Origin of the sequence: Paraburkholderia flava (assembly GCF_004359985.1) — a bacterium.
Classification (GTDB): Bacteria; Pseudomonadota; Gammaproteobacteria; order Burkholderiales; family Burkholderiaceae; genus Paraburkholderia; species Paraburkholderia flava.
This window is the reverse complement of record NZ_SMRO01000004.1, coordinates 1-115,343: the sequence shown is the minus strand read 5'-3', so window position 1 is coordinate 115,343 and position 115,343 is coordinate 1. Positions and strand designations below refer to the sequence as shown.

Below are 115,343 nucleotides of genomic sequence, written 5' to 3'. Positions count from 1 at the left end.
CGAACGCTTCGACGATTTCGCCGATGCGCTCGCGACCGTCAACGACAGCGACTTCGGCCTGCAGGCCGGCGTATTCACCGATTCGCTCGCGCACGCGCACGCCGCGTGGGACACGCTGGACGTGGGCGGCGTCGTGATCAACGACGTGCCGTCGTTCCGCGTCGACAACATGCCGTATGGTGGTGTGAAGGACTCGGGGCTGGGCCGCGAAGGGGTGCGCTACGCGATTGAGGACATGACCGAGCTGCGCCTGATGGTGATGCGCGAGACCTGGTAGCTCCGGGGCGGCAGCAGTATCGCAGGGAGGCTCCGGCCGCCTTGCCGGGCCCGTGCGGCGGGGTGCTTGCCCGTCGCACGGGCGTTTGCATTGGGGTGCTACAATACCGGCCTTTCCGGCGGGTATTGGTTTGTATCGCCGCCGGCCGGAGCCGGCCGTCACCGTAGCCTGCAGTTTCCACGGTCCCCGCGCGCGTATTGAGACATGCAGAGAACATGCAAGGCATGTCTGTCGCAGCGCACGACCCCATGCAGGGCCGCGTACGGTAATCGTGGCTCCGCCTTCATCACAATGCCTCTGCGGCTTTCCGGCCGCTGCCGCGCGCATCGCGCGAGCGCATTTTTAGCGAAAGCCACCATGTCCGACACAGACGTCACGCCCAGCAACGCGACTTTCGACCAGTTTGGTCTATCCGCCGACATCCTGAAGGCGATCGCCGAGCAAGGCTACACGACGCCCACGCCTATCCAGGCCCAGGCGATTCCCGTCGTGCTGTCCGGGCGCGACGTGATGGGCGCCGCCCAGACCGGCACCGGCAAGACGGCGAGCTTCTCGCTGCCGATCATCCAGCGGCTGCTGCCGCTCGCGAGCACGAGCGCATCGCCGGCACGCCATCCGGTGCGCGCGCTGATCCTCACGCCGACCCGCGAACTCGCCGACCAGGTCGCCGCCAACGTCGAGGCTTACGCGAAGCACACGCCGCTGCGCAGCGCGGTCGTGTTCGGCGGGGTCGACATGAATCCGCAATCCGAGGCGCTGCGGCGCGGTGTCGAAGTACTGATCGCGACGCCGGGCCGGCTGCTCGATCACGTGCAGCAGAAAACCGCGAACCTGGGCCAGGTGCAGATGCTGGTGCTCGACGAGGCCGACCGGATGCTCGACATGGGCTTCCTCCCCGATCTGCAGCGCATCCTGAACCTGCTGCCGAAAGAGCGTCAGACGCTGCTGTTCTCGGCGACGTTCTCCGGCGAAATCAAGAAGCTGGCCGCGACCTACCTGCGCAATCCGCAAACCATCGAAGTCGCGCGCAGCAACTCCACCGCGACCAACGTCACGCAGACCGTCTACGAAGTGGCGGAAGGCGACAAGACCGGCGCGGTCGTGCAACTGATCCGCGAGCGCAGCCTGAAACAGGTTCTGGTGTTCTGCAACAGCAAGATCGGCGCGAGCCGCCTCGCGCGCTCGCTCGAAAAGAGCGGCGTGGTGGCGACCGCGATTCACGGCGACCGTACCCAGAACGAGCGGATGCAGGCGCTCGACGCATTCAAGCGCGGCGAGATCGAAGCACTGGTTGCAACCGACGTCGCCGCGCGCGGGCTCGACATCGTCGAACTGCCGACTGTGATCAACTTCGATCTGCCGTTCAGCGCGGAAGACTACGTGCACCGGATCGGTCGTACCGGGCGCGCGGGCGCATTGGGTGACGCACTGTCGCTGTGCAGCCCGAACGAACGCAAGCAGCTCGCGGACATCGAGAAGCTGATCAAGCGGCCGCTCGACGTGGGACATCTGACGGTCGAAGCGCCGGTGCGGCATCACGAGGAGCGCGGCTCGTCGAATGGTCGCCGCGACGGGCGCGAGGGTCGTGAAGGCCGCGACGACCGGTCGGTGCGCCGGCGTTCGGGCGGTCCGTCGTTCGATCGTCCGCATACGCATCGCCAGCAACCGGTCGACGAGTTTTTCCTGAAGCCGTATGAGCCGTCGCCGACGGCTCGCAAGGCCGATGACGATGCGGCCGATTCGTCCGCGCAGTCGCAGTCGCAGAAGACCACGAAGCAGCCGCTTGCCGCGCTGCTTGGTGGGTTTGGGATGCCGCGGAAGTCTTCTTCTTCGTCGTAACCCGTTCTGCAAAGAGCCTGAAACAACCTACGCCGTTTCGGGCTCCACGAAGCGCCGTCCCCATGCAGCCGTTGCTGCGCGATAGAACGCGGTCAACGGTGCATCTCCTGTTGTTTTCGTTTCAGTTTCCGTCCCCAGATCCAGATCCAGTCCGAGAAAGCGCGCCGCTTCATGCAGCGCGTCGAGCGGATGCGTCGCGTCTAGCGGTTTCGCGCCGGTCTGTTTGCTGAGTTTCTCGCCGTCGTCGTTGGTGACGACCGGCACATGCAGATACGCAGGCGTCAGTACGCCGAGGCAGTGCTGCAGATAGATCTGCCGTGCGGTCGAATCGAGCAGGTCGGCGCCGCGCACGATGTGCGTGATGTGCGCTTCTGCGTCATCGACAACCACCGCCAGTTGATACGCCCACTGATGATCCGCGCGCAGCAGCACGAAGTCGCCGACCTCGGTGGCGAGATTCTGCGATTGCGGTCCCTGCCAGCGATCGACGAACGACACGGTCGCTTCATTTCCGTTGGAAGCTTCGTCCGGCACCCGCAGACGCCATGCACGAGCAGGCTTGCCGTGCAGACCGTCGCGACAGGTGCCCGGATACGCGAGCGTTGTGTGACGCGCGTGCGCATGCAGCAGCGAATCGGCGATTTCTTTGCGCGTGCAGCCGCACGGATAGACGAAGCCCGCGTCCTTCAACTGGTCGAATGCCTGTGCGTATTGCGCGCTGCGTGCGCTTTGCCAGACGGGCGGCTCGTCGGCTTCCATACCGAAGCGGGCGAGCGTCGCGAGGATGTCTTCCGCTGCGCCCGGCACCGTGCGCGGTGCATCGACATCCTCGATCCGCACGAGCCACGTTCCGCCATGCGCGCGTGCATCGAGCCAGCTCGCGAGCGCGCTGACGAGCGAGCCGAAATGCAGCGGTCCGGTGGGGGATGGCGCGAAGCGTCCGCGATACGGGGATGTCATGGGTTCAACTGACGCGACGCATGGCCGCCGCACGCGGAAACGCGATAACGGCGACGACAGCTAAGACCATCATGCGGCGCGCGCGGTGTCCCGGTCCGGATGGCACGCGGGACACGTCTTGCCTGGCACATACAGCGGCGACTGCTGCCCGGCCGGGCTGACCACCGCGCGGCAACCGAAGCATTGAACGGTTGCGGTCGGTTCGAGTTGAGGGTTCAGCGCGGTGCGATAGTCGAACACGAAACACTCGCCGTGGTAGTGCGCGCCGCCCACTTCCTCGAAGTATTTCAGAATGCCGCCTTCGAGCTGGTAGACATTCTCGATACCGACTTCCTTCATGTGGATGGCCGCTTTTTCGCAGCGAATCCCGCCGGTGCAGAACGACACGACCGTCTTGCCTTCGAGATCCTCGCGATGCGCATCGATCACCGCCGGAAACTCGCTGAATTTTGTGATGCGGTAATCGAGCGCGTTGTCGAACGTGCCGACGTCGACTTCGAATGCATTGCGCGTATCGAGCATCACGACCGGCCGGCCCGCGTCGTCATGGCCGCGATCGAGCCATGCCTTGAGCGTCGGCGCATCGACGGCCGGGGCGCGGCCCAGCTCGGGCCGGATCGCCGGCTTTTTCATCGTGATGATTTCGCGTTTGAGCTTGACGAGCATCCGGCGAAACGGCTGCTTGTCCGACAGGCTTTCCTTGAACTGCAGCGTCGCGAATTTGCCTTCGAACAGCGGATCGTGGCGCAGGTAGTCGATGAACGCGTGCGCGTTGTCGGGCTCGCCGGCGACGAACAGGTTGATACCTTCGGGCGCGAGCAGGATCGTGCCGCGCAGGCCGAGCGACGCGCAGCGTTCGGCGACGAGCGGACGCCATTCGGCGGTCGCATCTAGGGTGACGAAGTAATACGCGGCGAGATTGACGATACTCATGATGGTCCGGCGATAGAACGGCCGGCGGCCCGGGCGGGGGCGGTGCCGGCGAAAAGATTCGAAACCGTATTATCGCTCAAGCGGCGGGTGGTCCGGACCTGGCCGAACGGCCGATGGTGGCGCACAACCGTGCAGCACAGGCGCATGGCGGCGTTGCGCAAACACGGCCACTTCGAAGCACCCTGGCCGGACGGCCAAAGCCGTGTTTGCGGAGCGAATCTTCGGCGGGGCGGTTGTACAATGACGCCCATGTCAGAACCTCGCTTCGTCCATCTCCGCGTTCACTCCGAATTCTCGATTGCCGACGGCATCGTGCGCCTCGACGACATCGTCGCGGCCGCGGCCAAAGACGGTCAGGGCGCGCTCGCGCTCACCGATCTCGGCAACGCATTCGGCCTCGTCCGTTTCTACACCGAAGCTCGCAGCAAAGGGGTCAAACCCATCGCGGGCTGCGATGTGTGGATCACCAATCCTGCCGACCGCGACAAGCCGTCGCGTCTGCTGCTGCTCGTCAAGGACAAGCGCGGCTATCTGAACCTGTGCGAACTGCTGTCGAAAGCGTGGCTCACGAACCAGTATCGCGGCCGCGCCGAAGTCGAAGCGGAATGGCTCGAGGGTGGGCTGGCCGAAGGGCTGCTCGCACTGTCGGGTGCGCAGCATGGCGACATCGGTCTTGCGTTCACTGCCGGCAACGATGAAGCGGCGAAGCGCAATGCGCTACGCTGGGCGAAAGTGTTCCCGAACGGCTTCTACATCGAGCTGCAGCGCAGCGGTCAGCCGGGTGGCGAAGCGTACGTGCAACAAGCGGTTGCGCTTGCCGCGTCGCTGAAGCTGCCGGTCGTCGCGACGCATCCGCTGCAATACATGACGCCGGACGATTTCACCGCGCACGAAGCGCGCGTGTGCATTTCCGAAGGAGACATGCTCGCGAATCCGCGACGCCAGAGACGCTTTACGACCGAGCAGTATTTCCGCAGCCAGGACGAGATGACGGCGCTGTTCGCCGATCTGCCGTCGGCGGTTGCAAACACGGTCGAAATCGCGAAACGCTGCAATCTCACGCTCGAACTCGGCAAGCCGAAGCTGCCGCTGTTCCCGACGCCGGACGGCATGTCGCTCGACGACTACCTCGTGCAACTGTCGAAAGACGGCCTCGAGACGCGTCTCGCACAACTGTTCCCCGACGAAGCCGAGCGCGCGCGGCAACGCGACACGTACTACCAGCGGCTCGAGTTCGAGTGCGGCACGATCATCAAGATGGGCTTCCCCGGCTACTTCCTGATCGTCGCGGACTTCATCAACTGGGCGAAGAACAACGGCGTGCCGGTCGGACCGGGCCGGGGGTCGGGCGCGGGTTCGCTGGTCGCGTATGCGCTCGGCGTCACCGACCTCGATCCGCTGCGCTACAACCTGCTGTTCGAACGGTTCCTGAATCCGGAGCGGGTGTCGATGCCCGACTTCGATATCGACTTCTGCCAGGCCGGCCGCGATCGCGTGATCCACTACGTGAAGGGCAAGTATGGCGCGGACGCGGTATCGCAGATCGCGACGTTCGGCACGATGGCCGCGAAGGCCGCGGTGCGCGACATCGGCCGCGTGCTCGATCTCGGCTACAACTTCACCGACGGCATCGCGAAGCTGATCCCGTTCAAGCCCGGCAAGCACGTGACCATCGCCGACGCGATGAAGGAAGAACCGCTGTTGCAGGAGCGCTTCGACAACGAAGACGAAGTGCATCAGCTGCTCGAACTCGCGCAGCGCGTCGAAGGCCTCACGCGTAACGTCGGCATGCACGCGGGCGGTGTGCTGATCGCGCCCGGCAAGCTGACCGATTTCTGTCCGCTGTACACGCAGGGCGACGAAGGCGGCGTCGTGAGTCAGTACGACAAGGACGACGTCGAAGCGGTCGGGCTCGTGAAGTTCGACTTCTTGGGCCTCACCACGCTGACCATTCTCGACTGGGCCGAGCGCTATATCCGCAGGCTCGATCCGTCGAAGGCCGACTGGTCGCTTGCGCAGGTGCCGCTCGACGATCCCGCGTCGTTCTCGATCCTCAAGAAGGCCAACACGGTCGCCGTGTTCCAGCTGGAAAGCCGCGGCATGCAAGGCATGCTGAAGGACGCGCAGCCGGACCGCTTCGAGGACATCATCGCGCTCGTCGCGTTGTATCGTCCGGGCCCGATGGATCTGATCCCGAGCTTCTGCGCGCGGAAGCACGGCCGCGAAGTGGTCGAGTATCCGGATCCGCGCGTCGAACCTGTTCTGAAAGAGACCTACGGCATCATGGTCTACCAGGAGCAGGTGATGCAGATGGCGCAGATTCTCGGCGGCTACTCGCTCGGCGGCGCCGATCTGTTGCGTCGCGCGATGGGCAAGAAGAAGCCCGAGGAAATGGCCAAGCACCGCGAAATTTTCGCGGAAGGCGCGGCGAAGAACGGTCTTACGCGCCAGAAAGCGGACGAAACCTTCGACTTGATGGAGAAGTTCGCGGGCTACGGCTTCAACAAGTCGCACGCTGCCGCGTACGCGCTGCTCGCGTATCACACCGCGTGGCTGAAGGCGCACCATCCGGCGGAATTCATGGCGGCCAATATGTCGCTCGCCATGGACGATACCGACAAGGTCAAGATCCTGTTCGAGGACTGCCGTGTCAACGGAATGGCGGTGTTGCCGCCGGACATCAATCAGTCGGCGTACCGCTTCGAGCCGGTCGCGGAAGCGGACGGTAAGCGGTCTAAGACGATCCGCTACGGCCTCGGTGCAGTGAAGGGCAGCGGCCAGAGCGCGATCGAGGAAATCCTGCGCGCGCGTGAAGACGGCCCTTTCATCGACCTGTTCGATTTCTGCAACCGGATCGACCGGCGCATCGTGAATCGCCGCACGGTCGAGGCGCTGATCCGCGCCGGCGCGTTCGACACGCTGCACGAGAACCGCGCGCAACTCATCGCGTCGGTGTCGCTCGCGATGGAAGCTGCCGATCAGGCAAGCGCGAACGCGCTGCAGGCAGGGCTGTTCGACATGGGCGACGCGCCGTCGCAAGGTCACGAACTGGTCGACGAACCCGCGTGGGCCGAGAAGCGCAAGCTGCAGGAAGAGAAGGCCGCGCTCGGCTTCTATCTGTCGGGTCACCTGTTCGACGCGTACAAGGACGAGGTGCGCCGCTTCGTGCGTCAGAAGGTCGGCGATCTGAAGGAAGGGCGCGACAAGCTGGTGGCCGGCGTGATCGCGTCGCTGCGCACGCAGATGACCCAGCGCGGCAAGATGCTGATCGCGCTGCTCGACGACGGCACTGGTCAATGCGAAGTCACCGTGTTCAACGAACAGTTCGAAGCGAACCGCGCGCTGTTCAAGGAAGACGAACTGCTGGTCGTGCAGGGGCAGGCACGCAACGATGCGTTCACCGGCGGCATTCGCTTCACGGTCGACACCGTGATGGACCTCGAACGCGCGCGCAGCCGTTACGCGCAGGCGGTGAAGGTGCAGATGAACGGCAATGCGGATGCGGGCGCGTTGCGTCGCGTGCTGGAAGCGCATTGCGCGGGGCCCGACGTGGCACCGGTTGCGGTTGCTGCGCCCAGTGCGTCGCGTGGGGGTAACGGTGGCGGAAACGGCGGCAACGGACGCGGCGGTTACGGCGGTGGCGACCGGCAGCGTGCGCCGGTGCATATTCCATCCGGCCTCACGGTGCAGGTCGTCTATCGCAGCGAGCACGCGGAGGGCGAAGTGCGCCTCGGCGACGCATGGCGCGTCAAGCCCACCGACGAACTACTGGCCGCGCTGCGCGGCGAGTTCGCGGGTAGCTCGATCGAGATCGTGTATTGAGTTGTGGGAGCGGCCGGGGTCAGCCGCGCCGTGTATCGTGCAGATGCCCGAGCTTCACGAAACGGTAGTAGACGGTCTGCGCGTTGAACAGCGCGATCATGAAGCCGGTGCGGCCGTCGAGAAATCCACCGCGCAGCAGGTAGGTGCGCACGAACGCCCACGCTGCGCGCGGTAACGCCTTCGCGAGACCGCCGCGCTTGCCGGCCGCGTAGCGTTGCTGCGCGCCGGCAGTCGAATATGCGTCGAGCTTGCGCAGCACGGTCTCGAAGTCTTCGTACGAGTGATGTAGCAGCTTGCCCGCGAGACGCGCCGACGGGCCGTCGTACACGAGCCGTTCGTGGACGAGGTCGTCGGAAAAGCGTGCGGACCCGCGGCGGAACAGCCGTGCAATCCAGTCCGGATACCAGCCGCTGTGACGCACCCATTGGCCGCAAAAGCTCGATAGACGATCGACCGTATAGATGTCCGCGGCGGGCGCGACAATAGCTGCGCGGATCGATGCGGCGAGTTCAGGCGAAACGATTTCGTCGGCGTCGATCGACAGTACCCAGTCGGTGTCGAGCGCGTCGAGTGCGCGGTTTTTTTGCGGGCCGAAGCCCGGCCAGTCCGTGTGTTCGATCACGACGGCGTGATGGCGCCGCGCGATGTCGACGGTGGCGTCGGTGCTGCCGCTGTCCACGACGACGATCCGGTCCGCGAACGCGACGGCCGCGAGACATTCGGCGAGGCGCTTTGCCGCGTTTTTCGTGATAATCGCGACGCCGAGGGTGGGCTCTTTCATGCGGTTGGCGGAGAAGGGGCAAAAAGCCGGGTGGTACAAGCGAGTTGCCGAAGTATACACAGCACGCGCGCCGCACCGCGCCACGCGAAGCCCCGCGAGCGGGTTCTGCAGACCGCCCGTGCGACCGTTTACAATGCTGTTTCGATTTTTGCCGTGCCTCCGTCCGTCGGGCGGACCTTCACCTGCATTTCCAGAGGATTCCTTGAGCGCGAAGCCCACGTTAAGCAAGACCATCGGCGGAACCGGAGACGCATCGTCGCCCGCCGTCGTGCTTCGGCGTCTGTGGCCGTACATGAAGCCGCTGCTGTGGATCATCATTGCCGGCGTGCTGTCGATGGGTGTCGTCGCCGCGACCGAGGCCGGCATTCCGGCGCTCCTCAAGCCGCTGCTCGACCATGGCTTCGGCACGAAGGGCAGCCCGGCCGCGAGATGGATCGTGCCCGCCGCCGTGATCGGCCTCGCGTTCGTGCGCGCGGGATCGCAATACGCGTCCGGCTATCTGCTGCAGTACGTATCGAACCGTATCCTGCTCGACCTGCGCATCAAGATGTTCGAGCGGATGATTCACACCGGCGTCGGCTTTTTCCAGCGTGAGACCGCGAGCACGGTCATCAACGCGATCGTGTTCGAGGTCAACAACATCCTCAACGTGCTGATCAGTGTGATGGTGACGCTGGTGCGCGATTCGCTGACCGTGCTGTTCCTGCTCGGCTATCTGTTCTATCTGAACTGGCGGCTCACGCTGATCGTCGCGGTGCTGCTGCCGAGCATCGGCTGGATGGTCGGCAAGATCAACCGGAAGCTGCGCCGGCTGAACCGCGAATATCAACTGCTGACCAACCAGCTGTCGTACATCGTCGAAGAGACGGTCGCCGGCTACAAGGTCGTCAAGGTGCACAACGGCGAGCCGTACGAAATCGGCCGCTTCAACGAGATGAGCCGGCGGCTGCGCGGCTACTCGATGCGGATGACGGTGTCGGGTGGGCTCGCGCAGCCGCTCACGCAGTTTCTTGCGTCGATCGCGCTGGCCGTCGTGATCGGCATCGCGGTCGTGCAGTCGTCGCACGATCAGACCACCGTCGGCGGTTTCGTCGCGTTCATCACCGCGATGCTGCTGATCGTCTCGCCGCTCAAGCATCTGATGGACGTGAACCAGCCGCTGCAACGCGGGATGACCGCGGCCGAGTTGATCTTCGGGCTGATCGACGAGCCGCTCGAACCGGAGGGCGGTGGCGTTGCGCTCGAGCGTGCGTCGGGCCACATCGAATTCCGCGACGTGTCGTTCATGTACGGCGAGAGCAGCCGGCAGACGCTCGACAGCGTGTCGTTCAAGATTGCGCCGGGCGAGATGGTCGCGCTCGCGGGGCCCTCGGGCGGCGGCAAGACCACGCTCGTCAATCTGCTGCCGCGCTTCTTCGATCCGAGCGGCGGCGAGATTCTCGTCGACGATGTCGCGCTGCCCGAGTACAAGCTGCACGACCTGCGCGACCAGATCGCAATGGTCAGCCAGGACGTCGTGCTGTTCAACGACACGATCTCGAACAACGTCGCCTACGGCCAGGCCGCGGACCGCGAGCGCGTCGAAGCGGCACTGCGCGCAGCGAACCTGTGGGACACGGTGCAGGCGATGCCCGAAGGCATGGATACACTCGTCGGCGACAACGGGATGCGGCTGTCGGGCGGTCAACGGCAGCGCCTCGCGATCGCGCGAGCGGTCTACAAGGACGCGCCGATCCTGATCCTCGACGAAGCCACATCCGCGCTCGATTCCGAATCGGAGCGCCACGTGCAGGCCGCGCTCGAAACGCTGATGAAGGGCCGCACGACGCTCGTCATCGCGCACCGGCTGTCGACGATCGAACGGGCCGACCGCATCCTCGTCCTCGACGCGGGGCGGATCGTCGAGCGCGGCAGCCATCGCGAACTGCTCGCGCAGGACGGGCTGTACGCGCATCTTCATCGCATCCAGTTCCAGCAGAATGCAGCGTAACGTCCGCCGCGCGACGGCCCGGCCCATCCGGCACGCCTGCTCATGAAAATCGGCATCTCCAGCAACGCGCTGAAGCATAGCGGCGGACTCGAACGCTACGCGATGGACCTCGTGCGCGGCTTCGTCGCGGCGGGTCTGCGGCCGGCGTTCTTCGCCCGGCAATTCGATCAGGACGTGCCCGAGACCGGCATGGTCGACGCGCACCGGATCAACGTGCTGTTCGTGCCCGGCAAGCTGCGCGACGGCTGGTTCGCGCGCCGTCTGCGTGCCGCGCGCCGGGCTGCGCGAGTCGACGTGCTGATCGGCTGCAATCGAGTCGACATGTCGGAGATCGCAATCTGCGGCGGTACGCATCGCGGTTTTCTGCGCGCGACCGGCCGGCCGCCGACCTGGTCGGACCGTCACCAGATCGAGCTCGAAAGTCGGCAGTATCAAAACGCGCAGGTCGTCGTCGCGCATTCGGATCTGATGCACGACGAACTGCGCACGCTGTACGGCGTCGACGAAGCGAAGATCCGCGTGCTGTACCCGCCGGTCGACGGCGCGCGCTTCAAGCCCGTCGCGGCGCAGAAGCGGGCCGCGCTACGGCATCGCTACGGTTTCGCCGACGACGAGATCGTGCTGCTGTTTCCGTCGAGCAGTCACGAGCGCAAAGGGCTGCCGCTGATCGAAGCCGCGTTGCGCGACCTCGGGCTGCCGGTCGTGCTCGCGGTCGCGGGGCGCGCGCCGCCGCACACGTCGAAGCAGATCCGCTACATCGGCTACGCGAAGGACATCGAAGACTGCTACCGTGCCGCCGATTTCACGATCCTCGCATCGAGCTACGAGCCGTTCGGCCTCGTCGGCATCGAATCGGTGATGTGCGGGACGCCGGTGATCTTCCCGTCGAGCATCGGCTGCGGCAACGCAATTGCCCCGCACGCGAAGTTCATGTTCACCCCCGACGACGTCGCCAGCCTGCGCGACACGATCGTCCGCGCGGTCGAATGGCGGCGCGGTCAGAGCCAGGGGCAGGGCAACGACGTGCCGCAGACCGTCGCGCTCGGCGCGGTCTGTTACGACGCGACGGTACGCGCGCACGTCGACGAACTGCTCGCGCTCGCCAACCGGATCGTTGCGGAACGCTAAATGTTCCAGCGCGTCCAGGCGCATCCCATCGCGCACCGCAACTGACGCACACCCCCCGCTCGTACCTTACAGACGCTTGCCCGGCAAACGTTTCACAAAGTGTCACATGTTATGATTCGCGCCTGTTAGTTCGGTCTACGACGCTGCGAATATCAACGATTTTCGTTCGCTTTCGCCATTGCCCGATGAGCCGAACGATCGCGCAGCCAGGCGCTGCGCTGCTCCACAGGCGGACATCAGACGAACCCCAGGCCGCCGGCATGTACCGGCGCCGTATTGCATAGGGGAGAACCTGTCTTGACCGGATTCCCGGATACAGGAAGATCGCAGGCAGGATCTCCACGCCGATGAGCCTATGAGTCGACTATCAGGGCGTATCCGCATTTTCGCGCGCGCGTTGCCGCGCCTTGCGCTCAAGCCGCTGCGCCGCAAGCCGTCGCTGCCGCAACGCATCTTCATCGCACATCATCTGTTGCTCGGCGACACGCTGCTGCTCACGCCGCTACTTGCGAAGTTGCGCGCGCTGTATCCGCAAGCGCGGATCGTGCTCGCGTGTCCGCGCGCGATCGTGCCGCTGTACGCCGGCCGACCGTTCGACGTCGACGTGCTGCCGTTCGATCCGCACGGCCTCGACACTGTGCGCGCGATCCTGCAGTCCGGACCGTACGACCTTGGCATCGTCGCCGGCGACAACCGTCATGCGTGGCTCGCGCTCGGCGCGGGTTGTCGCTGGATCGTCGGGCATGCGGGCGATCATCCGGCGTGGAAGAACTGGCCCATCGACGAAATCGTGCCGTACCCGTCGTCGCCTGCCGCGTGGGCGGATCTCGCGACCGAACTCGTCGCCGGGCCGCCTCCGCAACACTACCGGGTCACCGACTGGCCCGCGCCGCCTTACGTCGAGCAACCCGATACGCCGATCCCTTTGCAGCGCTACGTGGTGCTGCATCCGGGCGCGAGCACGGCGGTCAAGCGCTGGCCCGACGCGCGCTGGCGCGCGCTCGCCGAACGCGTGATCGCGCTTGGCTTTCTGCCTGTATGGAGCGGCGGTCCCGGTGAAGTCGAGCTGATCCGCACGCTCGATCCGGCGGGCCAGTATCCGAATTTTGCGGGTCGGCTCGGACTCGGCGAGCTGTGGCATCTGTTCGTCGGCGCGAAGGCGGTTGTCTGTCCGGATACGGGCGTCGCGCATCTCGGGCGCCTCGTCGGTGTGCCGACGATTGCGCTCTTCGGCCCCGGCAACGCGATGATCCACGGCGCCGGCGAGTACTGGCGCGACATGCCGTTCGAACCGGTGACGGTCACCGACATGCCGTGCCGCGACCAGCCGTTCATCTTCCGACGACAGGTCGACTGGGTCCGGCGCTGCGATCGCAATGAGAGCACCTGTGTCGCGTGGCATGGCGATCACGCCGACTGCATGGGCCGGCTGTCCGTCGAACGGGTCTTCGACGCGCTGCATAACGTTCTGGTAGAAGTGCAATGAGGGGTAACGGAACCGCGCACATCGAGCGCGTACTCTGGGTAGCGTGTCCGGTCATCCTGTTCGTCGTGATGTTCGGACACATGACCGCGCTCGAGTACAACGGGCTCGTGCTGCTCGGCATCGGCACGCTTGCCGCCGCCTGGTCGACCGACCGTCCATCCGTCGTGCAATGGCCGCTGGTCGCGCCGATCGTCGCGTGGGCCGCGTGGAGCAGCGCGTCGATCGGGTGGTCCGCGTATCCCGCCGTCAGCGTGCATGCGTGGCTCGACGAAGTGCTGTACCCGCTGGTGTCGTTCTGGGGCTTCTGGCTGCTCGGCACGCGCACGCAGCACCCCGCGCGCTTCGCGCTGATCAGCGTCGTCGCGTGCGCGCTGGTCGCGCTCATCAGCGCGCTGTTCTGGGGACAACTGCAGCCGCCTACCGCCGACGTTTTCCCGCTGCACTTCTATAACCGTGTCGGCCACACGAGCACGCTCGCCGTGCTCGCGATGCCGCTGTTCACCGGGCTGCTGCTGCGTTCGCGCTGGCGCGCGGCGGGTTTCGCGGGGATCGCGCTGTGTCTGTTCATCGGCCTCGGCACACTCAACCGTTTCTTCTGGCCCGCGGCCGCGGTCACGCTGCTGGTCGCGCTGTTTCCGTTCTACCGGCAGCGTCTGCTGCTGGCGGGTCTCGTCATCGTCGTGATCGGGGCGGCAACGCTCGGCACACTCGAATACAGTTCGCGGATGCGGATCGGCTCGGGCGCGCCGTTGCCCGCGCATCCTGACATCACGATCGCCGGGCATCAGCTGTATCTGCCGAAGTCGCTGACCGGTATCGGCGACACCGTCTCCGGCGATACGCGGCCGAAGGTCTGGGCGTTCTACGGTCATGCCGGCGCACCGCATACGTGGACCGGCATCGGCTTCGGCAAACCGCTGCCGGGTCTCGCGTACCAGGCCGACATGCCGAAGACGCTGCTGCAGATCGAGCCGCAGGCGCTTACGCACGCGCACAACCTGTTTCTCAATACGTGGCTGCAGACCGGCGTGATCGGCGTCGTGCTCGAAAGCGTGCTACTGCTTGCTGTCGTGCTGCGCTTCTGGCGGCTGCGCCGCACGGTTCCGTGGATCAGCGCGGCGGGTATCGCGCTCGTCGTCGGGATGATCGCGAAGAACACCACCGACGACTTCATGTGGCAGGCCACGATGCTCGCGTTCTGGTCGTTTTCCGGTCTGCTGCTTGGCGCGGGCGAACGGCGTGCCGGCGTCGTGCCGGCGGCGCGTCGCCGCGGCGGCACGCCGTATTGAGCGCGCCGGATCACGTGACACCGACGATGTCATCACCCGCCGATACCGCGCCGCTACGCATCCTCTTTCACATCAACGATTTCGGCCGGGGCGGCACCGAAACGGCGCTGCTCGCGTGGCTTAATACGCTCGACCGGACGCAGTTCGCGCCGGGCGTATCGGTCGCATATCCGACCGACGATCTCGAATTCTGGCGCGCCCATTCGATTCCTTCCGACGTCGACGTGCATGTGCTCGCATCCGAACGCTGGATGCACGCGCTGCATCAGATCAAGCGTGTGCGCAAGCTGCGCGGTGCAGTGGGCGTGTTGCATCGGGTGCTGACGTACGCGGCGATCCGTCCGTTGATGGCGTTGCGTCTGAAGCGGCTCGCGCGGCAGTACGACGTCATTTGCGATTTCGATTTTTCGTTGCGACACGTCGCGGGCAGCGGCGACGCCGCGTGGTTCGGCGTCAGCCACTTCAGTCTCGCGACGCGGCTGCGCGGCAAGAGCGCGCGACACGTCGCGCGGCGCGTGCGTCAGTACACGCATTACGCGGCGGTCGCCGTGCTCACCGCCGATATGCTGCGCGAGGCGACGCAGCAGTTTGCTGGACAGCCCACGCGCATCGTCGAACTGCCGAATGTGATCGACGTCGACGTGATTCGTCGCCGTGCGCAGGAACCCATCGAGCGTCCGGCCGCATCGTTCATTGTGTCGGTTGCGCGGCTTGACGAAGGGCAGAAGGATCACGCGACGTTGCTGCGCGCGTACGCGAAAGCGCGCGCGAGCGGCAACGTGCCGCCGATGCTCGTACTGATTGGCGAGGGCAGGGATCGCGACGCGCTCGAACAGCTTGCGCAGACACTTGGCATCGCGCCGTTCACGCGCTTCCTCGGTTTCTGCGCGAATCCTTTTCCGTATATCGCGCAAGCCGACATGCTGGTGTTGAGCAGTCGCTACGAAGGTTTCGGGATGGTGCTCGCGGAAGCGATGGCACTCGGCACGCCGGTGATTTCGGCGGACTGCCCGACCGGGCCACGCGATCTGCTCGAGCATGGCGAGGCGGGACTGCTGGTTGCGCCGGGCGATGTGGACGCGATGGCTGAAGCGATTGAACGGCTCGCGACCGATGCAGCGTTGCGCGCCGCGCTCACGCAGCGTGCGTTGACGAAGGTCGAGACATTCGGGCCGACGGCCGCGAACCGCAGACTGTTCGATCTCGCACACGCGATTGTCACGCGGCCAGAGCGCGGCTAGTCGTTCTTCGCTTTATCTGCGCACCACGTCTGCGTAACCATCGCAGCCTGCATCGATCGCGGACCGATGCAGGCCCAGGCCGTGTCATCAGAACCGATGCCGGATCCCCACCGTCGCGACGGTCTGCACACGGCCCGTCGACGGCGTCGAGCCGATGATCGCCGCCACCGCTTCATGCCCCGTCGAATCAACCCCCGCCGCGTGCTGGAACACCCCGACCGCGTACAGATCGGTGCGCTTCGACAGCGCGTACGTCGCGCCGAGATCGACGGTGTGATAGACCGCGCTGCCGTTACCGACGCCCGTGCCGTTGGTGTAGTCGTACGAAACGGCGAGCATCAGCGCGGGCGTGAGCTGATAGCGTACGTTGAGTTCCGCGCTGTTGAACGTGGCGTGTCCGCTGTAGCTGGTTTCGGCCGGCGTCAATCCGCTCACGCCGACCGCACCGAGATTCCTGAACTGCGTATTGGTGTAGATCGCGGCGACCGTGGCGCGGCCGAATACGTATTGCGCGCCCGCGGCGATGATGTGCTCGGAGCCGGCGGACGCATAGCCGCTGATGATGGGATTGGCGATGTTGCTGGCGGTCGTGCTGTCGTTTGCCTTGTCGCCCCAGAACGAGAAGTTCGGCCGGTTCACATACAGATAGCCGGCGGCGAGCGTGAGCGGGCCGCTCGTATAGCCGGCGCCGAGCGACCAGATCTGGTTGCGCGCGACGCTGCCCGCCTGGCCGCCGAAGCTGTAGAACGCGGCGAAGCTCAGGCCGTTCCAGACCGTGCTCTGATACTTGATCGCGTTGTTGACGCGGTTCGAGTTGTTCAGGTTGTCGAGATCGGCAGGGTGCGTGCCGTAGCCCGCGCCCGATGCGGCCCAGGTCGCGCCCGCTGCGAGCGGGTTCACGTAATCGGCTTCCGACGAATATTGCCGGCCGAGCGTGACCGTGCCGTAAGACTGGCTCGCCACGCCGACAAATGCTTGCCGCCCGAACTCCGTGCCGTTCTGTCCCATGGTGCCGTTGGCGGGATTGAAGCCGGCTTCGAGCGTGAAGATCGCGCTCAGACCGCCGCCGAGGTCTTCCGTGCCACGTACGCCCCAGCGCGACGCGGACTCGTTGCCGCCGGTCAGTGCGATCTGGCTGCTGCCTTTCGAATTCGACGTATACGTGAAGCCGGCATCGACCACACCGTAGAGCGTGACGCTGCTTTGCGCATGCGCGAGGCCGCAGGCCGCGAGCGATGCCGACAGGACGATCAGTTTTTTCATGGATTCCCCTTTGTATTTAGTAAAACTAAATAAATGTAAGAAAAAAAGCTTCGCGAGAAGCTTGTCGATACTCAGGAATAAACGTTGCCGCGAACGTCGGTGTTCGGGCGCGGATCGCGGATGAAGATGCCGGAGAGAATCGCACCCGCCAGTGCGACGCCGCCGGCGAGCATGAAGGCCGTCGAGAATGCGCCGCTGCGCTGCACGAGAAAGCCGGTGACGGCCGGTCCGATCACGCCCGACAGGCTGCCCACGCAATGCATGCAACCGCTGACGCTGCCGACCTTGTCCGGATGCACGACGTCCTGGACGATGGCCCAATAGAGCGCGCCCGTGACGTAGAGCAGAAAGAGCGCGACGGACATCAGCGCCACGGCATCGGCGGCGGTGCGCACCGAGCCGGCGATGCCGACGCATATGCCCGTCGCCATCAGGCAGGTGACGAGCACGATCTTGCGCGAGAGCATCAGCTTGCCGGTCCAGCGGAAGATCATGTCGGAGATCACGCCGCCGACGGCAAGACCCACCGTGCCGACGAGCCACGGCACGACGGTCGCGAGGCTCATCTGTTTGATGTTCAGATGATGGGCCTGCACGAGATAGCTCGGAAACCAGCTAAGAAAGAAGAACAGCACGTAGTTGTAGCTGAAGAACGCGACGGCGGCGGCGATGATCAGCGGCTGGCGCAGCCATGCGAGCAGCGGCAGGCTCGCGGCATCGCGTGCGCCTCTCGTCACTGCGGTCGCGGCGGTGGTGCCGTGCGCGCGAGCGGTCGGTTCGGTAACGGCGTCGAGCGACGTGACAAGGCGGCTGCGTGCCGGCCTGTCGGCGACGACGAACATCCACACGAACGCCCAGACCAGGCCGATCGCGCAGATGATCCAGAACGCCGGACGCCAGCCGAAGCTGATCGCGAGCAGCCCGATGACCGGCCCCGCGATCGCCCCGCCGAGCGGTGAACCCGCACTGAGCAGACCCATCGCGGAAGCAGCGATGTCGTGCGGCATCCAGTTGTTGACCATCTTGTTCGCGCCCGCGCACAGCGGTCCTTCCGCCATCCCGAACAGCACGCGGAGTACGAGCAGGCTCGCGAAGCCGACCGCGACCGCGGTCAGTCCGCAGAAAATCGACCACAGGCCCACCGCGAGGATATAGACGAGTTTCGGTCCGAGCCTGTCGCTTGCAAGCCCGCCGATGAAATTGAACAGCGCGTAGCCGACGAAGAAGCTGCTGAACACGATGCCCATTTGCGCCGCGTCGATACCGAGATCCTTCTGGATCAGCGGCGCGGTCAGCGACAGCGCGACGCGGTCGAGATAGTTGATCCCGTAGACGAGAAATAACAGGAACACGGTGACCCATCCCATCGTGCGTTGTTTCATGCGCTGTCTCCTGAAGTTGTCATGGTGGTGCCGTCGGTTTGCGTCGACCGCGCGCCGTTTATGTTGTGTGGACCGCTGCGGCGAGCAGCGCGTCGGTGCCACGCGCACGCACTGCACTGAGATAACCTGCCAGCCGCTCGACGAACGCGTGTGGCCAGGCCTCCTTGCCGAATACGCTGGTATGGGCGAGCGCTGCGTGGACTGCGTCGAGCGGTGTGGCCGCGCCGCGCAGACGCATCGCCAGCGCTTCTGCGCCAGGGTCACTGATCTGTAGCGGCTCGCCGCGATCGCTGCGGCCGGTCGCCAGGTAGTGAAGCCATGCGGCGAGCGCGCGTTCGAGCGACGGACGCTCGATGTCGCGGGCGAGGCTTTCGCGCAGCGCGGGAAGCCATCGCACCGGCACCTTCTGTGTACCGTCCATCGCGATCTGGCGCGTGCGGTGCGCGAGCGTCGGGTTACGGAAGCGATCGAGCAGATCGCGGCAGTACGCATCGACGTCGAAGCCGCGCGGCACCTCGACGGTCGCCAGCAGATCGTCGGTCATTACGCGTTGCACGAAGGCGGCCATTGCGGGGTCCGCCATCGCGTCGGAAACGGTCTCTCGCCCGCGCAATTGTCCGAGATACGCAATCGCCGAATGCGTGCCGTTGAGAAGACGCAGTTTCATCGCCTCGTACGGATGCACGTCCGACGTGATCAGTGCGCCCGCGTCTTCCCACGCGGGTCGCGGTCCGCTGAAACGATCCTCGATCACCCACTGGCTGAACGACTCGCAGACGATCGCCGCTTCGTCGCGCACGCCCAGGCTCGCCGCCGCTTCAGCGAGAGAAGCGGGCGTCGCGGCAGGGACGATGCGGTCGACCATGGTGTTCGGAAACGCGATCGTGTCGCCGATGCGCCGTGCGAGCGCCGCGTCGAACAACCCGGCATACTCGATCAGCAATCGGCGCAACGTGTCGCCGTTGGCCGCCATGTTGTCGCAGCAGACCACGGTCAGCGGCGCGTCGGCGCGGCGCCGGCGAATGCCGGCCGCGAGCACGCCAAGCGTGGTCTGCGGTGTATCGGGCGCCTGCATGTCGTGGCGGATGCCTGCGTCGGCGAGATCGAGGCTCGCACCCGCCGGCGCGATGCAGTAGCCCTTTTCGGTCACGGTCAGGCTGACGATCGAGACGTTCGGGTCGGCGATCGCGTCGAGCACTTCGGACAGCGCAGTGGGTGCGTAGAGCGCGCGGCACAATGCGCCGACGACGCGACTGCGCGAGATGTCGCCGCTGCGCTCGGTGACGGAGTAAAGGCAGTCCTGCGCGGCAAGGACGTCGGCCATGCGCCGCTCGCGCAGATGCACGCCGACGATGCCCCAGCGCATGTCGCCGCGGGCGAGCAGCGCTTCCGTATAAAGCGCCTGGTGCGCGCGATGAAACGCGCCGAGTCCCAGGTGGACAATGCCTGGTCGTACCTGTCGACGGTCGTAAGTCGGGAGTGCGGTCGGCGCGGACAGCGCCTGCAGCGCCCCGGTATTAAGGGAAATTGCCATTTTGTGCCTGACGTACCATGGTACAAATCGAATGCTCGACAGATTATCCGCTGGGAATTGATTGTTTTATCGGTGTAAACGCTAGATCCCCTCTCCAAACACAAAAATGCTACCATGGTACAAACAGCAGCCAAGCCATCGAAGCCGCAGGACATGACCCAGACCCAGACTGATACCGAGCCGCAGGAAGACGTTCTTCTTGCCGCGTTGCGTGGATTCAAGGCGCACGCGGAGGATTCCTATCGCCCGCAGGTGCATCGTTTCCTGCGCGACGCGATCGTCCGGGGCGTGTTGCCGCCGCATGCGAGCCTGTCCGAAGCGGCGATTTCCGACGCGATGGAAGTGAGCCGCACGCCGGTGCGCGAGGCGCTCGCGCAGCTTGCCGACGAGCGTCTTGTGAAGATCTATCGCAAGGTCGGCACGATCGTCGCGCCGATCTCGGTATCGCAGCTGGAGGAGGGGCGTTTCGCGCGCAGCACGCTCGAATGCGCGAATCACGTCCAGCTCGCGCAGGCCATCACGCCGGCGCAGCTCGACGAATTCGCGGGCATCGTCGAGAACCAGCGCAAGTCGGTGGCGGCGGGCGACGTCGACCGTTTTTTCGAACTCGACGAGCTGATGCACCGGCGGCTGTTCGAGTTCGCGGGCCGCGCGCACGTGTGGGACATGCTGCAGCCGATGAAGCGCCAGTTCGACCGCGTGCGCTGGCTGCTGCTCGACCGCGTCGCGGATCACGCGAAGCGCGCGCTCGGCGAGCACGAGCTGATCCTCGCGCAGATGACCGCGCGCAACCTCGGGCAGCTCGCGGTGATCGTGACGAGCCACATCGATCGGGTCGGTTCGCATCTGCCCGAAGTACGCGGACGCGTGCCCGACTATTTCGTCGACTGAAGCGTCGACTGGACGAGACTGGAGAAGGCAATTGAAGATTGAACGGTTGCAGACCATCGTGACCTGCCCCGGAAGAAACTTCGTGACGGTCAAGATCGTGACCGACGAAGGCGTGTACGGCCTCGGCGACGCGACGCTCAACGGGCGCGAGCTCGCGGTGCGTGCGTATCTGGAGGATCACGTGTTTCCGTGTCTCCTCGGGCGCGATCCGCGCAACATCGAGGACGTCTGGCAATACCTGTATCGCGGTGCGTACTGGCGGCGCGGCCCGGTCACGATGACCGCGATCGCCGCGATCGATATGGCGCTATGGGACATCAAGGGCAAGCTGGCGGGGATGCCGGTGTATCAGTTGCTCGGCGGTCGCAGCCGCGACGGCCTGATGGTCTACGGCCACGCGAACGGACGCGATCACGAAGAGGCCATCGATGCCGTGCACAGGCATATCGACGAAGGCTATCGGGCGATCCGCGTGCAGTCGGGCGTGCCGGGCCTCGACAAGGTCTACGGTGTAGGGAAGGTCGCGGGCGAATACGAGCCGGCACAAAAGGGGCTGCCGCCCGAGGAGCCGTGGGACACGGCGCTCTACCTGCGGCATACGCCGGAACTGTTCCGCAAGGTGCGCGATGCCGTCGGTTTCGAGCCGCATCTGCTGCACGATGCGCATCACCGCCTGACGCCGATCGAAGCCGCGCGCCTGGGTCGCGATCTCGAGCCTCATCGTCTCTTCTGGCTCGAAGATGCCACGCCCGCCGAAAACCAGGAAAGCTTCCGCCTGATTCGCAGCCACACCACGACGCCGCTCGCGGTCGGCGAGATTTTCAATTCGATCTGGGACTGCAAGGACCTGATCCGCGAGCAGCTGATCGACTACATCCGCGCGACGATCGTCCACGCCGGCGGCATCACGCATCTGCGTCGCATTGCCGACTACGCATCGATGTATCAGGTGCGCACCGGCTTTCACGGCGCGACCGATCTGTCGCCGGTGTGCATGGCGGCAGCCGTGAACTTCGGGCTGTGGGCGCCGAACTTCGGCATCCAGGAACTGATGCCGCACAACGCGCTGACCGACGAAGTGTTCCCGCACAGTTATCGCTTCGAAAAGGGCTTTCTCGTGATGGACGACGTGCCGGGTCTCGGCGTGGACATCGACGAGACGCTCGCCGCGAAATATCCGTACGAACGGGCCTATCTGCCGGTCGCGCGTCTGCGCGACGGGTCGATGTGGAACTGGTAGCCGTTCATCACTCCATTGAAGGAAGCCTGACCATGTTGAGCGTCGTCGTCGATCGTCCGAACAGCCTGAGCGTGCGCGACATGCCGCTGCCCGAGCCCATCGCGGGAGAAGTGCGGGTGCGGGTGCGCTATGCGGGTATCTGCGGTTCGGACCTGCATATTTTTCGCGGCCACAATCCGTTCGTGTCCTATCCGCGCATCATTGGCCACGAGTTCGTCGGCCGGATCGAATCGGTCGGTGCAGGTGTCGACGCGGCGCGCGTCGGCGAAGTGGTGAGCGTGGACCCGGTAATCAGCTGCGGACAGTGTCACGCCTGCCGGATCGGCCGGCAGAACGTGTGCAGCAACCTGGTGGTGCTGGGTGTGCATCGCGACGGCGGTTTCAGCGAGTACGTCTGCGTGCCGGCGCAGAACGCGTTCCGCATTCCCGACGGCATCGCAGATACGTGCGCGGCGATCGTCGAGCCGTTCGCGGTCGCGGCGAACGTGACCGCGCGCACCGGCGTGCTGCCGGAAGACGTCGCGCTGATCTACGGCGCGGGTACGGTCGGCCTCACGATCCTGCAGGTGCTCAAGCGCGTGTACGGCGTGCGCGCCTTCATCACCGACCAGCTCGACGAACGCCTCGAACTCGCGCGCCGCTGCGGCGCCGCCGCGGACGAGACGATCAACACGCGCAACGAGTCGCTGCCCGACGCGTTGCGTGCGCGCGGCGTCGAAGGCGGCCCGACGCTGATTTACGACGCGGTCGGCCATCCGTCGATTCTCGAGGAAGCGGTGCGGCTCGCCGCGCCGGCGGGGCGCATCGGCCTGCTCGGTTTTGCGTCGACGCCGTCGGCGATTCCGCAGCAGGAACTGACGAAGAAGGAGTTGTCGCTGCACGCATCGCGCTTGAACCGGGCGATGTTCCCGACCGTCATCGACTGGCTCGAACGCGGCCTCGTGTCGCCGGACGCGATCGTCACGCACAAGGTGGATTTCCGCGACGTGGCCAATGCATTCGATCTGGCCGAACACAGCCCGAAGGACACCTGCAAGGTGTTGCTCGACTTCGGGGCGTGAGGCGAGGAATGGTGTGCCGCTCGCAGCGCTTGTGGCTGCGAGCCGGCGACCGCTGAAAAGCTACATCAGCACGATGTCGTACTGCTCCTGACTCAGATTCGACTCCACCTGCAACGAAACCGGCTTGCCGATGAAATCCATCAGCATCGCCAGATGCTGCGATTCCTCTTCGAGGAACAGATCGATCACCTGCTGCGACGCCACCACGCGAAACTCACGCGGATTGAACTGCCGCGATTCGCGCAGGATCTCGCGCAGCACGTCGTAGCAGACGGTGCGCGACGTCTTCACCTGACCTTTCCCCTGACACACCGGACACGGCTCGCACAGCACATGCGCGAGCGATTCGCGCGTGCGTTTGCGGGTCATCTCGACGAGCCCCAGCTGCGAGAAGCCATTGACGGTCACGCGCGTACGATCGCGCGACAGCGCCTTCTTCAGTTCGCCGAGCACCTGGTCGCGATGCTCGACGTTTTCCATATCGATGAAGTCGATGATGATCACGCCGCCCAGATTGCGTAGCCGCAACTGACGCGCGATCGTGTGCGCCGCTTCGAGATTGGTCTTGAAGATCGTGTCGTCGAAATTGCGCGCACCGACGTAGCCGCCGGTGTTCACGTCGATCGTCGTCATCGCCTCGGTCTGGTCGATCACGAGATAGCCGCCTGACTTCAGATCGACGCGTCGCGACAGCGCGCGCTGGATCTCGGTCTCGATGTTGTACAGATCGAACAGCGGCCGCTCGCCGGTGTAGTGATGCAGCTTCGACGACACCGCCGGCGTGAACTCGGCGGCGAAATCCGTCAGCATCTGGAAGGTCTCGCGCGAATCGATCTGGATGCGCGTGGTTTCGTCGTTGACGAAGTCGCGCAGCACACGTTGCGCGAGATTCAGATCCTGGTATAGCAGCGTGGTCGCCGGCATGCGTTGCGACTGCGACTGGATCGTCGCCCACGTCTTGCGCAGGTACGACACGTCGCCGGCGAGCTCTTCGCTCGTCGCATCTTCCGCGATCGTGCGGACGATGTAGCCGCCTTTTTCGTCGACCGGCAGTATCGCAGTGAGCCGCGCGCGGATCGCTTCGCGCTCGGCCTCGCTCTCGATCTTCTGCGAGATGCCGATGTGCGGTTCCTGCGGCAGATAGACCAGGGTGCGTCCGGCGATGCTGACCTGCGTGGACAGCCGCGCGCCCTTCGTGCCGATCGGATCTTTCACGACCTGCACCATCAGCGTCTGGCCTTCGAAGACGATCTTCTCGATCGGCTGATGCGACGCGGGGTGCTGCGCATCGCCGTCGGTGCGCGGATGCCAGATATCGGCGACGTGCAGGAACGCGGCGCGCTCGAGTCCGATGTCGATGAACGCGGACTGCATGCCCGGCAGCACGCGCACGACCTTGCCGAGATAGACATTGCCGACACGTCCGCGCGACAGCGTGCGCTCGACGTGAAGCTCCTGGACCGAGCCCTGCTGGACGATCGCGACGCGCGTTTCCTGAGGGGTGACGTTGATCAGGATCTCTTCGGTCATGGTGTTGTTCTTGGACTTAGAAATCGATGCGCACAGTGCGCAGCAACGATGCTGTCTCGAAAAGCGGCAAACCCATGATACCTGAATAGGACCCGTCGATATGTTCGACGAATTCCGCCGCGCGTCCCTGAATGCCGTAGGCGCCGGCCTTGCCGGTGGGCTCGCCGGTTGCGACGTAGCGGCGCAGCATGTCGGCCGGCGCGGCCGCGAAGCGCACGCGCGAACGCGACAGCACGGCGGGCAGCGCGGTGCCTTGCGCATCGACTGCGGCGATTGCGGTCAGCACGTCATGCTCGCGGCCCGCGAGGCGTGTGAGCATCGCGAACGCGTCGTCGGCGTCGGTAGGTTTGCCGAGGATTGCGCCGTCGATCGTGACGGTGGTGTCGGCGGTGAGGATCGGTGCAGCGGGCCGGCCGCTCGCGACGAGCCGTGCGTGTGCCGCTTCGGCTTTTGCCGCGCACACGCGCAGCACATAGTCGTGCGGCGTTTCGCCGGGCCGTTCCGCTTCGAGCGCTTCGGCATCTTCGTCGGGGCGCGGCAGCAGCAACTCGAAGCGCACGCCGAGCTGTTGCAGCAACTCCTGGCGGCGCGGACTTTGCGACGCGAGATAGACGAACGGATGCAGGTCGGTGGTGGACATAAGGAAGACTTCCGGGGGAGGTGCGGCGCGAACCCGACGCGCCACAACGTACACAGGCGAATGAAACGAGGACCGCTGATGCGCTACGCGCGATGATACGGATGATTCTGCGTGATGGTCCACGCGCGGTACAGCTGTTCGGCGAGCAGCACGCGCACCATTGCGTGCGGCAGTGTGAGGCTGGAGAGCCGCAGCAGAGTGTCCGCGCGCGACTTCAGTTCTGGATCGAGCCCATCCGCGCCACCGATCAGAAACACGACGTCGCGTCCGTCCTGCTGCCAGTCGGGCAACGCGGCGGCAAGCTGCATCGTGGTCCAGTCCTTGCCGCGTTCATCGAGCGCGACGATGCGCGCCTGCTTCGGCAGCGCGGCTTCGATGCGCTGTTTTTCGGCGGCCATCACGCTCTCGGCGGAACGGCCCGACGAGCGTTGCTCGGGCTTCAGTTCGCGCAGTTCGATGCGCAGTTCGGGCGGCATCCGTTTCGCGTACTCGTCGAAACCCGAGGCGATCCAGTCCGGCATCTTGTGCCCGACGGCGACGATATGCAGTTTCATGACGAGCGGCGACCGATGCGACGAAGACGACCGGTGTGCAACGCGTTAGCTGCGCCGTGCCGGTGTCTTGCGAGCGGGGCGCTTGACAGCGGGGGCGGGTGCTTCGTCTTCCTCGTCGTCGTCGAGTGGTTCGCTGGCGCGTGCGCCGCCGAACGGGTTCGGGCTCGCGAGCTTGATCCGCACCGGCTTGTCACCCCAGATCTCTTCGAGGTTGTAGTACTGGCGCAGCGCCGGTTGCATGATGTGCACGACCGCGTCGCCGCAGTCGACCAGCACCCATTCGCCGATGTCCTCGCCCTCGGTGCTGATGACGTCGCCGCCGGCTTCCTTGACCTTCTCGCGCACGCTCGAGGCGAGTGCCTTGGTCTGCCGGTTCGACGTGCCGCTCGCGACGATCACGCGATCGAACAGCGAGGTCAGGTGGCTCGTGTTGAAGACCCGGATGTCCTGGGCTTTGACGTCCTCGAGCGCGTCGACGATCGTGCGTTGCAGTTTGCGAATGTCCATGTTTTTACTGGTGATACAGATGATGTTGAAGGATGTAGTCCCACACGGCGGCGGGAACGTGGCTCGCGGGCGGACTGGTTTCGTCGGCGGCACGACGCGCGTGATGCGCGACGCGTTCCCGCAGATGCGTGCGTATTTCGGTCGCCGACACGTCGAACGCAAGCGTCGTGTCGATCAGCAGATGACCGCTCTGCGTGGCCTGCAGTACTTCGGGTGCCGCGGCGCGCGCGGCGACTTCGGCCGCGACCGCAGGCGGTAGCGTCGTCAGATCGAAACCCGGACGCGTCGACGCGCACACGTGCGCGAAGTCGAACAGGCAGCGCCAGTCGCGCCACGTGTCGAGCTTGACCAGCTGGTCCGCGCCGATCAGCAGTGCAAGCGACGTGTCCGGCCCCTCGCGTTCGCGCCAGCGCGCGAGTGTTTCGACAGTATACGTGGGACCGTCGTGTTCGATTTCATCGGTCGCGACGCGCACGGTCACGCCGGGGATCGCGAGCGTATCGGCGGCGGCGCGCGTCATCGCGAGCCGATGCCGTGCCTCCGTGACGTCGCTCTTTTGCCACGGCTGGCCGGCGGGTAGCAGCACCAGTTCGGTCAGCCGCAGCACGTCGGCGAAACGCCGCGCGAGCGCGAGATGGCCGTCGTGGACCGGATCGAACGTGCCGCCGAGCAGACCGACGCGGCGGGGCAGGACGGCAAGCCCAGTGGACAACTGAGCCGCGGAATGAGCGGGCGGATTCAGAGCGTGATCCCTTGTCGTGACAATGCGTGTACCCGAAGCCCTGACGTGAGGCCGGTCGCGGCGGCCGCCATCACACCCACTCGCGCGGCACGAGGAAGTCGCTTGCGAGGCGCGCTTCGGGTGTTCCGGGCTCAGGATGCCAGTTGTAGCGCCAGTTGGCGACGGGCGGCATCGACATCAGGATCGATTCGGTACGCCCACCGCTTTGCAGCCCGAACAGTGTGCCACGGTCGAAGACCAGATTGAACTCGACGTAACGGCCGCGCCGGTACGCCTGGAAATCGCGCTCAGCCTGGCTGTACGGCATATCGCGACGGCGCTCGACGATCGGCATGTACGCATTTAAAAACGCGTCGCCGACGCTGCGCACCATCTCGAACGAACGCTCGAAGCCCGGCGCAGAAAAATCGTCGAAGAAAATCCCGCCGACACCGCGTGTCTCATTGCGATGCTTGAGGAAGAAGTATTCGTCGCACCAGCGCTTGAAGCTCGGGTACAGGTCCGCGCCGAACGGCTGCAGCGCGTCGCGGCACGTGCGATGAAAATGCTGCGCGTCTTCCTCGTAGCCGTAGTACGGCGTCAGGTCCATGCCGCCGCCGAACCAGAAGATCGGCGCTTCGCCAGGCTTGGTTGCCATCAGCAGACGCACGTTCATGTGCACGGTCGGGCAGTGCGGATTGTGCGGATGCAGCACGAGCGACACACCCATCGCTTCGAACGCGCGGCCTGCGAGCTGCGGACGCGCCGCGCTCGCCGATGCGGGCAGCGCATCGCCGGCAACGTCCGACAGGCCGATGCCCGCGCGTTCGAAGAACGAACCGCCTTCGAGGATGCGCGTGCAGCCGCCGCCGCGCAGCTTCTCGCCGGGCGCGCGCTGCCATGCGTCGGTGGCGAAGGCCTGGCCGTCGAACGCGCCGAGCGTGTCGGCGATGTGGGTCTGCAACTGCTGGAGCCAGCTGCGGACGGCCTGAACGTTGTAGGTCGGATCGGTCATGAATGCGAGACGGCTGAGGCTGGGCGGCGTGCCTGTGGGGGCCGCGGGTTCACGAAAGCGTGCGCGGGGTGGCCTCCCGCGCGCGCGTCACGTACATCACAACCCGCAGTGTAGCGCCCGCGATATCGCAGGGCGCCGTGACGCGCTGTCGCTGTCCGCATCAGCCGTGCTTGCGGTTGACCGCGCGATGGCCGATGTCGCGGCGATACTGCATGCCGTCGAACGAGATCTGGTTGATCGTTTCGTACGCGACCGACTGCGCGCTGCGCACCGAATCGGCCAGACCGACCACGCACAGCACCCGGCCACCCGACGTAACGAGCTTGCCGTCCGCGAGCGTCGTGCCCGCATGGAAGGTCACGGATTCGTCGGTGGCGGCGGGGATGTCGCTGATGCGGTCGCCCTTGCGCGGCGTCTCCGGATAGTTGTGTGCGGCGAGCACGACGCCGAGCGCGGTGCGGCGATCCCAGTCGAGTTCGACGGTATCGAGCGTGCCGGCGATCGCCTGCTCGACGACCTTCGAGAAGTCGCCCTTCAGACGCGCCATGATCGGTTGCGTTTCGGGGTCGCCCATCCGGCAGTTGAATTCGAGCGTCTTCGGGTTGCCTTGCGCGTCGATCATCAGGCCGGCGTACAGGAAGCCGGTGAAGCGCACGCCTTCGTTTTCCATTCCACGCACGGTCGGCAGGATGATTTCGCGCATCACGCGCGCGTGCAGTTGCGGCGTGACGATCGGCGCGGGCGAGTACGCGCCCATGCCGCCGGTATTCGGCCCCCGGTCGCCATCGAGCAGACGCTTGTGGTCCTGGCTCGACGCGAGCGCCAGCACGTGCATGCCGTCGACCATCACGATGAAGCTCGCTTCCTCGCCCGCGAGAAACTCTTCGATCACGACGCGCGCGCCCGCATCGCCGAGCTTGTTGCCGGACAGCATCGAGTCGACGGCTTCATGCGCTTCGTCGATCGTCAGCGCAACCACCACGCCCTTGCCCGCAGCGAGGCCGTCGGCCTTCACGACGATCGGCGCGCCCTTCGTATCGAGATACGCGTGCGCAGCGGCGGGGTCGGTGAAGGTTTCGTATTCGGCGGTCGGGATCGCGTGGCGCTTCATGAAGGCCTTCGCGAAATCCTTCGAGCTTTCGAGCTGCGCGGCTTCCTTCGTCGGCCCGAAAATTTTCAGACCGCGCGAACGGAACAGGTTGACGATGCCGTCCGCGAGCGGGCCTTCGGGCCCGACCAGCGTGAACGCGATCTGTTCCTTCTCGACGAAATCCGCGAGCGCGGCCGGCTCGGTGATGTCGACGTTGCGCAGCCGGTCGTCGTGCGCCGTGCCGCCGTTGCCGGGCGCGACGTAGACGAGCTGCACGCGCGGCGATTGAGCGAGCTTCCATGCGAGCGCATGTTCGCGACCGCCGGACCCGACGACGAGTAACTTCATGTGATTCCCCGAAGGCTAAAAACAGTGAACGGCCGGCGCAAGGGCGCCGGCCGCGAATATCCGCAAGGTTCGCGTAGTGCGAACGGTGAGCCTTTTGACGGGCTCCTCATCGAGTCCTGAGTCCATCGACCCGGCCCGCGCGAAAAGGCACAGCGCGGCACGATGGCCGCGCCGCGCTCATTCGTCCGCGATCGCCGCGTTTGTATAGACTTCCTGAACGTCGTCGAGATTTTCGAGTGCGTCGAGCAGCTTCTGCATCTTCACTGCATCGTCGCCGGTGAACTCGACTTCCGTCTGCGGCTTCATCGTCACTTCGGCCATTTCGGCCTTGAAGCCGGCGGCTTCGAGCGCGCTCTTCACCTTCGGGAAATCGTTGGCGGGGCAGGTGACCTCGATGCTGCCGTCGTCGTTCGTCACGACGTCTTCGGCACCGGCTTCGAGCGCCGCGTCCATCAGCTTGTCTTCCGGCGTGCCCGGCGCGAACAGGAACTGGCCGACGTGATCGAACATGAACGACACCGAACCGTCCGTGCCCATGTTGCCGCCGTTCTTCGAGAACGCGTGACGCACTTCCGCGACGGTGCGGATGCGGTTGTCGGTCATCGTGTCGACGATGATCGCTGCACCGCCGATGCCGTAGCCTTCGTAGCGGATTTCCTCGTAGTTCGCGCCGTCGACGCCGCCCGTGCCGCGCTGGATCGCGCGGTTGATGTTGTCCTTCGGCATGTTGGCGTCGTACGCCTTTTCGATAGCGAGCCGCAGACGCGGGTTCGTATCGACTTCGCCTCCGCCCATGCGGGCCGCAACCTGAATTTCCTTGATGAGCCGTGTCCAGATCTTGCCGCGCTTCGCGTCGGTCGCGGCCTTCTTATGCTTGATGTTGGCCCACTTCGAATGACCTGCCATACCTTTCTCCAGCGCATGCGCCTCGGGGCGCACACATAGTGCAATTGTCGTTGCGATGTCGGGCGCTTGCGGTGACGCGCCTCGATGGCCGTCCGTTGCGAGCGTGTGGCGCATGCCTGGGCAGCGCGGACGCGGACCTTGCAAGACAGAGCCTGGCATGTGCGAGGTGCGCGCGGCGCTGGTGCGGTGCCTATGCCCACAGCCTGCGCCGTCATTGCCGCGCTGTTGCCGGGCACCGACCACGCCTCTGCTACGGACTTGCCACCCGCTTGCTACCCGCTTGCCACCCACCTGCCGCGCATCTACCGCTTCTTCACTGCGCAATTGCCGTGCTTGCCACGCCGTTCCGGTACGTACCGCTGCCCGGCCAGCCGCTCGACGAACGGGATGCGAATTTTATCATGCTGCCGCTTTCCGCCTGGCTCGACGTGGCTTTGTCGTGCGCCGGAATGCACCGCGCAGCGGGCGATTGAGCGCAGCGAGCAGATCCGCGCGAGGCCCGCGCGCCCGCGTTCAGTTCTTCGTACCGAACAACCGGTCGCCGGCATCGCCGAGACCCGGCACGATGTACGCGTGCCCGTCCAGGTGCGAATCGAGCGACGCGACGTACAGCTTCACATCCGGATGCGCGTCCTGGAACACCTGGACGCCTTCGGGCGCGGCGACGAGCGCGAGGAACATGATGCTCGAACCGGGCACACCGCGCCGCTTCAGCACATCGACTGCGTGGGCGGCCGAATAGCCGGTCGCGACCATCGGATCGCACAGGATGAAGATGCGGTCTTCCAGATCCGGCAGCCGCACGAGATATTCGACCGGCCGGTGATCCGCCGCGCGATACACGCCGATGTGGCCGACGCGCGCCGACGGAATCAGTTCGAGCAGCCCGTCCGACATCCCGACGCCCGCGCGCAGCACCGGCACGATCGCGAGCTTCTTGCCGGCGATCACCGGCGCGTCCATCTCGACGAGCGGGGTGGACACGCGACGCGTCGTCATCGGCAGATTGCGGGTGATCTCGTAGCCCATCAGCAGCGTGATCTCGCGCAGCAGTTCGCGGAACGTGCGCGTCGACGTGTCCCGGTCGCGCATGTGCGACAGCTTGTGCTGGATCAGCGGGTGATCGAGGATGAAAAGATTGGGGAAACGGCTGTCCTGTGTCATGGCGTGAGCGCAAGCGGTACGAAGGGTGGCGGGCTTAAGAACGCGGGTACGGCGGGCGGGGCGGCACCCGGCAGACAGGGCGCCGTGGCACCGCGAGGCGAACCACGACTGCAAGTTTACCGAAAGTCCCGGCGGAAGCTACCAGAGATTGCCTCGGCTGTTCGGCCATCCGTTCGGCCGGGTGGTCGTGACGATCGGTCCAGTCCATCATGGGTGCGATGCCGTTCGATCCGCGATGCCGCGCGCGCCGTGGCGGCGATTCTTCTAGAATCGAGGGAAATTTCACCTGGGGACTGAGGACACACACATGGACATGGGAATCGCAGGACGGACCGCGCTCGTCTGCGCGGCGAGCAAGGGTCTCGGGCGCGGCTGCGCGGAGGCGCTCGCCGCCGAGGGCGTGAATCTCGCGATCGTCGCGCGCACCGCGGAAACGCTCGAGGCCACCGCCGCCGGCATCCGCGCGCAAACGGGCGTCGACGTGAAGACGGTCGCGTGCGACATCACCACGCCGGAAGGTCGCGCGGCCGCGCTGGCCGCGTGTCCGCAGCCGGACATCCTCGTCAACAATGCGGGCGGTCCGCCGCCCGGCGACTTCCGCACGTTCACGCACGACGACTGGCTGCGCGCGCTCGAAGCGAACATGCTGACGCCGATCGCGCTGATCCAGGCGACGATCGACGGGATGATCGCGCGCGGTTTCGGGCGCATCGTCAACATCACGAGTTCGTCGGTGAAGGCGCCGATCGATGTGCTGGGTTTGTCGAACGGCGCGCGCTCCGGGTTGACCGGCTTCGTCGCGGGCGTCGCGCGCAAGGTCGCGGGGCAGGGCGTGACGATCAACAACCTGTTGCCCGGCGTGTTCGATACCGATCGCATCGTCGGCACGATCGCCGCGCAGGCGAAGGCGCAGAACGTATCGATCGACGAAGCGCGCAAGCAGCGGATGGCATCGATTCCCGCAGGCCGCTTCGGCAACCGCGACGAGTTCGGCCGCGCGTGCGCGTTTCTGTGCAGCGTGCATGGTGGATATATCACCGGGCAGAACTGGTTGATCGATGGTGGGGCTTTTCCGGGGACGTTTTGAGCCGGGCGTATTGCAACCGACCAACCATATAAATCAGAGACAACCATGACCACACGCGTCGCACTGATCGCGCACGACCACAAGAAAGACGACATCGTGAAGCTCGCCGGCGAATACGCCGACACGCTCAAACACTGCGAACTCGTCGCGACCGGCACCACCGGTTCGCGGATCGCTGCCGCACACGGCCTCGAAGTGCAGCGGATGCTGTCGGGTCCGCACGGCGGCGATTTGCAGATCGGCGCGCAGCTCGCCGAGGGCAACGTCGACATGGTGATCTTCCTGCGCGACCCGATGACGCCGCAGCCGCACGAACCGGACATCAACGCGCTGGTGCGCGCATGCGACGTCCACAACGTGCCGTGCGCGACCAACATTTCCACCGCACGGATGCTGCTCGATGCATTGACGCTGCGCGTCAGACAGCAACAAGCCTGAGCGCCGCACGGAATTCAGCAAAAGCACAGAACGCACAGCAAGGAGTCAAGATGGCAAAGGCAATCCGATTCGACCGGACTGGCGGTCCGGAGGTGATGAAGTGGATCGATGTCGAAGTCGGCGATCCGGCCGACGGCGAGATCCGCGTGAAGCAGCATGCAGTCGGCCTGAATTTCATCGACGTGTATTTCCGCACGGGGCTGTACCCGTTGCCGCTGCCCGGCGGTCTCGGGATGGAAGCGGCGGGCGAAGTGACGGCAGTCGGTGGAGGCGTGAGCGGCCTGAAGGTCGGCGACCGCATCGCGTACGTTGCGCGGCCGCCTGGCGCGTATGCGCAGGAGCGCGTGCTGCCCGCGAAGGACGTCGTGAAACTGCCCGATGGCGTGAGCTACGAGCAGGCCGCCTCGGCGATGCTGCAGGGGCTGACCGTGCAATACCTGCTGCGTCGTACGTATCAGGTCAAAGCCGGCGACACGATCCTGATCCAGGCTGCCGCCGGCGGCGTCGGGTTGCTCGCATGCCAGTGGGCGAAGGCGCTCGGTGCGACGGTGATCGGCACGGTGGGCTCCGACGAAAAGGCGGAGATCGCGAAGGCGCACGGCTGCGATTACCCGATCGTCTATACGCGCGACAACTTCACGAAGCGCGTGCGCGAGATCACCAACGGCGCGGGCGTGCCGGTGGTGTACGACTCGATCGGCAAGGACACGTTTACCGCATCGCTCGACTGTCTCGCGCCGCTTGGGCTGTTCGTCAGCTTCGGCAATGCGTCGGGACCGCTGCCGCTGATCGATTCATCCGAGTTCGCGGGTCGCGGCTCGCTGTTCTTCACGCGACCGACGCTGTTCTCGTACATCGCTAAACGCAGCGACTACGACGCGATGTCGGCGGAGCTGTTCGAGATGATCTCGTCGGGCAAGGTGAAGACGAGCATCAACCAGCGTTACGCGCTCGCCGACGTCGGGCAGGCGCATATCGATCTGGAAGCGCGGCGCACGACCGGGTCGACGGTTCTGCTGCCGTAGTTTTATAGCGAGCGGCGCGCGTGCATCGTGAAGCGTGCGCCGCTAAACGACCGGCGAATCGAACTTCAAATCTCGCCGGATTGAACGAGCGACCGCATGCCGCTGTCTTCGGCAACATGTGATCGCCCGCACTGGAGGTTTTGATGATCACGCTCGACCAGGCTCGCGAGATCGCCACGCGCTTGCGTGCGAGGCTCGCTCAACACGGCACCGATTTATCCGATGCCGCAGTACTGGAACTGGTGAGCGCCGGCTTCGGCTCCGACGATGAAGGCACCGCCGTCGCGAACGAACCGATCCGCTTCCTGGAAGCCGTCCCGATCCTGCGCATTTTCGACGAGACCAAAGCCCGCGAGTTCTACTGCGACTTTCTCGGCTTCGAAGTCGTGTTCGAGCATCGGTTTGAACCTGGCCTGCCGCTTTACATGGGCGTGAAGCGCGCAGGATTGCAGTTGCATCTGTCCGAGCATCACGGCGATGCATGCCCCGGCTCGACGGTGTACGTGCCGATGACCGGCATCCACGCGTTCAATCGCGAACTGCGGGACAAGCAGTACAACTATGGCCGTCCCGGCGTAGAAACGGAACCGTGGGGCGACGTGATGGAAGTTCACGATCCGTTCGGCAACCGCATCCGTTTTTGCGAAGAGAAGGCTTGAGCCAGTCGTTACCGCAGTAGCGCCGCGCTACTGCGGATTCGCTGCAAAGAACGCTCCACCGCGCCCAAACACCACCCCAGCAAACCGCTCACCTATCCGTCGATGCGTCGCGCCGTCCGGATGCAGCCGATCAGGCAGCGGCAGCTCGGCGAAATCGCGTTCGCCATACAGCGTGAGTCCATCGAGATAGCGCAACTGCGGATCGTCTAAAGCACGCTGTTGCACGATGCGTTGCAACTGCTCGCGGATCACTGTCAACGTCAGCTTGCCGGCACTGCGCTCGGCCGGATTGCCGGTCGCGAGAAAAGCCACTTTCCCTTTAGCGAGTGCCTCCATATCGAATGCGCCGGGGCCCGGCGTATCTTCATGAATCGGACAATAGATCGGCGATACGACGAGCAGCGGCGTGTGCGGATGACCGTCGCGAATCGTATCGAGAAAGCCGTGCACCGCTGGCCCAAATGCACGTAGTCGCATCAGATCCGCGTTGACCAGATTGATGCCGATCTTGACGCTGATGAAATCGGCCGGCGTGTCGCGCATCGCGCGCGCGATGAACGGATCCAGTAACGCGCTGCCGCTGAAGCCGAGATTGATCAACTCCACATCGCCGAACGATGCGGCCAGCGCGGGCCAGATCGCGGTCGGGCTGGCCGCATTCGATCCATTACTGATCGAGCTGCCGTGATGCAGCCACACCTTGCGACCGTCGTTCGCGATGGGCTCAAGAGGCTCAAGAGCGGCGTCGGAACGCAGCGCGACAAGCTCCGTCGCTTCGTTATGCGGTAGCCAGATTTCGATCTTCTTGTCGTGACCGGGCAGCCCCGCATAGCGCAGCGTGCCGACGTCGCCGCGCTGAGTCGATACGGCCCCCGTGGCGACGTCGATCGTCACGAGATCGCCACCGTCCGCGCTGCCCTGATGCAGCAACCGGCCGTCGACCAGCAGGTCGTACACACCCACCGGTCGCGGCGGCAGACCGGCGTAGACATAGCGGGTCGGCCAGACGTCCAGTTCGATTTCCGTCGCGCGGGTGCGAAACACGAGCCGCACGCCCGACGGTTGCGACTCAGCCATCGCGAGCTGCGGGTCCGCGCACTGCGCACGAGCCCACGCGGGCAGACGATGCGGCTTCACGCCGCGTTCCGTTCGTTCGAGTTCGAGCGCACCGCGCAGCAGCGGCGCTGAAATGGGCGTGGCGATCCAGTCGTGCCGGTCGTTTGTCATGAAGGCGTAGCGGATTCGAAACGTAGGATGTTAGCAAGCCGCACGCGTATTGCGGTAGACCCGCCGCGATCGCATTTGCGCGCGAGCCGTTGTCGCGCCTTGCGCTGCACCAATCGCGAACGCGCCGCGCGACGGCCCTCTGCGCGTACCGGAATTGCGACCGCACATTCGCACGTTTACGCGATTTTTACGCATCCCAATCCAACCTTATCCTGCCCTTTACGTCAACAGGCATAACGTTGCACGCATCCAAAGTCCGTCATGGAGAACATCAAAATGGATGCGCTGTACATCGGGGGCCTCGTGCTGTTTATCGCACTGACCTTTGCAATGATTGCCGGCTGCGAGAAGCTCGAGCAGTACCGGCGTGGTCAGGGAGCACGCTCATGAGCTGGATGCTGTGGCTATCGGGCGCGGCAACTGCGTTGCTGTTCGCTTATCTGGTTTATGCGCTGCTGCGCGCGGAGGACATTGAATGAACCTCAACAATGTCCTGCAAACGGTCATTTTTCTCGTCGTCCTGCTGGCACTCGCCGTGCCGGTCTCGCGCTATCTGACGCGCGTGATGGACGGCACGTCGCGCGTCGTGCGCTTCGGCGGTCCGTTCGAACGGCTGCTGTATCGCGCGGCGGGCGTCGATTCGTCGAGCGAAATGACCTGGAAGCACTACGCCATCGCCGTGATCGCGTTCAACGCGCTCGGTGCGATTTTCCTTTACGTGCTGCTGCGCGTGCAGGGCTGGCTGCCCGGCAATCCGCAGGCGCTCGGCGCGATGACGGTCGACGGTGCGTTCAACACCGCGATCAGCTTCGCGTCGAACACCAACTGGCAAGACTATTCCGGTGAGCAGACCGTCAGCTATCTGACGCAGATGCTCGGCTTCACGGTGCAGAACTTCCTGTCGGCGGCAACCGGTATCGTCGTCGTGATCGCGCTCGTGCGCGGCTTCGCACGTCACACCGCGAAGACCATCGGCAACTTCTGGGTCGACATCACACGCGTCACGCTGTACGTGCTGCTGCCGATGGCCGCGATCATCGCCGCGCTGCTGATGAGCCAGGGCGTGATCCAGAACTTCAAGGCCTATCAGGACGTACCGACGCTGCAAACCACCACGTACTCCGCGCCGAAGGTCGACGCGCAAGGCAACGCGGTGAAGGACGCGAAGGGTAACCCGGTGATGGTCGATACGCCGGTCGCGAAGCAGACCATCGCGATGGGTCCGGTTGCGTCGCAGGAAGCGATCAAGATGCTCGGCACCAACGGTGGCGGCTTCTTCAACGCGAACTCGGCGCATCCGTATGAAAACCCGACGCCGTTCGCGAACTTCGTGCAGATCCTGTCGATCCTGATTATCCCGGCCGCACTGTGTCTCGTGTTCGGACGGATGATCGCCGACCGCCGTCAGGGTATCGCGGTGCTCGCAGTGATGACGATCGCGTTTGCCGCGTGCGTGGTGGGCGAAATCAGCGCCGAGCAATCGGGCAACCCGACGCTCACGTCGCTGCACGTCGACCAGTCGTCGAATGCGCTGCAGTCCGGCGGCAACATGGAAGGCAAGGAAACGCGCTTCGGTATCGCGCAGTCGGGCATCTTCACGGTCGCGACGACCGCCGCATCGTGCGGTGCAGTCGACAACGCACACGACTCGCTGACGCCGCTCGGCGGCCTCGTGCCGATGCTGTTGATCCAGCTCGGCGAAGTGATCTTCGGCGGTGTCGGTTCCGGTCTCTACGGGATGCTGGTGTTCGCGTTGCTGGCGGTGTTCGTCGCGGGCCTGATGATCGGCCGCACGCCGGAATACGTCGGCAAGAAGATCGAAGCGTACGAAATGAAGATGGTGTCGATCGTCGTGCTGCTGACGCCGCTGCTGGTGCTGGTCGGTGCATCGATCGGCGTGCTGGCCGACGCAGGCAAGGCGGGCATCTTTAACCCGGGCGCGCACGGCTTCTCTGAAGTGCTCTACGCGTTCAGCTCGGCTGCGAACAACAACGGCAGCGCGTTCGGCGGGATCTCGGTGAACACGCCGTTCTACAACATCATGCTGGGTATCGCGATGTGGTTCGGCCGCTTCGCCACGATCGTGCCGGTGCTGGCGATCGCAGGTTCGCTCGCCGCGAAGAAACGTCTCGCGGTCACGGGCGGCACGCTGCCGACGCATGGCCCGCTGTTCGTCGTGCTGCTGCTCGGCACGGTGCTGCTGGTCGGTGCGCTGACTTATGTGCCCGCGCTCGCGCTCGGTCCTGGCGTCGAACATCTGATGATGATCGGCACCCACTGATCGCCACGCATACAGGCATACGAAGAATTAGAGGAACACATGACTGAACATTCAGCAACCCGGTCCATGTTCGATCCGGCGCTACTGCGTCCGGCGATCGTGGACTCATTCAGGAAACTCAAACCGCGTACGCAGTTCCGCAACCCGGTGATGTTCTGTGTGTACGTTGGCAGCGTGCTCACGACCATCCTGTGGATCGCGGCGCTCGTCGGTCAGGCGGAAGCGCCGTCGGGTTTCATTCTCGCGGTCGCACTGTGGCTGTGGTTCACGGTGCTCTTCGCCAACTTCGCTGAAGCGCTCGCCGAAGGCCGTTCGAAGGCCCAGGCCGCATCGCTGCGCAGCGCGAAGAAAGACGTGATGGCGAAGAAGCTCAACGAGCCGCATCCGAAGGCGCCGATCCGCATCATGACGGCGTCCGATCTGCGTCGCGGCGACGTCGTGCTGGTCGAGACCGGCGACGTGATCCCGGCCGACGGCGAAGTGATCGACGGTGTCGCATCGGTCGACGAATCGGCGATTACCGGCGAATCCGCGCCGGTGATCCGCGAGTCGGGCGGCGACTTCTCGTCGGTGACCGGCGGTACGCGCGTGCTGTCCGACTGGATCGTCGTGCGTGTCACGGCGAACCCGGGCGAAGCGTTCCTCGACCGGATGATCGCGATGGTCGAAGGCGCGAAGCGTCAGAAGACGCCGAACGAAATCGCGCTGACCATCCTGCTCGTCGCACTGACCATCGTGCTGCTGCTCGCTACCGTGACGCTGCTGCCGTTCTCGATGTTTGCCGTCGAAGCGGCGAAGTCTGGTCACGTCGTGACCATCACCGCGCTCGTCGCCCTGCTGGTCTGTCTGATTCCGACCACCATCGGCGGTCTGCTGTCCGCGATCGGTGTGGCCGGCATGAGCCGGATGATGCAGGCGAACGTGATCGCGACGTCGGGCCGCGCAGTCGAAGCGGCCGGCGACGTGGACGTGCTGCTGCTCGACAAGACCGGCACGATCACGCTCGGTAACCGTCAGGCGTCGCAGTTCGTGCCGACGCCGGGCGTAACGGAAGAAGTGCTCGCCGATGCCGCGCAACTGTCGTCGTTGTCGGACGAAACGCCGGAAGGCCGCAGCATCGTCGTGCTCGCGAAGCAGCGCTTCAACATCCGTGCACGCGACATGGCGTCGCTGCACGCGGTGTTCCTCGCGTTCACCGCGCAGACGCGGATGAGCGGTGTCGATCTGCCGGGCCGTGAAATCCGCAAGGGTGCGGCCGATGCAGTGAAGAACTACGTCGAAGCGAACGGCGGCCGTTTCCCGGCTGAAGTGAACAACGCCGTGTCCGAAGTGGCCCGTCGCGGCAGCACGCCGCTCGTCGTCGCCGAGAAGGGCGAGGGCGGGGCGCGCGTACTCGGCGTGATCGAGCTGAAGGACGTCGTGAAGGGCGGCATCAAGGAACGTTTCGCCGAACTGCGCAAGATGGGGATCAAGACCGTGATGGTGACCGGCGACAACCGGCTCACCGCGGCTGCGATCGCCGCCGAAGCCGGGGTCGACGACTTCCTCGCGGAAGCCACGCCGGAAGCGAAGCTCGCCACGATCCGTGCGCACCAGGCCGAAGGCCGCCTCGTCGCGATGACGGGCGACGGCACCAACGACGCACCGGCGCTCGCGCAGGCCGACGTCGCGGTCGCGATGAACACCGGTACGCAGGCAGCGAAAGAAGCCGGCAACATGGTCGACCTCGATTCGAACCCGACGAAACTGATCGAGATCGTCGAGATCGGCAAGCAGATGCTGATGACGCGCGGTTCGCTGACGACGTTCTCGATTGCGAACGACGTCGCCAAGTACTTCGCGATCATCCCGGCCGCCTTCGCGACGACGTACCCGCAACTGCGCGTGCTCGACGTGATGCATCTGGCGACGCCGGCATCGGCGATTCTCTCCGCGGTGATTTTCAACGCGCTGATTATCGTGATGCTGATTCCGCTGGCGCTGAAGGGCGTGAAGTACCGGCCGCTGGGTGCCGCCACGCTGCTGCGTCGTAACCTGCTGGTCTACGGCCTCGGCGGCATCATCCTGCCGTTCCCGTGTATCAAGCTGATCGACATGGTGCTGGTTGCGTTCGGCTGGGCCTGATGCGACTCGCGTGTTGAATCGAGGAAACCATTATGAAAAACTTATTTCGTCCGATGATCGTGCTGTTCGCCGTGCTCACGGCGATCACCGGTCTCGCTTATCCCGCCGTGATGACTGCGGTGGGCCAGGTGGCGTTCAACAGTCAGGCTAACGGCAGCATCATCGAGCGCGACGGCAAGGTGGTCGGCTCGGCGCTGATCGGCCAGCAGTTCGATGCGCCGCAGTACTTCTGGGGCCGTCTGTCGGCGACCGCGCCGATGCCGTACAACGCGGCAGGTTCGAGCGCATCGAACCTCGGCCCGACCAACCCGGCGCTGTCCGATGAGGTGAAAGGCCGCATCGACGCACTGAAGGCCGCGGGCACCGACATGTCGCAGCCTGTGCCGGTCGATCTCGTGACGTCGTCGGGTAGCGGTCTCGATCCGGAGATCAGCCCGGCTGCCGCGGAGTATCAGATCGATCGCGTCGCGAAGGCGCGCAAGATGAACCCGAACGACGTCACCGCGCTGGTCGATCGGTACACGCGCGGCCGGCAGTTCGGCATCCTCGGCGAAGCACGCGTCAACGTGCTGCAGCTGAATCTCGCGCTCGACGCCGCGGCGCACGGCTGATCCCGGCACCTCGGTTCGCGACGGCTGGCGGCGCTTATACGGCGCCGCCGCCGCTGTTTTTGCCGGGTCGTTTGTATCGCTCATGCTGTGTTTTTTGCCAATGCCGTTCGCATGGTTCGCAGGTTTTATTCGCCGTGTGCCGAACCGTTTTCGTGTGCCTGCGCGTCGGCCTTGTGCCCACCGTCAGCGACCGCCTCGCATCGTCCCCGACCTCATGAATTTGCAGCGGCCGCGAGGCCGTGCGACCATCGCGACATCGTGAGCCGGCTATCCGGCCGGTGCCGCCGGCTCCTTATTGCCCTCCGTCCAGTCCCATGACCCGACCCGATCCCGACGCACTGCTCGACAAACTGCAGCGCGAAGAAGAAAAAAGCCAGCGCGGCAAGCTGAAGATTTTCTTCGGCGCGTCGGCCGGCGCGGGCAAGACCTACGCGATGCTGCAGGCCGCGCGACGCCATCAGGAAGAAGGCATCGACGTGGTGGTCGGCATCGTCGAGACGCATGGCCGCGGCGAGACCGCCGCGCTGCTCGACGGCCTCGAAGTGCTGCCGCTCGCGCATATCGAATACCGTAACCGCAAGCTCGGCGAGTTCGATCTCGATGGTGCACTTGCGCGCAAGCCGCAACTCATACTCGTCGACGAACTCGCGCATTCGAACGTGCAGGGCGCACGTCACCTGAAGCGCTGGCAGGACGTCTACGAACTGCTCGACGCGGGCATCGACGTCTACACGACGGTCAACGTCCAGCATCTGGAAAGCCTGAACGACGTGGTCGGACAGATCACCGGCATCCGCGTGTGGGAGACGGTGCCCGACCGCGTGTTCGACAGCGCCGACGAGATCACGCTGGTCGACCTGCCGGCCGAGGAACTGCTGTCGCGGATGCGCGAGGGCAAGGTCTATCTGCCCGCGCAGGCCGAGCGCGCGGTGCGCAATTTCTTTCGCAAGGGCAACCTGATCGCGCTGCGCGAGCTGGCGCTGCGGCGCACCGCCGACCGCGTCGACGCGCAGATGCGCGAGTACCGCGCGGACCGTTCGATCCAGCGTATCTGGCAGGCGCGTGAGCGGCTGCTGGTGTGCGTCGGTCCCGGTCCCGAAGCGCCGACGCTGGTGCGCGGTGCTGCGCGGCTCGCGGCGAGCCTCAAAGCTGACTGGATCGCGGTCTATGTTGAAACGCCGGCGCTGCAGCGGTTGCCCGCCGCGCGTCGCGAACGCACGCTCGACGCGCTGCGCCTCGCATCCGAACTCGGCGCCGAGACCGCGACGCTCGCGAACAACGACGCGGTCGCCGCGCTGATCGGCTATGCGCAGGTGCGCAACGTGTCGAAGCTGGTCGCGGGCGGTTCGCTGCGCACCGGCGTGATGCGCTGGCTGCGTCGGCCGTTCGGCGAACGTCTTGCGGAACGCGCGGGCGATCTCGAACTGACCTTGATCCGCGCCACCGATGCGCGCGAAGCAGGCCGCGACGCATCGCGCACGCCGCTCGACGCAGGCGTGCGCGCGTGGCGCGATGCACTCGGCGCGGCCCGCGAACGCCGTTCGCCGCCGCGCGCGTATGTGGGGGCGCTCGTGCTGTGCGCGGCCATCACGCTGATCGCGAGTCAACTGATCGACCATATCGATCTCGCGAACCTCGTGATGCTGTATCTGCTCGGCGTGATTTTCGCTGCGGTGAAGCTGGGGCGCGGGCCGGGTGTCGTGCTGTCGTTCGCGAGCGTCGCGGCGTTCGATTTCTTCTTCGTGCCGCCGCGCATGTCGTTCTCCGTGTCGGACACGCAGTACCTGCTGACCTTCATCGGCATGCTGCTGACGTCGCTCGTGATCAGCCATCTGACGTCGAGCCTGCGCCGCGAAGCGAGCGTCGCGCAGCGCCGCGAGGCGCGCACCGACGCGATGTACGCGATGGCGCGCGAACTGGCGGCTGCGCTGACGACCGAACAGATCGTCGGGATCGGCAGCCGGCATGTGCACGAAGTGTTTCGCGCGCGTGTCGCGATGCTGTTGCCGGACAGCGTCGACCACGTGCGGCAGAAGATCGAGGACCCCGATGCGGCGGTGACGCTCGACGGTTCGGATCTCGATAGCGACGTCGGCCAGTGGGTCTACGATCAGCAGAAAAAGGCGGGACGCGGCACCGATACGCTGCCCGCGACGACCGCGCTGTATCTGCCGCTGAAGGCACCGATGCGCACGCGCGGCGTGCTCGCGGTGTCGACCACCGATCCGCACGAACTCGACGTGCCCGAACAGCAGCGGATGCTCGACGCGTTCGCCGCGCAGATCGCGCTCGCGCTCGAACGCGTGCATTACGTCGACATCGCGCGCGACGCGCTCGTCAATATGGAATCGGAGCGGCTGCGCAACTCGCTGCTGTCGGCGATCTCGCACGATCTGCGCACGCCGCTGACGACGATCGTCGGCTTCGCGTCGATGCTCGCGCAGACGCGTCAGCAGGCGCATGAGCAATCGCCCGACGCTGCGCCTCAACCCGGCGACGATCTGATCGAAGCGATTCACGAAGAGTCGCTGCGGATGGCCGGCATCGTCACCAATCTGCTCGACATGGCGCGTCTGCAGGCGGGCGGCTTGCAGCTGAACCGTCAATGGACGCTGCTCGAAGAGACTGTCGGCGCCGCGCTGCGCGCGTGCCGTCGCGTGCTCGCGCGGCATCCGGCGCAGGTGCGTCTTCCGTCTGACCTCCCGCTGTTGCAGCTCGATGCCGTGTTGATGGAACGCCTGTTCGCGAACCTGTTCGAGAACGCGGCGAAGTACACGCCGGCCGATACGCCGCTCGCGATCGGCGCGCAGCGCATCGACGACAGCGACGGCAAGCCGTTCGTCCGCGTAACCGTCGACGATAACGGCCCCGGCCTGCCGCTCGGCATGGAAACGCGCATCTTCGACAAGTTCACGCGCGGCGAGAAGGAATCGGCGAAACCGGGCATCGGGCTCGGGCTTGCGATCTGCCGCGCGATCGTCGAGGCGCATGGCGGGACGATCGGCGCGATGAACCGGGTCGCGCAGGACGGACACGTCGAAGGCGCGCGCTTCTGGTTCATGCTGCCGGTCGAGACGCCGCCGCCGGCGCCCGATGCAGCCGAATTGCCGGACGGGGATGTGGATGACGACGAGCCCGTGCATAACGATCATCCAGAAGACGAACCGACCCAAAGCAGCGATCATGCGAAAGCTGCTCACCTTCGCGCGACACCCGGCGACCCGCCCGCGCGCGACGGCACCCAACCCGTAGCGGGACCGAATCATGAATGAGCCGAGCATTACCGTCGTCCTGATCGAAGACGAAAAACAGATCCGCCGTTTTGTCCGCAGCTCGCTGGAAGGCGAGGGCATCGTCGTGCACGACGCGGAGACCGGCAAGCAGGGTTTGATCGAGGCGGCGACGCGCAAGCCTGATCTCGTGATCGTCGATCTCGGGCTGCCCGATACCGACGGTCTCGACGTGATCCGCGAACTGCGCGGCTGGAGCGAGCTGCCGGTGATCGTGCTGTCGGCGCGCACGCAGGAAAGCGAGAAGGTCGCCGCGCTCGATGCCGGTGCCGACGACTACCTGACCAAACCATTCGGCGTGTCCGAACTGCTCGCACGGATCCGCGCGCATATGCGCCGGCGCAACCAGGGCGGCGCGAACGAAACGCCGCAGGTGCACTTCGGCACCGTTACCGTCGATCTCGCGATGCGTCGCGTGTCGCGCGACGACGTACCGATTCATCTGACGCCGATCGAATACCGGCTGCTCGCAACGCTCGTGCGCCACGCGGGCCGCGTGCTGACGCACCGGCAACTGCTGCGCGATGTGTGGGGGCCGTCGCATGTCGAGAGCCATCACTATCTGCGCATCTATATGGCGCATCTGCGGCAGAAGCTGGAGCGCGATCCCGCGCAGCCGGAGCATATCGTTACCGAGACGGGGGTGGGGTATCGGCTGGTTGGGGCGGTTTGACGGTGCTCGTGCTGCTGTAATGCGTTTTCCGCGCAGCAAAGGCCGCTAAAACAGGCGTTTGCTACAATGCAACCTCGCAGGGACGACCCTGCGCATCTGCATTCGAACGGGGACGGCCCCATCTATTCATGGAGTCGTCTCATGTCCTGGATTCTTCTTCTCATCGCCGGCCTGCTCGAAGTTGCCTGGGCCGCCGGCCTCAAGACCTCCGAAGGTTTTACCCGGCTGTGGCCGTCGGTGTTCACGATCGTGACCGCGCTCGGCAGCTTCATCCTGCTCGCGATGGCGATGCGTCAACTGCCGCTCGGCACCGCGTACGCGGTGTGGACGGGGATCGGCGCGGTCGGTGCGTTCGTGTTCGGCATCGTGGTGATGGGTGAGGTGCTGAGCGTTGCTCGGGTCGCTAGTGCGGTGTTGATTGTGATCGGGTTGATTGGGTTGAAGCTGTCTTCGGGGCATTGAGCTTTTCCGAACGAACTCACGCACTTCGTGCGGTGACAATTCTTCGCGATGTTCCGATGTTTTTGCGATGACCTTTGCGGTAGGGTTTCTTCTGGACATGTCACCAGTCAAGAGTAAACGTGCCGCAAAATTCAGGGTGCCTGATGAAGTGGCGTGGGTAGGCGAGGCGATTACTCCAACCATCGGTTCGTTCCGATCTATCCGCCGATCAAGGTCCGCTTATGAGCAAAGTTAAGAAGGCGGTGATCTGGCTCGCGCTAACGGCCGCAGTCGGGATCGCGATCAACTACGCGCTGGATGTCGAGGGTCGGTCGAAGGCGGACGAATGCGAACGCAGCAGGTCGCCGGACGGGCAATATCTCGCAGAGCGATGCCTTGTCCAGTGGCGAGGGGGTAACAATCCTGACTATGTCGGCAGAGTCTACGATGCCAGGTCGGGCACGCTCCTCGTGGAACGATCGTTCAGCACACCTGTGCCCGAATTGTTCTGGTGGAAAAGAGAGGCGGTGTCATTTTCACGAGGGGGTGACGAGTCGTCGACGGTGTATCTGCCACCTACCGCGTACGACCGATTCAAGGCACTGCTGCCGTAATTGTTGAATTCCAGGGGCGGAATGTCTCAATTTGAGTCCAGTGCCTGTTGCTGACCGCAAAAGGCCCCTTCCGCAGCGCCCCACGAATCAACCTGTCTATAATGAAGCGGGTACTATCAAATAACCTGCACTTGCCCGCGTTCCCGGCTGGTCGAACTGGCCGGCGGCTTACGCGGGATCGGCGGCTTCGGTACGGTGGATCGTTTCGCACGGCAAACCGGCCGAAGCACCCGGCAGCGGCACGCGTCAGGAGGCGGCCATGCTTGAACCTCTCTCTCTTGCGGCAGGCCTGTCCTGGGGCAGCGGCCTGCGCCTCTACCTGACGGTTCTGCTGGCCGGCGTGTTCGAACGCCTCGGCTTCATCCATCTTCCCGATACGCTGTCCGTGCTCGCCTCTCCCTGGGTGATCGGCGCGGCTGCGATTCTCACGATCACCGAATTCCTCGCCGACAAGATTCCCGCGTTCGATTCGCTGTGGGACGCGATACACACCTTTATCCGTATTCCCGCTGGCGCAGTGCTCGCGGTCGGCGCATTCGGTCACGCGGACCCCGCGATCCTCACGATCGCCGCGCTCGCAGGCGGCACGCTCGCCGGCACCGCGCATCTCGCGAAGGCGGGCACCCGCGCGCTGATCAACCTGTCGCCGGAACCGGTGTCGAATATCGTCACGTCGACCGCCGAGGACGGCCTCGTGTTCGGCGGCGTGCTGCTCGCGCTGTTCGTGCCGGTGCTGTTCCTCGTGCTGCTGATCGGCTTCCTGATGCTCGCCGGCTGGGCGCTGCCGCGTTTGTGGCGCGGCGTGCAGGGCGGTTTTCGCGGGATGGCGACGCATATGGTGACGCGTTTCGGTTCGCTCAGAGGCAGGCACGATTGAACGATCCTCAGCGGACTAACCCGCGGACTGACCTGCCGCCCGTCGCGGTGCACCGGCTTGGTTTGTCGGATCTGTTGCGTCAGGCACTCCGGATGACCGCGCGCGACTGGCGCGCCGGCGAACTCACGATGCTGCTCCTCGCGCTCGTGCTCGCAGTGGCCGCGCTCGCGAGCGTCGGCTTTCTCGCCGATCGTTTGCAGAAAGGACTCGAGCGCGACGCGCGCCGGATGCTCGCCGCCGACTTCATCGTGCGCGCCGATCATCCGGTCGATCCGCAGTTCTTCGCACAGGCGAAGTCGCTCGGTCTCCAGACGGCGACGACGGCGATTTTCCCCAGCATGGTTGGTACGTCAGCGACGGCGGGCACGCAGCCCGCGTCGCGGCTCGCCGCGATCAAGGCGGTATCGTCAGGCTATCCGTTGCGCGGCGAGCTGCGGATCGCGCCAGCTGAGAACGCCCCCGATCACGAAGAGCGCGGCATTCCGCCGTCGGGTGTCGTGTGGGCGGATCCGGCGCTGCTCGATGCGCTGAAGCTGCGGGTCGGCGACGCGGTGCGGGTCGGCAGTCGCACGTTCACGATCGGCGCGGTGATCACGCGCGAACTCGATCGCGGTTTTGCGTTCGTCAATTTCTCGCCACGCTTGATGCTGCGCGCCGACGATCTGCCGTCGACCGGTCTCATCGCGTACGGCAGTCGCGTCACGTATCGTCTGCTGGTTGCTGGCACCGATCCGGCCGTCAAGACGTTTGCGCAGTGGGCGCATCAACGCGTCGACGGCGGCAAGATGCGCGGCGTCGGCCTCGAATCGCTGCAGGACGGTCAGCCGCAAGTTCGGCAGACGCTTGAACGCGCGAGTCATTTTTTGACGTTGGTGTCACTGCTGACCGCGCTGCTCGCGGCAGTCGCGATCGCGATGGCCGCGCATCGCTACATGCGTCGGCATCTCGACGGCTGCGCGGCGATGCGTTGCCTCGGCGTGAGCCAGCGGACGCTGCGCACGCTGTTCACGCTCGAATTCGTCGGGCTCGGTTTGGCGGGCGGTGCACTCGGCGTTGCGCTTGGTTACGCGGGGCATCTCGCGCTGCTGTGGTGGCTCGGCAGTCTGATCGACGTCGTGTTGCCGCAGCCGGGCGTGCTGCCCGCGCTCGAAGGCATCGCTGCGGGGCTCGTGCTGCTGCTCGGTTTTGCACTGCCGCCGCTGCTGCCGTTGACGCGCGTGCCGCCGGTGCGGGTGCTGCGACGCGAATGGGGCGACGCGGGACGTACCGCTTGGGCCGCGTATGCGCTCGGCGTCGTGCTGTTCGCCGGGCTGCTGATCGTCGCGGCGGGCGAGTGGAAACTCGGCGGGATCGTCGCGGGCGGTTTTGCGGGCGGCCTGCTCGTGTTCATGATCGTCGCGCGTGTCGCGTTGTGGGGCGCCGCGCGTTTTGCGCGCAGCGAGCGGTTGAACGTCGGTATCGGCTGGCGTTATGCGCTGGCGTCGCTCGAACGGCGCAGCGGCGCGAGCGCGCTGCAGATCACCGCGCTCGGCATCGGCCTGATGTGTCTGCTGCTGATCGCGATGACGCGCAACGATCTGATCGCCGGCTGGCGCCATTCCACACCGCCCGATGCGCCGAACGAATTCATCATCGACATCCAGCCCGACCAGCGCGCGGCGATCACGCAATATCTGACGACGCATGGCTGGCCCGACGCGGAGCTGTCGCCGATGGTGCGCGGCCGGTTGATCGCGATCAACGGCAAGCCGATCAATCCCGATACATACAAGAGCGAGGACGCGCGTCGACTGGTGGATCGCGAATTCAACCTGTCGTACACGACCGAGCTGCCGTCCGATAACCTGATCTCCGACGGTCACTGGTACGGCACGACCGACAAGCCGCAGATCTCGATCGAGCAGGGCCTCGCGAAGCTGATCGGCGTGAAGACCGGCGACGTGCTGCGCTTCGACGTGACCGGGCTGACCGTCGACGCGCCGGTGACGAGCGTCCGCAAGCTCGACTGGGGATCGTTCAAGGTCAACTTCTTCGTGCTGATGCCACCGGCTGCGCTAAAGGATTTTCCGGCGACGTTTATCACGAGTTTTCATCTGACGTCGAAAGAGCAGTCGAAGGTCGATCGCCTCGTCGCGACCTGGCCGAACGTCACCGCGATCGACATGGCGCCGATCCTCGCGCAGGTGCAGCGCGTGCTCGAGCAGGTGATCGGCGCGGTGCAGTTCCTGTTCGCGTTCACGCTCGCGGCGGGCATCCTCGTGCTGTACGCAGCGCTCGCGGGCACGCGCGACGAACGCATGCGCGAGTCCGCGCTGCTGCGCGCGCTCGGCGCGTCGCACCGGCAGGTGCGCGCGGTGCAGGTCGCGGAGTTCATCGCGGTCGGTGCGCTGTCGGGGCTGATGGCCGCGATCGGCGCGCAGATCATCGGCTGGGTGCTTGCGACGCGCGTGTTCGAATTCCACCTGAGCTTCAACCCATGGCTGCTGCCTGCCGGCATTGCGGCGGGTGTCGCGTGCGCGACGCTCGGCGGCTGGCTGAGTTTGCGTCATGTGCTTGCGCGGCCGGCGTTGCAGTCGTTGCGCGATGCCTGACGTTTGATTGATGCTTGATACGCGCTGATTCCGATTCACTCACGTAACTGAATAACCGACTGACCGTATGACCGAACCCACCGACACCGCGCCCGAGCAAACGACGGCATTCGAACTCGTAGGCGGCGAAGCGCGCGTGCGCGAACTCGTCGATCGTTTTTACGACCTGATGGATCTCGAACCCGATTTCGCCGGGCTGAGGGCGCTGCATCCGCCGACGCTCGAAGGCTCGCGCGACAAGTTCTTCTGGTTCCTGTGCGGCTGGCTCGGCGGCCCGGATCACTACGTTAGTCGCTTCGGGCATCCGCGTCTGCGCGCGCGGCATTTGCCGTTTCCGATTTCGTCGAATGAACGGGATCAGTGGCTGCAGTGCATGGCGTGGGCGATGGAGGAGGTGGGTCTGTCCGACACGCTGCGGGAGCGGTTGCTGCATTCGTTTTTCGATACGGCGGACTGGATGCGGAACCGGCCGGGTTGAGCGGCCGGGAGGTTTCATTGACGTGCCAGAAATGCCAGAAATTTCCTGGGCTCAGTTCCAGTTACGACGAAGTGGCCATCAACGTAACGACGCAGTCGGAACTGTACCGGTGCCGATCCTGTGGGCAGTTGCTTAAAATCTACGCACTGGGGCGAAGCGTTTATTACCTTTCTCCGGAAGAGGCGAAAGCCGAGTTTCCTGGATTCGATCCGTCGAGATAGACGGGTATTCATCGACCGACCCGAACCTCAAACTGGCCCGGTCCTGCACCCGGTACAGTCCGCACACACAGCACGCGATCCTCACGCCCGTCCGTTTCACCCTCCCGGCATAATGACCGCTTGCAGAATTCGACCAAGCCCCACGGAGACCCCCTATGACCACCCGCGCACTCTTTCGCGAGGACGCCTACCTCACGCATTGCGAAGCCGCGATCACCGCGATTGACGAGCACGGCATCCATCTCGACCAGACGGTGTTCTATCCGCTCGGCGGCGGCCAGGCCGGCGACGCCGGCGCGCTGATTCTCGCCGACGGCACTCGCATCGAGATCGCCGATACCCGCAAGGCGAAGTTCGAAGGCGCGACACCCGACGATGCCATTCATGTTCCCGCACCCGGCCAGGAAGCGCTGCTCGCACGCATCGCGGCTGGCGAATCGGTGCGCGCGGAAATCGATTGGGCGCGTCGCTACCGGCACATGCGGCTGCACACGGCGAGCCATCTGATGTGCGCGGTGCTGCCGTATTCGGTCGACGGATGCAGCATCACGATCGACTACGCACGGCTCGACTTCGCGACCGTCGAGCCGATCGAACGCGAGATGGTTGAAGCGCGTCTGGCCGAGCTGGTCGGCGGTGCGCACGACGTCGCGACCGAATGGATCACCGACGACGAAATGCAGCAACGCCCCGAACTCGTCCGCACGATGAGCGTGAAGCCGCCGATGGGTCTCGGTCGCGTGCGGCTGCTGCGTATCGAAGGCGTCGATCTGCAGCCGTGCGGCGGCACGCATGTGCGCAACACGCGCGAGATCGGTGCGCTGCGCGTCGCGAAGCTGGAAAAGAAGAGTGCGCGCACGCGTCGTCTCGTGCTGGAACTCGCATGAGCGCTGACATGGACGCGAACGTGTCGCTCGATCCGCGTGCGGTCGATGTACTCGAATGCTGGTTCGGCGCACCCGGCTCCGAAGGTTACGGCGAGCGGCGCAAGCAGTGGTTCTCGCGCGACGCGGCCTTCGATGCAATGCTGCGCGAGCGCTTCGGCGCGTTGATCGGCGCTGCGCGCGCAGGCGAACTCGACGACTGGACGCGTACACCCGAAGGCTCGCTTGCGCTTGTCATCGTGCTCGACCAGTTCTCGCGCAACTGTCATCGCGACACTGCGCTCGCGTTCGCCGCCGACGCAAAAGCGCTGCAGGTCGCGACGCAGATGATCGAGCGGGGCGACGACGTGCGTCTGCCGACTGTTCATCACCGCGCGTTCGCGTATCTGCCGTTCGAACACGACGAATCGACTGCCAGCCAGCACACGTCGTTACGGCTCTTCCTGCAACTCGACGCAGACCCGGCCGCCGTGCGCGCCGGCTACTATCGCTACGCGCAGCGGCATGCGGAAATCGTCGAGCGCTTCGGGCGCTTTCCGCATCGGAATGCGTTGCTCGGGCGTGCTTCGACTGAAGCGGAGCTCGCGTTCCTGCGCGAGCCGGGCTCATCGTTCTGAGCTACGGCGTAGCGGCCGCATCGTCCGGCGTGCGGACGAAGACGCGCAACCGTTCATCGGTGTCTCCCGGACGTGCGCCGGACCAGAACGGCTGCCACTGATCGTCCGGCTGCACGCGCTGCGGTCCGTGGCTCTCGACGATCAGCCATGTGCATCCAGTCGCGACCGCATCGGCGAGATTGGCGGCGGGCACGTGTTCGATGCCGGTGAAGTACGCGAGCATCGGTGCTTCCGATTCACCGAGCCCGCTGCTTGCCATGCAATCGCCGATATTCCATTCGGCGGCGAGCTTCGTGCTCAGGTCCTCGAACACCGATCGATAACTCTTCGCGACGTCGAGCCACGGCAGCAGCAGCGTGCTCACCAGTCCCCACGCGACGATCGCGCCCGCGCACCAGCTGAACACGCCGCGCCACTTGCCCGTGTATTTCAGGAACGGCAGCAGCCACAGCCAGCCGAGCGTCAGTTCGAGCGCGGCGACGATCAGCACGGGACGGATCGGCAGCACCCAGTCGAGCGGCAGCCAGCGGCCGAGCCAGTGCAGCGACGCGTGCGTATCGGCGGGCTCGGTCATCGTCGACCACACGATCCACACGAGCAGCGCGAAGCCGCCGAACAGCACGCGACTCACGATGTCCCACGTCACATGGACGCGCTGCGGCACACGCACGATGCCCTGCGCGCCGAGCAGCGCGAACGGTGCGATGAAGGGCAGGATGTACAACTCGCGCACGGTCGCGGACACCTGCAACACCGTGAGACCGATGCCGCCGAACAGCAACGGCAACGCGATCTGCGGCGCGCGGATGCGTCGCCATCCACCGCCGATCAACGCGACAAGCGCGAACGGAATCGCCGGAAAGCCGACGGTCAACGCAGTGCGCAGCACGAACCACGGGCTTTCGCTTTCCGAACCCAGTTGCGGCACGGAAAAGCCGACGAAGCGGCCGATGTTGTTGTCCCACAACCAGACCTTGAAGAGCGCCGGCGATTGCAGATAGAACGCGATCGGCCAGATCAGCGCGAACGGCGCGAAGACGAGCGCCGCGATGCCAAGCGAACGCGCAAAGCGGCGGTTGCGGCAAGCCGGGTACAGCAGCAGGACCGCGCCGAGCGTCGCGCCGAACACGAGCGGCACGAACAGGCCCTTCGTCATCAGCGCGATGCCGACGCCTGCGCCGAACATTGTCGCGGCACCGCGCGGTGCCTCCTCAGCGGGTTCGCGTAACGACGCAACGACCAGTTCGAACAATCCGCAGAACCCGAGCGCGGCGCCGGCCATCAACCCGACGTCGGTCATCAGATCGTGCGAATGCTTGACGACGACGAGCGTGCCCGCGAACAGCGCGACCGTGCCGACGATCCGCGCATCGAGCCAGTGCGTCGCACGGGTCGCGGCGCGCGCGAGCCGCGCGGTGCACGCGAGCGTCAATGCGGCGAACAGCGCGCTCGCGAGACGCGCGGCGTCATGCAGTGGCAGATAGCGATCGAGCAGCCACGCGAAGCCGGCCGCGACCCAGTCGTACAGCGGCGGTTTCTCGACGAACGGTTGCCCCGCATTGGTCGGCACGACGAGGTCGCCGGTATCGAGCATGTGCTGGACGATGCCGAACGTGTAGGTCTCGTCCTGTTTCCACGGATCGTGACCGAGTGTGCCCGGCAGCAGCCACGCGCACAGCATCGCCAGCGCGATGATCCAGCGCACGGCGGGCAGCGTCGCGACGCGGTGCCAGCGGTGCGGCGCTTCGGCGGACGCGGGCGCCACTTTCGATGAAGGCGCGCCGGCGTGTTCCGTGCGGGGGCGGTGATCGGACATCGGGTGGTCTCTGGTCGCGCGGTGTGACGGGCGGCTTTTTTTGTGGCCGTCACGGTTGCGTGGCTCGCAGGCGTGACGGAAGGAGCGGCCATTCTATCGAGCGCTTATTACGGTCGATTACCGATTTCGTAAAAATCGATGCCGAATCGGCGACGAGCGATGGGGATTGTCTTTAGCTGGCGCGGATATCGACGGATATCGCAGGAGGAGGCAGCCGGTGCGTGTGATGCACCGGCTGCGGCAAAACCATCAACGGAGCAATTCAGCGCCCGCCGGTCACATCGAGCAACGTGCCGTTCACATACGACGACGCATCGGTCAGCAGCCACACGATCGCCTCGGCGACTTCGTCGGCACTGCCTGCCCGGCCGAGCGGCGTCTGCGCACCGAGTACCGCTGCGCGATCGGGACGGCCGCCGCTCGCGTGGATCTCGGTGTCGATCAGTCCGGGGCGCACCGCGTTGACGCGGATGCCGCGCGGGCCGAGTTCTTTCGCGAGGCCGATCGTCATCGTATCGATTGCACCTTTCGAGCCCGCGTAATCGACGTATTCGTTCGGCGAGCCGAGACGCGCCGCAGCCGACGACACGTTGACGATCGCGCCGCCCGCGCCACCCCGGTCGGTTGCCATCCGGCGCGCTGCTTCGCGCGCGCACAGGTACGCGCCGTACACGTTCACGTCGAAGATGCGCTTCAGGCGCGCGGCGTCCATGTCGGCGAGCGGCATCGACGGTGCGACGATGCCCGCGTTGTTGACGAACGCGGTGAGCGGGCCGAACGCCTGCTCGGTCGCATCGAACATCGCGACGACGGCGGCTTCGTCGGCGATGTCGCCGGGGATCGCGATTGCGCGGCCACCGGCGTGCGTCACTTCATCGACGGTGGTCTGCGCGGCGGCTGCATCGCGCGCGTAGTTCACGCCGACCGACCAGCCACGTGCGCCGAGCATGCGCGCGGTCGCACGGCCGATGCCGCGGCTCGCGCCGGTGATCAGAACGACAGGGGACATCGCGGCCTCATTAAATCGTTGAAATCGGGAGCAGGGGAGCCAGGCGTTCAGACGGCCGGCCCGTTGACGGCCCACTTGTCGTGCGCCACCGGTTGGTAGCTCTTCAACTGCTCGATCAACGCAACGGGACTCTCGTTCACGAACAGCACGTCGAGGAGGCTCTGCTTCATGAAGCCCTCTTCGACGGTGTGCTTCAGCATCGTCATCAACGGATCGTAGAAGCCCTCGATGTTCAGCACCGCGACCGGCTTCTGGTGATAGCCGAGCTGCGCCCACGTGTACGCCTCGAACAGTTCTTCGAGCGTGCCCGCACCGCCCGGCATCGCGACGAACGCGTCGGCGAGGTCGGCCATCATCTTCTTGCGATGATGCATGTCGGGCACGACGTGCAATTCGGTCAAGCCGCTGTGACCGACTTCCTTGTTGACCAGCAGTTCGGGAATGATGCCGATCGCGCGGCCGCCGTTTTTCATCACTTCATCGGCGATCACACCCATCAGACCGACCTTGCCACCGCCGTAGACGAGCGCGAGATCGTGCTCGACGAGCGCGCGGCCGAACGCGCGCGCTGCTTCTGCATACACAGGACGGGCTCCGTACGCGGAGCCGCAATACACACACACCGACTTCATTTCTCAGCCATCCTTCGGTTCGTTGCGCGGCGCCGCGCCGTCTTTTGGCGCCGCGCCTTCTTTTGGTGGCAGGTAATCGTAGAACTCGCGCTTGGGCAGCTTGCCCGACACGAGATCGTCGAAGATCTGCCGCGACCGTCCGCGCAGATACGGCGCCATCAATGACACGACCTGCACGCTGACCTGATGCAGCTCGTCGCGGATCGTTTCCTGCTCGTTGTATTTTCGCGGATTCATCACGAACTGGTACGACAGCCAGTATGTCGTAATGACGCCGATGTTGGTCGCCATCACGGCAATCTCTTCGGGCGTCGCGATCATTTCGCCGTCGGCGACGAGTTGCTCGCAGAACTGGCTCGCGAAGCGCACCTTATGCGTGATGATCTGCTTGAAGTGCGTTTCGAGCGTGCGATTGCGCGCGAGCAGGTCGTTCAGATCGCGATACAGGAAGCGATAGCGCCATGTGAAATCGCCCATGTACTGCAGATACGACCACATTTCGTCGATCGTCGCGCGATGATCGTCCGGAAAACGCAGACGCTTTTCGATCTCCTGCTCGAACTGGCTGAAGATGCTGTTGATGATGTCGTCTTTGTTGCGGAAGTGGTAGTACAGGTTGCCCGGGCTGATCTCCATTTCCTCGGCGATCGTCGTCGTCGTGACGTTTGGTTCGCCGATATCGTTGAAGAGCTTCAGCGACAGTTCGAGAATCCGTTCTCGGGTACGACGGGGAGGTTTGGCTTCCATGACGTCCGGCCCTGGTTTCGCCGGGGAGGCGCGGCGCAAGCCGCTGCTGCATGAGCCACCCGGACGCGGTTTGTATTGGAGATAGCCGTTCGATTATAAACCGACCGTTCGCTTTCCAAGCCAGCACTCAGGGTTTTCATTTTCGCGACGACACGATGAGCATAGTTCTAGTTGTCTCGTGTTCGTTTCGCGTCGCGCGCAAACGTTAAAGCAGCATCGAGATCCAGCGCCACACCAGCGGCCCGACGATCAGCGCCCACGTCATCACGCACATGAACAGCGCGACCATCACGGCAGCACTGCCGAGATCCTTCGCGCGTCGCGAGAGTTCGTGACGCTCGAGCGAGATGCGATCGATCGCGGCCTCGACGCTCGAGTTCAGCAACTCGACGATCAGCACCAGCAGCACCGAGCCAAGCAGCAGCACGCGCGACACCGGATCGACGGGCACGATGACGCCGCACGGCAACAGGATCGCGGCAAGCGTCAGCTCCTGGCGAAACGCGCTCTCTTCGCGGATCGCGACGCGAAAACCCGCGAGCGAATTTTTCATCGCGTGCCAGGCGCGCGTGACGCCGCGATTGCCCTTGTACGGATTGAACGGCAGCGGTGCGAGTGGATCGTCGGGGCCGAGCGGTTCGTGCGCGTGCGGGTGATCGTGTGCGTGATCGTCGGTCGTCGCGGAGTCGCTCGGCTTCGATGCGCTGCGAGGCATCGAAGCGACGCGTGGCTTCGCGTCGGACGTTGCATCGTTCGCTACGACGTTCGCGCCGTTGCTCAGCTCACTGTGCAGCTCCGGCTCGACGCGCATATCGTCGAACGGATCGGCGCCGGCCGCGTGAGAGGGCAGCGCGCCATTCGCGTCGCGCCGCACCGATGAAGTTCTTGCTCGCATGGACGAAGCCTTGCTCACGCGGCGGCGCTGTTCTCGGCGAACGATTCGCGCTGCAGCGGTTTCAGATGCGCGGCGAACTGCGCGGACGCCGCAGCCCACGAGAAGCGTTCGGCCCATGCGCGTGCATGCTGGCGATCGATCTTCAACGCTTCGAGACACGCTTCGCGCAGGTCCTCGTGCATTGCGCCGGCGCCACCGTCGCCGAGCACGTCGATCGGACCGGTCACCGGATACGCCGCGACCGGCGTACCGCACGCGAGCGCTTCGAGCAGCACGAGACCGAACGTATCGGTGCGGCTCGGGAACACGAACACGTCGGCGGCCGCGTAGACCTTCGCGAGTTCAGCCTGCGTCAGCACGCCGAGATAGTTCGCCTGCGGATAGCGCGACTTCAGTTCGGCAAGAGCAGGCCCTTCGCCGGCGACCCACTTCGAGCCCGGCAAGTCGAGCTTCAGGAATGCCTCGACGTTCTTCTCGACGGCTACGCGTCCGACGTACAGGAAGATCGGCCGCGCGCTGTTGAGCACCTTCGAATCCATCTGGTGGAAGATGTCGAGGTCGACGCCGCGCGTCCACAGCACGACGTTCGTGAAGCCGAATTTCTCGAGATCGCTCTTGACGATCGGCGTCGGCGCCATCACTGCAAGCGACGGCTTGTGGAACCAGTGCAGGAACTTATACGTCGCCGACAACGGAATGCCGAAGCGCGCCTGCACGTACTCGGGAAAGCGTGTGTGATACGCGGTCGTGAACGGCAACTTGTGCGAGATCGCATACGCGCGCGCGGCGAGGCCGAGCGGACCTTCGGTCGCGATGTGCAGCGCGTCGGGCGCGAACTCGTCGATGCGTCGACGCAGCTTGCCTTTCGGCAGCAGCGACAGACGGATCTCGGGGTAGGTCGGGCACGGAATCGTCTTGAATTCGAGCGGCGTCAGCATGTCGATGCGATGGCCGAGCGCGGCGAGTTCGCGTGTGGTGTTCTTCAGCGTGCGAACGACGCCGTTGACCTGCGGCTCCCATGCATCGGTGACGATCATGATCTTCATCGGTTCAGGCCCTGTCGAAGTGAATCGGAGTAAAACGCAAATCGGTGTGTGCGGTTCGCGTGCATCAGGCGGTGGTGGCCGGCGCTTTCTGTGTGCTGCCTTCCGGCGAGCGCATCACGGTCCAGTAGATCACCTTGAGTTCGCCTTCGAACGTCTCGACGAGCGCCGACAGGCTTTCGACCCAGTCGCCGTCGTTGCAATAAAGCACGCCGTCGATGTCGCGAATCTCGGCCTTGTGGATGTGGCCGCACACGACGCCGTCGCAGCCGCGACGACGCGCTTCGTCGGTCATCACGCGCTCGAACGACGAGATGAAATTCACCGCGTTTTTCACCTGATGCTTCAGGTACTGCGACAGCGACCAGTACTGGAAGCCGAAGCGGCTGCGGATGCGGTTGAACCAGCGGTTCAGCACGAGGATCAGCGTGTACAGCGTGTCGCCGAGATACGCGAGCCACTTCGCGTGCTGGATCACGCCGTCGAACAGATCGCCGTGCACGATCCACAGACGCTTGCCTGCGAGCGTCGTGTGGAACGCTTCGCCGCGCACGTGGATGTCGCCGAACGCGAGGTCGCAGAACTGTCGCGCGGCTTCGTCGTGATTGCCCGGGATGAACACGACCTGCGTGCCCTTGCGCGCCTTGCGCAAAATTTTCTGCACGACGTCGTTGTGCGCCTGCGGCCAGTACCAGCCTTTTTTCAGCTGCCAGCCGTCGATGATGTCGCCGACGAGGTACAGGTACTCGGATTCGTTATGCCGCAGGAAGTCGAGCAGATACGTCGCCTGACAGCCGCTCGAACCGAGGTGAATGTCCGACAGCCAGATCGTGCGATAGCGGTGCGATGCTTCGCCATCCTCATCACGTTGCGTATCGTTCGCGGCGGGTGGCGAGGGAGCGAGAGGCAATGGCAGCGCACTGCCGGGGGAGGAGTGAGGCCGGAACGCGACGGGGTCGACGCTCGGGCCAATCTGGCGGAACAGGGAAGTCGCGGACGTTTTGGGGTCCATGGCTCACGCGTCGAGTTGCGGTACACGCATTCGGCCATTGGCGCGTGACTGCGCCGTGACAGTCACGAGAAGTTCTTATTACGCCGATTGCGTTGTGGCTACGGCGCGTCGTTGCTGGGCGGGGTTCTGCGCGTGAACTTGCGTGAGTTCGAGGTGCTTGCCGTGTGCGTCGATCGACGCGCGTACGTGTGTCGGGTGTGTCTAACGCGCCACAGCGACGATGCGCGTCCCCGCGAGCCGGTCGTGCAGGAATTGTCGCTGCGTGCCGAAGAGGGCCGTTGCGGCCCACAGCGCGAACCAGATCGCGGCGATCACGAGCGTCTGCGGTACCGCGAGTCCGAGCAGCGGATGCAGTGCGAGCGGCGGTAGAAACCACAGCCACGCGAGCACATAACGCAGTATTGCGCGCGGCGTGGTGACCGGCGCGTGGTTGGCATCGACGACGCGCACGCGCCAGGTTTTCATCGGCAGCGTCTGGCCGCTGTGCGTCCAGAACCACACGAAATACACGCCGACGACGAGCCCGATCCACGAGGCGAGCAGATTGTGATGCGTGAGGCCGTTGCGCTGCTGCGTGAGCGTGCTGAACAGGTAAGCGGCGAGGAACACGACGCCGAACAGGATCACGCCTTCGTAGACCATCGTCGCGAGACGGCGACGGATGGTGGGCACGGTCGAACCGGGAACAGGACTAGGGGGCAACGCGAGATCGGGCACGGCGGCGGAATCGGTCACGGGATCGGGTGCGAGAGGACTTGAGGGGGCTCAGGAACCGTTGAAGATCGACGGCGCTTCGGAAGGCGATACCGGAATCGGCGTGGCCGGCACGAAGCTGCCGGCGGCCGGAATAGCCGGTGTGGGCAATGCACCGGCAGCCCCGGCGGACGCTGCTGCTGCGCCGCTCGCGCCATGCCCCTTCGCATTGAGCTTGTCGAGATCCTTGACCTCGGTCTTGCCGGACGGCGGCGCGCTGACCACAGTCGGGCGCCGTTTGCGCTCGCTCGCGGCAAGCCGCTCCTTCAGTTCTTCGGGCAACTGCTGGTAGGCCTTCCACGCGTTCTGGCGGGTTTCGCGCGGCAGTTCCTTCGAGACCTGGTAGTTCTCACGCGCGACACGGCGCTGTTCCGGCGTCATGCGGGTCCACTCGGTCATCCGGTCGTGCAGCCGCTTTTGCGCATCCGGCGACAGCTTCGAATAGCGCGAAGCGATCTTCAGCCACTTGCGGCGGCGTTCGTCGCTGAAGGTGTCCCACTGGCTGGCGAACGGCGCGAGCGCGACGCGCTCGGCGTTGGAGAGACGCGCCCAGGCGAGCGGATTATTGTTGGTCGGCAGGCCGGGTAGTTCGACCGACAGCGACGGCGTGGCGGCTTTGATGGCGGGACCGGACGGCCGGACGGCCTGGGACGGCGACGGATAGAAGCGCGGGTAGGTGGCGGCGAACGCCACCAGGGCTGCGATTGCGCACCCGAAGACAACGGCGAGGCCGCGCTTGTAGCTCACCCGTAGACTCTCCCGCTCAATGCGCGCGCGACAGATACGCGTTGAAACCGTGATCCAGGTACGCGTTGAGCGGCAGGTCGTCGCTCAGCATCGCGGCGTCGATGTCCGCGAGTTCGGCGGTACGTTGCTGGTCTTCCCAGTACGCGATCGCGACGAGGCTGACGACCAGCGCGACGAGCGGCCACGCCAGCGCGAAGCGGCGCAGCGTCGACGGGCGGCGTTGCGGAGCCTGCGGGAGACCGGCCGGCATGCCGGCGAGCGCGGGGACGAACACGGGCGCGGCGGCGGGTTCGGGTTTCTTGCGGGCGAGGGCGACACGACGTGCCGCAGCGAGGCGGTCGACGGTAGCGGGCGGGAGGCTGGCCGCGTTTTCATCAAGCGCGCGGCGCAGCTGCCGCGCAAACTCGAGTTCTTTAGTATCGAGAGCGGAGCTCATAGCGTGATTCCTTTGGCCTTGAGCGCATGCGCCAGCGTGTGAGTGGCCCGCGAGCAGTGTGTTTTCACGCTGCCTTCGGAGCAGCCCATAGCGGCGGCAGTCTCGGCGACATCCATATCTTCCCAGTAACGCATCAGAAAGGCCTCCCGTTGACGTGCCGGTAATTTTTGGATCTCATCGTCGATCAGTTGCAGGATCTGTTCGCGTTCGACTTTCTGTTCGCCGCTTTCGGCACCCGCCGATCCTTCCTGCGCTTCGAACGTTTCGAGCGGATCGAATTCGTCGTCGTCGGCGCCGCCGAGCGACGAAAACAGGCTGACCCACGTATTGCGTACCTTCTGGCGACGGAAATAGTCGTGCGTCGCATTCTGGAGAATACGCTGAAACAGCAGCGGCAACTCAGCGGGGGGACGATCGCCGTATTTTTCGGCGAGCTTGATCATCGCGTCCTGCACGATATCGAGTGCAGCGTCGTCGTCCCGCACGGCGTAGACCGTCTGCTTGAACGCGCGCCTTTCGACGCCCGCCAGAAAATCGGCGAGTTCCTTGTCTGATGCCATCCGTTGGGAATCGGCGCAGCGAGCGTGCGCGTAAACGTTCGAAAAATCGTTCGAAAAATGTCGTAAAACCCGCGGATGCTAGCAAACTTTCGCCGCGCCGGGTTGAAAGACGGACACATCGGGCATACGACAGCGAGTTTAACGAAAGCCAGAAGCAGGCAAGACGAAAGCAGCTGGTCTGCTGATTCGCCCGCCGACCCTTTGCCGGTCCCGCTTTTACCGGCCTCGCCGTGCGACACGCTGCACCGCGGCATTATTTGCTTGACCGCGCAGCGTCGAGCCGCTATTGTCGGCGGTTCGCAATATAAGTGACTGTCTCAATTGAGGCGCGGCCCAAGAAGCCCGCCTGCCAACTGGACGCGCCGCTTGAACCCGAGCCACAAGCCCGGCAGAGAGCACCCAATCAATTTTTTGCCGAAAATTCGAAAGGTGAATGATGAACATGCCCAGCGCGGAATTCTCCACGTCGGATACCACTCCGTCCCACGAAGCTGACTCTATCGGCGCCACCGTGCTCATGCGCGCACTGGCCGACGAAGACGTCGAATTCGTCTGGGGCTATCCCGGCGGCTCGGTACTCTACATCTACGACGAGCTGTACAAGCAGGACAAATTCCAGCACGTTCTCGTACGTCACGAGCAAGCCGCGGTCCACGCGGCCGATGCATATGCGCGTTCGACCGGCAAGGTCGGCGTGTGTCTCGTGACCTCCGGCCCCGGCGTCACCAATGCGGTGACCGGCATCGCCACCGCCTACATGGATTCGATTCCGCTCGTCGTGATCAGCGGCCAGGTGCCGACTGCCGCGATCGGCCAGGATGCGTTCCAGGAATGCGATACGGTCGGCATCACGCGGCCCTGCGTGAAGCACAACTTCCTCGTGAAGGACGTGCGCGACCTCGCCGCGACGGTGAAAAAGGCGTTCTACATCGCACGCACCGGCCGGCCTGGCCCCGTGCTGATCGACATTCCGAAAGACGTGTCGAAGACGCCGTGCCGCTACGAGCCGCTGAAGAACGTTGCACTGCGTTCGTACAACCCCGTGACCAAGGGCCATTCCGGCCAGATCCGCAAAGCCGTTTCGCTGCTGCTGTCGGCGCAGCGTCCGTACATCTACACGGGCGGCGGGATCATCCTCGCCGATGCGGCGCGCGAACTGAACCAGTTCGCCGATCTGCTCGGCTATCCGGTCACGAACACGCTGATGGGCCTGGGCGGCTATCGCGCAAGCGACAAGAAATTCCTCGGCATGCTCGGCATGCACGGCACCTACGAAGCGAACATGGCGATGCAGCACTGCGACGTGCTGATCGCAATCGGTGCGCGCTTCGACGACCGCGTGATCGGCGATCCGGCGCACTTCGCGTCGCGGCCGCGCAAGATCATTCACATCGACATCGATCCGTCTTCGATCTCGAAACGCGTGAAGGTCGATATCCCGATCGTCGGCGACGTGAAGGAAGTGCTGAAGGAACTGATCGAACAGCTGCAGACCGCCGAACACGGCCCGGACACCGCCGCGCTCGCGCAATGGTGGAAGGACATCGAGGAATGGCGCGCGAAAGACTGCCTGAAGTTCGATCGCAAGAGCGAGATCATCAAGCCGCAATACGTGGTGGAAAAGGCGTACGAACTGACCGACGGTAACGCGTTCGTGTGTTCGGACGTCGGCCAGCACCAGATGTGGGCCGCGCAGTTCTATCGCTTCAACAAGCCGCGTCGCTGGATCAACTCCGGTGGCCTCGGCACGATGGGCTTCGGCCTGCCGGCGGCGATGGGCGTGAAGATCGCGCACCCGGACGACGACGTGCTGTGTATCACCGGCGAAGGCTCGATCCAGATGTGCATTCAGGAGCTGTCGACCTGCAAGCAGTACAACACGCCCGTGAAGATCATTTCGCTGAACAACCGCTATCTGGGCATGGTGCGCCAATGGCAGCAGATCGAATACAGCAAGCGCTATTCGCATTCGTACATGGATGCGCTGCCCGATTTCGTGAAGCTCGCCGAGGCGTACGGCCACGTCGGCATGCGCATCGAAAAGACCGCGGATGTCGAGCCGGCGCTGAAGGAAGCGCTGCGTCTGAAGGATCGCACGGTGTTTCTCGACTTCCAGACCGATCCCACCGAGAACGTCTGGCCGATGGTTCAGGCCGGCAAGGGCATCACCGAGATGCTGCTCGGGTCGGAAGACCTATAACGGGTTTCGTTTGCCGGCTTCGCCATGTGCGCTTTCACGAAGGGCGCGAACGGGCGAAGCGGCACGAACTCCGCTACGTCGATCAATCATCTGGAAGAAGCGAACATGAGACACATCATTTCCGTCCTGCTGGAGAACGAACCCGGCGCGCTGTCGCGCGTGGTGGGTCTCTTTTCCGCACGCGGGTACAACATCGAAACCTTGACGGTGGCCCCGACCGAAGACCATTCGCTGTCGCGCATGACCATCGTTTCCATTGGCTCGGACGACGTGATCGAACAGATCACGAAGCATCTGAACCGCCTGATCGAGGTGGTGAAAGTGGTCGACCTGACAGAGGGCGCCCACATCGAGCGCGAGCTGATGCTGATCAAGGTAAGGGCAGTCGGCAAGGAGCGTGAGGAGATGAAGCGGATGTCGGATATTTTCCGCGGCCGCATCATCGACGTCACCGAAAAGACCTACACGATCGAACTGACGGGTGCGAGCAACAAGCTCGATGCGTTCCTCGAAGGACTCGACGCCACCGCGATTCTCGAAACGGTCCGCACAGGCGGCTCCGGTATCGGGCGCGGCGAACGCATCCTGAAGGTTTGACGCCACATCGATCGGGACCGGGACGCGCCGTGCGTCACCGGCCATTCCCAGCAGCAAACCCGGCATCGGCCGGATTCACTGATTTTTGAATATCGCCAAGGAACAGACATGAAAGTTTTCTACGACAAGGACGCCGACCTCTCCCTCATCAAAGGCAAGCAGGTCACGATCATCGGTTACGGCTCGCAAGGCCATGCACATGCGCTGAACCTGAAAGACAGCGGCGTGAACGTGACGGTCGGCCTGCGCAAGGGTGGCGCTTCGTGGAGCAAGGCTGCGAATGCCGGCCTCACGGTCAAGGAAGTCGCGGAAGCGGTGAAGGGCGCGGACGTCGTGATGATGCTGCTGCCCGACGAGCAGATCGCCGAGGTGTACAGCAAGGAAGTGCACGCCAACGCGAAAGAAGGCGCAGCCCTCGCATTCGCGCACGGCTTCAACGTCCATTACGGCCAGGTGATCCCGCGTGCCGACCTCGACGTGATCATGATCGCGCCGAAGGCCCCGGGCCACACGGTGCGCGGCACGTACTCGCAAGGTGGCGGCGTGCCGCACCTGATCGCGGTTGCACAGGACAAGTCGGGCGCAGCACGCGACATCGCGCTGTCCTACGCAGCGGCTAACGGCGGTGGCCGTGCCGGCATCATCGAAACCAACTTCCGCGAAGAAACCGAAACCGATCTGTTCGGCGAACAGGCCGTGCTGTGCGGCGGTACCGTCGACCTGATCAAGGCCGGTTTCGAAACGCTGGTCGAAGCGGGTTACGCGCCGGAAATGGCGTACTTCGAGTGCCTGCACGAACTGAAGCTGATCGTCGACCTGATCTACGAAGGCGGCATCGCGAACATGAACTACTCGATCTCGAACAACGCCGAGTACGGCGAGTACGTGACGGGTCCGCGCATCATCACCGCCGAAACGAAGAAGGTGATGAAGGACGTCCTGAAGGACATCCAGACCGGCGAGTACGCGAAGAGCTTCATCATCGAAAACCGCGCCGGCGCACCGACGCTGCAATCGCGTCGCCGTCTGACGGCCGAGCACCAGATCGAACAGGTCGGTTCGAAGCTGCGCGCGATGATGCCGTGGATCGCGAAGAACAAGCTCGTCGACCAGTCGAAGAACTAAGCTTGCGCTTCGTTTGAGTCTTGCTGCCACGGCGGCGCGAAGTTCGCATTTTCTTCGTGCCGCTGTGTGCAACGCATCAAAAAGCCGTCCAGGTGTGCTGAACCCTGGACGGCTTTTGCTATCCTACGGTTTTACAAAAAAGTGAAGCCACTCATGAATTACCCTCATCCGATCATCGCGCGCGAAGGCTGGCCGTTCATCGCGATCGCCGCCGTCGTCGTGCTGCTGATCCATGCCGTCGCGGGGTTCGGCTTTGCGTGGCCGTTCTGGCTGCTGCTCATTTTCGTCGTGCAGTTCTTCCGCGATCCGGCTCGGCCCATTCCCACGCAGGCGAATGCAGTGCTGTGTCCCGCCGACGGCCGCATCGTCGCGGTCGAAACCGCGCACGATCCTTACGCGAATCGCGAGTCGCTGAAGATCAGCGTATTCATGAACGTGTTCAACGTGCATTCGCAGCGCTCGCCGGTCGACGGCGCGATCTCGAAGGTCGAGTATTTTCCGGGCGCGTATCTGAACGCCGCGGTCGACAAGGCGTCGCTCGAGAACGAACGCAACGCGCTCGTGATCGAAACCGCGAGCGGTCATACGGTGACGTCGGTGCAGATCGCCGGTTTGATCGCGCGCCGCATTCTCTGCTACGTGCGCGCCGGCGAACCGCTCACGCGCGGTCAACGTTATGGTTTCATCCGCTTCGGTTCGCGGGTCGACGTGTATCTGCCGGTGGGCAGCCGTCCTCGTGTGTCGATCGGCGAAAAGGTTTCTGCTTCGTCGACGATCCTCGCTGAACTGTAAGCCGGCATAAGGAGTTCCCGATGGCCGCATTCAAACCGCGTCGTCCGCGTCAGGGCGGCGCACCGTCGCCGCGTCCGTTCCGCCGCAACAAGCCGGTGGTGCCGGAGCCGGTGGTGACCGACAGCCGCCGCGCGCGGCGTCAGCAGTTTCTGCGCAAGCGGGGCATTTACCTGCTGCCCAATGCGTTTACTACTGCCGCACTGTTCTGCGGCTTCTTCGCCGTCGTGCAGGCGATGAACGTGCGCTTCGAAGTCGCGGCGATCGCGATCTTCGTCGCGATGGTGCTCGACGGAATGGACGGTCGCGTCGCGCGGATGACGCACACGCAAAGCGCGTTCGGCGAGCAGTTCGACAGTCTGTCGGACATGGTGTCGTTCGGCGTCGCGCCCGCGCTCGTGATGTACGAGTGGATCCTGAAAGACCTGGGGCGCTGGGGCTGGCTCGCGGCGTTCGTCTACTGCTCGGGAGCGGCGCTGCGGCTCGCGCGCTTCAACACGAACATCGGCGTCGTCGACAAGCGTTTTTTCCAGGGCATGCCGAGCCCGGCTGCGGCCGCGCTGATCGCGGGCTTCGTGTGGCTCGCGACCGACAACCGCGTGCCGCTCAAGCTCGTCTGGCTGCCATGGGTCGCGTTCGCGCTGACCGTCTATGCAGGCGTGACGATGGTATCGAATGCGCCGTTCTACAGCGGCAAGGCGCTCGACGTCCGGCATCGCGTGCCGTTCGCGGCGATCCTGCTCGTGGTGGTCGCGTTCGTGCTGGTGTCGTCCGATCCGCCGCTGATGCTGTTCGGGCTGTTCGTGCTGTACGGACTGTCGGGCTATGTGTTCTGGGCGTGGCAGGCGGTGCAGGGCCGGGCGAATCCGGCGCGGTCGTCGCAACGCGAGCACTGACGTACAAACCGCGTACTACGCACGTGCGTGAAACGGCAGCCAAACGGTAACGTAGGCTGCCGTTTCCCTTTATGGGGCAGGCTTTGCGCCAATTGCACGTTCGCCTGATTGCCGCTATATTTGCCGGATGCGATTCCCCACGATTTCCCTTCTTCCTCAAGCCGGCGCGCCACTACGTGCGCTAGCACTAGCGCGTCTACCGCGCTGATCGTTCTCGCCCCCCGTCTGCTTCGTGCGTGGTTTTGCGTCGCCAGCGGTGGCGCGAACACCCGAATTCCGTTTCCTGCGTACATTACTTAACGAACCCCACGAATCCCCACGGAGACCCGAGATGGCAGACAAGCTGATTATTTTCGACACGACGTTGCGCGACGGCGAACAATCGCCCGGTGCGTCGATGACGAAGGAAGAAAAAATCCGCATCGCGAAGCAGCTCGAACGGATGAAAGTCGACGTGATCGAAGCGGGCTTCGCGGCCAGTTCGAACGGCGACTTCGACGCGATCCAGGCGATCGCGTCGATGATTCGCGACAGCACTGTCTGTTCGCTCGCCCGCGCGAACGATAAGGACATCCAGCGTGCTGCCGATGCATTGAAGCCCGCCGATCACTTCCGCATCCACACGTTTATCGCGACGTCGCCGCTGCACATGGAGAAGAAGCTGCGCATGACGCCCGACCAGGTGTTTGAGCAGGCGAAGCTCGCGGTGCGTTTCGCACGCAAGTTCACGAACGACGTCGAGTTTTCACCGGAAGACGGCAGCCGCTCGGACATGGACTTCCTGTGCCGCGTGCTCGAAGCGGTGATCGCCGAAGGCGCGACGACGATCAACATCGCCGACACCGTCGGCTACGGCGTGCCGGATCTGTACGGCAATCTCGTGAAGACGCTGCGCGAGCGCATTCCGAACTCGGACAAGGCGGTGTTCTCCGTGCACTGCCATAACGATCTCGGGATGGCGGTGGCGAATTCGCTGGCCGGCGTGCAGATCGGCGGCGCGCGTCAGGTCGAATGCACGATCAATGGTCTCGGCGAGCGCGCGGGCAACACGTCGCTCGAAGAAATCGTAATGGCGGTGAAGACGCGCAAGGACTACTTCGGTCTCGAGCTCGGCATCGATACGACGCAGATCGTGCCGGCATCGAAGCTCGTGTCGCAGATCACCGGTTTCGTCGTGCAGCCGAACAAGGCGGTGGTCGGTGCGAATGCATTCGCGCACGCGTCGGGCATTCACCAGGACGGCGTGCTGAAGGCGCGCGACACCTACGAGATCATGCGCGCGGAAGACGTGGGCTGGAGCGCGAACAAGATCGTGCTCGGCAAGCTGTCGGGGCGCAACGCGTTCAAGCAGCGGCTGCAGGAACTGGGCGTGACGCTCGACAGCGAAGGCGAACTGAACGCCGCGTTCGCGCGCTTCAAGGAACTGGCTGACCGGAAGGCCGAAATCTTCGACGAGGACATCATCGCGATCGTCACCGAGGAATCGGCGGAAGCGCAGCAGAAAGAGCACTACAAGTTCGTGTCGCTGTCGCAGCGCTCGGAGACCGGCGAGCAGCCGCAGGCGCACATCGTGTTCTCGGTCGACGGCAAGGAAGTGACCGGCGACGCGAAGGGCAACGGGCCAGTCGATGCGACGCTGAATGCGATCGAATCGGAAGTCGGCAGCGGATCGGAACTGCTGCTGTATTCGGTCAACGCGATCACGACCGGTACGCAGGCGCAGGGCGAAGTGACGGTGCGGCTGTCGAAGGGCGGACGTATCGTGAACGGCGTCGGCACTGATCCGGATATCGTCGCTGCATCGGCGAAAGCGTATATCTCGGCGCTCAACAAGCTGTACGGCAATGCGGACAAGCTGAATCCGCAGCGTTCGTAAAACTGCGAGTCACAACACGCTGCATCGTTCCGAAAACCCCGCGCTTCGACGAAGCGCGGGGTTTTTCTTTGTGTGTCGTTATTCAGCGGCGGTTCTGCGCCACGTCCATTCGCGTGTCGGCCGCCGGGTCGCGTGCGCGTGCTGACGAATTTCCAGCGCGATTGAGCGGCGTGGTGCATCGGCGGCGAAGCGGTCGATCAGTTCGTGCACGTCGTGATCGATGAAGTCGGCGCGCGTCGCATCGACGATCAGCGTCGCGCCGTCGGGGATCTGCTGCAGATAGTGCTTCAGCGAGACCTTGCCGAGAAACGACACGTCCTTGCGAAACGACAGCAGGTAGTGATCGTCGTGCTGCGCGAGCGTGATCGGCCGCTGCAGGTTTGCACGTAGCGTGAGCAGCACGCTGCACAGCATGCCGAGCACGATGCCGATCAGCAGGTCGGTCGCGAACACGCCGATCACCGTCACGATGAACGGCGCGAACGCAGCGAAGCCCTGTTTCGCGGTCGCGGCGAACAGCGACGGTTTCGCGAGCTTCACGCCGGTGAAGATCAGGATCGCCGCGAGGCACGCGAGCGGAATCAGGTTGATCACGCTAGTCAGTGCGAACACGCTGACGAGCAGCAGCACGCCGTGAATCACCGCGGACAGCCGGCTCTGCGCGCCGGCATGCACGTTCGCGGAGCTGCGCACAATGACCGACGTGATCGGCAATCCGCCGATCGCACCGGCGATCAGGTTGCCGACGCCTTGCGCCTTCAACTCGCGATCCGGCGGCGCGGCGCGACGCTTCGGATCGATCTGTTCGACGGCCTCCAGACTCAGCAGCGTTTCGAGACTCGCGACGATCGCGAGCGTGAACGCGACGCGCCATACGTCGGGATTCACGAGCTGCGCGAGGTTCGGGCCGAAGTCGGCGAGCGCGAGCGCCCCACGCAGCGCCGCGAACGATTCGAGCGACGGCAGCGCGACGCGATGGGCGGCGGCAGGTGCAAACGCGGGAGCGAACGCGTCGAGTGCGAGCGTCGCAGCGATGCCGAGCAGCACCACGGCGAGCGGTGCGGGCATCAGACGCACGAGCGGGAAGCGGCGCAGCGCTCGCGTTTCCCATGCGACGAGCAACGCGAGCGACAGCACGGCGATTGCGCAGGCCGTGAGCGATAGCGAGCCGAGCGGCGTCGTGAGGCTGCTGGCTACGTGTGCAGTTGCCTCTGCGTCGCTGCCGCTCACGCCGAGCGCGAGCGGAATCTGCTTGACGATCAGCAGCAGACCGATCGCCGCGAGCATCCCTTTGATGACCGGCGACGGCACATAGGCTGCTAACCGGCCCGCCTTCAGCATCCCGAAGCCAAACTGGATCGCGCCCGACAGCAGCACCGCGAGCAGGAACGCCGAAAAGCTGCCGAGCCGCGCGATCCCTTCGACGACGATCACGACGAGACCCGCCGCCGGTCCGCTGACGCTGAGTCGCGAGCCACTCAACGCAGCGACGACCAGCCCGCCGACAATTCCGGAGACGAGCCCGGCGAACGGCTCGACGCCCGACGCATTCGCGATGCCAAGGCATAGCGGCAACGCGACGAGAAAGACAACGGTGCCCGCGAACAGATCGCGGGCGAGCGTGGAGGGACTGAGTCGGTCGGTCATGGTGTCGGGCGGAGAGGGGGGGCGATAAGCGGAGCGGGGCGCGGTCCGGCGATATGCATGTGGGTGTCGCCGGATCGCGATGCTCCGGAAGGGGTTATGTGGAGCGGTCAGAGGGCCCGGCATCTTCCGGATAGCCGGATGCGAGCACCTTGATCCGTCCGTCTTCGAGCGAGAAGATCCAGCCGTGCACGAGAGGCGGCGTCTCCATGTCGCGCACGATCGGATGCTCAAGCAGTTGACGCACCTGCTCCAGCACGTTCAGTTCCGCGAGCCGGTTCACGCGTGCGCTCTCCGATCCGTGCTGCGCGAGTTCGTCGCGATGCGTGTGCGCGAGCGTGCACAGCGGTGCGATGCGCCGGTTGACGTGCGGCAGCGACGGATCCAGCGGCAGCAGCGATGCGCGCACGCCACCGCAGCCGTAGTGTCCGCAGACGATCACGTGACCGACCTTCAGCACGCGGACCGCATACTCGAGCACGCTGGCGCCGTTGTCGTCGTCGGGATCGAACAGGTTCGCGATGTTGCGATGGACGAACAGGTCGCCCGGTTCGCAGTGGGTGATCGTTTCGGCGGGCACGCGGCTGTCCGAACAACCGAGCCACAGCACGTGCGGATTCTGGCCCTGTGTCAGGCCGGTGAAGAACTGCGGGTCGCGGGCGGCGGCTTCCCGTGCCCAGGCGATGTTGGCGACCAGCATGCGTTTCGGACGATCCATCTAGAGCGGCTCCATTCGTTCAGTCGATGCGGCGACGCTGGCTTTTTGTGGGGCAAGCCGGCCGCATCGGGGGTTAACCTTACCAATAGCTTTCGAGAAAAAATTATTGGCGCGTCAGAAAATAAATCCCGGCTCATGCGACATAAATAAAAAAAAGCCGCCCTGCGAAAGGCGGCTTTCGTGTGCGGCGGTGGCCGCATGCGTGACGGGTCGAATCGGCATCAAAACAGGCTGCGGCGATCCGGGTCGTGCAGCGGGTCGGGCGTTTTCTGCGTGAGACGCACGATGCCCTGATTGTCGAAGTAGAAGCTGTACATCATGTACCAGACGTTGTCCTCGAGATAGCGATAGGTCCAGACCTCGCGCTTCATCAACGGGAAATACGCGGTCTCTTCGGGGCGGCCGAAATTGACGAGCACGTCGTTTTTCGTCCATTTGCCGATCTCCGCGCGATAGAACTCGAGGGGTTGCAGCACCTGGCGCACGTTGACGATCTTGCCGGCCCCGTCGATATCGGCGGCGACCGTCGTTTCGCCCATCGGCTGGGTTGGCCACATCAGCCGCTTGCCGCCGTTCGGCAGATCGTAGACCTCGCGCGGGGCGCCGAGTTGCGCGACGATCGTCGATTGATCCGCGCCCGGCTGAAACTTCTGCCACGGCTGCACGCAGCCGGCCAGCGCGAGCGCGCCGAGGCAGGCCGCGGCGGCGCGCCGCCACCGCGCGGCAGAGGCGGCTACGGATAAGAAACGGTTAGACATGAGTTCCTCCGGTGACAGGCAAGGCTGACGGCTCGTTGTGGAATGCGTCGAATGCATTATTTTGACACGCGGGCCGCGAAAGGATTGCGTGGTTCGCACTCAGCGACGCAGAGCGGCTCCGTGCCGGACTTGCTCTCGCGGGCGCGGGCGTCCTATGATCCGCGCTTCGATGAATCGGGAACTGGACGGAACGGCGATGGCAAGCGAGTGGGCAGCGTGGACGACGTGGCGACGAATAACGCAGGCAGCGCTGGCGGCGCTCGCCGTCTCGATGACGGTGACGCCGCTTGCGGCCTCGGCGGCTGCGACCGGTGAGCCGATCCAGCTTGCGCTGATCGAGGGCATGTCCGGGCCGTTCGCGAATGCCGGTGCCGCGGTGGAGCGCAATCTGCGCTTCGGCGTCGAGCAGGTAAACGCGCGCGGCGGCGTGAAACTCGCCGACGGTACGCATCCGCTCGAACTCGTCGTGCTCGACAGCAAGGGCAGCGCGGAAGAAGCGCTGGTTCAACTGCGAGCGGCGGCAGACCGGCACATCGGCTTCGTGATGCAGGGCAACAGCTCGGCGGTCGCTGCGGCGCTGCTCGGCGCGATCGACAAACAGAATGCCCGCGAGCCGGACAATCGCGAACTGTTCCTCAACTATTCCGCCGACGATCCTGCGTTGACGAACGCGAACTGCAGCTTCTGGCATTTCCGTTTCGACGCACACGCCGGCATGCGGATGGACGCGCTCGCGGACGTGATCCAGCGCGACCGATCGGTGACGAAGGTGTATCTGCTGAACCAGGACTACAGCTTCGGCCACGACGTGAGCCGCCTCGCGCGCGCGGCGCTCGCGGCGAAGCGGCCGGACATTTCGGTAGTCGGCGACGAATTTCATCCGATCGGCCGCGTGAAGGACTTCGCGCCGTATATCGCGAAGATCCGCGCCAGCGGCGCGGATGCGGTCGTGACCGGCAACTGGGGCAACGATCTGACGCTGCTCGTCAAGGCGGCGCGCGAGCAGGGCCTCGATACCCGCTTCTATACGTTCTACGGCAACAGCCTCGGTGCGCCGGCGGCACTCGGCGACGCGGGCGTGAAGCGCGTGCTGGCCGTCGCCGACTGGCATCCGAATGCGGGCGGCGCCGCGTCGGACGCGTGGTATCGGGCATTCCGCGCGCGCTATCCCGCCGCTCAGGACGATTATCCGGTTTTGCGCATGGAGCTGATGATCGAAATGCTGGCCGCGGCGATGAACAAGGCCGGCAGCGCGCAGCCGACGGCTGTCGCACACGCGCTCGAAGGCATGAAGTTCGACAATGGCTTCCACCCGGTATGGATGCGCGCCGACGATCATCAGCTGATCCAGCCGCTGTACGTAATGGAAATGGACAAGGCCGGCACGCCGGGCGTGCGCTTCGACAACGAAGGGTCCGGCTACGGTTTCCGGACCGTGCTCGCGTTGCCGCCGGAGCGCACGGCGCCGGCCACCGTGTGCCGGATGCAGCGACCCTGAGCGCGGGCCGGGCTGGCGGGCGCCAACGCACGGCATGCACGATGGCCCGAAACCCCGGCAATTCCCCCCGAAAAACGCGCAAAGGCAGGGGGGTCGCCTGATACATCCGCTGTGTTACAATCGCGTTTCGCTGTAAATCACGGCACGGCCGTTCTTCCGTGACCGCCTGTCTAGTTCTCAAGGAAATCAACATGACTGTTGCTGAAGTTACTATTGCCAAGAAGTCCGACGTCGTCGCGCAATTCGCACGCGCTGCTAACGACACCGGCTCCCCTGAAGTTCAGGTCGCGCTGCTCACGACCCGCATCAACGAACTGACCGTTCACTTCAAGGAACACACGAAGGATCACCACAGCCGCCGCGGTCTGCTGCGCATGGTGAGCCGCCGTCGCAAGCTGCTCGACTACCTGAAGGGCAAGGACGCCGACCGTTACCGCACGCTGATCGAGAAGCTGGGTCTGCGTAAGTAATCGGACGGTCTCTCACCAAGATGCCTGTGTCAGTTCCACTGATGCAGGCATTTTGTTTTTGAACGGTGCGCTTTATGTGATGCGCACCGGCAGGTTGTCCGCCGTCGTTCGTTCCCGTCATTCGATGCGGACCGGAAGAGCCGGCGGCAACACGAAACACGGCCGGGCCTCGGGGCAGAGCCTTGTGTCATTCCAGCGGTGCGCGCACGGCGTGGTCCTCTGGAATGGCATAACACTCCTCTGTCCGCGCGGCCCCGGTCATGGCGTTGCCGCGCCGCTGCTAGTCCGCGCGGCATAACGAAGCGTAAAGGAGTGACTAATGTTCAATAAGATCGTTAAAGAGTTCAAGTGGGGACAACATACCGTTCGCCTGGAAACCGGTGAGATCGCCCGTCAGGCCGGCGGTGCTGTCCTCGTCGACATCGAAGATACCGTGGTGCTCGCCACGGTCGTCGGCGCGAAGACCGCGAAGCCGGGCCAGGACTTTTTCCCGCTGACCGTCGACTACATCGAGAAAACCTATTCCGCCGGCAAGATCCCCGGTGGCTTCTTCCGCCGTGAAGGCCGTCCGTCCGAAGGCGAGACGCTGATCTCGCGCCTGATCGACCGTCCGCTGCGTCCGCTGTTCCCGGAAGGCTTCTACAACGAAGTCCAGGTCGTGATCCACGTGATGTCGATCAACCCGGAAGTGCCGGCCGACATCCCCGCGCTGATCGGCGCATCGGCCGCGCTGGCCGTGTCGGGTCTGCCGTTCAACGGTCCGGTGGGCGCCGCTCGCGTCGCGTATCTGAACAACGAATACGTGCTGAACCCGACCCGCTCGCAGATCAAGGAATCGAGCCTCGACCTCGTGGTCGCCGGCACGGAACGCGCGGTGCTGATGGTCGAATCGGAAGCGAAGCAACTGTCCGAAGAAGTGATGCTCGGCGCGGTCGTGTTCGGCCACGAGCAGATGCAGGTCGCGATCGACGCGATCCACGAACTCGTGCGTGACGGCGGCAAGCCCGAATGGGACTGGCAGCCGGCGCCGAAGAACGAAGCGCTGATCGCGCGCGTGACGGAAATCGCGCAGGCCAATCTGCTCGCCGCTTACCAGATCCGCGACAAGCAAGCCCGTTCGGCGAAGCTGAAGGAAGTCTACGCAGCGACGTCCGCACAGCTCGAACAGGACGCAGCAGCAGCCGGTACGGTTGCAGCGGACAAGGCGAGCGTCGGCAACGTGCTGTTCGACATCGAAGCGAAGATCGTCCGTACTCAGATCCTGAACGGCGAGCCGCGTATCGACGGCCGCGACACGCGCACGGTGCGCCCGATCGAGATCCGTACCGGCGTGCTGCCGCGTACGCACGGCTCGGCACTCTTCACGCGTGGCGAAACGCAGGCGCTCGTCGTCGCGACGCTCGGCACGAAGGGTGACGAACAGATCATCGACGCGCTCGAAGGCGAATACCGCGAGCGCTTCATGCTCCACTACAACATGCCCCCGTTCGCCACCGGCGAAACCGGCCGCGTCGGTTCGCCGAAGCGTCGCGAAATCGGTCACGGCCGTCTCGCGAAGCGCGCGCTGGTCGCATGCCTGCCGAGCGCCGAAGAATTCGGCTACTCGATCCGCGTCGTGTCGGAAATCACCGAGTCGAACGGTTCGTCGTCGATGGCATCGGTGTGCGGCGGCTGCCTCGCGCTGATGGATGCCGGCGTGCCGATGAAGGCGCACGTCGCCGGCATCGCGATGGGCCTGATTCTCGAAGACAACAAGTTTGCGGTGCTGACCGACATCCTCGGCGACGAAGATCACCTCGGCGACATGGACTTCAAGGTCGCGGGCACGGAACAAGGCGTGACCGCACTGCAGATGGACATCAAGATCCAGGGCATCACGAAGGAAATCATGCAGGTCGCGCTCGCTCAGGCGAAGGAAGGCCGTCTGCATATTCTCGGCAAGATGAGCTCGGCGGTGTCGGGTGCGAACACGCAACTGTCCGACTACGCTCCGCGCATGATCACGATCAAGATCAATCCGGAAAAGATCCGCGACGTGATCGGCAAGGGCGGCTCGGTGATCCGTGCGCTGACCGAAGAAACGGGCACGACGATCGACATCTCCGACGACGGCGTCGTCACCATCGCGAGCACCAGCAGCGAAGGGATGGCCGAAGCGAAGAAGCGTATCGAGAACATCACGCTGGAAGTCGAAGTGGGCCAGGTGTACGAAGGCTCGGTGCTTAAGCTGCTCGATTTCGGCGCGATCGTGAACATCCTGCCGGGCAAGGACGGTCTGCTGCATATCTCCGAGATCGCGAACGAACGTATCAAGGACATCAACGACTATCTGAAGGAAGGCCAGCAAGTGAAGGTCAAGGTCATCCAGACGGACGAGAAGGGTCGTGTGCGTTTGTCGGCGAAAGCGCTGTTGAACGAAGCGCCGCAAGGCGAGCCGACGCCGCAGCAGTAACGCGGTAAGAGGCAACGGCCGGCAGCGCGAATGCGCGCCGGCCGTTTTTCATGCAGGGCCGATTGTCTTGCGCATCCCGCCGTAACGTTCACAACGTTCGTGGGGTTCGCAGCGCAATCCAGACCTTGGAGGTGACGACGGATGAAAGCGATCGAGATTACCGAGTTCGGTGCGCCTGAAGTCTTGAAACTCGCCGAACGGCCGAAGCCGGAGCCGAAAGCGGGTGAGGTGCTGATCAAGGTGAGCGCATCGGGCGTGAATCGCCCGGACGTGTTTCAGCGCAAGGGCGCCTATGCGCCGCCGCCGGGGGCGTCGGATCTGCCGGGCCTCGAAGTGGCCGGCGAGATCGTCGGCGGTTCGCTCGATGCGAAGCACAATCCGTTCGGCCTGAAGATCGGCGATCGCGTGTGCGCATTGCTCACAGGCGGCGGCTACGCGGAATACGCGACGGCGCCGCTCGCGCAGTGTCTGCCGGTGCCGAATGGGCTGTCGGATATCGAGGCGGCGTCGCTGCCCGAGACCTTCTTCACGGTATGGAGCAACGTCTTCGATCGCGCGCAGCTCGGTGCGGGCGAGGGCGGTGCGAACGAAACGTTCATGGTGCAGGGCGGCTCGAGCGGCATCGGCGTGACCGCGATCCAGATCGCGCATGCGCTCGGGTTCCGCGTGTTCGCGACGGCCGGTTCCGACGACAAATGCCGCGCCTGCGAAGCGCTCGGCGCCGAACGCGCGATCAACTACAAGACCGAAGACTTCGTCGAGGTCGTGAAGTCGCTGACGAACGATCGCGGTGTCGACGTGATCCTCGATATGGTGGCAGGCAGCTATGTGCCGCGCGAACTGACCGCGCTCGCGGACGGTGGGCGCCTCGTGCTGATCGCGCTGCTCGGCGGCGCGAAAGCGGAACTGAATCTGAACGATGTGCTACGTCGCCGGTTGACGGTGACGGGTTCGACGTTGCGTCCGCGGTCGGTGGAATTCAAGGCGAAGATCGCCGCGCAGTTGAAGGAGCGCGTGTGGCCGCACCTCGAAAGCGGGCGCATCAAGCCGGTGGTGCATCAGGTGTTCCCGGCCGCGCAGGCTGCACAGGCGCATGCGCTGATGGAAAGCAGCACGCACGTCGGCAAGCTGATGCTGGACTGGAGCGTGGCTTGAGGTTTGAAGCCAGGTGAGACTCCGAGTCGGTGCTCATCGTATTCGCCGCGCTCGTGAAGCAGCACGGTAAAAGGGTGCGAATACACGGCCGCGCGGTTTGACCCGCTGACGCCTCACGCAGTAAAATTGCGCGTTTTGCGCGCGCTGTACGACGCGGGACGAGCCGGGCCAGCATTAGCTTCATGCGATGCACCCGCCGCTTCGTCCCATCGACGATTCAGCCACGACCGAACGAGACGATGGCCCAACAACGAAAGAAACTGGTAGTCGGTAACTGGAAGATGCATGGTCGGCTCGCCGACAATGTGGTTCTGCTGGATGCCGTTGCGCAGGGAATCGGAAGTCTGCCTGAGCAGCTCGGAGTTGGCGTGTGTGTGCCGTGTCCGTATCTCGCGCAGGCCCAGAGTCTGCTGACCGGTAGCGCCGTCGGATGGGGTTCGCAGGACGTGTCGGCGCATGTGCAGGGCGCGTACACCGGTGAAGTCTCGGCGGACATGGTGGCGGAGTTCGGTGCGACGTTTGCAATCGTCGGGCATTCCGAGCGGCGCGCGTATCACAGCGAAAGCGCGGACCTCGTCGCAGTCAAGACGGAACGCGCATTGGCAGCAGGGTTGACGCCGATCGTATGTGTCGGTGAAACGCTGGAGCAGCGCGAAGCTGGTGCGACGGAGCAGGTGGTCAGCACGCAGCTGGAAGACGTACTCGCGAAGCTGTCGCTCGAAAAAGCCGTGCGTATCGTGGTCGCCTACGAACCGGTCTGGGCGATCGGCACCGGCAAGAGCGCGACGGCCGCCGAAGCGCAGGCGGTTCACGCGTTCCTGCGCAAGCTTCTCGTCGCGAAAAGCGCGGAAGTCGGTGACGTACCCGTGCTGTACGGCGGGAGTGTGAAGCCGGACAACGCAGAAGAGTTGTTTCGTCAGCCGGATATCGATGGCGGCCTGATTGGCGGCGCATCGTTGAAGGCACAGGATTTCCTCGCAATCTGCAACGCAGCAGCCGCGACGCTTTAAGCGGCAGGCGTGCAGGTGAGGTGGCTCGCGGCGGCATGCATCGCATGTCGTCCGATTAAATGAGACTCGGGTGGTGTGATGCTGTATTTGAAGACATTGATTATCGTCGTGCAGTTGCTGTCGGCACTGGGCATCATCGGCCTCGTATTGCTGCAGCACGGCAAGGGTGCCGACATGGGTGCGGCATTTGGTAGCGGGGCATCGGGCAGCCTGTTCGGCGCGACCGGTTCCGCGAACTTTCTGTCGCGAACCACTGCAGTCCTCGCTGCGGTTTTCTTCGTGAGTACGCTGGCGCTAACCTACATCGGCTCCTATAAATCCAGACCTTCGGCAGGTGTACTGAGCGAAGTGGCGACGGCTCCGGTCGCAGCATCGGCAGCATCCGCGCCGGTCGCTGGGTCGACGCCTGCGGCAGCTTCCGCTGCATCGACGCCGGGCCAGGACGTACCGAAATAAAATTTTCGTTCGGCGCGCTTTTGTGCGTTGAACAAACTGTTTGAACCAGTTACAATCGAAGTCTTGAAGCGATTCGCGGGTTTTATAAGTTGTTTTCCCGGATTGCAAACAGTGCCGACGTGGTGAAATTGGTAGACACGCTATCTTGAGGGGGTAGTGGCGAAAGCTGTGCGAGTTCGAGTCTCGCCGTCGGCACCAATGTTATCTAATGCCAGCCGCTTGCTTCGGCTGGCATTTCTACTTCTAGTTCGCGGTTTACTGTGGGCTAACAGCGTCAAGCAGGCCGAAGTAAATGACGCGCCGGTGTTACTCTCCGGCAGTACTCGAACCAACCGATTGAGGATAGTCTTGAACCTCGCAGCCTATTTCCCCGTTTTGTTGTTCCTCCTCGTGGGCACCGGTTTAGGCGTAGCACTGGTCAGTATCGGCAAGATCCTCGGTCCCAATCGGCCCGACACCGAGAAGAACGCACCGTACGAGTGCGGCTTCGAAGCGTTCGAAGATGCGCGCATGAAGTTCGACGTGCGCTACTACCTCGTGGCCATCCTCTTCATCATTTTCGATCTTGAAACGGCATTCCTGTTCCCGTGGGGCGTGGCCCTGCGCGACATCGGCTGGCCGGGGTTCATGTCGATGATGATTTTTCTGCTCGAATTCCTGCTGGGCTTCGCCTATATCTGGAAGAAGGGCGGTCTCGACTGGGAATGACGGGTTAATGCCGGTTTGCATGGGCGGCCATGGCTAGCCGCCCGTCTGGAGTGGAAAGAAAATGAGTATCGAAGGGGTCTTGAAGGAAGGGTTTGTCACCACCACGGCTGACAAGCTGATCAACTGGACGCGCACCGGCTCGCTGTGGCCGATGACGTTCGGTCTCGCGTGTTGTGCGGTTGAGATGATGCATGCGGGCGCAGCCCGTTACGACCTCGACCGCTTCGGTGTCGTGTTTCGTCCGAGTCCGCGTCAGTCGGACGTGATGATCGTCGCCGGCACGCTGTGCAACAAGATGGCGCCGGCACTGCGCAAGGTCTACGACCAGATGGCCGAGCCGCGCTGGGTGATCTCGATGGGGTCGTGCGCGAACGGCGGCGGCTACTATCACTACTCGTACTCGGTGGTGCGCGGCTGTGACCGCATCGTCCCGGTCGACGTCTACGTGCCGGGCTGTCCGCCGACGGCGGAAGCGCTGGTCTACGGCGTGATCCAGCTGCAGGCGAAAATCCGCCGCACCAACACCATCGCCCGACAATAAGGCCAGAGCCTCCTCCCACAATATGGCAAGCAAACTCGAGACCCTGAAAGCGAACCTCGAGGCGGCCTTTGGCGGCCGCCTGCTGAGCGTGACCGAAGCGATCGGCGAAGTGACTGTCGTCGTGAAGGCAAGCGAATATCTCGACGTGGCGCAACGTCTGCGCGACGATCCCACGCTGCGCTTCGAGCAGCTGGTCGATCTGTGCGGCGTCGATTATCAGACCTACGGCGACGGTGCATACGAAGGTCCGCGTTTTGCGGCCGTGCTGCATCTGCTGTCGGTGACGAACAACTGGCGCGTGCGTGTGCGCGCGTTCGCACCGGATGACGAAGTGCCGCTGCTGGCGTCCGTCGTCGAGATCTGGAGTTCGGCGAACTGGTACGAGCGCGAAGCATTCGACCTCTACGGTATCGTGTTCGAAGGCCATCCTGACCTGCGCCGTATCCTGACCGACTACGGTTTCATCGGTCATCCGTTCCGCAAGGATTTCCCCGTTTCCGGCTACGTCGAAATGCGTTACGACCCGGAAGAGAAGCGCGTCGTCTATCAGCCGGTGACGATCGAGCCGCGGGAAATCACGCCGCGCGTGATCCGCGAGGATCACTATGGCGGTCTGAAACACTAAGAGAACGCCATGGCAGAGATCAAGAACTACACGCTCAACTTCGGCCCGCAGCATCCGGCAGCGCACGGTGTGCTGCGCCTCGTGCTCGAACTCGACGGCGAAGTGATCCAGCGTGCCGACCCGCACATCGGTCTGCTGCATCGCGCGACCGAAAAGCTCGCGGAAAGCAAGACCTTCATCCAGTCCGTGCCGTACATGGACCGTCTCGACTATGTGTCGATGATGGTCAACGAGCACGGCTACGTGATGGCGATCGAAAAGCTGCTCGGCATCGACGTGCCGATCCGCGCGCAGTACATCCGCGTGCTGTTCGACGAAGTCACGCGCGTGCTGAACCATCTGATGTGGATCGGCGCGCACGCACTCGACGTCGGCGCGATGGCGGTGTTCCTGTACGCGTTCCGCGAACGCGAAGACCTGATGGACGTGTACGAAGCGGTGTCCGGCGCACGGATGCACGCGGCGTACTACCGTCCGGGCGGCGTCTATCGCGATCTGCCTGACGCAATGCCGCAATACAAGGCGTCGAAGATTCGCAATGCGAAGGCGCTGTCGAAGATGAACGAGACGCGGCAAGGTTCGCTGCTCGACTTCATCGAAGACTTCTTCAACCGTTTCCCGACCTGCGTCGACGAATACGAAACGCTGCTCACCGACAACCGGATCTGGAAGCAGCGTCTGGTCGGCATCGGCGTAGTGAGCCCGGAGCGTGCGCTGCAGCTCGGCATGACGGGTGCGATGCTGCGCGGCTCGGGTATCGAATGGGATCTGCGCAAGAAGCAGCCGTACGAGGTGTACGACAAGCTCGACTTCGATATCCCGGTCGGTGTGAACGGCGACTGCTACGACCGCTACCTCGTGCGTGTCGAGGAAATGCGCCAGTCCACGCGGATCGCGAAACAATGTATTGAATGGCTGCGCAAGAATCCTGGCCCAGTGATGATCGACAATCACAAGGTCGCGCCGCCGTCGCGCGTCGGCATGAAGTCGAACATGGAAGAGCTGATTCACCACTTCAAGCTCTTCACCGAAGGCTTCCACGTGCCGGAAGGCGAAGCGTACGCGGCCGTCGAGCATCCGAAGGGCGAGTTCGGTATCTATCTGATCTCCGACGGCGCGAACAAGCCGTATCGCCTGAAAATCCGCGCGCCGGGTTATGCGCATCTTTCCGCGCTCGACGAAATGGCGCGCGGCCACATGATCGCCGACGCGGTGACGATCATCGGTACGCAGGACATCGTGTTCGGCGAAGTCGATCGCTAGGTTGGGTCGTTAGGCGATCATCATCACGGCGCGTTCCGCATCGTCCCCGCGGTACGCGTTCAGCAAGGAACGCCGGGTCTGTCGCAATACGTTGTGCGCGACAGGTTTTCGTTCGGTAGGAATTGAAAGAGTCGTGTCTGAAAATGATCTCAGCTGAAGGCCTGAAAGAAATCGATCGCGCGTTGACGAAGTACCCCGCCGATCAGAAACAGTCCGCCGTGATGTCGGCGCTGGCCGTTGCTCAGGAAGAGCATGGCTGGCTGTCGCCCGAACTGATGCAGTTCGTCGCGGACTATCTCGGCATGCCGGCCGTCGCCGTGCAGGAGGTCGCGACCTTCTACACGATGTACGAGACGTCGCCGGTCGGCCGCCACAAGATCACGCTCTGTACGAACCTTCCGTGCCAGCTCGGCCCGGACGGCGGCTCGGAAAGCGCGGCTCACTACCTGAAGCAGAAGCTCGGTATCGACTTCGGCGAAACCACGGCCGACGGCAAGTTCACGCTGAAGGAAGGGGAGTGCATGGGCTCGTGCGGCGATGCGCCGGTGATGCTCGTGAACAACCATCGCATGTGCAGCTTCATGAGCCGCGAGAAGATCGACCAGCTGCTCGAGGAACTTTCGAAATGACGTCTCTCCACGATCGTCACATCAAACCGCTGATTCTCGCTGGCCTCACCGGCGACAACTGGCATCTCGAAGACTACGTCGCGCGCGGCGGCTACAAGCAGCTGCGCCGCATCCTGGAAGAAAAGATTCCGCCCGAGCAGGTGATCGCCGACGTCAAGGCGTCGGGTCTGCGCGGCCGTGGCGGCGCCGGCTTCCCGACGGGCCTGAAGTGGAGCTTCATGCCGCGTCAGTTCCCTGGCCAGAAGTACCTCGTCTGCAATTCGGACGAAGGCGAACCGGGCACGTTCAAGGACCGCGACATCCTCCGCTGGAATCCGCACTCGCTGATCGAAGGCATGGCGATCGGCGCGTACGCGATGGGGATCACGGTCGGCTACAACTATATCCACGGCGAAATCTGGGAAACCTACAAGCGCTTCGAAGAAGCACTTGATGAGGCGCGTCGCGCCGGTTTCCTCGGCGACAACATCATGGGTTCGGGCTTCAACTTCGAACTCCATGCGCACCACGGTTACGGCGCGTACATCTGCGGCGAAGAAACCGCGCTGCTCGAATCGCTCGAAGGCAAGAAAGGCCAGCCGCGCTTCAAGCCGCCGTTCCCGGCAAGCTTCGGCGTGTACGGCAAGCCCACGACGATCAACAACACCGAAACGTTCGCAGCCGTGCCGTTCCTGCTCGAGATCGGCCCGCAGGCGTATCTCGAACTCGGCAAGCCGAACAACGGCGGCACGAAGATCTTCTCGATCTCCGGTGACATCGAACGTCCGGGCAACTACGAAGTGCCGCTCGGCACGCCGTTCGCGACGCTGATGGAACTCGCCGGCGGCATGCGCGGCGGCAAGAAGATCAAGGCGGTGATCCCTGGCGGCTCGTCCGCACCGGTGATCCCCGGCGACATCATGATGCAGACCGACCTCGACTACGATTCGATCGCGAAGGCGGGCTCGATGCTCGGCTCCGGCGCGGTGATCGTGATGGACGAGACGCGTTGCATGGTGCGTGCGCTGCTGCGTCTGTCGTACTTCTATTACGAAGAGTCGTGCGGTCAGTGCACGCCGTGCCGCGAAGGCACCGGCTGGCTGTATCGCGTCGTGCATCGTATCGAGCACGGCCAGGGTCGCAAGGAAGATCTCGACCTGCTGAACTCGGTTGCCGAAAACATCATGGGCCGCACGATCTGCGCGCTCGGCGATGCGGCAGCGATGCCGGTGCGCGGGATGCTGAAGCACTACTGGGACGAATTCGAATATCACGTCGCCAACAAGCATTGTCTCGTCGGCGGTCACGCCCACGCGGCGGCGACGGAAACGGTCGCTGCTTGAGCGGCATCACGGCAAACGCGCGTACGCCGGCATGCGGCTGGCGAGCGGGCGAACGATTGAGCGGTAACAGGTTAAGGAAGATTGACCATCATGGTTGAACTTGAAATAGACGGCAAGAAGGTCGAGGTGGCCGAGGGCAGCATGGTGATCCAGGCTGCGCACAAGGTCGACACGTACATTCCTCACTTCTGCTATCACAAGAAGCTGTCGATCGCGGCGAACTGCCGGATGTGTCTCGTCGAAGTCGAGAAAATGCCTAAGGCGGTGCCCGCCTGCGCAACGCCGGTTTCGGCCGGCATGATCGTGCGCACGAAGTCCGACAAGGCGGTGAAGGCGCAGCAATCCGTGATGGAATTCCTGCTGATCAACCACCCGCTCGATTGCCCGATCTGCGATCAGGGCGGCGAGTGTCAGCTGCAGGATCTGGCGGTCGGTTATGGCAAGTCGGGTTCGCGCTACAGCGAAGAAAAGCGCGTCGTGTTCCACAAGAATGTCGGCCCGCTGATCTCGATGGAAGAGATGACGCGCTGCATTCACTGCACGCGCTGTGTGCGCTTCGGCCAGGAAGTGGCCGGCGTGATGGAACTCGGCATGCTGGGTCGCGGCGAGCATTCGGAAATCACGTCGTTCGTCGGCAAGACGGTCGACTCTGAACTGTCGGGCAACATGATCGACCTGTGCCCGGTCGGCGCGCTGACCAGCAAGCCGTTCCGTTACAGCGCCCGTACGTGGGAACTGTCGCGTCGCAAGTCGGTGAGCCCGCACGATTCCGTCGGCGCGAACCTCGTCGTCCAGGTAAAGAACAACCGCGTGATGCGCGTGCTGCCGTTCGAGAACGAAGCGATCAACGAATGCTGGATCTCGGACAAGGACCGCTTCTCGTATGAAGGCCTGAACAGCCCGGAACGTCTCACGCAGCCGATGCTGAAGCAAGGCGGCAAGTGGGTCGAGACCGACTGGCAGACCGCGCTCGAGTACGTCGTCAAGGGCCTCAACGGCATCAAGGGCGACCACGGCGCGAATGCGCTGGCCGCACTCGCGAGCCCGCACAGCACGGTCGAAGAACTGTTCCTGCTGAAGAAGCTCGCCGAGGCTGTCGGTACGCCGAACATCGACTTCCGTCTGCGCCAGTCCGATTTCTCCGTGGCACCGGCCGGTGCGCCGTGGCTCGGTACGAAGATCGCTGACCTGTCGAACGTCGACTCAGCGTTCGTGATCGGCTCGTTCCTGCGTCGCGATCATCCGCTGCTCGCTGCACGTCTGCGTCAGGCGGCGAAGTCGGGTGCGAAGCTCGCACTGCTGCAAGCCACGAATGACGACGCATTGATCCCGCAAGCGCAGCGCATTGCCGCCGCGCCGTCTGCATGGCTCGCCGAACTGGCAGGCATCGCCGCTGCGGTGTCGGAAGCACGCGGTGTCGCGCTGCCCGAAGCGTTTGCCGGTGCACAGGCATCGGACGCGGCGAAGCAGGTCGCTGCCTCGCTCGCGAACGGCGAACATCGTCTCGTGCTGCTCGGCAACAGCGCCGTCCAGCATCCGCAATTTGCAGGCATCCACGCCGCTGCGCAGTGGATCGCCGAACAGACTGAAGCGACGCTCGGCTTCTTGCCGGAAGCATCGAACACGGTCGGCGCGCATCTGGTCAACGCACTGCCGGGTCAAGGCGGTCTGAACGCACGCGAAGCGTTCGAGCAACCGCGCAAGGGTTATCTGCTGCTGAACGTCGAACCCGAGTTCGACGCGGCGAATCCGGCGCAGGCACTCGCGGCGCTGAACCAGGCCGAGATGGTCGTCGTGATGTCGCCGTTCCAGACGGGCGCCGACTACGCCGACGTGCTGCTGCCGATCGCGCCGTTCACGGAAACCGCCGGCACGTTCGTCAACGCGGAAGGTCTCGCGCAGACGTTCAACGGTGTCGTGCGTCCGCTCGGCGAAACGCGTCCGGCATGGAAGGTACTGCGCGTACTCGGCAGCCTGCTCGACGCGAAGGGTTTCGAATTCGATACCGCGGAAGAAGTGCGCAACGCGGCACTCGGCGAAGGCGATCTGTCGTCGCGTCTGTCGAACCGCACGCAAGCTGCAATCGCACGTGGTGCAGTGGCTGCGAACGGCGCGTTCGAACGCATCGCCGATGTGCCGATCTACCACGCGGACCCGCTGGTGCGCCGCGCGGAATCGCTGCATCTGACCGCCGCGGCACGTGCCGCGAACACGGTCGGCCTGCCGGCGGCACTGTTCGACAAGTTGGGATTGAAGGACGGCGACGCGGTGCGCGTTCGTCAGGGAGAGCGCTCGGTGCAGTTGCCGGCCGTGCGCGATGCGAATCTTGCGGAGACGGTGGTCCGCGTGTCGGCGGCGACGCCTGCCGGCGCAGCGCTGGGCAGCCTGTTCGGTGAACTGCTGGTGGAGAAGGCGTAAATGAGCTTGTTCGATACGATCAACTCGGGCGGCAGTCAGCTTCTCGGCGTCGCGTGGCCCACGGTGTGGGCGGTGGTGCGCATCCTCGTGGTGTCCGTCGTGATCCTGCTGTGCGTCGCGTACCTGATTCTCTGGGAGCGCAAGCTGATCGGCTGGATGCACGTGCGTCTCGGGCCGAACCGCGTCGGTCCGGCCGGTCTGCTGCAGCCGATCGCCGACGTCTTGAAGCTGCTGCTGAAAGAAGTCATTCAACCGAGCCAGGCGAGCCGCTGGATCTATCTGATCGCGCCGATCATGGTCGTCGTGCCGGCGTTCGCCGTGTGGGCGGTGATTCCGTTCCAGGCGGGCGCGGTACTCGGCGACATCAACGCCGGTCTGCTGTACGCAATCGCGATTTCGTCGGTCGGCGTGTACGGCGTGATTCTCGCCGGCTGGGCGTCGAACTCGAAGTACGCGTTCCTCGGCGCGATGCGCGCGGCGGCACAGATGGTGTCGTATGAAATCTCGATGGGCTTCGCGCTCGTCGTCGTACTGATGACGGCCGGCACGCTGAATCTGTCCGGCATTGTGAATTCGCAGGAGCATGGTTTCTTCGCGAGCCACGGTCTGAACTTCCTGTCGTGGAACTGGCTGCCGCTGTTGCCGATGTTCGTCGTCTACTTCGTGTCCGGCATCGCCGAGACGAACCGCCATCCGTTCGACGTGGTGGAAGGGGAGTCGGAAATCGTCGCGGGCCACATGATCGATTACTCGGGGATGGCGTTCGCGCTGTTCTTCCTCGCCGAGTACATCAACATGATCGTGATCTCGGCACTCGCATCGACGCTGTTCCTCGGCGGCTGGAGCGCGCCGTTCGGTTTCCTGTCCTTCGTGCCCGGCATCGTCTGGCTGGTGCTGAAGGTGTTCTTCCTGCTGTCGGTCTTCATCTGGGTGCGTGCGACATTCCCTCGCTACCGTTACGACCAGATCATGCGTCTCGGCTGGAAGGTGTTCATCCCGGTGTGCGTGGTGTGGCTGATCGTGGTCGGCTTCTGGATCATGTCGCCGTTGAACATCTGGCATTAAAGGCAGACCCACCATGACTAACGCAATTCAGAACTTCTTCAAGACGTTCTTTCTGACCGAGCTGCTGCAAGGTCTCGCGCTGACGGGTCGTTACACGTTCAAGCGCAAGGTCACCGTGCAGTTCCCGGAAGAGAAGACCCCGATTTCGCCGCGTTTTCGCGGCCTGCACGCACTGCGCCGCTATGAGAACGGCGAAGAGCGCTGCATCGCATGCAAGCTGTGCGAAGCGGTGTGCCCCGCGCTCGCAATCACGATCGAGTCGGAAACGCGCGCGGACAACACGCGCCGCACGACGCGCTATGACATCGATCTGACCAAGTGCATTTTCTGCGGTTTCTGCGAAGAGAGCTGCCCGGTCGATTCGATCGTCGAGACGCACATTCTCGAATATCACGGCGAAAAGCGCGGCGATCTGTACTTCACGAAGGACATGCTGCTGGCCGTCGGCGACCGTTACGAAACGGAAATCGCGGCGAACAAGGCAGCCGACGCCCCGTACCGTTGATGCTTGCTGTATCGGCCCGCGCATGCGGGCGGGCGCCGCGGCTTTTTACCGCCGCGGCACGGCGCTCCTGTGCTGCGGTTTGCGCGGTGCGCGCCAAAGAACCATGGCCGATGTTGGCCTAACGATGAACCGGTAATCATGGAATTCACGACCGTACTGTTCTACATCTTCGCGCTGCTACTGACTGTGTCAGGGCTGAAGGTGATCACTTCGCGCAACCCGGTGTCCGCCGCGCTGTTTCTCGTGCTCGCGTTCTTCAACGCGGCCGCGATCTGGATGCTGCTGGAGGCCGAGTTCCTCGCGATCCTGCTGGTGCTCGTCTACGTCGGCGCGGTGATGGTGCTGTTCCTGTTCGTCGTGATGATGCTGGACATCAATCTCGACGTACTGCGGCGCGACTTCAAACGCTTCGTGCCGATGGCGACGATCGTCGGCGCGATCATCGTGGTCGAAACCGCGCTGATCCTCTGGCACGGCTACGGCGCGACGACGACGGTCGTGCGCGACGCGGCATCGGCGGTGCCGGGCACGACGGCCGACTGGTCGAACACGCGCCTGATCGGCAAGCTCATCTACACCGACTACATCTTCGCATTCGAAGTCGCGGGTCTCGTGCTGCTGGTCGCGATCATCGCGGCGATCGCACTGACCACGCACCATGCGAAGGACAGCAAGCGCCAGCGCGTGTCGGATCAGGTCAAGGTGCGCAGCCAGGATCGCGTGCGGATCGTGAAGATGGCGACGGAGAAGTCTGTCGCGCAGGACGCGGCCGAAGCTGCGAAGGCGGCACAGGCGGCGAAAGATGCTGCGGCAAACGCCGCACCCGGCGCGGCTCCGGGCACCAAAAGCTGAGCGGACAGGAGAAAAAACATGTTGACCCTTGCTCACTACCTCGTACTCGGCGCGATTCTGTTCGCGATCAGTATCGTCGGTATTTTCCTGAACCGCCGCAACGTGATCATCATCCTGATGGCCATCGAGCTGATGCTGCTGGCGGTGAATACGAATTTCGTCGCGTTCTCGCATTATCTCGGCGACCTGCACGGCCAGATCTTCGTGTTCTTCGTGCTGACCGTCGCCGCAGCTGAAGCGGCCATCGGCCTCGCGATTCTGGTGACCCTGTTCCGCAGCCTCGACACGATCAACGTCGAGGATCTCGATCAGCTCAAAGGTTAATTTCAGGCAAAGCTGTTATGTCAACGACACTTAACGAAAACCTGCTGCTGGCGGTTCCGCTCGCACCGCTGGCCGGCTCGCTGATCGCGGGGCTGTTCGGGAAGACGGTAGGGCGCAAGGGCGCCCACACGGTCACCATTCTCGGCGTCGCGATCTCCTTCATCCTGTCGGCAATCGTCTTTCTCGACGTGCTGCAGGGCGCGAGCTTCAATGCAACCGTCTACGAGTGGATGTCGGTCGGCAAGCTGAAGTTCGAAGTCGGCTTCCTCGTCGATTCGCTCACCGCGATGATGATGTGCGTCGTGACCTTCGTGTCGCTGATGGTGCACATCTACACGATCGGCTACATGGCCGAAGACGACGGTTACCAGCGCTTCTTCTCGTACATCTCGCTGTTCACGTTCTCGATGTTGATGCTCGTGATGAGCAACAACTTCCTGCAGCTGTTCTTCGGCTGGGAAGCGGTGGGTCTGGTGTCGTACCTGCTGATCGGCTTCTACTACACCCGTGAAACCGCGATCTACGCGAACATGAAGGCGTTCCTCGTGAACCGCGTCGGCGACTTCGGTTTCCTGCTCGGCATCGGCCTGCTGCTCGCATACGGCGGCTCGATGAATTATCAGGACGTGTTCGCGAAGAGCCACGAACTCGCGGCGCTGTCGTTCCCGGGCACCAGCTGGGGTCTGCTGACCGTCGCGTGTATCTGCCTGTTCATCGGCGCGATGGGTAAGTCGGCGCAGTTCCCGCTGCACGTGTGGCTGCCCGATTCGATGGAAGGCCCGACGCCGATCTCCGCGCTGATCCACGCGGCAACGATGGTGACGGCCGGTATCTTCATGGTGACGCGCATGTCGCCGCTGTTCGAACTGTCGGATAGCGCGCTGTCGTTCATCACCGTGATCGGCGCGATCACGACGCTGTTCATGGGTTTCCTGGGCATCGTACAGAACGACATCAAGCGGGTCGTCGCGTATTCGACGCTGTCGCAGCTCGGCTACATGACGGTCGCGCTCGGCGTGTCCGCGTACCCGGTCGCCGTGTTCCACCTGATGACTCACGCGTTCTTCAAGGCGCTGCTGTTCCTCGGCGCGGGTTCGGTGATCATCGGCATGCACCACGACCAGGACATGCGCAACATGGGCGGCCTGCGCAAGTACATGCCGATTACGTGGATCACGTCGCTGGTCGGTTCGCTCGCGCTGATCGGTACGCCGTTCTTCTCCGGCTTCTATTCGAAAGACTCGATCATCGATGCGGTGAAGTTGTCGCATCTGCCGGGTTCGGGCTTCGCGTACTTCGCGGTGGTGGCGAGCGTGTTCGTCACGGCGCTGTACTCGTTCCGGATGTACTTCCTGGTGTTCCACGGCGAAGAGCGCTTCCGCAAGCCGAAGCATCCGGAATCGCCGATGGGTATCGAGGCAGCGGCCGCAGCGGCGCACGGTCATGGCGATCACGGCCATGGCCACGACGATCACGGTCACGGTCATGACGCACACGAGCCGCACGAAACGCCGTGGGTGGTGTGGGTGCCGCTGGTGCTGCTGGCGATTCCGTCGGTGGTGATCGGCGCGATCGCGATCGGTCCGATGCTGTTCGGCGACTTCTTCCAGCACGGCGTCGCGTTCGACAAGGTGATCTTCATCGGCGCGAACCATCCGGCGCTGCAGGAGATGGCCGAAGAATTCCACGGCTGGGTGCAGATGGGCCTGTATTCGGTGACGGGGCTGCCGGTGTGGCTTGCACTCGCGGGTATCGTCGTCGCGTGGTTCCTGTATCTGAAGCGTCCTGATCTCGCCGGGACGGTCAAGCGCGCGTTCGGTCCGATCTACACGCTGCTCGACAACAAGTACTACATGGACAAGATCAACGAAGTGGTCTTCGCAAAGGGCGCCGTGGCGATCGGCCGCGGCCTCTGGAAGGAAGGCGACGTCGTGGTCATCGACGGTATCGTCAACGGAAGTGCACGCTTTATCGGGTGGTTTGCCGGCGTGATCCGCTTCCTCCAATCCGGTTACATCTACCACTACGCGTTTGCCATGATCATCGGTATGTTGGGGCTCCTGACCCTGTTTGTAACGCTCGGCGGCAAATAAGGCGAGGGACACGAATGCACTCTTATCCGGTTCTCAGTACAGCGATCTGGATGCCGATCGTCTTCGGCCTCCTGGTTCTCGCCATCGGTTCAGACCGCAACCCTGGTCCCGCGCGCTGGCTCGCGCTGATCGGCTCGGTGCTGAGCTTCCTCGTCACGATTCCGCTCATCACGCATTTCGACGCGAGCACCGCGCAGTTGCAGTTCGTCGAACAGGCGAAGTGGATCGAGCGCTTCAACATCACGTATCACCTCGGTGTCGACGGCATCTCGATGTGGTTCGTCGTGCTGACCGCGCTGATCACGGTGATCGTCGTGATCGCCGCGTGGGAAGTCATCACGAAGAACGTCGCGCAGTATCTCGCCGCGTTCCTGATCCTCTCGGGGATCATGGTCGGCGTGTTCAGCTCGGCTGACGGGATGCTGTTCTACGTGTTCTTCGAAGCGACGCTGATTCCGATGTACATCATCATCGGCGTGTGGGGCGGGGCGAACCGCGTGTACGCGGCGTTCAAGTTCTTCCTGTACACGCTGATGGGCTCGCTGCTGATGCTTGTCGCGCTGCTGTATCTGTACACGCAGACCGGCACGTTCGATCTCGCGACGTGGCACGCGGCGAAGCTGTCGATGACGCCGCAGATCCTGATCTTCATCGCGTTCTTCCTCGCGTTCGCCGTCAAGGTGCCGATGTGGCCGGTCCACACGTGGCTGCCCGACGCGCACGTGGAAGCGCCGACCGGCGGCTCGGTCGTGCTGGCCGCGATCATGCTGAAGCTCGGCGCGTACGGTTTCCTGCGCTTCTCGCTGCCGATTGCACCGGATGCGAGCCACTTCCTCGCGCCGGTCGTGATCACGCTGTCGCTGATCGCGGTGATCTACATCGGCCTCGTCGCGCTCGTGCAGGCGGACATGAAAAAGCTGGTCGCGTATTCGTCGATCGCGCACATGGGCTTCGTCACGCTCGGCTTCTTCATCTTCAACCAGCTCGGCGTCGAAGGCGCGATCGTGCAGATGATCTCGCACGGCTTCGTGTCCGGCGCGATGTTCCTGTGTATCGGCGTGCTGTACGACCGTATGCACTCGCGCCAGATCGCCGATTACGGCGGCGTCGTGAACACGATGCCGAAGTTCGCGGCATTCGTGATGCTGTTCGCGATGGCGAACTGTGGCCTGCCGGGCACGTCGGGTTTCGTCGGCGAGTTCATGGTGATCCTCGCGGCTGTCCAGTTCAATTTCTGGGTGGCGTTCGGTGCGGCGTTCACGCTGATCCTCGGCGCGGCATACACGCTGTGGATGTACAAGCGCGTGTACTTCGGCAAGGTGGCGAACGACCACGTGAAGAGCCTGCTCGACATCAACCGTCGTGAGTTCTTCATGCTGGCGGTGCTCGCCGTGCTGACGCTGTACATGGGTCTGTATCCGAAGCCCTTTACCGATGTGATGCACGTATCCGTGGAAAACCTCCTCTCCCACGTCGCGCAGTCGAAGCTGCCGTTGTCACAGTAATGCAGAGCGGAGGAATCTAAAGATCATGCAAAACGCCCCTATGAGTGCTCTGCTGCCCGACGCGCTGGTGATGCTGGCGATCATCGTCGCGTGGCTCAACGATACGTTCGTCGGCCAGTCCGGCCGCCGGACCACGTACTACATCGCGCTGCTCGGCACCGTCGTCGCCGGCGTGTGGTTTGCGGTGAACTCGTTCGATCCGAACCAGTACTACTACTTCTCGAAGATGGTAGTGGTCGATTCGTTCGCCAACGCGATGAAAGCGGTGGTGTCGCTCGGCTACGCGGTGTCGATCGTCTACTCGCGCAAGTACCTGGAAGACCGCAATCTGTTCCGCGGCGATTTCTTCCTGCTCGGCATGTTCTCGCTGTTCGGGCAGCTCGTGATGATCTCGGGCAACAACTTCCTCACGCTGTATCTCGGCCTCGAACTGATGTCGCTGTCGCTGTACGCATTGATTGCACTGCGTCGCGAAGTCCCGCAGTCGAACGAAGCGGCGATGAAGTACTACGTGCTCGGCGCGCTGGCTTCCGGTTTCCTGCTGTACGGCATCTCGATGCTGTACGGCGCGACCGGTTCGCTCGAACTCGGCGAAGTGTGGAAGGCGATTGCATCGGGCCGCATCAACGACGCAGTGTTGCTGTTCGGCGTGATCTTCATCGTCGCGGGTATCGCGTTCAAGATGGGCGCCGTGCCGTTCCACATGTGGGTGCCGGACGTGTACCAGGGTGCGCCGACCGCGATGACGCTGCTGACCGGCGGCGGTCCGAAGGTCGCGGCATTCGCGTGGGGGCTGCGCTTCCTCGTGATGGGTCTGCTGCCGCTCGCAGTCGACTGGCAGGAGATGTTGATCATCCTCGCGGCGCTGTCGATGATCGTCGGCAACATCACCGGTATCGTCCAGCGCAACATCAAGCGGATGCTCGCGTACTCGGCGATCTCGAACATGGGCTTCGTGCTGCTCGGGCTGCTGTCGGGCGTGGTCGACGGCAAGGCCGGCGGCGCGGCGAATGCGTATGGCTCGGCGATGTTCTACAGCATCGTCTACATGATCACGACGCTCGGTTCGTTCGGCGTGGTGATGCTGCTCGCACGACGCGACTTCGAAGCTGAAACGATCGACGACTTCAAGGGCCTCAACCAGCGTAGCCCGGTGTTCGCGTTCGTGATGATGGTGATGATGTTCTCGCTCGCCGGCATCCCGCCGACGGTCGGCTTCTACGCGAAGCTCGCGGTGCTCGAAGCGACGATGAACGCCGGCCTCACGTGGCTCGCGGTGCTGGCAGTGATCACGTCGCTGTTCGGCGCGTTCTACTACCTGCGCATCGTCAAGGTGATGTACTTCGACGCGCCGCAAGACAACGAGGCGATCTCGGCCGACACCTGCAAGCGCACGCTGCTGACGCTGAACGGTGTGGCTGTGCTGGTGCTCGGCATCGTGCCGGGCCCGCTGATGACGATCTGCCTGCAGGCCATCAGCCACTCGCTGCGTAACTGATCGATGTCCGCAGCGGGCTGGTTTATCGTGTTGTTGGCGCTGGTCGGCGCCAACCTGCCGTTCCTGAATCAACGCGTCTTTGCGTTCGTGCCGGTTGGCGCGACGAAAAAGAACGCGTGGATCAGGATCGCGGAATTGATCGCACTGTATTTCGCGGTCGGTGCGCTGGGCTTCATGCTCGAAGCGCGCGCCGGCAATCGCTTCGAACAGGGCTGGCAGTTTTACGCCATCACGTTCAGCCTGTTCGTCGTGTTCGCGTTTCCCGGTTTCACCTACCAGTACCTGGTCAAACGACGCTGACGGCGTGTGCCGTCGCGTCCGACGCGGTTCACGGTTGTGGTCACATCGCATCACACCGCACCGCGCCAGGTCACACGAGGTCACATATGGCTCACGCTCCGACACCTTCTTCGGCTGACGTCACGGCCAATCCCCCCGACCACGGCGATGCGCTGCTCGAAAAGCGTGTGTCGGGCGAGACGCTGCATCAAGGTAAGTTCCTCACGCTCAAGTGCGACACGGTCGAGTTGCCCGACGGCAAGCACGCGACGCGCGAATACGTGCAGCATCCGGGCGCGGTGATGGTGATCCCGCTGTTCGACGATGGCCGCGTGCTGCTCGAAAGCCAGTATCGCTATCCGATCGGCAAGGTGATGGTCGAGTATCCGGCCGGCAAACTCGATCCGAACGAAGGTGCGCTGGCCTGCGCGAAGCGCGAGCTGCACGAGGAAACGGGCTACACCGCGAGCGAATACATTTTCCTCACGCGGATTCACCCGATCATTTCGTATTCGACCGAGTTCATCGAGATCTACCTCGCGCGTGGCCTCACGGCGGGCGAGCGCAAGCTCGACGACGGCGAGTTTCTCGAACTCTTCACCGCGACAGTTCCGCAGATGTCCGAATGGGTTCGCACCGGCAAGGTCACCGACGTGAAGACGATCATCGGTACGTTCTGGCTGGAGAAGGTGTTGTCGGGCGAGTGGCCGACAGCAGAACCGGCAGGCAGCAACTGATTCAGACGAAGAAGACTCAAGCAAAAATGGCAGCCACGAAACGGCTGCCGTTTTCGTTTCGGGCGGGTCGTCGTGACCAATATCGGTAGATGCCCGTGGTGCATCGGCGCACTTCTTTATCACGCGCTAAAATCCCGCCACTCGCTGCGGCATGGAAGAGACGATAGGTTCATCTCAACCCCGCTGCGATTTTTACGAACGACCGTTCACAAAAAGCCGATTTGCGCTAAACTGGCACGCAAGCCCCGATTCCACATGAAGGTCCTCGATTTACAGTGTCCGCACGGCCATCGGTTCGAAGGCTGGTTCGCTTCCGCCGATGACTTCGAATCGCAGTTGTCCCGCAAGCTCGTCGAATGTCCGATCTGCGGTGCGACCGAAGTGAGCCGTCTGCCGTCGGCGCCTCGACTGAATCTGTCGGGCGCGGGCGACAACGCTTCACAGCAAGCCTCGCAGATGCGCGCGATGCAGGCTAAGGCGATGCAGGCACTGCGCGAGGTACTGGAAAAAACCGAGAACGTGGGCGACCGCTTCGCCGAGGAGGCGCGGCGCATCCATTATGAGGAAGCGCCCGCTCGCAATATTCGCGGTGTCACCACACCCGAAGATGCGAAAGCCCTGGTCGAAGAAGGCATCGAAGTCATGCCGCTGCCCATTCCGGCCGCGCTGAAGGAGCCGCTGCAGTAACGAACGGCCCGTTCGCGACGGGAGCAGGCGCGGTCAGGAGACACTGCGCATGGATCTGGATTACTCCCCCACCGACGACGCATTCCGCGCCGACGTCCGCGCCTGGCTCGAGGCAAACCTGCATCACGAGGTACGCGCGAAAGTTCTCAATCACAAACGTCTGAATCGCGACGACTTCGCGCGCTGGCACAAGCTGCTCGGTACGCGCGGCTGGTCCGCGTCCGCGTGGCCCGCCGAATTCGGTGGGCCAGGCTGGAACCCGACGCAACGCCATATCTGGGACGAGGAGTGCGCGCGGATCGGTGCGCCGATCGTGCTGCCGTTCGGCGTATCGATGGTCGCGCCGGTGCTGATGAAGTACGGCAGCGAAGCGCAGAAGCGGCACTATCTGCCACGTATTCTCGATGGCACGGACTGGTGGTGCCAGGGCTACTCGGAGCCCGGCTCGGGTTCCGATCTCGCGTCGTTGCGTACGCGCGCGGAGCGCAGCGGCGATCACTACATCGTCAACGGACAGAAGACCTGGACCACGCTCGGCCAGCATGCGGACATGATGTTCTGCCTCGTGCGCACCGACAGCGGCGCGAAGAAGCAGGAGGGCATCTCGTTCCTGCTGATCGACATGAAGACGCCGGGCATCACCGTGCGTCCGATCATCATGCTCGACGAAGATCATGAGGTGAACGAGGTTTTCTTCGAGGACGTGAAGGTGCCGGTCGAGAATCTCGTCGGCGACGAAAATCGCGGCTGGACCTACGCGAAGTATCTGCTCGGTCACGAGCGCACCGGTATCGCACGGGTCGGTCAGTCGAAGCGCGAGCTGGCGTTTCTCAAGCGCGTCGCGCTCGATCAGCAGAAGAATGGCAAGCCGTTGCTGCACGATCCGGTGTTCGGCGCGAAGGTTGCGAAGCTCGAGATCGAACTGATGGCGCTTGAGGTGACGGTGCAGCGTGTCGTCGCGAACGAGACCGGCGGACGTGGTCCCGGTCCGGAGGCATCGATGCTGAAGATCAAGGGCACCGAGGTCCAGCAGGGGCTGACCGAACTGATGGTCGAAGCGGTCGGTCCGCTTGCGGCGCCGTTCGATGTGCCCTTCCTCGAAGGCGAGCGCGCGCACAGCGCGGCCGGCGACGACGATGCCGCACCGCTTGCCGCGTACTACTTCAACTTCCGCAAGACGTCGATCTACGGCGGCTCGAACGAAATTCAGAAGAACATCATCGCGCAGATGATTCTGGGCATTTGAGGAGCGGCGCATGAACTTCACTTTCACCGACGAACAGCAGCAATTCGCCGATGCGCTGCGCCGCTATCTCGACAAGAGCTACGGCTTCGAGACGCGTCAGGCTATCGTGTACTCGGACAGCGGCGTGTCGGACACGCACTGGCAGGGTTTCGCCGAACTCGGGCTCACCGCGTTGCCGGTGCCGGAAGCGCAGGGCGGTTTCGACGGCGGCGCGGTCGATATGCTGGTGGCAATGCAGGAGCTGGGCCGCGCGCTGGTCGTCGAGCCGTACTGGGCGACGGCGGTCGGCATCGAAGCACTGCGGCTCGCGGGCACGGGCGACGGCGACGATGCCGCGCTGCTCGAGCGCGCAGCGCAGGGCGAACTGAAACTCGCGGTTGCGTTTCATGAACCGCGCGCACGCTACGACCTGTTCGCCGTGCAGACGGCAGCGACCCGCGCTGGCGATAGTTTCACGCTCGCCGGTACGAAGTCGGTCGTGCAGCACGGCGCGCAGGCGGATTGCTGGATCGTGCCCGCGCGACTCGACGGCGAGATCGCATTGTTCGTCGTGACGCGCGATGCGGCCGGCGTGCAGATCACCGACTACCGCACGATCGACGGCCAGCGCGCTGCGACGCTGACGTTCGCGAACACGCCGGCACGACGTCTCGGCGGCAGTCATGCGGGGGCGGCAACGCTCGAACACATCGCCGATTACGGCACGCTACTGCTGTGTGCGGAAGCGGTCGGCACGCTCGACGCATTGAATCACGCGACCGTCGAGTACACGAAGACACGTCAGCAGTTCGGCGTGCCGATCGCACGTTTTCAGGCGCTGCAGCACCGGATGGTCGAGATGCTGATCCACGCGGAGCAGGCGCGCTCGATCACCTATCTCGCCGCCGTCCGCTATGCTAGTCCCGACGCGGACGAGCGGGGTCGCGCGATCTCCGCTGCGAAGGCGCGCGTCGGCGAGGCGGCACGCTTCGTCGGTCAGCAGGCGGTGCAGTTGCACGGCGGCATGGGCGTGACGAACGAAGTCGCGGCCGCGCATCTGTTCAAGCGTCTGTCGATCATCGAAACGACGCTCGGCGACGTCGATCATCATCTCGCGCGCTTCGCGTCGCTGCCGGCGTTCGCGGTGCCGGATATGGACGCGTGAAAAACAGCAGGACGAAAGCGGGCATGCAGCGCGGCTGCCCGTCAACGAGGACATCATGACAGCACAGAGAATCGGTTACGAGGATATGGAAGTGGGCACGACCTACGAGATCGGCTCGCATAGGTTCACGCGCGACGAGGTCGTACGGTTCGCGGGCGAGTTTGATCCGCAGCCGTTCCACATCGACGACGCAGCAGCCGCAGCTTCGCCGTTCGGCACGTTGATCGCGAGCGGCTGGCACACGTGCTCGGTGATGATGGGGATGCTGGTGCGCGGGCCGCTCGCGAATTCGACGTCGATGGGTTCGCCCGGTATCGACGAGATTCGCTGGTTGAAGCCGGTGCGCGTCGGCGACACGATCACGATGAAGAATTCGATTCTCGACAAGCGGGTGTCGGAAAGCCGGCCCGATCGCGGCATCGTGTCGACGCAATGGGACGGGATTAATCAGGATGGTGAGACGGTAATCATTGTGCGGTCGAAGGCGATATTCGGGCTGCGCAATCCGCCGACTGCTGCATGACGAGTTTGCCCGTCGCGCCCGTCATCACGCTTGCCGATACCGGCGCGGTGCATGCGCTGCTAGGCGGCGAGCCGCTCGTCAGCGGCTGGGTCGAGATCGATCAGGCGCGTGTCGACCGGTTCGCGGACGCGACCGGCGATCGTCAATGGATTCACGTCGATCCAGAACGTGCGCGACGCGAGTCGCCGTTCGGCGGACCAATCGCGCACGGCTTCCTGACGCTGTCGCTGATTCCCGGACTGCTCGACGAGACTGTGACGCTACAGCAGCGGATGGGCGTCAACTACGGATTGAATCGCGTGCGCTTCACCGCGCCGGTGCCGGTCGGTACAAAGGTGCGAGCACGCTTTGCGGTACAGCGCGTAACCGATGTCGACGACAACGGCGTGCAGGTGGAATGGATGGTGACGCTCGAGCGCGAGGGCAGTGAGCGTCCGGTGTGCATCGCGCAGTTCATCACGCGACACCACTTCTAGATCACTTGAGATGCCGGTGCGTGACCGGCATCGTGTGCAATTAACGCTTCGCGTACTGCGTCGCGCCGAACAGCATTTCCTTCGCCTTGTCGTCCATCACCGGCTTGCGCACCGACGCAAGCACTTCGACGCCGCGTACCACGGCCGGCCGCTCGGCAATTTCCTCGTGCCAGCGCTTCACGTTCGGAAAATCGTCGAGTTCGATACCCTGGTTCTTCCATGAACGCGTCCACGGAAACGACGCGATATCCGCGATCGTGTACGCGTCGCCGGCGAGATACGCGTGCTTGCCAAGCTGCCGGTCCATCACGCCGTACAGACGACGCGTTTCGTTCGTGTAGCGGTTGATCGCGTATTCGATCGGTTCCGGCGCATAGACGCGGAAGTGGTGCGTCTGACCGAGCATCGGACCGATGCCGCCCATCTGGAACATCAGCCACTGCAGCGTCGCGTAGCGTTCGGCGGGATCGGTGGGCAGGAAGCGGCCGGTTTTCTCGGCTAGATAAATCAGGATCGCACCCGATTCGAACAGCGCGAACGGACGACCGTCGGCACCGCGCGGACCGGCCGGATCGACGATCGCGGGAATCTTGTTGTTGGGGCTGACAGCGAGGAAGTCGGGTTTGAACTGATCGCCGGCACCGATATCGACCGGATGCGCGGTGTACTCGAGGCCCGTTTCCTCGAGCATGATGTGAACCTTGTGGCCGTTCGGCGTGGCCCAGCTGTAAACGTCGATCATCGTGGCTCCTTCGTTCCGTGTAAGCGGCTCCGTCGTTCACGCGATGCGTCGCTACGCGTGTGCAGGCGAGGCCGGGCAGGCGGAAATTAGAGCATAGTTCGATCGGTGCTGCAGGCGGCTGGATGAAACGCTGCGTTTCATCCAGCGTACTGATGGACTTATGCCCGCGCCGGCAGATGACGTGCGAGTTCGAGCTTCGCGATCGCATTCCGATGCACTTCGTCGGGACCATCGGCGAAGCGCAGCGTGCGCGCGAGCGCGTACGCATACGCGAGCGGAAAGTCGTCGGACAGACCACCCGCGCCGTGTGCCTGGATCGCCCAGTCGATGATCTGACACGCCATGTTCGGCGCGACGACCTTGATCATCGCGATCTCGCCGCGCGCGCCCTTGTTGCCGACGGTGTCCATCATGTAGGCCGTTTTCAGCGTGAGCAGGCGAGCCTGTTCGATCATGCAGCGCGCCTCCGCAATACGTTCCTGCGTGACGCCCTGTTCGGCGATCGGCTTGCCGAATGCGACGCGCGAGAGCGTGCGCTTCGCCATCAGTTCGAGCGCGCGTTCGGCGAGGCCGATGAGCCGCATGCAGTGATGGATGCGGCCCGGTCCGAGCCGGCCCTGCGCGATTTCGAAGCCGCGCCCTTCGCCGAGCAGCAGATTGCCTGCAGGGACGCGCACGTTCTCGAGCGTGATCTCCATGTGACCGTGCGGCGCGTCGTCGTAACCGTACAGCGTCAGCGGGCGATGCACGGTGATGCCGGCCGCGTCGGCGGGGACGAGGATCATCGACTGCTGCTGATGGCGCGGCGCATCCGGATCGGTCTTGCCCATCACGATGTACACCTTGCAGCGCGGATCGCCCGCACCCGATGACCACCACTTGCGGCCGTTGATCACGTAGTCGTCGCCGTCTCGCGTGATGCGCGTCTGGATGTTGGTCGCATCCGACGACGCGACGTCCGGCTCCGTCATCAGGAACGCCGAGCGGATCTGCCCTTGGAGCAGCGGTTCGAGCCATTCGCGTTTATTCGCGTCGCTGCCGTAGCGCTCGATCGTCTCCATGTTGCCGGTGTCGGGCGCGTTGCAGTTGAACACTTCCGGCGCCCACGGCACCCGGCCCATGATTTCGCACAGTGGCGCGTATTCGAGATTCGTCAGTCCGGCGCCGCGTTCGGAGTCGGGCAGGAAGAGATTCCATAGACCAGCATCGCGTGCGGTCTGCTTCAGCGTTTCGATCAGCTCGGTCGGCAGCCAGGGGTTGCCGTTTTGCCGGTTGCGCGCGATTTCGCCGGTGAAGACCGGTTCGTTCGGATAGATGTGTGCGTCGAAGAACGCGAGCAGTTTTTCGCGCAGCGCGTCGACCTTCGGGGTGTAATCGAAATTCATGAGTAGCCTCGAAAAAACAGACAGCGAACGATGACGGCGCGTCGATGCAACAGCGTTGGCATCCGCACCTGCTTACCGCACTTTCTGCGCGTACTGCCACGCGAGTTCCGCCATCGGACGCGCGCGACGACCGGCGTCGAGCGCCTGCGCACTCGCAGCCGTCCCATCGACGACGCGCTTCATGATCCCCTGCAGGATCGCCGCGATGCGGAACATGTTGTACGCGAGATAGAAATTCCAGTCGCCGGGTATCCCGAACCCGGTCCGTGAGAGGTAGCGCTCAACGTAGTGCGCTTCGTCGGGAATGCCGAGCGCGGCCCAGTCGAGCCCCGCGATGCCGCGAAACTGCGACGGATCGACGTGCCATGTCATGCAGTGATACGAGAAATCGGCGAGCGGATCGCCGAGCGTCGACAGTTCCCAGTCGAGCACCGCGAGCACGCGCGGCTCGTCGGGATGGAAGATCAGATTGTCCATCCGGTAGTCGCCGTGCACGATCGACACGCGTTCGTTCGCTGCATCGCCCTGGTCGGGTATGTGCTGCGGCAGCCAGTCGATCAACCGGTTCATCGCATCGATCGGCTCGGTCTCGGATGCCTGGTACTGGCGGCTCCAGCGGCCGATCTGCCGCGTGAAATAGTTGCCCGGCTTGCCGTAGTCGGCGAGTCCGACGGCCGCGACGTCGACCGAATGCAGCGCGGCGATCACGCGATTCATCTCGTCGAAGATCGCGGTGCGTTCGGCGCTGCTCGCGCCGGGCAGCGACGGGTCCCACAGCACGCGTCCCTGCACGAACTCCATCACGTAGAACGCGCGGCCGATCACGCTTTCGTCCTCGCACAGCGCGAGCATCTTCGCGACCGGCACGTCGGTATCGGCGAGCGCATCCATCACGCGGTACTCGCGTTCGACCGCATGCGCGGACGGCAGCAGCTTCGCCGCCGGTCCTGGCTTCGCACGCATCACGTACGCGCGCTGCGGCGTGACGAGCTTGAAGGTCGGGTTCGACTGGCCGCCGGCGAACTGCTCGACCGTGAGCGGTCCCGCGAATCCGTCGACATGCGTGTCGAGCCATGTGGTCAACGCATCGACGTCGAAGCGCTGACGTCCCGACACCGGACGCGTGCCTTCGAACGCCGAATAGTCCGCGTGGGCTGCGGTGCCGTCCGTGGGATCGGCTGGTTGCACCATTGTCTCCTCCAGTTCCGGTCAGCGTCGCCGGTATTGAGTGAACTGCGCGTACAGCATTTCCATCGTCGTGTTGCGGACGTCGCGATGCAGCGGCGACGGCGGCGCGTAATTGATCGTGCGCAGCACCCAGTCGCGCGGTGACGCGCCGACGTCGAGCGCGTTGATGCAGCCGGTCGCCTGCGCGAGGTGACCGAAGAACGTGCGGCCGCCGGCAGTTAACGCATGCGACAGGATCGCGCGGTTCACGCCGCCGTGCAGCACGAGCAGCACGGTGTCCCACGATGTGTCGTCGCGCAGCGTCACGAGCGCCGGCAGCACGCGATCGAACAGCTCGCCGATCGTCTCGCCGCCGAGAAAGCGCGTGCCCTCGTCGACGATGCCGTCGAACGCGGAGAGAAACGCCGCTTCGAGATCGGCAGCGGGCAGGCTGCCCAGTTTGCCACCGCGAATTTCGCGCCATGCGGGTTCGATCTCGGGCTCGATCGTTTGACCGGTCTCGGCGAGCACGCGCTGCGCGGTTTCGACGGTGCGCGGCAATCCGCTGACGATCACGCGGTCGAAGCGGATGCCCGCTTCGGCGAACGCGCGGCCTGCGGCGCTGGCCTGACTGCGACCGTGGTCATTCAGCGGCACGGTGTCCGGATCGATCGTTCGACCGGATGCGTCGAAGTACGTGACGTCGCCGTGCCGCATCAGGAAGATGCGGCGGCGCGACGGCAACTGGAACGTGGGCGTGCTCATCGATACACCGGCGGACGTTTTTCGAGGAACGCGGTGATCCCTTCGAGCGCGTCGCCGTGATGCAACGATTCGACGAAGCTGTCGCGTTCGGCAACGAGATGATAGGCGAGCGGTTGCGCGTTGGCTGCGCCAACGAGTCCCTTGATGCGGGCGATCGCATTCGGCGAGATGCGGCCGAGTTCGTCGGCCCACGCGATCGCGGTATCGAGCGCGGTGTGCGATTTCGCGACGCGATTCACGACGCCGAGTTCGTGCAGACGCGCGGCGCCGATCGGCTTGCCTTCGATCAGCACTTCGGTTGCGAGCTGGCGCGGCAGTGCACGCGCGAGAAACCACGAGCCGCCGCCGTCGGGCGTGAGGCCGACGCGTGCATAGGACATCACGAACTTTGCATCGTCGGCGGCGACGATCAGGTCACAGGCGAGCGCGAGCGAAAACCCCGCGCCGGCCGCCGCACCTTCGACGGCCGCGATCACCGGCTTCGACGATGCACGCAGCGCGGTGATCCACTCGCCGAGCAGGTCGATGCTTTGCGCCTGCACCGACGGATCTTTCGCGCGGTTCTCGAGCAGCCGGTTCAGGTTACCGCCCGCGCAGAAGAAATGATCGGCGCCGGTGATGACGATTGCGCGGGTCGACGGATCGCGTTCGGCCGAGTCGATCGCCTCGATGCCGGCCGCGTACATGTCCGGATGCAGCGCGTTGCGCGCGCCGGGGTTCGAGAGCGTGAGCACGAGCGTCGACGCGCGGTCGTCGCTGCCGGTGAGCGTGGGGCGGCTAGTCAGCAGTTCGGCGCTCATTGTTGTGATCCTTCGGCGGCATCGCCTTGAGTCAGCGACAGACCGAGCTGTGCGCGGCGTGCCAGCCACGGCGACGGCCGGTAGCGCGGATCGCCGAGCACGCGGGAGATGTTGCGCAGGATCGTCAGGATCGTGCTGGTGCCGAGCGCGTCGCCGAGCGCGAGCGGACCGCGTGGATAACCGAGGCCGAGCGTCACTGCGAGGTCGATGTCCTGCGGCGACGCGATCTGCTTCTGCGCGATGTCGCAGCCGATGTTGACGATCGTCGCGACGACCCGCTGCGCGACAAAGCCGGTCGAATCGCGGATCACGGTGACGGGCACGCCGTCGGCGGCGAAGAGCGCGTGCGCGGCATCGCGGATATCGCGTGTGGTGGCCGGTGTGGTCATCAGCGTGCGGCGTTGCGCACCGATGAGCGGGAACAGCGTATCGATCGCGACGACACGGCGTGCGTCGAGCGCTTCGTCGACGGCGGCCGTAGTCGCATCGAGTCCGAGCGGCGTGACGACGATCAGCGAATCGGCGGCGGGCGTATCGCCTTCGTCGAGCGCAACGCCGGCTTTCGCGACGAGCTGCAGTACCGCATCGCGCGCACATGCGTGCTGTTTGCTGACCCATACGCGTGCGGGCAGCGCGGTCGGCGCGGGTGCTTCGGGCGGCACCTGTTGCTTGCCGTCGACGTAGCGATAAAACCCTTCACCCGTCTTGCGACCGAGCAGGCCGCCCGCGAGCCGCGTGCCGGTGATCGGTGACGGCGTGAAGCGCGGCTCTTCGTAGAACTGGTGATAGATCGATTCCATCACCGGGTGCGATACGTCGAGTGCGGTCAGGTCGAGCAGTTCGAACGGCCCGAGACGAAAGCCTGCCTGCTCGCGCATGATCCGATCGACGTCGACGAAACTCGCGACGCCTTCGCCGGCGATGCGCAGCCCTTCGGTGTTCATCCCACGGCCCGCGTGATTGACGATGAAGCCGGGCATATCCTTCGCGCGGACCGGTGTGTGGCCCATGCGACGCGCGAGCGCCATTAGCGCATCGCCGACGGCTGGGTCGCTGCGCAGACCGTCGATTACTTCGACGACCTTCATCAGCGGCACCGGATTGAAGAAGTGATAGCCGACCACCCGCGACGGATCGGTACACGTGGCGGCGATCGCCGTGATCGACAGCGACGACGTGTTCGACGCGAGCACGCAGCCGCCGCTGACGACCGTCTCCAGTTCGCGGAACAGCGTACGCTTCACGTCGAGGTTTTCGACGATCGCCTCGATCACGAGATCGCAGCCGGCGAGGTCGCCGACCGTCTGCGCACCGCTCACACACGCGAGCGCGGCCAGCGAGCGTGCGTGCTCGAGCTTGCCTTTCTCGGTGAGCTTTGCGAAGGTTTCAGCGAGATAGTCGCGCGCGGCGCCGACGGCGGCCGGGTTGGTGTCGTACAGGCGCACGTTCAGGCCGGCGAGCGCGGCGATCTGCGCGATGCCGCGGCCCATCGCGCCGGTGCCGACGATGCCGATGGTCTCGATGCTGGTGGGGCGAGAGGTCATTGCGTTACTGGCTCCATGATTGTTTTAGAATAGCACGGTCGTACATTTTCATTGCAGTGATCGGCTCGACGCGAAATCGAAAGAAGCAGATACGCCGCCGGCATCGTGCCGGGCGGTACAGGAAACCTGTCGAAGGAGACATCCCATCATGATCCGGCTGTGTGGCTATGCGCTGTCGAACTACTACAACAAGGTGAAGTTCGCGTTGCTCGAATACGGGATTCCGTTCGAAGAAATTTTCGTCGAGCCGTCGCAGGACGAAGCGGTGCGCGCGCACTCGCCGCTCGGCAAGGTGCCGTACATCCAGACCGACGACGGCGACCTGTGCGAGTCGCAGCCGATCGTCGAATACCTCGCGGCGCGCTATCCGGACAAGGAAATTTTCTCGCGCGATCCGTGGGAAGCGGCGAAGGAGCGCGAGCTGATCGTGTTTATCGATCTGCATCTCGAACTCGTCGCGCGCGAGTTGTACAAGGAGGCGTTTTTCGGCGGCAAGATCAGCGATGGGTCGAAAGCGTTGATCGAGAAGCGGCTCATGCGGCATGTGGCCGGCTTTAAGCAGCTCGCGCAGTTCGCGCCGTTTCTGCGCGGCGAGCGCTTCAGCATCGCGGACATCGCGGGCTACCTGAACCTGCCGCTCGTCGGCATGGCGACGCAGGCGATCTACGGACGCGATTTTCTGCTCGACGCGGGGATCGACTGGAAGGCGTACACGAAGGGGATCAGCGGACGTCCTGCGGCACAGCGCGTGACCGGGGATCGGAAGGCGTATGTCGCGTCGGTGCAGGCTAAGGGAGCGTAGCGCGCAAGACGGTTGTATTCGCGCTCGTGATGGGGTCTGCAACGGTGCGTGCGGAGCCGTGTGTAATGGTCGTCGTGCGGGTTGCGTCGTCAGCGATTGCAGCGTAGATGGCGGAGGCAGCATTGCCGATGCCATCGCTCGTGCCGCACCATCGTTCCTATAAGAAACCCCGATTTCACCGATGAATGAAGCGCGGAACGGCGAACAGTGCAGGCGGGTTCGCATCGCCGCGCGCTCCATTGCATCAGAGCTTCGCGAGCCGCTCGAGCGCGGTGGCGAGCGTGCTTTCTTTCTTCGCGAAGCAGAAGCGCACGACGCCCGACTCGTGCGGCGCGTGATAAAACGCCGACACCGGAATCGCGGCGACGCCGATCTCTGTTGTGAGCCACTGGGCGAAGTCGGCTTCCGGTAGATCGCTGATCGCCGAGTAGTCGACGCACTGGAAATACGTGCCCGTGCACGGCAGCAGTTTGAAGCGCGTGCCGGCGAGACCCGCGCGGAAGAAGTCGCGCTTCTTCTGATAGAACGCGGGCAGCTCCACGTACGGCGCCGGATCGCGCAGGTAGTCGGCGAGGCCGATCTGCATCGGCGTGTTGACCGTGAACACGTTGAACTGGTGGACCTTGCGAAACTCGGCGGTCAGCGCAGCCGGTGCCGCGACATAACCCACTTTCCAGCCCGTCACGTGATACGTCTTGCCGAAGCTCGATACGACGAAGCTGCGTTGCGCAAGCTCCGGATAGCGCGCGACGCTTTCGTGCGGCGCGCCATCGTAGACCATGTGCTCGTAGACCTCGTCGGAGAGGATCAATACGTTCGTGCCGCGCACGATCTCCTCGAGCCGGCGCATGTCTTCCGCGCGCCACACGGTGCCGGTCGGATTGTGCGGCGTGTTGATCAGCAGTAGCCGCGTTTTCGGCGTGATCGCGGCGGCGAGACGGTCGAACGGAATCCGGTAGTCGGGCGCTTCGAGCGTGACGAAGACGGGCTTGCCGCCCGCGAGGTGAATAGACGGCAGATAGCTGTCGTAGGTCGGCTCGACGACGATCACTTCGTCGCCGGGATGCACGCTGCACAGGATCGCGGTGAGGAGCGCCTGCGTCGCGCCCGCGGTCACGGTGATTTCGGTCGCGGGGTTGTAGCGACGGCCGTACAGGTTCGCGATCTTGTCGGCGATCGCTTCGCGCAGCGGCGCAACGCCGGCCATCGGCGGGTACTGGTTGTGACCGGTCTGCATCGCGCGGGTCACGGCGTCGACGATGCGCGGATCGCAATCGAAATCGGGGAAGCCTTGGCCGAGATTCACCGCGCCTTTTTCGGCGGCGAGCGCGCTCATCACGGTGAAGATCGTCGTGCCGACATCCGGCAGACGGGACGGAAACGAAGGAGTGGTCGGCGTGTCGTGCGGTGCGTTCATGGCGCGGGTCCGGAGCGTGGGTCGATCGCGATAAGGATTCGATTGTAGGGAAAGGGGCGACGGCGTATCCGTCAGGCCGGTGCGGGCTCGCTCGACGGTTCGGGTACACACTCGGCGACGAATGCAGCAGGCTGTGCGATCCGGAAGCCGAAATCGCGTGCGACGCGGCGCGCGAGCTTCAGCACCGCGCGGTCTTTCGACACGAGCCAGTCGGCGCCGGCCGCGTGCGCGAGTTCGAGAAATTTCTGGTCGTCGCGGTCCTTGCACTTCGGCAACGGCAACGAATCTTCAGACGGTGCCGCCGGTTCGACCACTTGCACGAGCCGCGCTAGCGTCGCCAGTGCCGCTTCTTTATCGACCGCGCGACGCACGAACTGCGGATAGTCGAGCACGTACGCGAGTTCCGCGTGGCAGCGCGCGTCGATCAGCGCGATGAGCGTGCCGCGTTCGAGCGCGTCGCGGATCGGCCGCGTGAACGCGTCGTCGAACACGAGGATGTCGATCCACACGTTGGAGTCGAGAACGACGCGAAGCGCGTCGCGGGAGGCATGGGAACCGGGCATTCGTTACAATCTGGCTTTCGTCTATGACCGCCAGGCACGGCGTGCCTGCAAGCCTCTATGATAATCGTTCTGTCGCCGGCGAAATCGCTGGACTACGAAACGCCGCCGCACGTCCGGAAACACACGCTCCCCGATTTCATCGAAGATGCCGCCGAACTGATCGGCGGATTGCGTTGCCTGTCGCCGCAGCAGATCTCCACGCTGATGGATATTTCCGATCCGCTCGCGCGGCTCAATTTCCAGCGTTACGCGGACTGGTCGCCTGAGTTCGGCACGCACAACGCCAAGCAGGCCGTGCTTGCGTTCAACGGCGACGTGTACGAAGGGCTCGACGCGCGTTCGCTGTCGGCCGCCGATCTCGACTATGCGCAGAAGCACGTGCGCGTGTTGTCGGGACTGTACGGGCTGCTGCGTCCGCTCGATCTGCTGCAGCCGTACCGGCTCGAAATGGGCACGCGCTTCGCGAACGGGCGCGGCAAGGATCTGTACGCGTTCTGGGGCGAGCGCATCACGCACGCGTTGAACGCGCAGTTGAAGAAGAACACGCGTGCGGCGAAGGTGCTGGTTAATTGCGCGTCGACCGAATACTTCAGGTCGGTGAAACCGAAGCTGCTCGACGCGCCGGTCGTCACGCCGGTGTTCGAGGACTGGAAGGGCGGGCGCTACAAGGTCATCAGCTTTCACGCGAAACGCGCGCGCGGCATGATGGCGCGCTACGCGGTCGAGGGCCGGCTTGAGGCGCCCGAACAGTTGAAGGGTTTCGACGCGGAAGGTTATGCGTTCGATGCCGACGCGTCGAACGATTCGACGTATGTGTTTCGCCGCCGCATCGGGATTTGAGCCTTTGCGACAACGCTAGCGGCAGCGACCGATCAGACAAAAGCAGGAAGACATCATGACGCTTTCCATCACGAGCAATTTCGACGCAGGTGCCATCGACGTGGTGTCGTGCGACCAACCCGCCGACATTCGCCTCCGCGTACGGCGCGACAGTCACGCGGAATTCGCGCAGTGGTTTTATTTCCGCTTGTCGGGCGCACGCGGCGAACGCTGCGTGATGACGTTCGAGAACGCGGCCGACTGCGCGTTCGCGGCGGGCTGGCAGGACTATCAGGCGATGGCCAGCTACGATCGGGTGAACTGGTTCCGCGTGCCGACCTCGTACGACGGTCGCGTGATGATCATCGATCACACGCCGGATTTCGACAGCATCTACTACGCGTACTTCGAGCCGTACAGCGAGGAGCGCCACGCCGAATTTCTCGGCGCGGTCCAGCAGATGCCGCACGCGATGCTGACCGAACTCGGTCGGACCGTCGAAGGCCGTCCGATGTCGCTGCTGACGCTCGGCGCACCGGACGACGAATCGAAGCCGAAGAAGAAAGTGTGGATCATCGCGCGCCAGCATCCGGGCGAAACGATGGCGGAGTGGTTTGTCGAAGGGCTAGTCAAGCGGCTGTCGGGGTGGGGCGACTGGGCAGGCGATCCGGTGGCGCGCAAGTTGTACGACCACGCGACTTTCTACATCGTCCCGAACATGAATCCCGACGGCAGCGTGCGCGGCAATCTGCGCACCAACGCGGCCGGCGCGAACCTGAATCGCGAATGGCTCGAGCCGGATGCGGCGCGCAGCCCCGAGGTGCTCGTCGTGCGCGACGCGATCCATGCGACGGGTTGCGATCTGTTCTTCGATATTCACGGCGACGAAGCGTTGCCGTATGTGTTCGTCGCCGGCTCGGAAATGCTGCCGGGTTTCACGGAAAGCCAGGCCACCGAGCAGAAGGCGTTCATCGAAGCGTTCAAGCACGCAAGCCCGGACTTCCAGGACAAGTACGGCTACGAAGCGGGGAAGTACCGGCAGGACGCGCTAAAGCTCGCGTCGAAGTACATCGGGCATGAGTTCGGTTGCCTGTCACTGACGCTCGAGATGCCGTTCAAGGACAACGCGAATCTGCCGGACGAACGGGTGGGCTGGAATGGCGAACGCAGCGCGGCGCTGGGTGCCGCGATGTTGCAGGCGATTCTGCGGCACGTCGAGACGTTCGTGTGAGACTCGTTCGAGTCTGCTAGCGCGTCGGTTTAGCCGAAGCGAAGAGTACGGGGAGTGCGCGGGATGCGCGCTCCCCGTACTCTTTTTGGGCGATTGTATGGACCGCAGGTGACGCGAAGCGGCGTCGCTTTTTGCGCTGCCACTTCCGCAGGTGTTGCTTGCGATGTCGATCGTGCGTTACTTCGCCTTCTTTGCCTTTGTGGTTTTCTTCGCGCCCGCATGCGGTGCCGCCTTCGTGCCCGATCGGGAAGTCGACTTGCCGGACGCGGCGCTCTTCGAGCCCTTGCCCGTCGATTTCTTCACGCCGTGTTTGCCGTGCAGCGCTTTCTTCTTGCCCGACGACGAACTGGGGCTGGCTCGCGGGCTCGCGGGCGGGACCGGATCGTTCCAGCTGAACGCGAGCATCTGGTTGCCGACGTAGCCGCAGCGGAATTTCAGAGCCATCGGATCGCCGCCGCTGTTCTGCGGAATGCCGAGGCCTTCGACCGTGACGATGCTGTCCACCCTGACGCGCTGCTTGCCGTCGTCGAACGAATCGTTCCACGGCGTGACCGACGCGTGCGAGCTGTCGAATGAACTGGGTGGGAAATCGACGTGGTCGAATGCCGACGACGTGCTGGCGACGAAATTCGCATGGGCGGCGCAGTCGGCGACGAGCGGGTCCGCATGCATTTCGTTGATGAAGCGGGTGACGAGTGCGTTGTGTTCGTCGAGCTGATCGGCAAAGGCGGAGGTCGCGCAGGCGAGCGAGATGCCCACCGCGCACACTGCCAGCCTGCCGACCCAGCGCATCAAGCGGCGCGGAGTGTTGGTGCGATCCATCTAGTTAGAGTGTCGAGACGTCAGGCACGTAAGATGCCGGGCTACCGAAAGGAGTTCAATCCGTGCCGCAATTATTTTGCAGCGCGATGAACATGAGTTGCCGTCGGGCGGCATGCGGGAAGCATTGTAGAGGATCGGCGTACCCCGGCGCACTTTACGTACGTGGACCGCCTAGGCGATAGCGGCGGATGTCGTACGTCGTGACCCACGCGGGGCGATAGACGGCGATCAACGCCGTGGACATACCCGTGAACCAGGCTTCGGCGGTGGCGAGCAGGAAGGCGCTGAACACGTAGCCGACTGGAATCACAGTGGCTGAGCCGTCGGCGAGTGCGAGCTGTATCGTGAGTGCGACTGCCGACGCGCCCGTGACCGCGATGGCCGGCGACACGAAGCCCTGACCGAAGATGAACACGAAGAGATTGCGTGGCAGCCACGCGGCGCTCGCGCGTTGCAGCAGCGCTGAAATACAGACGGGCAGCGCGCCGAATACGAGGAACGTCAATGCAATGCCTTGCCACGGCGCATCGAAAATAACGGCGGCAAGACCGGTGACGACAGCCATCGCGATCAACGCGAGCGCCCAGTCGAATAACGTAACGACGAGCGTCGCGCCGAGCAGATGCATCACGGTGCCGTCGTCGAGCCATGCGTTGCTGGCCCATAACACCGAAATCGCCACGATGATCGCGAGCCATACGTGCTGCAGTGTGCCGTCCTGCAGACGCTTGAACGGGTTTCTCCACAACGCGAGCGCAAGCAGCCCCGCAGTGGCAATCCAGCCACCGACAGCGACCCAGAACGGAAGCGGCGTATAGAGGAAACCCATACATCTCATATTACTCGTTGGGGACGGAAACGTGTGAGCGGATTCCGTGCCAGCCATGCAACGCACGACCGGCAAGGAAGATACGCCAGACTCAGGGCGACCCGCATGTTCCCGGACCGCCGAATGGAACGACAGGCTCGGCTGCCATCGGCAGCGGGTCTTCGTTGTCGTCGTTGCGCCATGGGTACAGGAACGTCGACCGTGTCCCGCTGCGCAACGGGATCGGACCGGCTTCGCCGAGGGCGGGTCGCGGGGTCTGCTGGAGCTGGCTGCGCAGCACTTCGAGTTGAGCCGCGAGCCAGCCGTTGTAGATGGCGACCGCTGCTGCGCGATTGGGTGCACCGAGCTGCTGGAAAATGCTCGCCAGATGGATCTTGACCGTGCCCTCGCTAATGCCGAGCGTACGGGCGATCATCTTGTTCGTGCTGCCCATGTGTACGCAACGCATGATCTGCTGCTGACGCGGCGATAACCGGTTGATGAAACGTGGCCTGCGCGGCACTGTCGGCAAATCGTCCGGCTGACGCGGTGCCGTATCGATAGGCGGAGGCGCAGCGAGGGCGAATGCGTCGGGCGGCACGTAGTGGGTCCCCAGCAATACGATTTCGAACGCATGAACGATAAGGCGCGGGTCCATCACGCGAGGAATGACCCCGCGCACACCTCCGTTGAACAGTGCCCGCGCGCTTGCCGGCGACGCATGATCGGTCAGCACAGCGACCAGCAGCCCCGGATGGGCGGCGATCAGCTCGCGGATGTCGGCGAGTCGCATCCAGTCCTGCCAGTCGACAACAAGCAGGTCGAACCGATGTCGCTGTAATGCGCGGTCAGCTTGAAGCCAGTCCTGCGCTTCGACGAAGCGTGCGTGCCGGTCGATTTGTCGCAAGAGCGCTTTGAGTCCGTCGCGTCGTTCCGCGTCGGAGTTGAGAACCGAAAATCGCATGCATTGTCTCCCTTAGATCGCTCGAAGTGACCCGTCGCATGCATTCGGTGAAGTCCGACTGCAGCGCGGTGCCGTCGAACCAATGATGACAAATTACTTGCGGTGCGACCCCCTATCCAGACGGTATAGGCTAAATCTGATTGCCAAAAAAATGCCCCGCGAGCAGAAGCCATTCGCGGGGCATGGTGAATCCTTGTGACAAGATTTGGCGCGCTTTGCACGCAACCGGTTTTAGTGAAAGTGAGGTTGTGCTGGTTCGGCGTCTTCAGGCATTTCCGCATGAACGATTTCGCCGAGCGGATCTGCATAGAGTGGAACACCGCAGTCGTCGCAATACTCGGGTTCGAAGCGGCCAGCATGACGGCGGATATCGGTGATGCCCGTTTCCTTCAGCAGCGCGACGATTTCTTCGATCGGACCGTCGGCAGGCGTTGCATCCTGCGGTTCCTCGTCGATGCCGGCCTCGCCGTTCTCGCGACCGTACAGCGGCCAGACGACGCCGTAGAGCACATCGTTGCTGCCGCGGCGCGTGAAGCCCACGCGATACTCATCGATCCGACGTTCGCCGAAACCGGCAACGACCGCCCGCAGTTCCTGCGGTGCCGCGCCGATCGTGTCGAACAGGTAACGCACTGCCGTGCGGACGGTGTGCGGGCGTACGCGCTCGTCGGCGTCGCGGCAAGCGGAGTAGTACGCGTCCGGCAACAGGCATTCGAATTCGCATCCGGGCAATACCAGCGACAGATTTGCACCACCCTGGGTCGCCCATTGTTCGAGGCACTGGCCGCGTTCGATCCGCGTGCTGTGTTCTTCTTCCTGCCAACGAAAGACGGCGGCGCCGACCGGCGCGGCTACGACGGCCAGCAGGAAACGTGGGTCGGCAAGAATCGGCGATGTTTCCGGCAGGTCGCCAAAGTTGATCCGTGCAGATGCGCCACCGAGCGCTGCTTGCGACAACTGCTGCGCGATGCGCCAGGTTTCGACGTGATGGCGCGGCAACTGGTCGATGCTATAGAGGAACGGCGCCATCGCGACACGTGTGTCGGCAGCGAGAACATGCGCTTGTAGATGCGCGCGCAGGGCATCTGCTGCGTCGTTCTTCAGCGGACCGGAAGGAATCGCGTAGCGTGTCCACGCGAGTACCGGTGCGGCGATTAGCAGCGCTTCGTACGGCACGCCGTCGTGCTCGACGATGAAGGATTCGCTATGGGTTTCCGCCATGTCGGCGAGGGCGCCGTACGCATCCGGATGGTTTTGTTGCAGATGATCTAGAGCGGCATCGAGCGTTGTTTGATTGCCGTTACGCACGATCTTGACTAGCAGCGTATCGAGCTTCGCTTCCCAGAAGCGGTCCTCGGTACGGCTACCCGATGCGAACAGGGCAAGCGATAGTCCAACCAGCTTGTCGGCATCGGGGGGGAGGCGTTTGGCGATTCGCGAGCGCATAAATCCGGGAGTGAGGTGCAAAGAACCACACATTCTAGTCGGTTCCGGGCGGAGACATCATCTGCTCTTGATCCCGGAGGTTGGTGTGCTTTGGTGTGTGGAGTAAGGCAGATCCGATTGTGCTTATTTGCGAGGTACATCGATGCCTTGAGCGGCAGCCGCGTCGCGAAAATAGAAGCTTCAAATTAACGCTTGCGCGCGCAGTCCGAGATGACTAGAATTGCGGACTTTCGCGCTTCGGTAAGTGGAGTGCGGAAGGCGGGAGAGCCAGCAATGGCGGGGATTTCCGGGCGGGCAGGTTAGCGGGAAGAAGTGATAAACCTGTTGACGAGCGAACGGAAAGTCTTCATAATCTCGTTTCTCTGCTGCATGGCGGCAGACGCGGAGTGAGTCGGTGGTGGTAGTGCCGGTTTGCGACGTGAACGATCTTTAAAAACTAACAGCCGATAAGTGTGGGCGCTCGATGGCAAGGCGGGTTTCAGATGATGAGTCTGAAGCCGGCATAAGTATCGAGAGTCTCACACTAAAGTAAGTCAGGTTTTTGAATTTCAGGATTCAGGACCTGTCATCTTTGAGTGAGCGACCTGTCCGAGAGGACAGAAAA

The 115,343-nt window shown here is 64.0% G+C and carries 107 protein-coding genes and 1 tRNA gene (1 of these 108 running past the window's edge); 66 read left to right on the top strand and 42 right to left on the bottom strand.

Translation table 11 applies throughout. The annotated features are described in order from the left end of the window. Together E1748_RS28545 and E1748_RS28540 are read left to right on the top strand one after the other, a co-directional pair. Positions 1–277, top strand: partial view of an aldehyde dehydrogenase family protein gene (locus tag E1748_RS28545; RefSeq protein WP_133650661.1) — the final stretch only. 1,160 nt of this gene lie to the left of the window's left edge; 277 of the gene's 1,437 nt are visible here — the last part of the coding sequence; its start codon lies off the left edge, out of view; its stop codon occupies positions 275–277. A gap of 357 nt (positions 278–634) precedes the next feature. Further along, positions 635–2,116, top strand: a complete 1,482-nt coding sequence (locus tag E1748_RS28540) for a DEAD/DEAH box helicase (RefSeq protein ID WP_133650660.1) — start codon at positions 635–637, stop codon at positions 2,114–2,116. A gap of 27 nt (positions 2,117–2,143) precedes the next feature. Here E1748_RS28540 and gluQRS read toward each other — a convergent pair whose 3' ends face one another. Continuing rightward, the gene (gluQRS, locus tag E1748_RS28535; RefSeq protein ID WP_133650659.1) at positions 2,144–3,076 is read right to left on the bottom strand and encodes a tRNA glutamyl-Q(34) synthetase GluQRS; all 933 of its coding nucleotides are present in this window, start codon (positions 3,074–3,076) and stop codon (positions 2,144–2,146) included. A gap of 69 nt (positions 3,077–3,145) precedes the next feature. Further along, positions 3,146–4,009, bottom strand: coding sequence for a sulfurtransferase (locus E1748_RS28530; protein WP_133650658.1), 864 nt, complete (start codon positions 4,007–4,009; stop codon positions 3,146–3,148). Between the two features lie 240 nt (positions 4,010–4,249). Here E1748_RS28530 and dnaE point away from each other — a divergent pair, with 240 nt between their 5' ends. After that, a complete protein-coding gene (gene dnaE, locus E1748_RS28525) occupies positions 4,250–7,831 on the top strand; it encodes a DNA polymerase III subunit alpha (protein ID WP_133650657.1) in 3,582 nt (1,193 codons plus the stop codon). Between the two features lie 19 nt (positions 7,832–7,850). On the opposite strand, the gene E1748_RS28520 is transcribed toward dnaE, so the two are convergent. Further along, on the bottom strand, positions 7,851–8,612 hold the full coding sequence (locus E1748_RS28520; RefSeq protein ID WP_133650656.1) for a glycosyltransferase family 2 protein: 762 nt from the start codon (positions 8,610–8,612) through the stop codon (positions 7,851–7,853). Positions 8,613–8,814: 202 nt separating this feature from the next. Between E1748_RS28520 and msbA the strand changes: the two genes are divergently transcribed. From msbA to E1748_RS28495, 5 genes are all read left to right on the top strand, one after another. Then, positions 8,815–10,602: a lipid A export permease/ATP-binding protein MsbA gene (gene msbA, locus E1748_RS28515; RefSeq protein WP_133650655.1), complete on the top strand. Its 1,788-nt coding sequence runs from the start codon at positions 8,815–8,817 to the stop codon at positions 10,600–10,602. 42 nt (positions 10,603–10,644) lie between these two features. Next, the gene (locus E1748_RS28510; RefSeq protein ID WP_133650654.1) at positions 10,645–11,730 is read left to right on the top strand and encodes a glycosyltransferase family 4 protein; all 1,086 of its coding nucleotides are present in this window, start codon (positions 10,645–10,647) and stop codon (positions 11,728–11,730) included. 355 nt (positions 11,731–12,085) lie between these two features. Next, on the top strand, positions 12,086–13,216 hold the full coding sequence (locus E1748_RS28505; protein ID WP_133650653.1) for a glycosyltransferase family 9 protein: 1,131 nt from the start codon (positions 12,086–12,088) through the stop codon (positions 13,214–13,216). Further along, positions 13,213–14,505, top strand: a complete 1,293-nt coding sequence (locus E1748_RS28500) for an O-antigen ligase family protein (protein WP_133650652.1) — start codon at positions 13,213–13,215, stop codon at positions 14,503–14,505. Before E1748_RS28505 ends, E1748_RS28500 begins: the two co-directional genes overlap by 4 nt. A 14-nt stretch (positions 14,506–14,519) precedes the next feature. Further along, positions 14,520–15,746: a glycosyltransferase gene (locus E1748_RS28495; RefSeq protein ID WP_420819359.1), complete on the top strand. Its 1,227-nt coding sequence runs from the start codon at positions 14,520–14,522 to the stop codon at positions 15,744–15,746. Between the two features lie 87 nt (positions 15,747–15,833). Here the strand turns inward: E1748_RS28495 and E1748_RS28490 are convergent, their stop codons facing one another. The 3 genes from E1748_RS28490 to E1748_RS28480 all read right to left on the bottom strand — a co-directional run bounded on the left by E1748_RS28490 (position 15,834) and on the right by E1748_RS28480 (position 19,925). Beyond that, positions 15,834–17,009 (bottom strand): porin, encoded by a 1,176-nt coding sequence (locus E1748_RS28490; protein WP_133650650.1) that lies wholly within the window; start codon positions 17,007–17,009, stop codon positions 15,834–15,836. A 71-nt stretch (positions 17,010–17,080) separates the two neighbouring features. Next, entirely contained in the window at positions 17,081–18,391 is a 1,311-nt protein-coding gene (locus E1748_RS28485; protein ID WP_133650649.1) for an MFS transporter, read from the bottom strand. 58 nt (positions 18,392–18,449) lie between these two features. Then, entirely contained in the window at positions 18,450–19,925 is a 1,476-nt protein-coding gene (locus E1748_RS28480) for a mannitol dehydrogenase family protein (RefSeq protein ID WP_133650648.1), read from the bottom strand. 153 nt (positions 19,926–20,078) lie between these two features. Between E1748_RS28480 and E1748_RS28475 the strand changes: the two genes are divergently transcribed. The 3 genes from E1748_RS28475 to E1748_RS28465 are packed head-to-tail and all read left to right on the top strand — an operon-like array spanning position 20,079 to position 23,117. Next, positions 20,079–20,816 carry a GntR family transcriptional regulator gene (locus E1748_RS28475; protein WP_133650647.1) on the top strand — a complete coding sequence of 246 codons (738 nt, stop codon included), beginning with the start codon at positions 20,079–20,081 and terminating at the stop codon, positions 20,814–20,816. Between the two features lie 31 nt (positions 20,817–20,847). Next, the gene (gene manD, locus E1748_RS28470) at positions 20,848–22,056 is read left to right on the top strand and encodes a D-mannonate dehydratase ManD (RefSeq protein WP_133650646.1); all 1,209 of its coding nucleotides are present in this window, start codon (positions 20,848–20,850) and stop codon (positions 22,054–22,056) included. 32 nt (positions 22,057–22,088) lie between these two features. Further along, positions 22,089–23,117: a Zn-dependent oxidoreductase gene (locus E1748_RS28465; protein WP_133650645.1), complete on the top strand. Its 1,029-nt coding sequence runs from the start codon at positions 22,089–22,091 to the stop codon at positions 23,115–23,117. Between the two features lie 60 nt (positions 23,118–23,177). Here E1748_RS28465 and rng read toward each other — a convergent pair whose 3' ends face one another. The 9 genes from rng to upp all read right to left on the bottom strand — a co-directional run bounded on the left by rng (position 23,178) and on the right by upp (position 31,592). Further along, positions 23,178–24,647, bottom strand: a complete 1,470-nt coding sequence (gene rng / locus E1748_RS28460) for a ribonuclease G (RefSeq protein WP_133650644.1) — start codon at positions 24,645–24,647, stop codon at positions 23,178–23,180. 16 nt (positions 24,648–24,663) lie between these two features. Continuing rightward, positions 24,664–25,287, bottom strand: coding sequence for a Maf family protein (locus tag E1748_RS28455; RefSeq protein WP_133650643.1), 624 nt, complete (start codon positions 25,285–25,287; stop codon positions 24,664–24,666). Positions 25,288–25,370: 83 nt separating this feature from the next. Then, positions 25,371–25,841 carry a 23S rRNA (pseudouridine(1915)-N(3))-methyltransferase RlmH gene (gene rlmH, locus E1748_RS28450; protein WP_133650642.1) on the bottom strand — a complete coding sequence of 157 codons (471 nt, stop codon included), beginning with the start codon at positions 25,839–25,841 and terminating at the stop codon, positions 25,371–25,373. A gap of 45 nt (positions 25,842–25,886) precedes the next feature. After that, positions 25,887–26,348, bottom strand: a complete 462-nt coding sequence (gene rsfS / locus E1748_RS28445; RefSeq protein ID WP_133650641.1) for a ribosome silencing factor — start codon at positions 26,346–26,348, stop codon at positions 25,887–25,889. 4 nt (positions 26,349–26,352) lie between these two features. Continuing rightward, positions 26,353–27,090 (bottom strand): nicotinate-nucleotide adenylyltransferase, encoded by a 738-nt coding sequence (locus E1748_RS28440; RefSeq protein WP_240766863.1) that lies wholly within the window; start codon positions 27,088–27,090, stop codon positions 26,353–26,355. A 70-nt stretch (positions 27,091–27,160) separates the two neighbouring features. Then, a complete protein-coding gene (gene hemF / locus E1748_RS28435; protein WP_133650639.1) occupies positions 27,161–28,084 on the bottom strand; it encodes an oxygen-dependent coproporphyrinogen oxidase in 924 nt (307 codons plus the stop codon). A gap of 160 nt (positions 28,085–28,244) precedes the next feature. Continuing rightward, positions 28,245–29,522, bottom strand: coding sequence for a phosphoribosylamine--glycine ligase (gene purD / locus E1748_RS28430; RefSeq protein ID WP_133650638.1), 1,278 nt, complete (start codon positions 29,520–29,522; stop codon positions 28,245–28,247). Between the two features lie 177 nt (positions 29,523–29,699). Continuing rightward, positions 29,700–30,428 (bottom strand): YebC/PmpR family DNA-binding transcriptional regulator, encoded by a 729-nt coding sequence (locus E1748_RS28425; protein ID WP_133650637.1) that lies wholly within the window; start codon positions 30,426–30,428, stop codon positions 29,700–29,702. A gap of 513 nt (positions 30,429–30,941) precedes the next feature. Then, positions 30,942–31,592 carry a uracil phosphoribosyltransferase gene (gene upp, locus E1748_RS28420; protein WP_133650636.1) on the bottom strand — a complete coding sequence of 217 codons (651 nt, stop codon included), beginning with the start codon at positions 31,590–31,592 and terminating at the stop codon, positions 30,942–30,944. 307 nt (positions 31,593–31,899) lie between these two features. On the opposite strand from upp, the gene E1748_RS28415 reads away from it, so the two are divergent. From E1748_RS28415 to E1748_RS28400, 4 genes are all read left to right on the top strand, one after another. Beyond that, on the top strand, positions 31,900–32,679 hold the full coding sequence (locus E1748_RS28415; RefSeq protein WP_133650635.1) for an SDR family oxidoreductase: 780 nt from the start codon (positions 31,900–31,902) through the stop codon (positions 32,677–32,679). Between the two features lie 45 nt (positions 32,680–32,724). Next, positions 32,725–33,117, top strand: a complete 393-nt coding sequence (locus E1748_RS28410; RefSeq protein WP_133650634.1) for a methylglyoxal synthase — start codon at positions 32,725–32,727, stop codon at positions 33,115–33,117. Positions 33,118–33,167: 50 nt separating this feature from the next. Continuing rightward, a complete protein-coding gene (locus E1748_RS28405; protein ID WP_133650633.1) occupies positions 33,168–34,142 on the top strand; it encodes a quinone oxidoreductase family protein in 975 nt (324 codons plus the stop codon). Between the two features lie 296 nt (positions 34,143–34,438). Beyond that, positions 34,439–34,801, top strand: coding sequence for a glyoxalase superfamily protein (locus E1748_RS28400; protein WP_205965321.1), 363 nt, complete (start codon positions 34,439–34,441; stop codon positions 34,799–34,801). Positions 34,802–34,828: 27 nt separating this feature from the next. On the opposite strand, the gene E1748_RS28395 is transcribed toward E1748_RS28400, so the two are convergent. Continuing rightward, a complete protein-coding gene (locus tag E1748_RS28395) occupies positions 34,829–36,028 on the bottom strand; it encodes an SGNH/GDSL hydrolase family protein (RefSeq protein WP_133650631.1) in 1,200 nt (399 codons plus the stop codon). A 276-nt stretch (positions 36,029–36,304) separates the two neighbouring features. Here E1748_RS28395 and E1748_RS28390 point away from each other — a divergent pair, with 276 nt between their 5' ends. From E1748_RS28390 to E1748_RS28325, 14 genes are all read left to right on the top strand, one after another. Then, the gene (locus tag E1748_RS28390) at positions 36,305–36,418 is read left to right on the top strand and encodes a potassium ABC transporter ATPase (protein WP_133651001.1); all 114 of its coding nucleotides are present in this window, start codon (positions 36,305–36,307) and stop codon (positions 36,416–36,418) included. Beyond that, the gene (gene kdpF, locus E1748_RS28385) at positions 36,415–36,507 is read left to right on the top strand and encodes a K(+)-transporting ATPase subunit F (RefSeq protein WP_133650630.1); all 93 of its coding nucleotides are present in this window, start codon (positions 36,415–36,417) and stop codon (positions 36,505–36,507) included. The genes E1748_RS28390 and kdpF overlap by 4 nt, the downstream gene beginning before the upstream one ends. Then, the gene (gene kdpA / locus E1748_RS28380; RefSeq protein ID WP_133650629.1) at positions 36,504–38,309 is read left to right on the top strand and encodes a potassium-transporting ATPase subunit KdpA; all 1,806 of its coding nucleotides are present in this window, start codon (positions 36,504–36,506) and stop codon (positions 38,307–38,309) included. The genes kdpF and kdpA overlap by 4 nt, the downstream gene beginning before the upstream one ends. A 39-nt stretch (positions 38,310–38,348) precedes the next feature. Beyond that, on the top strand, positions 38,349–40,433 hold the full coding sequence (gene kdpB / locus E1748_RS28375; RefSeq protein WP_133650628.1) for a potassium-transporting ATPase subunit KdpB: 2,085 nt from the start codon (positions 38,349–38,351) through the stop codon (positions 40,431–40,433). Between the two features lie 32 nt (positions 40,434–40,465). Beyond that, positions 40,466–41,044, top strand: coding sequence for a potassium-transporting ATPase subunit KdpC (gene kdpC / locus E1748_RS28370; RefSeq protein WP_133650627.1), 579 nt, complete (start codon positions 40,466–40,468; stop codon positions 41,042–41,044). 314 nt (positions 41,045–41,358) lie between these two features. After that, a complete protein-coding gene (locus E1748_RS28365) occupies positions 41,359–44,316 on the top strand; it encodes a DUF4118 domain-containing protein (RefSeq protein ID WP_133650626.1) in 2,958 nt (985 codons plus the stop codon). Then, positions 44,309–45,007, top strand: a complete 699-nt coding sequence (kdpE, locus tag E1748_RS28360) for a two-component system response regulator KdpE (protein WP_133650625.1) — start codon at positions 44,309–44,311, stop codon at positions 45,005–45,007. The genes E1748_RS28365 and kdpE overlap by 8 nt, the downstream gene beginning before the upstream one ends. Before the next feature lie 141 nt (positions 45,008–45,148). Beyond that, positions 45,149–45,469 (top strand): quaternary ammonium compound efflux SMR transporter SugE, encoded by a 321-nt coding sequence (gene sugE, locus E1748_RS28355; protein ID WP_133650624.1) that lies wholly within the window; start codon positions 45,149–45,151, stop codon positions 45,467–45,469. 221 nt (positions 45,470–45,690) lie between these two features. Further along, the gene (locus tag E1748_RS28350; RefSeq protein WP_133650623.1) at positions 45,691–46,062 is read left to right on the top strand and encodes a hypothetical protein; all 372 of its coding nucleotides are present in this window, start codon (positions 45,691–45,693) and stop codon (positions 46,060–46,062) included. A gap of 259 nt (positions 46,063–46,321) precedes the next feature. Continuing rightward, a complete protein-coding gene (locus E1748_RS28345; RefSeq protein WP_133650622.1) occupies positions 46,322–46,939 on the top strand; it encodes a DUF4126 domain-containing protein in 618 nt (205 codons plus the stop codon). A 92-nt stretch (positions 46,940–47,031) separates the two neighbouring features. Beyond that, complete coding sequence (locus tag E1748_RS28340) at positions 47,032–49,530, top strand: FtsX-like permease family protein (RefSeq protein ID WP_133651000.1); 2,499 nt, start codon at positions 47,032–47,034, stop codon at positions 49,528–49,530. Between the two features lie 67 nt (positions 49,531–49,597). Next, on the top strand, positions 49,598–50,008 hold the full coding sequence (locus tag E1748_RS28335; protein ID WP_133650621.1) for a group II truncated hemoglobin: 411 nt from the start codon (positions 49,598–49,600) through the stop codon (positions 50,006–50,008). Between the two features lie 376 nt (positions 50,009–50,384). Next, the gene (locus tag E1748_RS28330; protein ID WP_133650620.1) at positions 50,385–51,116 is read left to right on the top strand and encodes an alanyl-tRNA editing protein; all 732 of its coding nucleotides are present in this window, start codon (positions 50,385–50,387) and stop codon (positions 51,114–51,116) included. Next, positions 51,113–51,730 (top strand): DUF924 family protein, encoded by a 618-nt coding sequence (locus E1748_RS28325; protein ID WP_133650619.1) that lies wholly within the window; start codon positions 51,113–51,115, stop codon positions 51,728–51,730. Before E1748_RS28330 ends, E1748_RS28325 begins: the two co-directional genes overlap by 4 nt. A gap of 1 nt (position 51,731) precedes the next feature. On the opposite strand, the gene E1748_RS28320 is transcribed toward E1748_RS28325, so the two are convergent. From E1748_RS28320 to E1748_RS28270, 11 genes are all read right to left on the bottom strand, one after another. Next, complete coding sequence (locus E1748_RS28320; RefSeq protein ID WP_133650618.1) at positions 51,732–53,546, bottom strand: ArnT family glycosyltransferase; 1,815 nt, start codon at positions 53,544–53,546, stop codon at positions 51,732–51,734. 262 nt (positions 53,547–53,808) lie between these two features. Next, positions 53,809–54,555 carry an SDR family oxidoreductase gene (locus tag E1748_RS28315; protein ID WP_133650617.1) on the bottom strand — a complete coding sequence of 249 codons (747 nt, stop codon included), beginning with the start codon at positions 54,553–54,555 and terminating at the stop codon, positions 53,809–53,811. Between the two features lie 47 nt (positions 54,556–54,602). After that, positions 54,603–55,187 (bottom strand): LOG family protein, encoded by a 585-nt coding sequence (locus tag E1748_RS28310; protein ID WP_133650616.1) that lies wholly within the window; start codon positions 55,185–55,187, stop codon positions 54,603–54,605. Positions 55,188–55,190: 3 nt separating this feature from the next. Next, a complete protein-coding gene (locus E1748_RS28305; protein WP_133650615.1) occupies positions 55,191–55,934 on the bottom strand; it encodes a TetR/AcrR family transcriptional regulator in 744 nt (247 codons plus the stop codon). 205 nt (positions 55,935–56,139) lie between these two features. Further along, on the bottom strand, positions 56,140–56,829 hold the full coding sequence (locus E1748_RS28300; protein WP_133650614.1) for a diacylglycerol kinase: 690 nt from the start codon (positions 56,827–56,829) through the stop codon (positions 56,140–56,142). Between the two features lie 14 nt (positions 56,830–56,843). Then, on the bottom strand, positions 56,844–57,875 hold the full coding sequence (locus E1748_RS28295) for a glycosyltransferase family 4 protein (protein WP_133650613.1): 1,032 nt from the start codon (positions 57,873–57,875) through the stop codon (positions 56,844–56,846). Between the two features lie 64 nt (positions 57,876–57,939). Next, a complete protein-coding gene (locus E1748_RS28290) occupies positions 57,940–58,884 on the bottom strand; it encodes a UDP-2,3-diacylglucosamine diphosphatase (RefSeq protein WP_133650612.1) in 945 nt (314 codons plus the stop codon). A 201-nt stretch (positions 58,885–59,085) separates the two neighbouring features. Next, positions 59,086–59,601 carry an RDD family protein gene (locus E1748_RS28285; RefSeq protein ID WP_240766861.1) on the bottom strand — a complete coding sequence of 172 codons (516 nt, stop codon included), beginning with the start codon at positions 59,599–59,601 and terminating at the stop codon, positions 59,086–59,088. Between the two features lie 48 nt (positions 59,602–59,649). Further along, positions 59,650–60,384, bottom strand: a complete 735-nt coding sequence (locus E1748_RS28280; RefSeq protein WP_133650610.1) for a DUF3106 domain-containing protein — start codon at positions 60,382–60,384, stop codon at positions 59,650–59,652. A gap of 16 nt (positions 60,385–60,400) precedes the next feature. Continuing rightward, on the bottom strand, positions 60,401–60,820 hold the full coding sequence (locus tag E1748_RS28275) for a DUF3619 family protein (RefSeq protein WP_133650609.1): 420 nt from the start codon (positions 60,818–60,820) through the stop codon (positions 60,401–60,403). Beyond that, positions 60,817–61,380 (bottom strand): RNA polymerase sigma factor, encoded by a 564-nt coding sequence (locus E1748_RS28270; RefSeq protein WP_133650608.1) that lies wholly within the window; start codon positions 61,378–61,380, stop codon positions 60,817–60,819. The genes E1748_RS28275 and E1748_RS28270 overlap by 4 nt, the downstream gene beginning before the upstream one ends. 436 nt (positions 61,381–61,816) lie before the next feature. Here E1748_RS28270 and E1748_RS28265 point away from each other — a divergent pair, with 436 nt between their 5' ends. From E1748_RS28265 to E1748_RS28240, 6 genes are all read left to right on the top strand, one after another. Next, complete coding sequence (locus E1748_RS28265) at positions 61,817–63,580, top strand: acetolactate synthase 3 catalytic subunit (RefSeq protein WP_133650999.1); 1,764 nt, start codon at positions 61,817–61,819, stop codon at positions 63,578–63,580. A 105-nt stretch (positions 63,581–63,685) separates the two neighbouring features. Then, complete coding sequence (gene ilvN / locus E1748_RS28260; RefSeq protein ID WP_133650607.1) at positions 63,686–64,177, top strand: acetolactate synthase small subunit; 492 nt, start codon at positions 63,686–63,688, stop codon at positions 64,175–64,177. Between the two features lie 108 nt (positions 64,178–64,285). Then, positions 64,286–65,302 carry a ketol-acid reductoisomerase gene (ilvC, locus tag E1748_RS28255; protein ID WP_133650606.1) on the top strand — a complete coding sequence of 339 codons (1,017 nt, stop codon included), beginning with the start codon at positions 64,286–64,288 and terminating at the stop codon, positions 65,300–65,302. A gap of 153 nt (positions 65,303–65,455) precedes the next feature. Next, positions 65,456–66,094 (top strand): phosphatidylserine decarboxylase, encoded by a 639-nt coding sequence (locus E1748_RS28250; RefSeq protein WP_133650605.1) that lies wholly within the window; start codon positions 65,456–65,458, stop codon positions 66,092–66,094. 20 nt (positions 66,095–66,114) lie between these two features. Next, the gene (gene pssA / locus E1748_RS28245) at positions 66,115–66,987 is read left to right on the top strand and encodes a CDP-diacylglycerol--serine O-phosphatidyltransferase (protein ID WP_133650604.1); all 873 of its coding nucleotides are present in this window, start codon (positions 66,115–66,117) and stop codon (positions 66,985–66,987) included. Between the two features lie 331 nt (positions 66,988–67,318). Then, entirely contained in the window at positions 67,319–68,863 is a 1,545-nt protein-coding gene (locus tag E1748_RS28240) for a 2-isopropylmalate synthase (protein ID WP_133650603.1), read from the top strand. 78 nt (positions 68,864–68,941) lie between these two features. Here the strand turns inward: E1748_RS28240 and E1748_RS28235 are convergent, their stop codons facing one another. From E1748_RS28235 to E1748_RS28225, 3 genes are all read right to left on the bottom strand, one after another. Next, positions 68,942–70,510: a SulP family inorganic anion transporter gene (locus E1748_RS28235; RefSeq protein ID WP_133650602.1), complete on the bottom strand. Its 1,569-nt coding sequence runs from the start codon at positions 70,508–70,510 to the stop codon at positions 68,942–68,944. Between the two features lie 94 nt (positions 70,511–70,604). Beyond that, complete coding sequence (locus tag E1748_RS28230; RefSeq protein WP_133650601.1) at positions 70,605–71,225, bottom strand: carbonic anhydrase; 621 nt, start codon at positions 71,223–71,225, stop codon at positions 70,605–70,607. 221 nt (positions 71,226–71,446) lie between these two features. After that, positions 71,447–71,983: a hypothetical protein gene (locus E1748_RS28225; protein WP_133650600.1), complete on the bottom strand. Its 537-nt coding sequence runs from the start codon at positions 71,981–71,983 to the stop codon at positions 71,447–71,449. Positions 71,984–72,254: 271 nt separating this feature from the next. Here E1748_RS28225 and E1748_RS28220 point away from each other — a divergent pair, with 271 nt between their 5' ends. The 28 genes from E1748_RS28220 to E1748_RS28085 all read left to right on the top strand — a co-directional run bounded on the left by E1748_RS28220 (position 72,255) and on the right by E1748_RS28085 (position 99,464). Next, complete coding sequence (locus tag E1748_RS28220) at positions 72,255–73,481, top strand: branched-chain amino acid ABC transporter substrate-binding protein (RefSeq protein WP_205965320.1); 1,227 nt, start codon at positions 72,255–72,257, stop codon at positions 73,479–73,481. A 191-nt stretch (positions 73,482–73,672) separates the two neighbouring features. Then, positions 73,673–73,951 carry a 30S ribosomal protein S15 gene (gene rpsO / locus E1748_RS28215; protein ID WP_133650598.1) on the top strand — a complete coding sequence of 93 codons (279 nt, stop codon included), beginning with the start codon at positions 73,673–73,675 and terminating at the stop codon, positions 73,949–73,951. Between the two features lie 319 nt (positions 73,952–74,270). Continuing rightward, on the top strand, positions 74,271–76,403 hold the full coding sequence (gene pnp, locus E1748_RS28210; RefSeq protein WP_133650597.1) for a polyribonucleotide nucleotidyltransferase: 2,133 nt from the start codon (positions 74,271–74,273) through the stop codon (positions 76,401–76,403). 141 nt (positions 76,404–76,544) lie between these two features. Beyond that, a complete protein-coding gene (locus tag E1748_RS28205; RefSeq protein ID WP_133650596.1) occupies positions 76,545–77,558 on the top strand; it encodes an NAD(P)H-quinone oxidoreductase in 1,014 nt (337 codons plus the stop codon). A gap of 182 nt (positions 77,559–77,740) precedes the next feature. After that, a complete protein-coding gene (gene tpiA / locus E1748_RS28200; protein ID WP_420819358.1) occupies positions 77,741–78,568 on the top strand; it encodes a triose-phosphate isomerase in 828 nt (275 codons plus the stop codon). Between the two features lie 78 nt (positions 78,569–78,646). Further along, positions 78,647–79,024 (top strand): preprotein translocase subunit SecG, encoded by a 378-nt coding sequence (gene secG, locus E1748_RS28195; protein WP_133650594.1) that lies wholly within the window; start codon positions 78,647–78,649, stop codon positions 79,022–79,024. A 113-nt stretch (positions 79,025–79,137) separates the two neighbouring features. Beyond that, a tRNA-Leu gene (locus E1748_RS28190) sits at positions 79,138–79,222 on the top strand. Between the two features lie 150 nt (positions 79,223–79,372). Further along, entirely contained in the window at positions 79,373–79,732 is a 360-nt protein-coding gene (locus E1748_RS28185) for an NADH-quinone oxidoreductase subunit A (protein WP_133650593.1), read from the top strand. A 61-nt stretch (positions 79,733–79,793) separates the two neighbouring features. Next, the gene (locus E1748_RS28180; RefSeq protein WP_006052903.1) at positions 79,794–80,273 is read left to right on the top strand and encodes a NuoB/complex I 20 kDa subunit family protein; all 480 of its coding nucleotides are present in this window, start codon (positions 79,794–79,796) and stop codon (positions 80,271–80,273) included. A gap of 22 nt (positions 80,274–80,295) precedes the next feature. Beyond that, complete coding sequence (locus E1748_RS28175; protein ID WP_133650592.1) at positions 80,296–80,898, top strand: NADH-quinone oxidoreductase subunit C; 603 nt, start codon at positions 80,296–80,298, stop codon at positions 80,896–80,898. Between the two features lie 9 nt (positions 80,899–80,907). Next, positions 80,908–82,161, top strand: coding sequence for an NADH-quinone oxidoreductase subunit D (locus E1748_RS28170; RefSeq protein WP_133650591.1), 1,254 nt, complete (start codon positions 80,908–80,910; stop codon positions 82,159–82,161). 143 nt (positions 82,162–82,304) lie between these two features. Further along, entirely contained in the window at positions 82,305–82,790 is a 486-nt protein-coding gene (gene nuoE, locus E1748_RS28165; protein WP_133650590.1) for an NADH-quinone oxidoreductase subunit NuoE, read from the top strand. Beyond that, positions 82,787–84,112, top strand: a complete 1,326-nt coding sequence (gene nuoF, locus E1748_RS28160) for an NADH-quinone oxidoreductase subunit NuoF (RefSeq protein WP_133650589.1) — start codon at positions 82,787–82,789, stop codon at positions 84,110–84,112. Before nuoE ends, nuoF begins: the two co-directional genes overlap by 4 nt. Positions 84,113–84,202: 90 nt before the next feature. After that, on the top strand, positions 84,203–86,530 hold the full coding sequence (nuoG, locus tag E1748_RS28155; RefSeq protein ID WP_133650588.1) for an NADH-quinone oxidoreductase subunit NuoG: 2,328 nt from the start codon (positions 84,203–84,205) through the stop codon (positions 86,528–86,530). Beyond that, positions 86,531–87,595, top strand: a complete 1,065-nt coding sequence (gene nuoH / locus E1748_RS28150) for an NADH-quinone oxidoreductase subunit NuoH (RefSeq protein ID WP_133650587.1) — start codon at positions 86,531–86,533, stop codon at positions 87,593–87,595. 13 nt (positions 87,596–87,608) lie between these two features. Further along, positions 87,609–88,100: an NADH-quinone oxidoreductase subunit NuoI gene (nuoI, locus tag E1748_RS28145; protein WP_133650586.1), complete on the top strand. Its 492-nt coding sequence runs from the start codon at positions 87,609–87,611 to the stop codon at positions 88,098–88,100. A gap of 138 nt (positions 88,101–88,238) precedes the next feature. Then, positions 88,239–88,952 carry an NADH-quinone oxidoreductase subunit J gene (locus E1748_RS28140; protein WP_133650585.1) on the top strand — a complete coding sequence of 238 codons (714 nt, stop codon included), beginning with the start codon at positions 88,239–88,241 and terminating at the stop codon, positions 88,950–88,952. An 18-nt stretch (positions 88,953–88,970) separates the two neighbouring features. Then, complete coding sequence (nuoK, locus tag E1748_RS28135) at positions 88,971–89,276, top strand: NADH-quinone oxidoreductase subunit NuoK (RefSeq protein ID WP_091018293.1); 306 nt, start codon at positions 88,971–88,973, stop codon at positions 89,274–89,276. Between the two features lie 17 nt (positions 89,277–89,293). Further along, a complete protein-coding gene (nuoL, locus tag E1748_RS28130) occupies positions 89,294–91,369 on the top strand; it encodes an NADH-quinone oxidoreductase subunit L (protein ID WP_133650584.1) in 2,076 nt (691 codons plus the stop codon). 14 nt (positions 91,370–91,383) lie between these two features. Beyond that, positions 91,384–92,874: an NADH-quinone oxidoreductase subunit M gene (locus tag E1748_RS28125; RefSeq protein ID WP_133650583.1), complete on the top strand. Its 1,491-nt coding sequence runs from the start codon at positions 91,384–91,386 to the stop codon at positions 92,872–92,874. 25 nt (positions 92,875–92,899) lie between these two features. Beyond that, positions 92,900–94,372: an NADH-quinone oxidoreductase subunit NuoN gene (gene nuoN, locus E1748_RS28120; protein WP_133650582.1), complete on the top strand. Its 1,473-nt coding sequence runs from the start codon at positions 92,900–92,902 to the stop codon at positions 94,370–94,372. 3 nt (positions 94,373–94,375) lie between these two features. Beyond that, entirely contained in the window at positions 94,376–94,672 is a 297-nt protein-coding gene (locus tag E1748_RS28115) for a DUF2818 family protein (RefSeq protein WP_133650581.1), read from the top strand. Positions 94,673–94,758: 86 nt separating this feature from the next. Next, positions 94,759–95,388, top strand: a complete 630-nt coding sequence (locus E1748_RS28110; RefSeq protein WP_240766844.1) for an NUDIX domain-containing protein — start codon at positions 94,759–94,761, stop codon at positions 95,386–95,388. A gap of 255 nt (positions 95,389–95,643) precedes the next feature. Then, positions 95,644–96,075 (top strand): DUF1178 family protein, encoded by a 432-nt coding sequence (locus E1748_RS28105; RefSeq protein WP_133650580.1) that lies wholly within the window; start codon positions 95,644–95,646, stop codon positions 96,073–96,075. 49 nt (positions 96,076–96,124) lie between these two features. Further along, positions 96,125–97,321, top strand: coding sequence for an acyl-CoA dehydrogenase family protein (locus E1748_RS28100; RefSeq protein WP_133650579.1), 1,197 nt, complete (start codon positions 96,125–96,127; stop codon positions 97,319–97,321). A gap of 10 nt (positions 97,322–97,331) precedes the next feature. Beyond that, positions 97,332–98,465 (top strand): acyl-CoA dehydrogenase family protein, encoded by a 1,134-nt coding sequence (locus tag E1748_RS28095; protein WP_133650578.1) that lies wholly within the window; start codon positions 97,332–97,334, stop codon positions 98,463–98,465. A gap of 55 nt (positions 98,466–98,520) precedes the next feature. Beyond that, on the top strand, positions 98,521–98,988 hold the full coding sequence (locus tag E1748_RS28090; protein WP_133650577.1) for a MaoC family dehydratase: 468 nt from the start codon (positions 98,521–98,523) through the stop codon (positions 98,986–98,988). Beyond that, positions 98,985–99,464 carry a MaoC family dehydratase gene (locus E1748_RS28085; RefSeq protein WP_133650576.1) on the top strand — a complete coding sequence of 160 codons (480 nt, stop codon included), beginning with the start codon at positions 98,985–98,987 and terminating at the stop codon, positions 99,462–99,464. Before E1748_RS28090 ends, E1748_RS28085 begins: the two co-directional genes overlap by 4 nt. Positions 99,465–99,504: 40 nt before the next feature. Here E1748_RS28085 and E1748_RS28080 read toward each other — a convergent pair whose 3' ends face one another. The 6 genes from E1748_RS28080 to E1748_RS28055 form a co-directional block, all read right to left on the bottom strand. Continuing rightward, complete coding sequence (locus tag E1748_RS28080; protein WP_133650575.1) at positions 99,505–100,206, bottom strand: glutathione binding-like protein; 702 nt, start codon at positions 100,204–100,206, stop codon at positions 99,505–99,507. A 158-nt stretch (positions 100,207–100,364) separates the two neighbouring features. Next, complete coding sequence (locus E1748_RS28075) at positions 100,365–101,591, bottom strand: acyl-CoA dehydrogenase family protein (RefSeq protein ID WP_133650574.1); 1,227 nt, start codon at positions 101,589–101,591, stop codon at positions 100,365–100,367. A gap of 72 nt (positions 101,592–101,663) precedes the next feature. Next, positions 101,664–102,782 carry a phosphotransferase gene (locus tag E1748_RS28070; protein WP_133650573.1) on the bottom strand — a complete coding sequence of 373 codons (1,119 nt, stop codon included), beginning with the start codon at positions 102,780–102,782 and terminating at the stop codon, positions 101,664–101,666. A gap of 18 nt (positions 102,783–102,800) precedes the next feature. Then, positions 102,801–103,523, bottom strand: coding sequence for a histidine phosphatase family protein (locus E1748_RS28065; RefSeq protein WP_133650572.1), 723 nt, complete (start codon positions 103,521–103,523; stop codon positions 102,801–102,803). Continuing rightward, the gene (locus E1748_RS28060) at positions 103,520–104,323 is read right to left on the bottom strand and encodes an oxepin-CoA hydrolase, alternative type (RefSeq protein ID WP_133650571.1); all 804 of its coding nucleotides are present in this window, start codon (positions 104,321–104,323) and stop codon (positions 103,520–103,522) included. The genes E1748_RS28065 and E1748_RS28060 overlap by 4 nt, the downstream gene beginning before the upstream one ends. Continuing rightward, positions 104,320–105,867 carry a 3-hydroxyacyl-CoA dehydrogenase gene (locus E1748_RS28055; RefSeq protein ID WP_133650570.1) on the bottom strand — a complete coding sequence of 516 codons (1,548 nt, stop codon included), beginning with the start codon at positions 105,865–105,867 and terminating at the stop codon, positions 104,320–104,322. Before E1748_RS28055 ends, E1748_RS28060 begins: the two co-directional genes overlap by 4 nt. A gap of 148 nt (positions 105,868–106,015) precedes the next feature. Between E1748_RS28055 and E1748_RS28050 the strand changes: the two genes are divergently transcribed. Beyond that, entirely contained in the window at positions 106,016–106,669 is a 654-nt protein-coding gene (locus E1748_RS28050; protein WP_133650569.1) for a glutathione S-transferase family protein, read from the top strand. Positions 106,670–106,913: 244 nt separating this feature from the next. On the opposite strand, the gene E1748_RS28045 is transcribed toward E1748_RS28050, so the two are convergent. Then, the gene (locus E1748_RS28045; protein WP_133650568.1) at positions 106,914–108,086 is read right to left on the bottom strand and encodes a pyridoxal phosphate-dependent aminotransferase; all 1,173 of its coding nucleotides are present in this window, start codon (positions 108,084–108,086) and stop codon (positions 106,914–106,916) included. Between the two features lie 71 nt (positions 108,087–108,157). Beyond that, positions 108,158–108,649 (bottom strand): putative toxin-antitoxin system toxin component, PIN family, encoded by a 492-nt coding sequence (locus E1748_RS28040; protein ID WP_133650567.1) that lies wholly within the window; start codon positions 108,647–108,649, stop codon positions 108,158–108,160. 57 nt (positions 108,650–108,706) lie between these two features. Here E1748_RS28040 and yaaA point away from each other — a divergent pair, with 57 nt between their 5' ends. Together yaaA and E1748_RS28030 are read left to right on the top strand one after the other, a co-directional pair. Next, a complete protein-coding gene (gene yaaA / locus E1748_RS28035; RefSeq protein WP_133650566.1) occupies positions 108,707–109,489 on the top strand; it encodes a peroxide stress protein YaaA in 783 nt (260 codons plus the stop codon). Positions 109,490–109,544: 55 nt separating this feature from the next. Further along, complete coding sequence (locus tag E1748_RS28030) at positions 109,545–110,699, top strand: M14 family metallopeptidase (RefSeq protein WP_133650565.1); 1,155 nt, start codon at positions 109,545–109,547, stop codon at positions 110,697–110,699. A 177-nt stretch (positions 110,700–110,876) separates the two neighbouring features. Here the strand turns inward: E1748_RS28030 and E1748_RS28025 are convergent, their stop codons facing one another. From E1748_RS28025 to E1748_RS28010, 4 genes are all read right to left on the bottom strand, one after another. Next, positions 110,877–111,521: a BspC domain-containing protein gene (locus E1748_RS28025; RefSeq protein ID WP_133650564.1), complete on the bottom strand. Its 645-nt coding sequence runs from the start codon at positions 111,519–111,521 to the stop codon at positions 110,877–110,879. A gap of 154 nt (positions 111,522–111,675) precedes the next feature. Further along, positions 111,676–112,350 carry an energy-coupling factor ABC transporter permease gene (locus E1748_RS28020; protein WP_133650563.1) on the bottom strand — a complete coding sequence of 225 codons (675 nt, stop codon included), beginning with the start codon at positions 112,348–112,350 and terminating at the stop codon, positions 111,676–111,678. Between the two features lie 91 nt (positions 112,351–112,441). Then, positions 112,442–113,293 carry a LuxR C-terminal-related transcriptional regulator gene (locus E1748_RS28015; protein WP_133650562.1) on the bottom strand — a complete coding sequence of 284 codons (852 nt, stop codon included), beginning with the start codon at positions 113,291–113,293 and terminating at the stop codon, positions 112,442–112,444. Positions 113,294–113,524: 231 nt separating this feature from the next. After that, positions 113,525–114,739 (bottom strand): DUF2863 family protein, encoded by a 1,215-nt coding sequence (locus E1748_RS28010; RefSeq protein WP_133650561.1) that lies wholly within the window; start codon positions 114,737–114,739, stop codon positions 113,525–113,527. Positions 114,740–115,343: the final 604 nt, after the last annotated feature.

Bases quoted from the DNA above. Each gene is read 5' to 3' on its own strand.
- E1748_RS28540 (WP_133650660.1), top strand. From the start codon at position 635: ATGTCCGACACAGACGTCACGCCCAGCAACGCGACTTTCGACCAGTTT.
- gluQRS (WP_133650659.1), bottom strand. From the start codon at position 3,076: ATGACATCCCCGTATCGCGGACGCTTCGCGCCATCCCCCACCGGACCG.
- E1748_RS28530 (WP_133650658.1), bottom strand. From the start codon at position 4,009: ATGAGTATCGTCAATCTCGCCGCGTATTACTTCGTCACCCTAGATGCG.
- dnaE (WP_133650657.1), top strand. From the start codon at position 4,250: ATGACGCCCATGTCAGAACCTCGCTTCGTCCATCTCCGCGTTCACTCC.
- E1748_RS28520 (WP_133650656.1), bottom strand. From the start codon at position 8,612: ATGAAAGAGCCCACCCTCGGCGTCGCGATTATCACGAAAAACGCGGCA.
- E1748_RS28510 (WP_133650654.1), top strand. From the start codon at position 10,645: ATGAAAATCGGCATCTCCAGCAACGCGCTGAAGCATAGCGGCGGACTC.
- E1748_RS28505 (WP_133650653.1), top strand. From the start codon at position 12,086: ATGAGTCGACTATCAGGGCGTATCCGCATTTTCGCGCGCGCGTTGCCG.
- E1748_RS28500 (WP_133650652.1), top strand. From the start codon at position 13,213: ATGAGGGGTAACGGAACCGCGCACATCGAGCGCGTACTCTGGGTAGCG.
- E1748_RS28490 (WP_133650650.1), bottom strand. From the start codon at position 17,009: ATGAAAAAACTGATCGTCCTGTCGGCATCGCTCGCGGCCTGCGGCCTC.
- E1748_RS28485 (WP_133650649.1), bottom strand. From the start codon at position 18,391: ATGAAACAACGCACGATGGGATGGGTCACCGTGTTCCTGTTATTTCTC.
- E1748_RS28480 (WP_133650648.1), bottom strand. From the start codon at position 19,925: ATGGCAATTTCCCTTAATACCGGGGCGCTGCAGGCGCTGTCCGCGCCG.
- E1748_RS28475 (WP_133650647.1), top strand. From the start codon at position 20,079: ATGACCCAGACCCAGACTGATACCGAGCCGCAGGAAGACGTTCTTCTT.
- E1748_RS28465 (WP_133650645.1), top strand. From the start codon at position 22,089: ATGTTGAGCGTCGTCGTCGATCGTCCGAACAGCCTGAGCGTGCGCGAC.
- rng (WP_133650644.1), bottom strand. From the start codon at position 24,647: ATGACCGAAGAGATCCTGATCAACGTCACCCCTCAGGAAACGCGCGTC.
- E1748_RS28455 (WP_133650643.1), bottom strand. From the start codon at position 25,287: ATGTCCACCACCGACCTGCATCCGTTCGTCTATCTCGCGTCGCAAAGT.
- rlmH (WP_133650642.1), bottom strand. From the start codon at position 25,841: ATGAAACTGCATATCGTCGCCGTCGGGCACAAGATGCCGGACTGGATC.
- rsfS (WP_133650641.1), bottom strand. From the start codon at position 26,348: ATGGACATTCGCAAACTGCAACGCACGATCGTCGACGCGCTCGAGGAC.
- hemF (WP_133650639.1), bottom strand. From the start codon at position 28,084: ATGACCGATCCGACCTACAACGTTCAGGCCGTCCGCAGCTGGCTCCAG.
- purD (WP_133650638.1), bottom strand. From the start codon at position 29,522: ATGAAGTTACTCGTCGTCGGGTCCGGCGGTCGCGAACATGCGCTCGCA.
- E1748_RS28425 (WP_133650637.1), bottom strand. From the start codon at position 30,428: ATGGCAGGTCATTCGAAGTGGGCCAACATCAAGCATAAGAAGGCCGCG.
- upp (WP_133650636.1), bottom strand. From the start codon at position 31,592: ATGACACAGGACAGCCGTTTCCCCAATCTTTTCATCCTCGATCACCCG.
- E1748_RS28415 (WP_133650635.1), top strand. From the start codon at position 31,900: ATGGACATGGGAATCGCAGGACGGACCGCGCTCGTCTGCGCGGCGAGC.
- E1748_RS28410 (WP_133650634.1), top strand. From the start codon at position 32,725: ATGACCACACGCGTCGCACTGATCGCGCACGACCACAAGAAAGACGAC.
- E1748_RS28405 (WP_133650633.1), top strand. From the start codon at position 33,168: ATGGCAAAGGCAATCCGATTCGACCGGACTGGCGGTCCGGAGGTGATG.
- E1748_RS28395 (WP_133650631.1), bottom strand. From the start codon at position 36,028: ATGACAAACGACCGGCACGACTGGATCGCCACGCCCATTTCAGCGCCG.
- E1748_RS28390 (WP_133651001.1), top strand. From the start codon at position 36,305: ATGGATGCGCTGTACATCGGGGGCCTCGTGCTGTTTATCGCACTGACC.
- kdpF (WP_133650630.1), top strand. From the start codon at position 36,415: ATGAGCTGGATGCTGTGGCTATCGGGCGCGGCAACTGCGTTGCTGTTC.
- kdpA (WP_133650629.1), top strand. From the start codon at position 36,504: ATGAACCTCAACAATGTCCTGCAAACGGTCATTTTTCTCGTCGTCCTG.
- kdpB (WP_133650628.1), top strand. From the start codon at position 38,349: ATGACTGAACATTCAGCAACCCGGTCCATGTTCGATCCGGCGCTACTG.
- kdpC (WP_133650627.1), top strand. From the start codon at position 40,466: ATGAAAAACTTATTTCGTCCGATGATCGTGCTGTTCGCCGTGCTCACG.
- E1748_RS28365 (WP_133650626.1), top strand. From the start codon at position 41,359: ATGACCCGACCCGATCCCGACGCACTGCTCGACAAACTGCAGCGCGAA.
- kdpE (WP_133650625.1), top strand. From the start codon at position 44,309: ATGAATGAGCCGAGCATTACCGTCGTCCTGATCGAAGACGAAAAACAG.
- sugE (WP_133650624.1), top strand. From the start codon at position 45,149: ATGTCCTGGATTCTTCTTCTCATCGCCGGCCTGCTCGAAGTTGCCTGG.
- E1748_RS28350 (WP_133650623.1), top strand. From the start codon at position 45,691: ATGAGCAAAGTTAAGAAGGCGGTGATCTGGCTCGCGCTAACGGCCGCA.
- E1748_RS28345 (WP_133650622.1), top strand. From the start codon at position 46,322: ATGCTTGAACCTCTCTCTCTTGCGGCAGGCCTGTCCTGGGGCAGCGGC.
- E1748_RS28340 (WP_133651000.1), top strand. From the start codon at position 47,032: ATGACCGCGCGCGACTGGCGCGCCGGCGAACTCACGATGCTGCTCCTC.
- E1748_RS28335 (WP_133650621.1), top strand. From the start codon at position 49,598: ATGACCGAACCCACCGACACCGCGCCCGAGCAAACGACGGCATTCGAA.
- E1748_RS28330 (WP_133650620.1), top strand. From the start codon at position 50,385: ATGACCACCCGCGCACTCTTTCGCGAGGACGCCTACCTCACGCATTGC.
- E1748_RS28325 (WP_133650619.1), top strand. From the start codon at position 51,113: ATGAGCGCTGACATGGACGCGAACGTGTCGCTCGATCCGCGTGCGGTC.
- E1748_RS28320 (WP_133650618.1), bottom strand. From the start codon at position 53,546: ATGTCCGATCACCGCCCCCGCACGGAACACGCCGGCGCGCCTTCATCG.
- E1748_RS28315 (WP_133650617.1), bottom strand. From the start codon at position 54,555: ATGTCCCCTGTCGTTCTGATCACCGGCGCGAGCCGCGGCATCGGCCGT.
- E1748_RS28310 (WP_133650616.1), bottom strand. From the start codon at position 55,187: ATGAAGTCGGTGTGTGTGTATTGCGGCTCCGCGTACGGAGCCCGTCCT.
- E1748_RS28305 (WP_133650615.1), bottom strand. From the start codon at position 55,934: ATGGAAGCCAAACCTCCCCGTCGTACCCGAGAACGGATTCTCGAACTG.
- E1748_RS28300 (WP_133650614.1), bottom strand. From the start codon at position 56,829: ATGCGAGCAAGAACTTCATCGGTGCGGCGCGACGCGAATGGCGCGCTG.
- E1748_RS28295 (WP_133650613.1), bottom strand. From the start codon at position 57,875: ATGAAGATCATGATCGTCACCGATGCATGGGAGCCGCAGGTCAACGGC.
- E1748_RS28290 (WP_133650612.1), bottom strand. From the start codon at position 58,884: ATGGACCCCAAAACGTCCGCGACTTCCCTGTTCCGCCAGATTGGCCCG.
- E1748_RS28275 (WP_133650609.1), bottom strand. From the start codon at position 60,820: ATGAGCTCCGCTCTCGATACTAAAGAACTCGAGTTTGCGCGGCAGCTG.
- E1748_RS28270 (WP_133650608.1), bottom strand. From the start codon at position 61,380: ATGGCATCAGACAAGGAACTCGCCGATTTTCTGGCGGGCGTCGAAAGG.
- E1748_RS28265 (WP_133650999.1), top strand. From the start codon at position 61,817: ATGAACATGCCCAGCGCGGAATTCTCCACGTCGGATACCACTCCGTCC.
- ilvN (WP_133650607.1), top strand. From the start codon at position 63,686: ATGAGACACATCATTTCCGTCCTGCTGGAGAACGAACCCGGCGCGCTG.
- ilvC (WP_133650606.1), top strand. From the start codon at position 64,286: ATGAAAGTTTTCTACGACAAGGACGCCGACCTCTCCCTCATCAAAGGC.
- E1748_RS28250 (WP_133650605.1), top strand. From the start codon at position 65,456: ATGAATTACCCTCATCCGATCATCGCGCGCGAAGGCTGGCCGTTCATC.
- pssA (WP_133650604.1), top strand. From the start codon at position 66,115: ATGGCCGCATTCAAACCGCGTCGTCCGCGTCAGGGCGGCGCACCGTCG.
- E1748_RS28240 (WP_133650603.1), top strand. From the start codon at position 67,319: ATGGCAGACAAGCTGATTATTTTCGACACGACGTTGCGCGACGGCGAA.
- E1748_RS28235 (WP_133650602.1), bottom strand. From the start codon at position 70,510: ATGACCGACCGACTCAGTCCCTCCACGCTCGCCCGCGATCTGTTCGCG.
- E1748_RS28230 (WP_133650601.1), bottom strand. From the start codon at position 71,225: ATGGATCGTCCGAAACGCATGCTGGTCGCCAACATCGCCTGGGCACGG.
- E1748_RS28225 (WP_133650600.1), bottom strand. From the start codon at position 71,983: ATGTCTAACCGTTTCTTATCCGTAGCCGCCTCTGCCGCGCGGTGGCGG.
- E1748_RS28220 (WP_205965320.1), top strand. From the start codon at position 72,255: ATGACGGTGACGCCGCTTGCGGCCTCGGCGGCTGCGACCGGTGAGCCG.
- rpsO (WP_133650598.1), top strand. From the start codon at position 73,673: ATGACTGTTGCTGAAGTTACTATTGCCAAGAAGTCCGACGTCGTCGCG.
- pnp (WP_133650597.1), top strand. From the start codon at position 74,271: ATGTTCAATAAGATCGTTAAAGAGTTCAAGTGGGGACAACATACCGTT.
- E1748_RS28205 (WP_133650596.1), top strand. From the start codon at position 76,545: ATGAAAGCGATCGAGATTACCGAGTTCGGTGCGCCTGAAGTCTTGAAA.
- tpiA (WP_420819358.1), top strand. From the start codon at position 77,741: ATGCGATGCACCCGCCGCTTCGTCCCATCGACGATTCAGCCACGACCG.
- secG (WP_133650594.1), top strand. From the start codon at position 78,647: ATGCTGTATTTGAAGACATTGATTATCGTCGTGCAGTTGCTGTCGGCA.
- E1748_RS28180 (WP_006052903.1), top strand. From the start codon at position 79,794: ATGAGTATCGAAGGGGTCTTGAAGGAAGGGTTTGTCACCACCACGGCT.
- E1748_RS28175 (WP_133650592.1), top strand. From the start codon at position 80,296: ATGGCAAGCAAACTCGAGACCCTGAAAGCGAACCTCGAGGCGGCCTTT.
- E1748_RS28170 (WP_133650591.1), top strand. From the start codon at position 80,908: ATGGCAGAGATCAAGAACTACACGCTCAACTTCGGCCCGCAGCATCCG.
- nuoE (WP_133650590.1), top strand. From the start codon at position 82,305: ATGATCTCAGCTGAAGGCCTGAAAGAAATCGATCGCGCGTTGACGAAG.
- nuoF (WP_133650589.1), top strand. From the start codon at position 82,787: ATGACGTCTCTCCACGATCGTCACATCAAACCGCTGATTCTCGCTGGC.
- nuoG (WP_133650588.1), top strand. From the start codon at position 84,203: ATGGTTGAACTTGAAATAGACGGCAAGAAGGTCGAGGTGGCCGAGGGC.
- nuoH (WP_133650587.1), top strand. From the start codon at position 86,531: ATGAGCTTGTTCGATACGATCAACTCGGGCGGCAGTCAGCTTCTCGGC.
- nuoI (WP_133650586.1), top strand. From the start codon at position 87,609: ATGACTAACGCAATTCAGAACTTCTTCAAGACGTTCTTTCTGACCGAG.
- E1748_RS28140 (WP_133650585.1), top strand. From the start codon at position 88,239: ATGGAATTCACGACCGTACTGTTCTACATCTTCGCGCTGCTACTGACT.
- nuoK (WP_091018293.1), top strand. From the start codon at position 88,971: ATGTTGACCCTTGCTCACTACCTCGTACTCGGCGCGATTCTGTTCGCG.
- nuoL (WP_133650584.1), top strand. From the start codon at position 89,294: ATGTCAACGACACTTAACGAAAACCTGCTGCTGGCGGTTCCGCTCGCA.
- E1748_RS28125 (WP_133650583.1), top strand. From the start codon at position 91,384: ATGCACTCTTATCCGGTTCTCAGTACAGCGATCTGGATGCCGATCGTC.
- nuoN (WP_133650582.1), top strand. From the start codon at position 92,900: ATGCAAAACGCCCCTATGAGTGCTCTGCTGCCCGACGCGCTGGTGATG.
- E1748_RS28115 (WP_133650581.1), top strand. From the start codon at position 94,376: ATGTCCGCAGCGGGCTGGTTTATCGTGTTGTTGGCGCTGGTCGGCGCC.
- E1748_RS28110 (WP_240766844.1), top strand. From the start codon at position 94,759: ATGGCTCACGCTCCGACACCTTCTTCGGCTGACGTCACGGCCAATCCC.
- E1748_RS28105 (WP_133650580.1), top strand. From the start codon at position 95,644: ATGAAGGTCCTCGATTTACAGTGTCCGCACGGCCATCGGTTCGAAGGC.
- E1748_RS28100 (WP_133650579.1), top strand. From the start codon at position 96,125: ATGGATCTGGATTACTCCCCCACCGACGACGCATTCCGCGCCGACGTC.
- E1748_RS28095 (WP_133650578.1), top strand. From the start codon at position 97,332: ATGAACTTCACTTTCACCGACGAACAGCAGCAATTCGCCGATGCGCTG.
- E1748_RS28090 (WP_133650577.1), top strand. From the start codon at position 98,521: ATGACAGCACAGAGAATCGGTTACGAGGATATGGAAGTGGGCACGACC.
- E1748_RS28085 (WP_133650576.1), top strand. From the start codon at position 98,985: ATGACGAGTTTGCCCGTCGCGCCCGTCATCACGCTTGCCGATACCGGC.
- E1748_RS28080 (WP_133650575.1), bottom strand. From the start codon at position 100,206: ATGATCGACGTTTACAGCTGGGCCACGCCGAACGGCCACAAGGTTCAC.
- E1748_RS28075 (WP_133650574.1), bottom strand. From the start codon at position 101,591: ATGAATTTCGATTACACCCCGAAGGTCGACGCGCTGCGCGAAAAACTG.
- E1748_RS28070 (WP_133650573.1), bottom strand. From the start codon at position 102,782: ATGGTGCAACCAGCCGATCCCACGGACGGCACCGCAGCCCACGCGGAC.
- E1748_RS28065 (WP_133650572.1), bottom strand. From the start codon at position 103,523: ATGAGCACGCCCACGTTCCAGTTGCCGTCGCGCCGCCGCATCTTCCTG.
- E1748_RS28060 (WP_133650571.1), bottom strand. From the start codon at position 104,323: ATGAGCGCCGAACTGCTGACTAGCCGCCCCACGCTCACCGGCAGCGAC.
- E1748_RS28055 (WP_133650570.1), bottom strand. From the start codon at position 105,867: ATGACCTCTCGCCCCACCAGCATCGAGACCATCGGCATCGTCGGCACC.
- E1748_RS28050 (WP_133650569.1), top strand. From the start codon at position 106,016: ATGATCCGGCTGTGTGGCTATGCGCTGTCGAACTACTACAACAAGGTG.
- E1748_RS28045 (WP_133650568.1), bottom strand. From the start codon at position 108,086: ATGAACGCACCGCACGACACGCCGACCACTCCTTCGTTTCCGTCCCGT.
- E1748_RS28040 (WP_133650567.1), bottom strand. From the start codon at position 108,649: ATGCCCGGTTCCCATGCCTCCCGCGACGCGCTTCGCGTCGTTCTCGAC.
- yaaA (WP_133650566.1), top strand. From the start codon at position 108,707: ATGATAATCGTTCTGTCGCCGGCGAAATCGCTGGACTACGAAACGCCG.
- E1748_RS28030 (WP_133650565.1), top strand. From the start codon at position 109,545: ATGACGCTTTCCATCACGAGCAATTTCGACGCAGGTGCCATCGACGTG.
- E1748_RS28025 (WP_133650564.1), bottom strand. From the start codon at position 111,521: ATGGATCGCACCAACACTCCGCGCCGCTTGATGCGCTGGGTCGGCAGG.
- E1748_RS28020 (WP_133650563.1), bottom strand. From the start codon at position 112,350: ATGGGTTTCCTCTATACGCCGCTTCCGTTCTGGGTCGCTGTCGGTGGC.
- E1748_RS28015 (WP_133650562.1), bottom strand. From the start codon at position 113,293: ATGCGATTTTCGGTTCTCAACTCCGACGCGGAACGACGCGACGGACTC.
- E1748_RS28010 (WP_133650561.1), bottom strand. From the start codon at position 114,739: ATGCGCTCGCGAATCGCCAAACGCCTCCCCCCCGATGCCGACAAGCTG.